Annotated in this window: 84 protein-coding genes, 1 tRNA gene and 1 pseudogene (1 of these 86 cut by a window edge); 32 read left to right on the top strand and 54 right to left on the bottom strand. The window is 72.0% G+C overall.

Annotated features, from left to right (window positions below; genetic code table 11):
• Positions 1-74 precede the first annotated feature (74 nt).
• Positions 75-833 (bottom strand): GAF and ANTAR domain-containing protein, encoded by a 759-nt coding sequence (locus tag DEJ23_RS09620; protein WP_111240029.1) that lies wholly within the window; start codon positions 831-833, stop codon positions 75-77.
• A 215-nt stretch (positions 834-1,048) separates the two neighbouring features.
• Between DEJ23_RS09620 and DEJ23_RS09615 the strand changes: the two genes are divergently transcribed.
• Complete coding sequence (locus DEJ23_RS09615) at positions 1,049-1,351, top strand: hypothetical protein (protein ID WP_111240028.1); 303 nt, start codon at positions 1,049-1,051, stop codon at positions 1,349-1,351.
• A gap of 357 nt (positions 1,352-1,708) precedes the next feature.
• Complete coding sequence (locus DEJ23_RS15425; protein WP_146240250.1) at positions 1,709-1,987, top strand: hypothetical protein; 279 nt, start codon at positions 1,709-1,711, stop codon at positions 1,985-1,987.
• On the opposite strand, the gene DEJ23_RS09605 is transcribed toward DEJ23_RS15425, so the two are convergent.
• The gene (locus tag DEJ23_RS09605; RefSeq protein WP_111240026.1) at positions 1,970-2,440 is read right to left on the bottom strand and encodes a hypothetical protein; all 471 of its coding nucleotides are present in this window, start codon (positions 2,438-2,440) and stop codon (positions 1,970-1,972) included. The genes DEJ23_RS15425 and DEJ23_RS09605 overlap by 18 nt on opposite strands.
• A gap of 173 nt (positions 2,441-2,613) precedes the next feature.
• Between DEJ23_RS09605 and DEJ23_RS09600 the strand changes: the two genes are divergently transcribed.
• On the top strand, positions 2,614-2,880 hold the full coding sequence (locus tag DEJ23_RS09600) for a hypothetical protein (RefSeq protein WP_146240249.1): 267 nt from the start codon (positions 2,614-2,616) through the stop codon (positions 2,878-2,880).
• Entirely contained in the window at positions 2,880-3,989 is a 1,110-nt protein-coding gene (locus tag DEJ23_RS09595) for a site-specific integrase (RefSeq protein ID WP_111240024.1), read from the top strand. The genes DEJ23_RS09600 and DEJ23_RS09595 overlap by 1 nt, the downstream gene beginning before the upstream one ends.
• A 27-nt stretch (positions 3,990-4,016) precedes the next feature.
• Here DEJ23_RS09595 and ychF read toward each other — a convergent pair whose 3' ends face one another.
• Positions 4,017-5,090 carry a redox-regulated ATPase YchF gene (ychF, locus tag DEJ23_RS09590; protein WP_111240023.1) on the bottom strand — a complete coding sequence of 358 codons (1,074 nt, stop codon included), beginning with the start codon at positions 5,088-5,090 and terminating at the stop codon, positions 4,017-4,019.
• Positions 5,091-5,151: 61 nt separating this feature from the next.
• Positions 5,152-5,304, bottom strand: a complete 153-nt coding sequence (locus tag DEJ23_RS15700; RefSeq protein WP_181429201.1) for a hypothetical protein — start codon at positions 5,302-5,304, stop codon at positions 5,152-5,154.
• Positions 5,305-5,441: 137 nt separating this feature from the next.
• On the opposite strand from DEJ23_RS15700, the gene DEJ23_RS09585 reads away from it, so the two are divergent.
• Both DEJ23_RS09585 and DEJ23_RS09580 read left to right on the top strand, forming a co-directional pair.
• Complete coding sequence (locus tag DEJ23_RS09585) at positions 5,442-6,077, top strand: exonuclease domain-containing protein (protein ID WP_111240055.1); 636 nt, start codon at positions 5,442-5,444, stop codon at positions 6,075-6,077.
• A 96-nt stretch (positions 6,078-6,173) separates the two neighbouring features.
• A complete protein-coding gene (locus DEJ23_RS09580) occupies positions 6,174-6,932 on the top strand; it encodes a GntR family transcriptional regulator (protein WP_111240022.1) in 759 nt (252 codons plus the stop codon).
• An 18-nt stretch (positions 6,933-6,950) separates the two neighbouring features.
• On the opposite strand, the pseudogene DEJ23_RS15945 reads toward DEJ23_RS09580, so the two are convergent.
• A pseudogene (locus tag DEJ23_RS15945) lies at positions 6,951-7,061 on the bottom strand (tautomerase family protein); the annotation flags it as partial.
• 121 nt (positions 7,062-7,182) lie between these two features.
• On the opposite strand from DEJ23_RS15945, the gene DEJ23_RS09570 reads away from it, so the two are divergent.
• The gene (locus tag DEJ23_RS09570; protein WP_111240021.1) at positions 7,183-8,445 is read left to right on the top strand and encodes a DNA recombination protein RmuC; all 1,263 of its coding nucleotides are present in this window, start codon (positions 7,183-7,185) and stop codon (positions 8,443-8,445) included.
• Positions 8,446-8,597: 152 nt separating this feature from the next.
• Here the strand turns inward: DEJ23_RS09570 and glpX are convergent, their stop codons facing one another.
• Positions 8,598-9,587, bottom strand: coding sequence for a class II fructose-bisphosphatase (gene glpX / locus DEJ23_RS09565; protein ID WP_111240020.1), 990 nt, complete (start codon positions 9,585-9,587; stop codon positions 8,598-8,600).
• Positions 9,588-9,709: 122 nt separating this feature from the next.
• Between glpX and fbaA the strand changes: the two genes are divergently transcribed.
• The 3 genes from fbaA to DEJ23_RS15420 all read left to right on the top strand — a co-directional run bounded on the left by fbaA (position 9,710) and on the right by DEJ23_RS15420 (position 13,033).
• Positions 9,710-10,738: a class II fructose-bisphosphate aldolase gene (gene fbaA / locus DEJ23_RS09560; RefSeq protein ID WP_111240019.1), complete on the top strand. Its 1,029-nt coding sequence runs from the start codon at positions 9,710-9,712 to the stop codon at positions 10,736-10,738.
• A gap of 106 nt (positions 10,739-10,844) precedes the next feature.
• Positions 10,845-12,101 (top strand): M18 family aminopeptidase, encoded by a 1,257-nt coding sequence (locus DEJ23_RS09555; protein WP_111240018.1) that lies wholly within the window; start codon positions 10,845-10,847, stop codon positions 12,099-12,101.
• A 92-nt stretch (positions 12,102-12,193) separates the two neighbouring features.
• Positions 12,194-13,033 (top strand): hypothetical protein, encoded by an 840-nt coding sequence (locus DEJ23_RS15420; protein ID WP_146240248.1) that lies wholly within the window; start codon positions 12,194-12,196, stop codon positions 13,031-13,033.
• Between the two features lie 15 nt (positions 13,034-13,048).
• Here the strand turns inward: DEJ23_RS15420 and DEJ23_RS09545 are convergent, their stop codons facing one another.
• Entirely contained in the window at positions 13,049-13,759 is a 711-nt protein-coding gene (locus DEJ23_RS09545) for a DUF6264 family protein (RefSeq protein ID WP_111240016.1), read from the bottom strand.
• Positions 13,756-14,820, bottom strand: a complete 1,065-nt coding sequence (locus DEJ23_RS09540; protein WP_111240015.1) for a 4-hydroxy-3-methylbut-2-enyl diphosphate reductase — start codon at positions 14,818-14,820, stop codon at positions 13,756-13,758. Before DEJ23_RS09540 ends, DEJ23_RS09545 begins: the two co-directional genes overlap by 4 nt.
• Before the next feature lie 100 nt (positions 14,821-14,920).
• On the opposite strand from DEJ23_RS09540, the gene xseA reads away from it, so the two are divergent.
• From xseA to DEJ23_RS09515, 5 genes are all read left to right on the top strand, one after another.
• The gene (gene xseA, locus DEJ23_RS09535) at positions 14,921-16,162 is read left to right on the top strand and encodes an exodeoxyribonuclease VII large subunit (RefSeq protein ID WP_111240014.1); all 1,242 of its coding nucleotides are present in this window, start codon (positions 14,921-14,923) and stop codon (positions 16,160-16,162) included.
• Positions 16,163-16,227: 65 nt separating this feature from the next.
• The gene (locus DEJ23_RS09530; RefSeq protein ID WP_111240013.1) at positions 16,228-16,482 is read left to right on the top strand and encodes an exodeoxyribonuclease VII small subunit; all 255 of its coding nucleotides are present in this window, start codon (positions 16,228-16,230) and stop codon (positions 16,480-16,482) included.
• A complete protein-coding gene (locus DEJ23_RS09525; RefSeq protein WP_111240012.1) occupies positions 16,479-17,114 on the top strand; it encodes a DUF4245 domain-containing protein in 636 nt (211 codons plus the stop codon). Before DEJ23_RS09530 ends, DEJ23_RS09525 begins: the two co-directional genes overlap by 4 nt.
• Positions 17,115-17,150: 36 nt before the next feature.
• Positions 17,151-17,765, top strand: a complete 615-nt coding sequence (locus DEJ23_RS09520; protein WP_111240011.1) for a carbonic anhydrase — start codon at positions 17,151-17,153, stop codon at positions 17,763-17,765.
• Positions 17,766-17,926: 161 nt separating this feature from the next.
• Complete coding sequence (locus tag DEJ23_RS09515; protein ID WP_181429203.1) at positions 17,927-19,300, top strand: aspartate ammonia-lyase; 1,374 nt, start codon at positions 17,927-17,929, stop codon at positions 19,298-19,300.
• 182 nt (positions 19,301-19,482) lie between these two features.
• Here DEJ23_RS09515 and DEJ23_RS09510 read toward each other — a convergent pair whose 3' ends face one another.
• The 3 genes from DEJ23_RS09510 to DEJ23_RS09500 all read right to left on the bottom strand — a co-directional run bounded on the left by DEJ23_RS09510 (position 19,483) and on the right by DEJ23_RS09500 (position 23,112).
• Positions 19,483-20,838 carry a PhoH family protein gene (locus tag DEJ23_RS09510; protein WP_258375413.1) on the bottom strand — a complete coding sequence of 452 codons (1,356 nt, stop codon included), beginning with the start codon at positions 20,836-20,838 and terminating at the stop codon, positions 19,483-19,485.
• 256 nt (positions 20,839-21,094) lie between these two features.
• Complete coding sequence (locus DEJ23_RS09505) at positions 21,095-22,204, bottom strand: aminotransferase class V-fold PLP-dependent enzyme (RefSeq protein ID WP_111240009.1); 1,110 nt, start codon at positions 22,202-22,204, stop codon at positions 21,095-21,097.
• Positions 22,205-22,326: 122 nt separating this feature from the next.
• A complete protein-coding gene (locus tag DEJ23_RS09500; protein WP_258375412.1) occupies positions 22,327-23,112 on the bottom strand; it encodes an isoprenyl transferase in 786 nt (261 codons plus the stop codon).
• 96 nt (positions 23,113-23,208) lie between these two features.
• Here DEJ23_RS09500 and DEJ23_RS09495 point away from each other — a divergent pair, with 96 nt between their 5' ends.
• Positions 23,209-23,907 carry a hemolysin III family protein gene (locus DEJ23_RS09495; RefSeq protein WP_111240008.1) on the top strand — a complete coding sequence of 233 codons (699 nt, stop codon included), beginning with the start codon at positions 23,209-23,211 and terminating at the stop codon, positions 23,905-23,907.
• 69 nt (positions 23,908-23,976) lie between these two features.
• Here the strand turns inward: DEJ23_RS09495 and DEJ23_RS09490 are convergent, their stop codons facing one another.
• Together DEJ23_RS09490 and mca are read right to left on the bottom strand one after the other, a co-directional pair.
• A complete protein-coding gene (locus tag DEJ23_RS09490; RefSeq protein WP_111240007.1) occupies positions 23,977-24,270 on the bottom strand; it encodes a hypothetical protein in 294 nt (97 codons plus the stop codon).
• Positions 24,267-25,169: a mycothiol conjugate amidase Mca gene (gene mca, locus DEJ23_RS09485; RefSeq protein ID WP_258375411.1), complete on the bottom strand. Its 903-nt coding sequence runs from the start codon at positions 25,167-25,169 to the stop codon at positions 24,267-24,269. Before mca ends, DEJ23_RS09490 begins: the two co-directional genes overlap by 4 nt.
• Before the next feature lie 143 nt (positions 25,170-25,312).
• On the opposite strand from mca, the gene DEJ23_RS09480 reads away from it, so the two are divergent.
• Positions 25,313-25,759 carry a DUF4307 domain-containing protein gene (locus DEJ23_RS09480; RefSeq protein WP_111240005.1) on the top strand — a complete coding sequence of 149 codons (447 nt, stop codon included), beginning with the start codon at positions 25,313-25,315 and terminating at the stop codon, positions 25,757-25,759.
• A gap of 66 nt (positions 25,760-25,825) precedes the next feature.
• Positions 25,826-26,314 carry a transcription elongation factor GreA gene (gene greA, locus DEJ23_RS09475; RefSeq protein WP_111240004.1) on the top strand — a complete coding sequence of 163 codons (489 nt, stop codon included), beginning with the start codon at positions 25,826-25,828 and terminating at the stop codon, positions 26,312-26,314.
• 106 nt (positions 26,315-26,420) lie between these two features.
• On the opposite strand, the gene DEJ23_RS09470 is transcribed toward greA, so the two are convergent.
• The 3 genes from DEJ23_RS09470 to DEJ23_RS09460 form a co-directional block, all read right to left on the bottom strand.
• On the bottom strand, positions 26,421-26,912 hold the full coding sequence (locus DEJ23_RS09470; protein WP_111240003.1) for a hypothetical protein: 492 nt from the start codon (positions 26,910-26,912) through the stop codon (positions 26,421-26,423).
• A 97-nt stretch (positions 26,913-27,009) separates the two neighbouring features.
• Positions 27,010-28,269: a threonine ammonia-lyase gene (gene ilvA / locus DEJ23_RS09465; protein ID WP_258375409.1), complete on the bottom strand. Its 1,260-nt coding sequence runs from the start codon at positions 28,267-28,269 to the stop codon at positions 27,010-27,012.
• Between the two features lie 62 nt (positions 28,270-28,331).
• A complete protein-coding gene (locus DEJ23_RS09460; RefSeq protein WP_111240002.1) occupies positions 28,332-29,570 on the bottom strand; it encodes an AI-2E family transporter in 1,239 nt (412 codons plus the stop codon).
• A gap of 103 nt (positions 29,571-29,673) precedes the next feature.
• Here DEJ23_RS09460 and DEJ23_RS09455 point away from each other — a divergent pair, with 103 nt between their 5' ends.
• On the top strand, positions 29,674-30,942 hold the full coding sequence (locus DEJ23_RS09455; RefSeq protein WP_111240001.1) for a winged helix-turn-helix domain-containing protein: 1,269 nt from the start codon (positions 29,674-29,676) through the stop codon (positions 30,940-30,942).
• Between the two features lie 157 nt (positions 30,943-31,099).
• Here DEJ23_RS09455 and DEJ23_RS09450 read toward each other — a convergent pair whose 3' ends face one another.
• The gene (locus DEJ23_RS09450; RefSeq protein ID WP_111240000.1) at positions 31,100-31,999 is read right to left on the bottom strand and encodes a M48 family metalloprotease; all 900 of its coding nucleotides are present in this window, start codon (positions 31,997-31,999) and stop codon (positions 31,100-31,102) included.
• Between the two features lie 23 nt (positions 32,000-32,022).
• Positions 32,023-32,604, bottom strand: a complete 582-nt coding sequence (locus DEJ23_RS09445; RefSeq protein ID WP_111239999.1) for a LemA family protein — start codon at positions 32,602-32,604, stop codon at positions 32,023-32,025.
• A gap of 237 nt (positions 32,605-32,841) precedes the next feature.
• Between DEJ23_RS09445 and DEJ23_RS09440 the strand changes: the two genes are divergently transcribed.
• Positions 32,842-35,190: an Ig-like domain-containing protein gene (locus DEJ23_RS09440; RefSeq protein WP_146240247.1), complete on the top strand. Its 2,349-nt coding sequence runs from the start codon at positions 32,842-32,844 to the stop codon at positions 35,188-35,190.
• A gap of 118 nt (positions 35,191-35,308) precedes the next feature.
• On the opposite strand, the gene DEJ23_RS09435 is transcribed toward DEJ23_RS09440, so the two are convergent.
• The 8 genes from DEJ23_RS09435 to DEJ23_RS09400 all read right to left on the bottom strand — a co-directional run bounded on the left by DEJ23_RS09435 (position 35,309) and on the right by DEJ23_RS09400 (position 43,521).
• On the bottom strand, positions 35,309-36,637 hold the full coding sequence (locus DEJ23_RS09435) for a threonine/serine exporter family protein (RefSeq protein WP_111239997.1): 1,329 nt from the start codon (positions 36,635-36,637) through the stop codon (positions 35,309-35,311).
• Positions 36,638-36,796: 159 nt separating this feature from the next.
• Positions 36,797-36,870: transfer RNA gene (locus tag DEJ23_RS09430), tRNA-Leu, on the bottom strand.
• A gap of 73 nt (positions 36,871-36,943) precedes the next feature.
• The gene (locus tag DEJ23_RS09425; protein ID WP_111239996.1) at positions 36,944-38,416 is read right to left on the bottom strand and encodes an NAD(P)/FAD-dependent oxidoreductase; all 1,473 of its coding nucleotides are present in this window, start codon (positions 38,414-38,416) and stop codon (positions 36,944-36,946) included.
• Positions 38,417-38,463: 47 nt separating this feature from the next.
• Positions 38,464-39,012 carry a DUF501 domain-containing protein gene (locus tag DEJ23_RS09420; RefSeq protein ID WP_111240051.1) on the bottom strand — a complete coding sequence of 183 codons (549 nt, stop codon included), beginning with the start codon at positions 39,010-39,012 and terminating at the stop codon, positions 38,464-38,466.
• A 35-nt stretch (positions 39,013-39,047) separates the two neighbouring features.
• Entirely contained in the window at positions 39,048-39,605 is a 558-nt protein-coding gene (locus DEJ23_RS09415) for a septum formation initiator family protein (RefSeq protein ID WP_111239995.1), read from the bottom strand.
• A 326-nt stretch (positions 39,606-39,931) separates the two neighbouring features.
• Positions 39,932-41,215, bottom strand: a complete 1,284-nt coding sequence (gene eno, locus DEJ23_RS09410) for a phosphopyruvate hydratase (RefSeq protein ID WP_058728084.1) — start codon at positions 41,213-41,215, stop codon at positions 39,932-39,934.
• A 98-nt stretch (positions 41,216-41,313) separates the two neighbouring features.
• Entirely contained in the window at positions 41,314-42,558 is a 1,245-nt protein-coding gene (hisS, locus tag DEJ23_RS09405) for a histidine--tRNA ligase (RefSeq protein ID WP_111239994.1), read from the bottom strand.
• Positions 42,559-42,861: 303 nt separating this feature from the next.
• Positions 42,862-43,521: a MazG family protein gene (locus tag DEJ23_RS09400; protein WP_111239993.1), complete on the bottom strand. Its 660-nt coding sequence runs from the start codon at positions 43,519-43,521 to the stop codon at positions 42,862-42,864.
• A 100-nt stretch (positions 43,522-43,621) separates the two neighbouring features.
• Here DEJ23_RS09400 and nhaA point away from each other — a divergent pair, with 100 nt between their 5' ends.
• Positions 43,622-44,800 (top strand): Na+/H+ antiporter NhaA, encoded by a 1,179-nt coding sequence (gene nhaA, locus DEJ23_RS09395; RefSeq protein ID WP_111239992.1) that lies wholly within the window; start codon positions 43,622-43,624, stop codon positions 44,798-44,800.
• A 117-nt stretch (positions 44,801-44,917) separates the two neighbouring features.
• On the opposite strand, the gene mfd is transcribed toward nhaA, so the two are convergent.
• The 4 genes from mfd to DEJ23_RS09360 form a co-directional block, all read right to left on the bottom strand.
• On the bottom strand, positions 44,918-48,529 hold the full coding sequence (gene mfd / locus DEJ23_RS09390; RefSeq protein ID WP_111239991.1) for a transcription-repair coupling factor: 3,612 nt from the start codon (positions 48,527-48,529) through the stop codon (positions 44,918-44,920).
• A 62-nt stretch (positions 48,530-48,591) separates the two neighbouring features.
• Positions 48,592-50,019 (bottom strand): hypothetical protein, encoded by a 1,428-nt coding sequence (locus DEJ23_RS15415; RefSeq protein ID WP_146240246.1) that lies wholly within the window; start codon positions 50,017-50,019, stop codon positions 48,592-48,594.
• Between the two features lie 175 nt (positions 50,020-50,194).
• Positions 50,195-50,779 carry an aminoacyl-tRNA hydrolase gene (gene pth / locus DEJ23_RS09365; protein ID WP_111239986.1) on the bottom strand — a complete coding sequence of 195 codons (585 nt, stop codon included), beginning with the start codon at positions 50,777-50,779 and terminating at the stop codon, positions 50,195-50,197.
• Positions 50,780-50,810: 31 nt separating this feature from the next.
• Positions 50,811-51,443 carry a 50S ribosomal protein L25/general stress protein Ctc gene (locus DEJ23_RS09360; RefSeq protein ID WP_111239985.1) on the bottom strand — a complete coding sequence of 211 codons (633 nt, stop codon included), beginning with the start codon at positions 51,441-51,443 and terminating at the stop codon, positions 50,811-50,813.
• 347 nt (positions 51,444-51,790) lie between these two features.
• Here DEJ23_RS09360 and DEJ23_RS09355 point away from each other — a divergent pair, with 347 nt between their 5' ends.
• The gene (locus DEJ23_RS09355; protein ID WP_146240245.1) at positions 51,791-52,402 is read left to right on the top strand and encodes a hypothetical protein; all 612 of its coding nucleotides are present in this window, start codon (positions 51,791-51,793) and stop codon (positions 52,400-52,402) included.
• 13 nt (positions 52,403-52,415) lie between these two features.
• On the opposite strand, the gene DEJ23_RS09350 is transcribed toward DEJ23_RS09355, so the two are convergent.
• The 9 genes from DEJ23_RS09350 to DEJ23_RS09310 all read right to left on the bottom strand — a co-directional run bounded on the left by DEJ23_RS09350 (position 52,416) and on the right by DEJ23_RS09310 (position 62,436).
• A complete protein-coding gene (locus DEJ23_RS09350) occupies positions 52,416-53,315 on the bottom strand; it encodes a hypothetical protein (protein WP_111239983.1) in 900 nt (299 codons plus the stop codon).
• Positions 53,316-53,502: 187 nt separating this feature from the next.
• The gene (gene manD / locus DEJ23_RS09345; protein WP_258375406.1) at positions 53,503-54,858 is read right to left on the bottom strand and encodes a D-mannonate dehydratase ManD; all 1,356 of its coding nucleotides are present in this window, start codon (positions 54,856-54,858) and stop codon (positions 53,503-53,505) included.
• The gene (locus DEJ23_RS09340; RefSeq protein WP_111239982.1) at positions 54,855-56,135 is read right to left on the bottom strand and encodes a mannitol dehydrogenase family protein; all 1,281 of its coding nucleotides are present in this window, start codon (positions 56,133-56,135) and stop codon (positions 54,855-54,857) included. Before DEJ23_RS09340 ends, manD begins: the two co-directional genes overlap by 4 nt.
• Positions 56,132-57,004 carry a sugar phosphate isomerase/epimerase gene (locus DEJ23_RS09335; protein WP_111239981.1) on the bottom strand — a complete coding sequence of 291 codons (873 nt, stop codon included), beginning with the start codon at positions 57,002-57,004 and terminating at the stop codon, positions 56,132-56,134. The genes DEJ23_RS09340 and DEJ23_RS09335 overlap by 4 nt, the downstream gene beginning before the upstream one ends.
• A complete protein-coding gene (locus DEJ23_RS09330; protein ID WP_111239980.1) occupies positions 57,001-58,200 on the bottom strand; it encodes a Gfo/Idh/MocA family protein in 1,200 nt (399 codons plus the stop codon). The genes DEJ23_RS09335 and DEJ23_RS09330 overlap by 4 nt, the downstream gene beginning before the upstream one ends.
• Positions 58,197-59,033, bottom strand: a complete 837-nt coding sequence (locus DEJ23_RS09325; RefSeq protein WP_111239979.1) for a sugar phosphate isomerase/epimerase — start codon at positions 59,031-59,033, stop codon at positions 58,197-58,199. Before DEJ23_RS09325 ends, DEJ23_RS09330 begins: the two co-directional genes overlap by 4 nt.
• Before the next feature lie 78 nt (positions 59,034-59,111).
• Positions 59,112-60,059, bottom strand: coding sequence for a carbohydrate ABC transporter permease (locus DEJ23_RS09320; protein ID WP_111239978.1), 948 nt, complete (start codon positions 60,057-60,059; stop codon positions 59,112-59,114).
• The gene (locus tag DEJ23_RS09315; protein WP_111239977.1) at positions 60,056-61,084 is read right to left on the bottom strand and encodes a carbohydrate ABC transporter permease; all 1,029 of its coding nucleotides are present in this window, start codon (positions 61,082-61,084) and stop codon (positions 60,056-60,058) included. Before DEJ23_RS09315 ends, DEJ23_RS09320 begins: the two co-directional genes overlap by 4 nt.
• A complete protein-coding gene (locus DEJ23_RS09310) occupies positions 61,084-62,436 on the bottom strand; it encodes an ABC transporter substrate-binding protein (protein WP_111239976.1) in 1,353 nt (450 codons plus the stop codon). The genes DEJ23_RS09315 and DEJ23_RS09310 overlap by 1 nt, the downstream gene beginning before the upstream one ends.
• Before the next feature lie 144 nt (positions 62,437-62,580).
• Here DEJ23_RS09310 and DEJ23_RS09305 point away from each other — a divergent pair, with 144 nt between their 5' ends.
• The 4 genes from DEJ23_RS09305 to DEJ23_RS09290 all read left to right on the top strand — a co-directional run bounded on the left by DEJ23_RS09305 (position 62,581) and on the right by DEJ23_RS09290 (position 69,415).
• Positions 62,581-63,621: a LacI family DNA-binding transcriptional regulator gene (locus DEJ23_RS09305; protein ID WP_111239975.1), complete on the top strand. Its 1,041-nt coding sequence runs from the start codon at positions 62,581-62,583 to the stop codon at positions 63,619-63,621.
• Positions 63,622-63,632: 11 nt separating this feature from the next.
• Entirely contained in the window at positions 63,633-65,072 is a 1,440-nt protein-coding gene (uxaC, locus tag DEJ23_RS09300; RefSeq protein ID WP_111239974.1) for a glucuronate isomerase, read from the top strand.
• A 132-nt stretch (positions 65,073-65,204) separates the two neighbouring features.
• Positions 65,205-68,669, top strand: a complete 3,465-nt coding sequence (locus tag DEJ23_RS09295) for an SdrD B-like domain-containing protein (RefSeq protein WP_111239973.1) — start codon at positions 65,205-65,207, stop codon at positions 68,667-68,669.
• 113 nt (positions 68,670-68,782) lie between these two features.
• Positions 68,783-69,415 (top strand): class I SAM-dependent methyltransferase, encoded by a 633-nt coding sequence (locus DEJ23_RS09290; RefSeq protein ID WP_258375404.1) that lies wholly within the window; start codon positions 68,783-68,785, stop codon positions 69,413-69,415.
• Positions 69,416-69,511: 96 nt separating this feature from the next.
• Here DEJ23_RS09290 and DEJ23_RS09285 read toward each other — a convergent pair whose 3' ends face one another.
• Positions 69,512-70,195 carry a response regulator transcription factor gene (locus DEJ23_RS09285; protein ID WP_258375403.1) on the bottom strand — a complete coding sequence of 228 codons (684 nt, stop codon included), beginning with the start codon at positions 70,193-70,195 and terminating at the stop codon, positions 69,512-69,514.
• On the bottom strand, positions 70,192-71,670 hold the full coding sequence (locus tag DEJ23_RS09280) for a sensor histidine kinase (RefSeq protein WP_111239972.1): 1,479 nt from the start codon (positions 71,668-71,670) through the stop codon (positions 70,192-70,194). The genes DEJ23_RS09285 and DEJ23_RS09280 overlap by 4 nt, the downstream gene beginning before the upstream one ends.
• Positions 71,671-71,885: 215 nt before the next feature.
• Between DEJ23_RS09280 and DEJ23_RS09275 the strand changes: the two genes are divergently transcribed.
• The gene (locus tag DEJ23_RS09275; RefSeq protein WP_258375402.1) at positions 71,886-72,134 is read left to right on the top strand and encodes an SHOCT domain-containing protein; all 249 of its coding nucleotides are present in this window, start codon (positions 71,886-71,888) and stop codon (positions 72,132-72,134) included.
• Here the strand turns inward: DEJ23_RS09275 and DEJ23_RS09270 are convergent.
• Positions 72,121-72,660: a gluconokinase gene (locus tag DEJ23_RS09270; RefSeq protein WP_111239971.1), complete on the bottom strand. Its 540-nt coding sequence runs from the start codon at positions 72,658-72,660 to the stop codon at positions 72,121-72,123. The genes DEJ23_RS09275 and DEJ23_RS09270 overlap by 14 nt on opposite strands.
• Positions 72,661-72,776: 116 nt before the next feature.
• On the opposite strand from DEJ23_RS09270, the gene gndA reads away from it, so the two are divergent.
• Positions 72,777-74,249 (top strand): NADP-dependent phosphogluconate dehydrogenase, encoded by a 1,473-nt coding sequence (gene gndA / locus DEJ23_RS09265; protein WP_111239970.1) that lies wholly within the window; start codon positions 72,777-72,779, stop codon positions 74,247-74,249.
• 145 nt (positions 74,250-74,394) lie between these two features.
• Here the strand turns inward: gndA and DEJ23_RS09260 are convergent, their stop codons facing one another.
• Positions 74,395-74,973 carry a hypothetical protein gene (locus DEJ23_RS09260; protein ID WP_111239969.1) on the bottom strand — a complete coding sequence of 193 codons (579 nt, stop codon included), beginning with the start codon at positions 74,971-74,973 and terminating at the stop codon, positions 74,395-74,397.
• 250 nt (positions 74,974-75,223) lie between these two features.
• Between DEJ23_RS09260 and DEJ23_RS09255 the strand changes: the two genes are divergently transcribed.
• Positions 75,224-76,825, top strand: a complete 1,602-nt coding sequence (locus DEJ23_RS09255; protein WP_111240046.1) for a molybdopterin-dependent oxidoreductase — start codon at positions 75,224-75,226, stop codon at positions 76,823-76,825.
• Between the two features lie 145 nt (positions 76,826-76,970).
• On the opposite strand, the gene DEJ23_RS09250 is transcribed toward DEJ23_RS09255, so the two are convergent.
• The 10 genes from DEJ23_RS09250 to DEJ23_RS09205 form a co-directional block, all read right to left on the bottom strand.
• A complete protein-coding gene (locus tag DEJ23_RS09250) occupies positions 76,971-77,756 on the bottom strand; it encodes a putative protein N(5)-glutamine methyltransferase (protein WP_111239968.1) in 786 nt (261 codons plus the stop codon).
• A gap of 46 nt (positions 77,757-77,802) precedes the next feature.
• On the bottom strand, positions 77,803-78,780 hold the full coding sequence (locus DEJ23_RS09245) for a ribose-phosphate diphosphokinase (protein ID WP_111239967.1): 978 nt from the start codon (positions 78,778-78,780) through the stop codon (positions 77,803-77,805).
• Positions 78,781-78,835: 55 nt separating this feature from the next.
• A complete protein-coding gene (glmU, locus tag DEJ23_RS09240; RefSeq protein WP_111239966.1) occupies positions 78,836-80,263 on the bottom strand; it encodes a bifunctional UDP-N-acetylglucosamine diphosphorylase/glucosamine-1-phosphate N-acetyltransferase GlmU in 1,428 nt (475 codons plus the stop codon).
• A 54-nt stretch (positions 80,264-80,317) separates the two neighbouring features.
• The gene (locus DEJ23_RS09235; protein WP_111239965.1) at positions 80,318-81,697 is read right to left on the bottom strand and encodes an MFS transporter; all 1,380 of its coding nucleotides are present in this window, start codon (positions 81,695-81,697) and stop codon (positions 80,318-80,320) included.
• 169 nt (positions 81,698-81,866) lie between these two features.
• Entirely contained in the window at positions 81,867-82,916 is a 1,050-nt protein-coding gene (locus DEJ23_RS09230; protein WP_111240045.1) for an NAD(P)-dependent alcohol dehydrogenase, read from the bottom strand.
• Positions 82,913-84,157 carry an ROK family transcriptional regulator gene (locus DEJ23_RS09225; protein ID WP_111239964.1) on the bottom strand — a complete coding sequence of 415 codons (1,245 nt, stop codon included), beginning with the start codon at positions 84,155-84,157 and terminating at the stop codon, positions 82,913-82,915. The genes DEJ23_RS09230 and DEJ23_RS09225 overlap by 4 nt, the downstream gene beginning before the upstream one ends.
• Before the next feature lie 180 nt (positions 84,158-84,337).
• Complete coding sequence (locus DEJ23_RS09220; RefSeq protein ID WP_258375401.1) at positions 84,338-85,420, bottom strand: sugar phosphate isomerase/epimerase; 1,083 nt, start codon at positions 85,418-85,420, stop codon at positions 84,338-84,340.
• Between the two features lie 74 nt (positions 85,421-85,494).
• Positions 85,495-86,607: a Gfo/Idh/MocA family protein gene (locus tag DEJ23_RS09215; protein ID WP_258375400.1), complete on the bottom strand. Its 1,113-nt coding sequence runs from the start codon at positions 86,605-86,607 to the stop codon at positions 85,495-85,497.
• Positions 86,592-87,239: a ThuA domain-containing protein gene (locus DEJ23_RS09210; RefSeq protein ID WP_375342270.1), complete on the bottom strand. Its 648-nt coding sequence runs from the start codon at positions 87,237-87,239 to the stop codon at positions 86,592-86,594. Before DEJ23_RS09210 ends, DEJ23_RS09215 begins: the two co-directional genes overlap by 16 nt.
• Positions 87,240-87,290: 51 nt before the next feature.
• A complete protein-coding gene (locus DEJ23_RS09205) occupies positions 87,291-88,484 on the bottom strand; it encodes a Gfo/Idh/MocA family protein (protein ID WP_258375399.1) in 1,194 nt (397 codons plus the stop codon).
• 97 nt (positions 88,485-88,581) lie between these two features.
• Here DEJ23_RS09205 and xylA point away from each other — a divergent pair, with 97 nt between their 5' ends.
• The 3 genes from xylA (at position 88,582) to DEJ23_RS09190 (ending at position 92,386) form a co-directional block, all read left to right on the top strand.
• Complete coding sequence (gene xylA, locus DEJ23_RS09200) at positions 88,582-89,772, top strand: xylose isomerase (RefSeq protein WP_111239962.1); 1,191 nt, start codon at positions 88,582-88,584, stop codon at positions 89,770-89,772.
• Positions 89,769-91,238, top strand: coding sequence for an FGGY family carbohydrate kinase (locus tag DEJ23_RS09195; RefSeq protein ID WP_111239961.1), 1,470 nt, complete (start codon positions 89,769-89,771; stop codon positions 91,236-91,238). Before xylA ends, DEJ23_RS09195 begins: the two co-directional genes overlap by 4 nt.
• A 125-nt stretch (positions 91,239-91,363) precedes the next feature.
• Positions 91,364-92,386, top strand: coding sequence for an acetylxylan esterase (locus DEJ23_RS09190; RefSeq protein WP_111239960.1), 1,023 nt, complete (start codon positions 91,364-91,366; stop codon positions 92,384-92,386).
• Positions 92,387-92,653: 267 nt separating this feature from the next.
• Here DEJ23_RS09190 and DEJ23_RS09180 read toward each other — a convergent pair whose 3' ends face one another.
• On the bottom strand, positions 92,654-93,123 hold the 3' portion of the coding sequence (locus tag DEJ23_RS09180) for a TetR family transcriptional regulator (RefSeq protein ID WP_181429200.1). 103 nt of this gene lie beyond the right edge of the window; 470 of the gene's 573 nt are visible here — the last part of the coding sequence; its start codon lies beyond the right edge, outside the window — the gene reads right to left on this strand; the stop codon is at positions 92,654-92,656.

Genomic DNA, 93,123 nt, shown 5'->3' with positions numbered 1-93,123 from the left:
AATCACATCACGGCGGAACTCTTCCGGATACGCCTTCACCATGGCGCACATCCTTCCAGCAGGAGCCAACGCTCCTACCTGTCAGGAGTCAACCGAACCTGCAGCAGTCCCACGACCGCCTGAGCTACGTCCCCGATCTTCGTGTGTGTAGCTCGCGCGTGCTGGCGGAGCAGCTGGAACGCCTCGTTCATGGTGATGTAGCGCTGTTGGCTGAGTGCGCCCTTCGCCTGTTCGATGACGACTCGGCTGGTGAGCGCATGTTGCAGCTGTTCCTGTGCCGCGATGCTGTCGCTGACGATGCGTTCGTGCAGGATTCCAATGGTGGCGACGTCAGCGAGAGCTTTCGCTGCAACGACGTCCGCGGCTGTCAGGCCACCCTCTGCAGTTCGGAACAGGTTCAGCGTCCCGATGGTGTGCTCACGGAGCCGCAGCGGGATGGCGTGGGTGGACCGGTACCCGGCTTTGTCGAAGCTGCCTGCGACCGCGGGCCATCGGGTTCGGATCTCCGCCGGCGACGACGCGGAGATGACCTGTCCGCCCCGAAGCGCATCTACGCACGGACCTTCATTTGCGCGGATCTCGTCGAGTTCCACCTGGTGGCTTCGCTCGTGTGTGGAGGCGGCGACCTGGAGGGTCTCGGAGTTGACTCTGAGCATGATGCCGGCGGCCGCTGCATCGAAAAGTGCGACGCTGCGGTCGGCGAGGGTCTGTAGCAGGTCGGCGACGTCGAGGTCCGCGACGAGCGAGTCCGCGAGCGTCACTAGGGTGTCAGCCAGCAACTCATCACGGGACACGGGTTCAGGTCCGCTGGACGAGTCGGGGTTGTCGTTCACGTAACCATCTCCTGACGAACAAGCACGCGCGGCTGCCGCTGCATGGGCGACGGTCCCGCGTCAACGTACCAAGCTTTGCGCCGGCCGCGCAGCGCGGACTGTTCGCCTGTGCCCGCACAGCTCTCCGACGTAACCTCGGCGGTGCGGGCACGAACCACCATCTCTCTTGCAGCAGCGCCTCATCGCGTAGCACCGCGCGATCAGGAAGCAGCCCCTTGAAAAGTCTTGTTTACGGGAACACCCCTCTGTTGGTCTGCGACGCAGTTGCGTACACGACCATCGACTACGCGGTCGCCCTCGCGCAGAGCGGTCTCGCTGATCGGGTCAACGTGCCCACGTTCGACGACTCGGGTACTGCCGTAACTGCGACGATCGTCCTCGCGCCCGCGCTCTACCTCGTAGCGCTTGCAGCTGCTGACGACGAGATCGGCGACAACCTCATGACCATCCCGCCCGCGACTCGCGGCTACCTGTACGACATTGATGCGCGCACAGCGGCGGTCCGCGCCGCGCCCTGATCGTCAGTAGCGGCAGCTACGGTCCTTCACGTGGCGCGCAGGAGACGAGACCGGTGGGCGCTCGGGTCGGCTTTCACCCTTTCGGAGATAGCACGCGGCGGCCCCGAGGTTGACCTTACGCAACCGGATCCGGTCGTTGCATGGGTGCAGTTCCCGGACCGCATCCTCGAGGTGGAGGGACGCGTCCTCGCGCACACCGATCGGGCGGTGCTTGTCGAGTGGGGATTTGGTCAGGCCGCTGATTGTGCCTGGGTCTGGCGGGACGCGGTCCGATCGCTCGTGGGGCGGGAAGAGCTGTCAGATCCGATGCGCGCGGGCGTGTAGAAGACTCCCGCGCACGTTCGTAGGGTCTGGCCCATGTCGTATGAAGCAGGTGAACTCGACGGCCCGGACGCCATTCCGCAGACTTACTGCCGGCACGCCTTCATCGCCGACTTCCTCGCCGGCCTCGAGATGCTGAGCGTCGAGTCCCTCGAAGCCGAGCAGCTCAATCGTTCCACTCCAGCCGGCACCCCGCAGATACCCAGCCGTGCAACCCTCGATGATCAGTCGACCGTTGACATCGCCGAGCAAGGAAGATCGACGTGCAACTCTGCAAGCTTCGTTGCGCAGGGACGGTCACCTGACGTCGGATGACGCCGGAACCAACGGACGATCTGGAACGAACTTGATGCGCTCCGCAGCGAGGGTCACGTCCCGCGCCTGCGCGAGCCGCGCTCGTTCCGCCTCGTCTGAGGACTCACGCTTCCGCCTGAGCTCCTCGAGTGCTGTCTCGCTGATCTCATCGATGGCGTTGGCGATGGACATGGCTAGTCCGCGTTCGAGTTGCCCGAGGTTCGTGTTGCCGATGAGGAGGCGACGATCCTCGACACGCAAGGACACATCTGGGTAGCCGGCCCGGCTGAGACGGGCGTGCGTTCCCGGGCCGGATATCTCGGCGATCTCAGCTGCGGTCGGGCGACGATTGAAGACGGCGGGAACCACGTAGAAGCGGTCCGCACCCTCCGCTCCGATGGACTGCGGCAACCCTGACGCGACGACACTGGTGAGGGCGAGACGTTGAGCGTTGCTGGTGGGCTGGCCGGTCATGATGCCTGCTTCCGTCAGCGGTGTGACCGCAGACGGGGCAAGCGAAGATGCCGACCTGGCGGAGCGGACCGCTTCCGTCAGCATGCACCCTGTCGGCTGTACGCCGCATGTTTGGCGCGTCTTATGCGTGCGGTGGCTACACCAGAGCCCGACTGGCAGGCATGTCTAGCTGCTTGGATAGGAAGAGGTGCGAGGACAACGCGGCAACAGATCGCTTCTCGAACCTCAAGTATCACCTCGAAGAGTTCGATGAGGACTACCGGACGGTGCTTCGGAACCTCCGAGAGCTCGCCGGCATGGTCCCCGACCCGTCCGACGTGCCGCCCGTTGTGGCAGAAGCTATTGAGAAGTGCGCCCGATACGTTCGCGCTGCAGCCCCAGACCTCGAAGACTCTTGGGTCGCGCGTAAGGTCTCGGAAGCGGCTGCGACGCACGTCTGATGGCAAGCATCCGTCAGCGCCCGAACGGCAAGTGGCGGGCGCGGTATCGGGACGACGAGGGGCGGGAGCACTCGCGTCACTTTGAGCGCAAGCGCGACGGGCAGGACTGGCTCAACGAGGTTGCCGCGCGCCGGCACACTGGCACCTACGTGACCCCGTCGCGCTCCACTACGACGCTGGCGAGCTACTACGCTGACTGGTCGCTACGCCAGATCTGGGAGCCGACGACCAAGATCGCGATGGGTCTCGCCGTTACAAAGTGTTCTTTCCTCGAGGTGCCGTTCGGGAAGCTGCGACGTTCGCACGTCGAGGCATGGGTGAAGTCAATGTCCGATGACCTCGCGCCATCGACCGTGCATACGCGAGTCAACAACGTGCGTGCGGCTCTGCGCGCCGCCGTACGGGACCGCTACCTCGCGGATGACCCGGCAGAGGGTGTGGTGCTCCCCCGACGACGACGGGCCGACCAGGCAATGCGCTTACCCACTCCTGACGAGGTGCGCGCTGTGATTGATGCGGCCGACCCGTGGTTCAAGACGTACGTGCGTCTCGCCGCGTTCGCCGGCCTCCGTCTCGGCGAAGCGTCCGGGATACAGGTTGATGATGTCGCGTGGCTGGAACGGACACTACGGGTGCGTCGACAGATCCAGCGAGGAAGTGGCGGACAGGCGGTTCGCATCTCCGCACCGAAGTACGGGTCCGAGCGGACGGTACCGATCCCTGACGAGCTCACGAAGCACCTGTCCTGGCACGTGTCCGAGGTGGGCGTGCGCGGCGACGAGCAGTGGTTGTTCGTTGGGTCGGGTGGACAGCCGCCCCACGGGAACACGGTCTACTACCACTGGACGAAGACGATCGAGGCGGCGGGCGTCGAGCCGTTCAAGCTGCACGACTGTCGGCACTTCTTCGCGTTAGGCCTGATTGCGGCCGGGTGTGACGTTGTGACGGTGCAGCGGGCACTTGGTCACCGGTCCGCGTCGGTGACGCTGAACACCTACAGCCACCTGTGGCCGAACGCGGACGATCGAACCGGGTCCGCAACCGCGGGCCTCATGCGGGAGGTTGCGGGCGATTCTGCGGACTCTTTGCGGACTGTGCCGGCGGAATAGCCCCAGATCGCCATCGCTACGGGCCTGCTAGTTGTTGAAGCGGAACTCCACCACGTCGCCGTCCTGCATGACGTAGTCTTTGCCCTCGATGCGGGCCTTGCCGTGCGCACGTGCCTCGGCGATCGAGCCGGCCTCCATGAGGTCCTCGAACGAGATGACCTCGGCCTTGATGAAGCCCTTCTCGAAGTCGGTGTGGATGACACCGGCGGCCTGGGGCGCCTTCCACCCCTTGCCGATCGTCCACGCCCGAGCCTCCTTGGGCCCGGCGGTCAGGTACGTCTGCAGACCGAGGGTGTCGAAGCCGATGCGGGCGAGCTGGTCGAGGCCCGACTCGGTCTGTCCCGTCGACTCGAGGAGCTCCGCGGCGTCCTCGGGGTCGAGGTCGATGAGCTCGGACTCGATCTTCGCGTCGAGGAACACCGCCTGTGCGGGGGCGACCAACGCGGCGAGCTCGGCCTTCCGGCTCGCATCGGTCAGCACGGCCTCGTCGACGTTGAACACGAAGATGAAGGGCTTCGCGGACAGCAGCCCGAGCTCGCGGATCGGCTCGAGGTCGATCGAGGTGGCGGAGAGCAGGGTGCCCTGCTCGAGCGCTGCCTTGGCCTCGTTCGCGGTCTCGAGCACGATCGGCTCGGCCTGCTTGAGCTTCACGGTCTTCTCGTACCGCGGCAGCGCCTTCTCGATGGTCTCGAGGTCGGCGAGGATGAGCTCGGTGTTGATGACCTCGAGGTCGTCCTTCGGGGACACCTTGTTCGCGACGTGCACGACGTCGTCGTCGGCGAAGCCACGGACGACCTGCGCGATGGCGTCGGCCTCGCGGATGTTCGCGAGGAACTTGTTGCCGAGACCCTCGCCCTCGCTCGCACCCTTGACGATGCCGGCGATGTCGACGAACGACACCGGTGCGGGCACGGTCTTCTCGGAACCGAAGAGCGTCGCGAGCTGGTCGAGCCGCGGATCAGGCAGGTTCACCACGCCGACGTTCGGTTCGATCGTCGCGAACGGGTAGTTCGCGGCGAGGACCTGGTTCTTGGTCAGGGCGTTGAACAGGGTCGACTTGCCGACGTTCGGGAGACCGACGATTCCGATGGTGAGAGCCACGGGAGGACAGCCTACCGGCGGCGACCCGTCGGAGCCGACCCGGGCCTCCTGCCCGGTGCCGTCAGTGCGGCCAAGCGGACACGACCGCGACCCAGATCGTGGTCCACAGTCCGTAGGCGGTGCCGGTCACGACGATGGCGACGGCGGCGCCGCTCACGGCGAGCGCCACGCCCAGCCCGACGCCCCGCTGCGCTGTCTCCCGTTGTTCCCCCATGCGCTGACTGTACGTCGCGTCGGGTCAGGACACCAGGGCGGCGATCCGCTGGTCCACCTCTGGACGCCACCGGCGCCAGCCCGCAACGCCGGGTCCGCGCGCGAGTGATGTCGGAACCCCGTGCGAGCATCGAGGGCGTGCCGTTGAACTTCACCGCGATCGACTTCGAGACCGCGAACAGCTCGCCCGCCAGCGCCTGTTCCGTCGGACTCGTCAAGGTCCGCGACGGCCGGGTGGTCGAGCGGGCGTCCTGGTTCATCCAGCCACCCGTCGGGCACGACGCCTTCCTCGAGTGGAACACCCGCATCCACGGCATCGTCGCGTCGGACGTGATCGGGGCGAAGGGCTGGGCGGAGCAGTACCTCGACATCGTGGCGTTCGCCGACGGGGACGTGCTGGTCGCCCACAACGCCCGGTTCGACATGGGCGTGATCGCGGGTGGCTGCTCGGCGACGGGCACCGAGCTCGCCGAGCACCACTCGCTGTGCTCGCTGCAGGTGGCGCGCAGGACCTACACGCTCGACTCGTACCGCCTGCCGATGGCCGCACGGGCCGCCGGGTACGAGGGCTTCCAGCACCACGACGCGGCCGCTGACGCCGAGGCCTGCGCCGCGATCGTCGTGCACGCTGCGGGTCAGCACGGCTGCGACACCGTCGAGGCGCTCGGCGCGGCGACCCGGGTGCACATCGCGCCGGTCCGACCGCGGTCGGAGCAGCCCAGCGCGGCAGCTCGACCCCGGCTGTCGAACCGCCCGATGATCTTCGCCGACTGACCCCGGCGTCGATCCGGTCGCAGGCACGCCCGATGGTATTGTCACGACAATGCCGTTCCGGCGCCGCTGCCGGTGCCGTCTCCCCTGAGGACCGCGATGACCAACGAAGGCCAGCTGCCGTCCGACCTGTTCATGGACCTGGACCGGTCGGGTCCCATGCCCCTCTACTTCCAGGTCGCCTCGCGCATCGAGGAGGCGATCCGCTCCGGCGCGATGCCGCCGGGCGCGCGACTCGAGAACGAGATCGCGCTCGGCGAGCGCCTGGGCCTGTCCCGCCCGACGATCCGCCGCGCCATCCAGGACCTCGTCGACAAGGGCCTGCTCGTCCGCCGTCGTGGCATCGGCACCCAGGTCGTCCACGGTCCGGTCACGCGCAAGGTCGAGCTGACCAGCCTGTACGACGACCTGGCGCAGGGTGCGCAGGCCCCGGCCACGAAGTTGCTCCAGCGCGACGACGTGCCGGCGAGCGACGCCGTCGCCGAGGCGCTCGGCGTCGCACCCGGGACGACCGTCGCACACATCCGCCGGGTCCGGTTCGCCGAGGACGTGCCGATGGCGATCCTCGAGAACTTCCTGCCGCCGGAGTTCACGGAGATCACCGACGAGGACCTGCAGGCCCACGGGCTCTACCAACTCCTGAGGAGCCGGGGCGTGTCGATGCGGGTCGCCAAGCAGCGGATCGGCGCGCGGGCGGTCACCGACGACGAGGCCTCGCTGCTCGAGATCGAGGACGGCGACCCCGTGCTGACCATGAGCCGGACTGCGTACGACGCGTCCGGCCGGGCGGTGGAGTACGGCGTGCACTGCTACCGCCCGGACCGCTACTCGTTCGAGGTCACCCTCGTCGACAAGTAGGCCAGCGGACCCGCTGCCTCAGCTCGCGGAGGGCACGCCGAGCTCGCCCGTCACGTACTGGGCGCGGCCGAACCCGGAGGACCAGTCCTGCGGGCCGTTCTCGACGGAGCCGATGAAGACGTCGGGGCCTTCGGCGCGCAGGTGATGTACCGACCGAAGGGGTCGTCGCCCGTGCGGGCGAGCGAGCGGCCGGAACGGCCGTGCGGCAGGCCGGGAGGCGCGTGTCGGTGGGACCTGCCAAGGTCACGTCATGCAGATCCTCGCCCTGGTCATCGGCCTCGTCCTCGGCATGGCCGTCGGCGCCGTCGTCGCGTGGTCGCTCGCCCGCTCACGCGCCGGCGTCGATGCCGCCTCGGCCCGCGCCACCGCCGATGCACTGCGTGCACAGCTCGAGTCGGTGCGCGCCGACGCCGAGGAGCGGCTCGACGCCCAGGACGCCCAGTACCGTCGGCAGGTCGACTCGCTGGAGCGCCGGGCGGCCGAACTCGAGCACCTGGTGCAGCGCATGCACGGAGCCGACGCCGCCCGGAACGAGAACGAGTCGAAGGTGCTGTCCGCCCTGAGCCCGGTCGCACAGACGCTCGACGTCATGCGCGCCAAGATCGCCGACCTGGAGCAGTCCCGGACGGAACAGTACGGCGCGCTGTCCGCGCAGCTGCGGTCGGCCGCCGAGTCGGAGGAACGCCTCCGGGCCACCGCCGACACCCTCGCGAGCGCCCTGTCGTCGAACAGCACGCGGGGCGTCTGGGGCGAGACGCAGCTGCGGAACGTCGTCGAGGCAGCCGGTCTGCTCGAACGGGTCGACTTCGACGTGCAGTCCTCGGTGACGACCACCGCCGGCACCGCCCGCCCCGACATGGTCGTGCACCTGCCCGGCGGCAAGACCATCGCGGTCGACGCGAAGGTGCCCTTCAGCGCCTACCTGCAGGCAGCCGAGATCCCCGCGAGCGCGACCGGTGCCGAGGGTGCGCGCCGCGAACAGCTGATCGGGCAGCACGTGAAGGCGCTGCGGGCGCACGTCGACGCCCTCGCCGCGCGGGAGTACTGGACGGGCTACGACGCCTCACCCGAGCTCACCATCGCGTTCATCCCGTCCGAGTCCCTGGTCTCGAGCGCACTCGCCGCCGACCCGGGGCTGCTCGACCACGCCTTCCGCAAGCGGATCGCCCTGGCGTCCCCGGTCACGCTGTGGTCGGTGCTGAAGACCGTGGCGTTCTCGTGGCAGCAGGACGTCGTCACGGCCGAGGCGCGCGAGCTCTTCCGGGTCTCCCGTGAGCTGTACGGCCGCCTGGCGACGCTCGGCGGGCACGTCGACAAGCTCGGGCGGGCGATCCGGGGCTCCGTCGTCGACTACAACCGCTTCGTCGGGTCGCTCGAGCGCCAGGTGTTGCCGAGTGCCCGGCGACTGTCGCTGCTCGACGAGTCGAAGGTGCTCGCCGACCCCGCGACGATCGACGACGAACCGCGGCTGCTCACCGCGCCCGAGCTCGTCGGTGCCCTCGACGAGGACTGACCCGCAGACGGCTCCGCGCGCCGACCCGGATGACGCGAGACGCCACCGACGAAGCGAGACGCCCCCGGATCCGGGGGCGTCTCGGCGTTCCGGGGGCGTCTCCGCGTTCCCGGGGCGTCTCGTCGATCACGCCTGCATCGCGATCCAGCGGATCAGAACCACTTCTCGGCGCGGTGGTCGGCCTGGATGCGGCGGATCGTGTTCGAGCGCGAGCGGAGCACGATCGAGTCGGTGTGGATGACACCGCGCTCACGACGGACACCGTCGACGAGGACGCCGTCGGTGACACCGGTGGCGACGAAGAACGTGTTGTCGCCGGTGACCAGGTCGTCCTGGTCGAGCACCTTGTCGAGGTCGTGGCCGGCGTCAATCGCCTTCTGGCGCTCCTCGTCGTCCTTCGGCTGGAGCTTGCCGAGGATCACACCGCCCAGCGCCTTGATCGCGCACGCGGTGATGATGCCCTCCGGGGTGCCGCCGACACCGACGCACATGTCGATCTTCGACCCGGGCAGCGCCGCCGAGATGCCGCCGGCGACATCGCCGTCGAGCAGCAGTCGGGTACCGGCACCGGTGGCGCGGATCGCGCGGATGAGCTCGTCGTGGCGGGGACGGTCGAGGACGGCGATCTGCATGTCCTCGATGTCCTTGCCCTTCGCCGTCGCGAGCGCACGGATGTTCTCGCCGATCGGCTTCTCGAGGTCGAGGACACCACGGCCCTCGGGCCCGGCGGCGATCTTGTCCATGTAGAACACGGCGCTCGGGTCGTACATCGAGCCACGGTCCGAGACGGCCATCACGGAGATGGCGTTCTGACGGCCTGCGGCGGTGAGCGAGGTGCCGTCGATCGGGTCGACCGCGATGTCGCAGGCGGGGCCGTGACCGTTGCCGACGTGCTCGCCGTTGTAGAGCATCGGGGCGTTGTCCTTCTCGCCCTCGCCGATGACGACCACGCCGTCGAAGTTCACCGTGCCGAGGAACTTGCGCATCGCGTCGACGGCGGCACCGTCGGCGAGGTTCTTCTCGCCCCGACCGACCCACGGCTGCGCACGGATCGCGGCGGCCTCCGTCGCACGCACGAGCTCGAGCGCGAGGTTGCGGTCGGGCTGGAGGAACAGGGAGCCGGTCTCAGTGGTGGGAGTCACGACGAGAGCCTACCCACCGCGCTCACGGCCATCACGTCGCCTGCACGGACGTGCACGTGTCACCCGTGGAGGCGCGCTGACTAGGCTCGGCGAGGACACCACCGAAGTCGAAGGAGATCGCAGTGCCCATCGCAACGCCGGAACAGTACGCCGAGATGCTCGAACGAGCGAAGGCCGGCAAGTTCGCCTACCCCGCGGTGAACGTGTCCTCCTCCCAGACGATCAACGCCGTCCTCCAGGGCCTGCAGGAGGCCGGTTCGGACGGCATCATCCAGGTGACGACCGGCGGTGCCGACTACTTCGCCGGCCACACCGTGAAGAACCGTGCCGCCGGTGCCCTCGCGATGGCCCGCTTCGCCCACGAGGTCGCGAAGAACTACGACGTCACCGTCGCGCTGCACACCGACCACTGCCCGAAGGACGCCCTCGACGGCTTCGTCCTCCCCCTCATCGCCGCGAGCGAGGAGGAGGTCCGCCAGGGCCGCAACCCGATCTTCCAGTCGCACATGTGGGACGGTTCGGCCGTGCCGCTCGACGAGAACATCGAGATCGCGAAGACCATGATCGAGAAGACGCGCAACATCAACGCGATCCTCGAGGTCGAGATCGGCGTCGTCGGTGGCGAGGAGGACGGCGTGCAGCACGAGGGCACGAACGACGCCCTCTACACCACGCCGAACGACGTCGAGAAAGTCGTCGACGCGCTCGGCCTCGGTGACCAGGGCCGCTGGATCGCCGCGCTCACCTTCGGCAACGTGCACGGCGTGTACAAGCCCGGCAACGTCAAGCTGCGCCCGGAGCTGCTCGGCGAGATCCAGGCCTCGGTCGCGCAGAAGCACGGCACCGGCGAGAACCCGCTCGACCTCGTCTTCCACGGCGGCTCCGGCTCGACCGACGACGAGATCGCCGAGGCCGTCCGCAACGGCGTCATCAAGATGAACATCGACACGGACACGCAGTACGCGTTCACGCGGTCGATCGCCGACTCGATGTTCCGGAACTACGACGGCGTGCTGAAGATCGACGGCGAGGTCGGCAACAAGAAGCAGTACGACCCCCGCGCATGGGGCAAGGTCGCCGAGACCGCCATGGCGGCCCGCGTCGTCGAGGCCGCGAAGGTCCTCGGTTCCGCCGGCCACAGCAAGGGCTGATCCAGTCGCACACCGGCGGTCACCGGCCGGGAGGAACGGGGCGCGTCCGACGGACGCGCCCCGTTCCTCGTCCGGTCACCACCACCGCCCGTGACACGATGGTCCGGTGACCGCCGACGCCATCGCCTCCTCGTTCGCCCAGTACGTCACCGAGTCCCCCACCGCGTTCCACGCGGCCGCGGTGGCCCGGGACCGTCTCGTCGCGGCGGGGTTCACCGAGCTGTCGGAGCTCGACGCCTGGCCGACCGGCGCCGGCGCCTACGTCGTCGTCCGTGACGGGGCCGTCATCGCCTGGCGGCTCCCGGAGTCGGCGACCCCCACCACACCGTTCCGGATCCTCGGCGCCCACACCGACTCCCCGGGGTTCCGCATCAAGCCGAACCCGACCGTGCGCGTCGGTGGCTGGGAGCAGCTCAACGTCGAGGTCTACGGCGGTGCCCTCCTGTCCACCTGGTTCGACCGCGACCTCCGCATCGCCGGGCGGGTGGTCGACGCGGACGGCACGGTCCGACTCGTCTCGACCGACGCGGTCGCACGGATCCCGAACCTCGCGATCCACCTCGACCGGGGCGTCAACGACGGCAAGGAGATCGACCGGCAGCGCCACACGCTGCCGGTCGTCGGGGTCGGCGCGGACGCCGGGGGCTCTGACGTGCTCGCATGGCTCCGCGGTCGGGTCGGCGACGCGGTGTCGTGGGACCTGTTCCTCGCGGACACGCAGGCCCCGGCGCGCATCGGCATCGAGCGCGAGTTCCTCGCGTCCGGTCGCATGGACAACCTGACGAGCGTGCACGCCGGGCTCCGCGGCATCGTGGACGCCCCGGCCGACGGCGACCACATCCCGGTGTTCGCGGCGTTCGACCACGAGGAGATCGGTTCGTCGACGCCGTCCGGTGCCGGCGGCCCCTTCCTCGAGGACGTTCTCGGCCGCGTGCAGGAGGGGCTCGGTGCCACCCGCTCCGAGGCCGCACGCGCGTTCCGGGCGTCGTGGCTGCTCTCGAGCGACGCCGGGCACCTGGTGCACCCGAACCAGCCCGAGAAGCACGACCCGACCAACCGCCCGCGGCCGGGAGCGGGCCCGCTGCTGAAGATCAGCGCGAACCAGCGCTACATGACCGAGGCGAAGGGCGAGGCCGTCTGGTCCGCCGCGTGCGACGCGGCCGGGGTGTCCTGGCAGCCGTTCGTCAACGTGAACACGATCCCCGGCGGTTCGACGATCGGACCGATCGCGGCGACGCGGCTCGGCATCCCGACGATCGACATCGGCGTCGGCCTGCTGTCGATGCACTCGGTCCGCGAGCTCGTGCACGTCGACGACCTCGCTGCCCTGCACGGCGCCGTCGCGGCCTTCCTGGCCGACTAACCGGCCCGGCCGAACGGGCGCCTACTCAAGCCAAATGCAGACTTTGTAACACCAGGGTTGCACCTGCCACTCGCACTCGGTAGAAATAGCAAGTGAGCGATGATTCCCCGAGGCCAGCGCAAGTTGCGAAATCTGAAGTACGCCCGTCGTGTTTCGTTGTGGCACCCATTGGCGCCGTTCAATCCGACACACGAAAGCGGTCGGACCAGCTCCTCCGCCATGTGATCACGCCGGTCGTCACCGCGCTGGGATATGCAACCCCGCTACGCGCGGACAAAATATCCGAATCAGGGCAAATCACTCGACAGATCATCGAACATATTGTGAACGATGACCTTGTGATTGCAGATCTAACAGAAAGCAACCCGAATGTCTACTACGAGCTAGCACTCCGTCATGCCTTGAAGAAACCTTTCGTCCAAATCCTCGCTGGCGATGACAAACTTCCTTTCGACGTCGCCGACCAGCGGACAGTAATGCTGGATCATCGCGACCTCGACAGCGTGGCGGACGCTCGCGAGGAGCTGAGGAAACAAATTGCCGCGCTGATGAGTGGAGAAAGAGCCGTAGATACGCCTCTCACCTTCGCCATCGACATGGCGAACCTGAAAGGTAGCGACGATCCAGAGGATCGTACCCAGGCTGAGATCATCAGCATGCTGCAGGAACTTCGCCAGACGACCCGCCGAACTTATACCTCAATGAGAAACGGCGGAAGCAACGCAGCAGACACCCACGCTTTGCGCGCATTCGTGCAGCGCGTTGTAACAAACGGCAATGTAGTGGACGAGGATGTCGACATGCTCGTAACGGATGCGACGAGCATTGACCATGACAACTGGGTCGAGCAAGTGGTGCGTCGCGACATGATGAAGACTTTGCCGGTGACTAGATGGCAGATACAGAACGATCCTGACGACATGCCATTCTGAGCAGCAGCCGGCCGCTCAGGCGCCGGACTGCTGCAGCAGGGCCTGCATGAAGCCCGGGTCCTGGAACATCACCACGACGAAGGCGACGAGGCTGATGAGCGACGCGACGGCCCCGCCGAGCAGCGGCACCCAGAAGGTCCACCTCCGGGCGCGCAACCGCCGCAGCGACCACCAGGCGACGAGCGCGAAGACGACGACGCTGCTGATCGCGCCGACGACGGCCGCGGTGGACAGGGCGCCCGGGTCGGACAGCTGCAGGCCCTGCTGCTCGAAGGCCTGACGGACGGCCGAGGCGACCTCGGTGACGGCGAGGGCCTGCACGACCGAGAACAGGCCGAACGCCAGCAGTCCGACCGTCATCACGAAGTCGAACTGCGACGCGCCGTACCGGCTGGTGGGCAGCGCCGTCCCGGTGGTCCGACCGTCCTGCCGCTGCCCGTGGACCCGTCCCGGGGTGGCGCGCGGCGACGGCGTCGGTTCGGCACGGGCTGCGCGCTCGCGTTCCTCGGCCTCCCGCCGCTCCTGCTCGACGAGCACGGGGTTCACCCAGCCGTCCGGTGCGTACTCGCCGTACTCCGGCGCCGGCGTGCCGTGGACCCGGCCGACCGCACCACCGGCGGCCGGTGTGCCGGAGGTGTGGCGTACCTCCCGGCCGAGCGCCGTGTCGTCGACGTGACCCGGCTCGCGGACCGGAGCCGACGACCAGTCGCCGCGCGGGCCGCTCACGAGCGACGCCCGCCGAGCGCGCGCGTCGGGTTGCCCGACGCGTCGGTGCGGAGCTCCTTCGGGAGCGAGAACATGAGGTCCTCGTGCGCGGTCACGACCTCCTCCACGGTGCCGTACCCGGCGTCCGCGAGCTGTTCGAGCACCTCGGTGACGAGTTCCTCCGGCACGGAGGCACCGCTCGTCACGCCGACCGTCCGGACACCGTCGAGCCAGTCCTGGCGGATCTCCTCGGCGTAGTCCACGCGGTGGGCCGCCTTCGCACCGTGCTCGAGGGCGACCTCGACCAGGCGGACGCTGTTCGACGAGTTGGCGGACCCGACCACGATCACGAGGTCGGCCGCGGGGGCGACCTTCTTCACCGCGACCTGGCGGTTCTGGGTGGCGTAGCAGATGTCGTCCGACGGCGGGTTCTCGATCGACGGGTACTTCTCACGCAGCAGCCGGACGGTCTCCATCGTCTCGTCGACGCTCAGCGTGGTCTGCGAGAGCCAGACGAGGTTGTCGGGGTCGGCGACCTCGAGCGCGGCGACGTCCTCCGGCCCGTTCACGAGGATCGTGCGTTCGGGGGCGTGGCCCATGGTGCCCTCGACCTCCTCGTGCCCGGCGTGCCCGATGAGGACGATCGTGCGGTCCGCCTTCGCGAAGCGGGTGGCCTCGCGGTGGACCTTCGTGACGAGGGGGCAGGTCGCGTCGATCGCGTGCAGGTCGCGGTCCGCGGCACCGGCGACGACCGCGGGCGAGACGCCGTGGGCGCTGAAGACGACGTGCGCACCGCGCGGGACCTCGGCGACGTCGTCGACGAAGACCGCGCCGCGCTGCTCGAGGGTCGAGACGACGTGGACGTTGTGCACGATCTGTTTCCGGACGTAAACGGGCTCGCCGTACTGCTCGAGTGCCTTCTCGACGGCGACGACCGCGCGGTCCACCCCGGCGCAGTACCCGCGGGGCGCGGCGAGCAGGACCTTCTTCGTCCCGGCGACCGGCTCGTCCCGCAGTCGGCCGCGCAGAGCGTGCACCCGGGGCGGCGCGAGCGGGACCGTGTGCCCGTTGGTGATCGTCACGCCTCGATGATAGGCGGGCGCGCGGCGCGGGACCTGGGGGCGTCGTGCGCGGGTGTCGCCGGCGTCCGGCAGGATTGGACGGCACCACCAGGAGGAGCGCATGGCGATCGAACAGGGACCCCCGACGGCCGACAACCCGTGGCCCGTCGCGCTGCTCGGGGCGAAGCTCCGGGACTGGATCGACCGGCTCGGCACCGCCTGGGTCGAGGGCGAGATCACCCAGTGGAACGTCGCCGGCGGCAACGTCTACGGCAAGCTCAAGGACGTCGAGGTCGACGCGACGGTGTCGTTCTCGATCTGGTCGAGCGTGCGCTCCCGGGTGCCGGCGGACCTCAAGCAGGGCGACCGGGTGGTCGCGGCCGTCAAGCCGAACTACTGGGTGAAGGGCGGCTCGCTGACGATGCAGGTCGTCGAGATGAAGCACGTCGGCCTCGGCGACCTGCTCGAACGCCTCGAACGACTCCGACGGACGCTGGCGGAGGAGGGCCTGTTCGACCCGTCCCGCAAGAGGCGCCTGCCGTTCCTGCCGCACCGGATCGGGCTGATCACCGGCAAGGACTCCGACGCCGAGAAGGACGTCAAGCGGAACGCGCAGCTGCGGTGGCCGCAGGTGGAGTTCCGGACGGTGCACACCGCGGTGCAGGGCGAGCGCGCCGTGGGCGAGGTCACCGCGGCGATCGCCGAGCTCGACGCGGACCCCACCGTCGACGTCATCATCGTCGCCCGGGGCGGCGGCGACTTCCAGAACCTGCTCGGCTTCAGCGACGAGGGCCTCGTGCGCACCGCCGCTGCCGCCACCACCCCGATCGTCTCGGCCATCGGGCACGAGGCCGACCGGCCGATCCTCGACGAGGTCGCCGACCTGCGCGCCTCGACCCCGACCGACGCGGCCAAGCGCGTGGTGCCGGACGTGGCCGAGGAACTGGCGAACGTGCGGCAGGCCCGCGCCCGGCTGGGGCTCCGGCTGTCGCACGTGCTGTCGGTCGAGGCCGACCGGATCGCCGCACTGCGCTCCCGGCCGGCGCTGGCGTCGACCGCGTGGCTCGTCGACACCCGGGCGGAGGAGGTGGCGCGCGACCTCTCCCGCGCTCGGGAACTCCTCGACCGCCGGCTCGAGCGGTCGCACGCCGACGTCGGTCACCTGACCGCGCGGCTCCGGGCGCTGTCGCCGCGGGACACCCTGCGTCGCGGGTACGCGATCGTGCAGACCGCCGACGGCGGGGTCGTCCGCGGCTCCGACGACCTGGACGGCGCGACCCCGGTGCACGTCACGCTCGGCGCGGGCACCGCGACCGGCACGCTCGAACCGGACGGGCCGGGTCCGGACGGCTCGGGGGCCTGACCCCCGCCCTCCACAGGAGCCGGGCGCGGTACGCCGCGTCGGAGGGTGCTCGGTAGGATCGAGGGGTGTCGACCCAGCAGGAACCCGTGCCGTCCGACGTCGAGTCGTTGAGCTACGAGGCCGCGCGCGACGAACTCGTGCGCGTCGTCGCCGAGCTCGAGCAGGGATCCGCCACGCTCGAGCGGTCGCTGACCCTCTGGGAACGGGGCGAGTCGCTCGCCGCCCGCTGCGAGGAGTGGCTCGTCGGCGCCCGTGCCCGGCTCGACGCCGCGCGCGCCGCATCGGCAGGGGCCGGGGACCAGGACGGGGGCGCCCGGTGACCGATCCCGACGGACGCCCGATCGTCGCCGAGCTCGGTCGCCCGGAGACCCCCGAGGAGACCTGGGCGCGGAAGGACGCCGCTCGCCGTTCCCGCCGTGAGCACCAGACCGCGTTCAACCTCGTCCTCGCGCTCATCGCGTCGCTCGGCATCGTGCTGTTCCTCGTCGCCGTCGTGGTCCGCCCCGACCAGACCGTCGACCGCACGGTCGACTACCAGCAGATCGCGGCCGAGGCGGACGTCCCCGGTGTGACCCTCGCCGCCCCGGACCTGCCGGACGGCTTCAGCTCGAACCGTGCCGACTTCCAGGAGCGGACGTCCGACGGCGTCCAGGTCTGGACCGTCGGCCTGGTCACCCCGGACCGGCAGTACATCGGTCTGCAGCAGGGCATCGACGCGAACGACTCGTGGGTGTCGAACCAGCTCGACCAGAAGCCGGCCACGGGCGACCGCACCATCGACGGCACGGAGTGGACGGTGTACGACCGCCGCGACGAGGGCAAGGACGCGGGCAACCACGCGTACTCGCTCGTCAGCACCTTCGACCGCAACACGATCGTCCTGTCCGGCACCGCCGACGACGCGTCCTTCACGACGCTCGCGAAGGCCGTGACCGAGCAGTTCGCGAACTGACCCCGCCCCGACCGAACCCGAAGCACGAGGAAGACCATGCCCGACCGCGCCGCCTCCACCCCGTCCGACGCCCTCCGCCTGCTCGTCGAGGGCAACGCGCGCTTCGCCGCCGACAAGCGCCGCACGGGCAGGATCGACCCGGACCGCCGCGGGGAGCTCACCGGCTCGCAGGCGCCGTTCGCGACTGTGCTCGGCTGCTCGGACTCCCGCGTGCCGTTCGAGCACGTCTTCGACGCCGGCATCGGTGACCTGTTCGCGATCCGCAACGCGGGACAGATCGTGGACGACGTCGTGCTCGGGTCGATCGAGTTCGCGGTCGTCGCCCTCGGGACGCCGCTCGTCGTCGTCCTCCGCCACACCGCGTGCGGTGCCGTCGCCGCAGCGCGCTCCGGGGAGCCCGTGCCCGCGCCGCACCTGCAGGCCCTCGTCGACGCGATCGCACCGAGCGTCGAGCAGGTCCGCGCGACGGACGCCGACCTGCCCCAGGAGTCGGTCGGGGCCGCCCACCTCGAGGCGACGCTCCGCCAGGTGATCGAGCGCTCCGGCGCCGTCTCCGACGCGATCGCCGAGGGTACCCTGGCCGTCGTCGGGGCGACCTACGACCTCACCACGGGCGAGGTCACCATCGACACCGTCGTGGGCCAGGCCTGACCGGTCCCCACGGCGTGACCCGGAGACCACCGGGCACCCTAGACACCGGGGCGACCGCTCCGGCCGCGCACCACAGGAAGGACCACGACGACGTGACCCACACCACCGAGCCCACGCAGGACGCGACCGACCAGACCGCGGCGGGCGGCGACGGCTTCCGCATCGAGCACGACACCATGGGCGAGGTCCGGGTCCCGGTGGACGCCCTGTACCGCGCCCAGACGCAGCGCGCCGTCGAGAACTTCCCGATCTCGGGCAGCGGGCTCGAGCCGGCGCAGATCGTCGCCCTCGCACGGATCAAGCGGGCGGCGGCCGTCGTGAACGGCTCCCTCGGCATCGTCGACCCGGCGATCGCCGACGCGATCGCGCAGGCAGCGGACACGATCATCGGCGGCGAGCACCACGACCAGTTCCCGGTCGACGTGTACCAGACCGGCAGCGGTACCTCGTCGAACATGAACATGAACGAGGTCCTGGCGACCCTGGCGACCCGCATCGCCGGCACGGACGTCCACCCGAACGACCACGTCAACGCGTCGCAGTCGTCGAACGACGTCTTCCCGACGTCGGTGCACGTCGCCGTCACCGAGGCCCTCATCCGCACCCTCGTGCCCGCACTCGAGCACCTCGCCGAGTCACTCGAGGCCAAGGCGACGCTCTGGGCCGACGCCGTGAAGTCCGGCCGCACGCACCTGATGGACGCCACCCCGGTCACGCTCGGCCAGGAGTTCGGCGGCTACGCGCGCCAGGTCCGGCTCGGCATCGAGCGCGTGCAGGCGACGCTCCCCCGTGTCGCGGAGGTCCCGCTCGGCGGCACCGCGGTCGGCACCGGCATCAACACGCCGAAGGGCTTCCCGCAGCAGGTCATCGCCCGGCTGGCCGAGGACACCGGGCTCCCGGTCACCGAGGCGCTCGACCACTTCGAGGCCCAGGGCGCGCGTGACGCCCTCGTCGAGGCGTCGGGAGCGCTCAAGGTCATCGCCGTCAGCCTGACGAAGATCAACAACGACCTCCGCTGGATGGGGTCCGGGCCGAACACCGGGCTCGGCGAACTCCACATCCCCGACCTGCAGCCCGGTTCGTCGATCATGCCCGGCAAGGTCAACCCGGTGATCCCCGAGGCCACCCTGATGGTCGCCGCACGGGTCATCGGCAACGACGCCACGGTCGCGTGGGCCGGCGCCTCCGGCGCGTTCGAGCTGAACGTCGCGATCCCGGTGATGGGCACGGCGCTGCTCGAGTCGATCCGCCTGCTGGCGAACAGCTCGCGGGTGCTCGCCGACAAGACCATCGACGGGCTGCAGGCGAACCTCGAGCGCGCCCGCGCGTTCGCCGAGTCGTCGCCGTCGATCGTGACGCCGCTGAACCGGGTGATCGGGTACGAGGCCGCCGCCAAGGTCGCGAAGGTCGCGGTCGCGGAGGGCATCACCGTGCGCGAGGCGGTCGTCGCCCTCGGTCACGTCGAGCGCGGCGAGGTCACCGAGGAGCAGCTGGACAGCGCGCTGGACGTGCTGCGCATGACCCACCCGAACTGACGCACGCGACCCACTGACGGACGGGAGGCGCGGTGCCGGCTGGCACCGCGCCTCCCGTCCGTCGCCTGGTCGCGTCCGCCGCCTGGTCCGAGACTCGCGGCCAGCGACACTTCTCGCGCCGACCGGCGCGAGAAGTGTCGCTCAGACCGAGACTCGGTGCCGCGCGCCGCGCCCCGCGCCCGTCAGCCGAGGTCGGGCGAGTCCAGCAGCTCCGTGACGAGCGCCGCGATCGCCGACCGCTCGGAGCGCGTCAGCGTCACGTGCGCGAACAGCGGGTGTCCCTTCAGCCGCTCGATCACCGAGGCGATGCCGTCGTGTCGACCGACCCGCAGGTTGTCCCGCTGTGCCACGTCGTGCGTGAGGACCACGCGCGAGTTCTGTCCGATGCGCGACAGCATCGTGAGCAGGACGTTCCGTTCGAGGGACTGCGCCTCGTCGACGATCACGAAGGCGTCGTGCAGCGAGCGCCCGCGGATGTGCGTGAGGGGCAGGACCTCGAGCATGCCGCGCTCGACGACCTCGTCGAGGACGTTGTCCGACACGAGCGCACCGAGGGTGTCGAAGACCGCCTGCGCCCACGGGTTCATCTTCTCGGCGGCGTCGCCCGGCAGGTACCCGAGCTCCTGGCCGCCGACGGCGTACAGCGGCCGGAACACCATGATCTTCTTGTGCTGCTGGCGTTCGAGGACGGCCTCGAGCCCGGCGCACAGGGCGAGCGCCGACTTGCCCGTGCCGGCAGACCCACCAAGGGACACGATGCCGATCTCCGGGTCGAGCAGCGCGTCGATCGCGAGGCGCTGCTCGGCGGAGCGTCCGCGCAGGCCGAAGACCTCGCGGTCGCCGCGCACCAGCGAGACCGCGCCGGCCTCGTGCACGCGGCCGAGGGCCGACCCCCGCTCGGAGTGGATGACGACCCCTGTGTTGACCGGCACGCCCTCCAGTCGCGACGACGCGATCTCCTCGCGCTCGTACAGCTCGCTCATCTGCTCGCCGGACACCTGCAGGTCGGCGATGCCCGTGTAGCCGGAGTCCACCGCGAGCTCGGCGCGGTACTCCTCCGCCGCCATGCCGATCGACGAGGCCTTCACGCGGAGCGGCAGGTCCTTCGACACGACGACGACGTCGAGCCCGTCGTTCGCGAGGTTCGACGCGACCGCGAGGATCCGGGAGTCGTTGTCGCCGAGCTGCAGCCCGGACGGCAGCACGGACTGGTTCGAGTGGTTCAGCTCGACCCGGAAGGAGCCGCCGTCCTCGAGCGCGATCGGGAAGTCGAGTCGCTCGTGCTCGATGCGCAGCTCGTCGAGCAGCCGCAGCGCCTGGCGCGCGAAGTACCCGATCTCCGGGTCGTTGCGCTTCGCCTCGAGCTCGCTGACGACCACGACGGGCAGGACCACCGCGTGTTCGGCGAAGCGGAACAGCGCCCGCGGATCGCTGAGGAGCACCGAGGTGTCGAGCACGTACGTGCGCTGGGCGACCGGTGTGGACGAGTTCGCGGTGTGGTGCTGCTGGGTCCCGCGAGCAACGTTCTGAGAGGTCACGACCACTCCATCCCCGGGCCGCGACCGGCCCGGTCCATGTCCTCGAACGCGGCCGTGAGCGGGTCCCGAAGCACCGACCGTGGCCGCTTCGATCGGGCGCGGTGCCCGATGCGGCCAAGCTACGACCCACCCCTGACGGCCGCACCGCGACACGCTGGGCCGCAGGTTACGGTCGCGTGAACGCAAACGGTGCCGGCCGGCCGGGCGGCGCGGCGTGGCGTGGCGGCGCGGCCTGGTGACGGGGCCGGGCGGTGCGCTACTGCATCGTGGCGTAGGACAGGCAGGCGTCGCGGAACATGTCGAGGGTCTCGTCCGTGGTGGACGCGAACACCGAGACCCGTGCGGTCCCGAGCCGCGTCGTGACCGTGACCCCGTGGTTGTGCATGGCCGCCGACAGCGCGGTGAGCCGACCCTGCGGCGGACGGAGCACGACGATGCCCGCACGCTCGCGGGGGTCACGGCTCGACTCCACGGCGAGCGCGAACTCGTCGGCGATGTCGAACACCCGCTCGACCCGGTCGGCGACGCGCTCCTGCACGGCACCGACGCCGACGGCGACGAGCCGCTCGAGCGACACGGCCATCCGGGCCTGGGCGACCGGGTCGATGCGCGTCATCTGGTACCCGGCAGCTCCCGGCTTGACCGACGGCACATCGGTGGGCCACCCGGTGGTGCCGTGCGGACCCGAGAGCGCCGGACGCAGGCGGTTCAGGGCACGGTCACTGAACGCCGTGAACCCGGTGCCCCACCCCGCGTGCAGCCACTTCTGGCCGCCGGTGGCGACGACGTCCGCGAGCTCGTACGGGGCGTCCACCACACCGAAGCCCTGGATCGCGTCGACGATGAGCAGCCGTTCGCCGATCACCTCGCGGATGGCGGCGAGGTCGGCGAGGTAGCCGGTCCGCCAGTCGACCAGGGACACGGCGACCGCGGTCACGTCGTCGGTCAGACGCGACTCGATGAGCGAGGGCGTCATCCATCCGGCGCCGGACTCGACCACGACGGGCTGCACCCGGCCGCCGGTCGCGGAGGCCGCACTCGCCAGCGCGAGCGGCAGCGACGGGTACTCGTCCGCGGCGACGAGCACGCCACCGGTCAGCCCGAAGGCGGTGTGCAGGAGGCCCGGCGTCGTCGCCGTCTGCGAGACGACCTGGTCCTCGCGCCGACCGACGAGCCGCGCGGCGACGGTGCGGACGCGCGCGTCCTGCTCGTCGAGCGTCTCCATCGCGCCGAAGCGCATGCGTTCCTGGATCGTCCCGAGCACGCGCTGCTCCTCGAGGACGGCGGTCTGCACGGGACCGAACGCGGCGTGGTCGAGGTAGCCGGGCTCCTCGGCGAAGCCGGCCGCGTACTCGGCGATGTTCACAGGTGCAACCTTCCGTGGGACGAAAACCCTGTGAGTCTACTGGGATGCCCCGAGCAGGGCGAAACCCGAGCCGGCGAACGCACCACGGCAGAGCCCTCGCATCGACCGTGTGTCGGCCGCCGTCAGCCCCCGAAGCGGCGGGACCGGAGGCCGAAGTCACGCACGGCGCGCAGGAAGTCGACCTCGCGCAGGTCCGGGTAGAAGGCCTCGACGAAGTAGAACTCGCTGTGTGCGCTCTGCCAGAGCATGAAGTCCGAAAGACGCTGCTCCCCCGAGGTCCGGATGACCAGGTCCGGGTCGGGCTGCCCCTGCGTGTACAGGTGGTCGCCGATGAGCTCGGGCGTCAGGACCTCGGCCAGGGTGTCGAGCGTGCCGCCGCCCTCGCCGTGCGCCCGCACGATGCTGCGCATGGCGTCGGCGATCTCCCGGCGTCCGCCGTAGCCCACGGCCAGGTTGACGTGCAGGCCGGTGTGGTCGGCCGTGCGGGCCTGGGCGTCGGCGAGTGCCGCGAGCAGCTCGGCGGGGAGCCCCTCGTCGGACCCGACGTGCTGCACCCGCCAGTCGCGGTGCTCCGAGAGCGTCCCGGCGAGGTCCGCGATGATGCCGACGAGCTGTTCGAGTTCCTCGCCGCCGCGGCCGGTCAGGTTGTCGGCGGACAGCAGGTAGAGCGTCACGACCTCGATGCCGAGGTCGTCGCACCAGTCGAGGAACTCCGGGATCTTCGCGGCACCGGCACGGTGGCCGTGCGCCGCGGACTCGAGGCCGAGCTGCTTCGCCCAGCGACGGTTGCCGTCCACGATCATGGCGACGTGCTTCGGCATCGCCCGGGCGTCGATCTGCCGGCGGATACGACGCTGGTAGGCGCGGTAGAGGACGCCGCGCCCTGCCCATCCCACCCTGCCGGTCACGGCACGACTGTAGTGCACGACGGCGTGGACCGCGCTGGGCGGCACCGTTCGGTGGGCGTTCGGCTGCCGTTCGGCCTCGGGCCGTAGTGTCGCCCCATGCAGGACGAGACCGCCGCGCTGCCCCACGTCCCGTTCATCGAGGAAGCGGCCGCCGCCGACCCGCCGCGGCCCGCCTGGCGCGGCTGGATCCACCTCGGCACGTTCCCGTTCGCCGTCGCGATGGGCATCGTGCTCATCTGCCTGGCGGACAGCGGGGCCGCGAAGGCCGGCAGCGCGGTGTTCATGGCGACGTCGCTGCTCATGTTCGGCGTCTCGGCGACCTACCACCGCTTCCCCTGGGGTCCGACGGTCAAACGGATCCTCAAGCGGATCGACCACACGAACATCCTGCTGCTCATCGCCGGCACCTACACGCCGATCGCGATCTGCGCCCTGCCGCACACGCTCATGGTCGTCGTGCTGTGGGTGATGTGGACCGGGGCAGCGCTCGGCATCGCCTTCCGCGTCCTGTGGATCAACGCCCCGCGGTGGCTCTACGTGCCGATCTACCTGGTGCTCGGGTGCGCGGCGTTCGGACTGCTGCCCCAGTTCTTCGCCGCGAGCGTGCCGATGACGGTGCTCGTGCTCTCCGGCGGGGCCGCCTACATCGTCGGAGCCCTCGTCTACGCGTTCAAGCGCCCCGACCCCTCGCCGACGCTGTTCGGTTTCCACGAGGTCTTCCACGCCCTGACGGTCGTGGCGTTCGCCACGCAGTGGGCGGGCGTGCTCATCGTGGCGCTCGACCCGGTGCGCTGACGCGACCCGACGACGGACGGGAGGCCCGTGGCCAGCCGGCCACGGGCCTCCCGTCCGTCCGGGGGCCGGTCAGCCGCGCTCGGTGTCGTCGCCCATGTCGGTGCGGCCGTCCTCGGCGGCGCGACGCGCCGCCTCGTCCGTCGACGTGTCGCCGTCCGCGTCGGCCTCGAACCGTTCCCGGATCTCGGAGCGGTAGCGGGTGCGGCGGATGCGCCGCGTCATGTCGACCACGAGCAGGATGGTCACGACCGCGACGACCGCGATCGCGATGAAGCCGGCCACCCCGGGGGTGACGTCGACGTCGGGGACGACGGACGGGCTCGGGCTGGGGGCGGCGGCGATGGCCGTCAGGATGCTGCTCACGCGGTGGTGTCCTCGTCGTCAGGGATCCCCGCGAACAGGTCGGACTCCGGCAGCTCGGTCGGCACACGTGCCTCGACCAGCTGGTAGTCCTCGGTGGGCCACACCGTCGCGAGGAGGTCGTTCGGCCAGTAGAAGAAGGCGCTGTCGGGCGGCACCTGGCTCGCGTGCGACCGGAGCGCGGCGTCACGGGCGTCGAAGTACCCGCGCACGTCGACGTGGGTCGTCGCGAGGTCCGGCCGGTCGGCGAACCGTTCGACCCACTCGCGGAGCTGCTCGATCGCCGGGCTGTCCGGGTCGCGTTCCTGCAGGGCCTCGAAGACCGTCCGGAAGCGGCGGGGGTTCATCGTGCGCTCGTAGTAGAGCTTCGCGACCGCCCACGGCGCCCCGGCCTCCGGGTACTTCGCCGGGTCGGCGGCGTCGCGCCACGCGGCCACGGAGACCTCGTGCGTGCGGATGTGGTCCGGGTGCGGGTAGCCGCCGTTCTCGTCGTAGGTGACGAGCACGTGCGGGCGGAACCGGCGGACCACGCGCACCAGGGCCTCGGTCGAGTACTCGAGCGGCACGGTGGAGAACGTGCCGGGACGGACGGTCTCGCCCTGCTCCGCGTCGGGCAGGCCGGAGTCGTGGTAGCCGAGCCACACGTGGTCGATGCCGAGCGCGGCCTGCGCCGCCGCCATCTCCGTCCGTCGGTACCCCGCCATGTCCCGGTGCGCCCGGCTCGTCGCCGGCTCGCCGAGCCGGTCGTTGAGGATGTCGCCGGCCTCGCCGCCGGTGCACGACACGACCAGGACCTGGTGTCCCTCGGCCACGTACCGCGCAGCGGTCGCGGCGCCCTTGCTCGACTCGTCGTCGGGGTGGGCGTGGACGGCCAGCAGGCGGTACGGCACGGTGTTCCTCACGGGCGGCGAGTCGGGTGGGACGCGCACGCGGCACCCGCGTGCATGCGGGCAGCGCACAGCGGGGCGTGAACTACCCTGGAGATCAGGATAATCACCCCAGGAGCCCCGAACTGTCCGAACCGCTGCACCCCGCCGGATCCGCGATGACCGGTGCCGCGACGTCCGGCGCCACGACGTCCGACACCGCGACCGTCTCGGCGTCGACGCTCGACGACCGGTACGGCCGGACGCCCGACCGCCGGCGCCGCGGTCGGTTGCTCGGGACCACCGCGGCGATCGCGGTCGTGCTCGTGTTCGTGGCGTGGGTGGTCTGGGCCGGACTCGACCAGACGTCGCACGGGCTGGACCACACCGAGGTCGGCTACACGGTCGTCTCGGAGCACCGCACCGTCGTGCACTCGCAGGTCTCGGTCGACCCGGGCACCGAGGCGAGGTGCGCCGTCCAGGTGCTCGACAAGACGTACTCGATCGTCGGGTGGAAGGAAGTGGCGCTCCCGGCGTCCGAGCAGCGCACCCGCAGCATCACGACCGAGGTGAACACGACGACCCGCGGCGTGACCGGCTTGATCCACGACTGCTGGGTTCCCTAGACTCGACTGATTCGCGGACGAGACCGGCCACTCCGGCCGGTCTCGTCCTTTGTCGAAGGGAACCCAATGAGCAACGACACGCAGGTCACCTGGCTGACCCAGGAGGCGCACGACCGCCTCACGGCCGAACTCGAGCAGCTGTCGGGCCCGGCCCGCAAGGAGATCGCCAACCGCATCGAGGCGGCGCGGGAAGAGGGCGACCTCAAGGAGAACGGCGGCTACCACGCCGCGAAGGACGAGCAGGGCAAGATCGAGGCCCGCATCCGTCAGCTCACCGAGCTGCTCAAGCACGCCACCGTGGGCGAGGCCGACTTCGACGGCACGGTCGAGCCCGGCACCGTCGTCACCGCGGTGATCGCCGGTGACGAGTCGACGTTCCTCGTGGGTAACCGGGAGATCGTCGCCGAGGGCTCCGACCTGACGGTGTACAGCCCGGTCAGCCCGGTCGGTGCGGCCATCCTCGGGCTCCGCGCCGGTGAGCACACGAGCTACACGGCCCCGAACGGCAAGGACATCGCCGTCGAGGTGACGAAGGTCGAGCGCTACGAGCCGTAGGGGCTCGCAGTCACGCCCCTCGCGCACGAGCAGGAGCAGCTCGCGCCACCGTCATCGGTGGCGCGAGCTGCTCTTCGTCGTGCAGTCGATCCCCGGGCGGAGCGCCTCAGGGCACCACGACGTCGCGGTGCGCGAGCGCCCGGACGCACGGGAAGCAGACGAGGTCCCCGACGCGGACGTCGGCCGGCAGCACCGCCTCGCGCCCCGCGGTGCCGGCCGGGTTCGTGGTGAGCGTCACCTCGGCCACGGGGGCGACACTGCGGCGGCCGATGAGCCTGGTCTCGGCGAGCACCGCGCAGTCCGGCACCACCGCGTCGAGCTCGACGAACAGCACACCCCACGGACGCCGCACCCGGGTCACGGCCGCCACCGTCACGCAGACGTCGGCGGGCGCCCAGCCACGGGGACGGTGGCGCGGCGCCGCCTGCTCCGCGGTGTGCACGCACGGCGTCCCGGCGACGGTGGCCAGCCGCTGCATGGACACCGCACGCACGCGGACGTCGTCCACGGTGGCCTCGGTGCACGCGGGCCAGAGCGTCGGGTCGAGAGGGTCGGGCAGCGAGGCGCGGAGCGAGGGCAGGATCGACGTGAGGGTCATGACGGGAGCATGACGCACCTCCCGTCCGGTGGCGCCGAGCCGAACGGGACCCTGACGGCGTCACCGCGGACCCGTACGGTCCGCTGACGGGCGACCCTCAGTGCTCGAGCAGCTCCGGGCGGAAGCCGACCTCGTGCAGCCGCTGGATGACCTCCTGCGCGTGCTCCGGACCGCGGGCCTCGATCGACAGGTCGAGGGCGACCTCGTTGATCACGAGCCCCTGGCCGTGCCGGGTGTGCAGTACCTCGACCACGTTCGCGCCGGCGTCCGAGATGACCTGGGCGACGCGTGCGAGCTGCCCCGGGCGGTCCGGCAGCATGATCCGGATGCCGATGTAGCGCGAGGCGGCGACGAGACCGCGCGTGATGACGCGCTCCATCATGAGCGGGTCGATGTTGCCACCGCTGAGCAGCACCACGGTCCGACCGGTGTCGCGCACGGCCCCGGACATGATCGCCGCGACACCGACGGCTCCCGCGGCCTCGACCACGAGCTTGGCACGCTCGAGCAGGACGAGCAGCGCACGGGCGGTGTCGTCGTCCGAGACGGTGACGATGTCGTCGACCAGGTCGCGGATGATCGGGAAGTTCAGGTCACCCGGCCGTGCGACCGCGATGCCGTCCGAGATGGTCGGCTTCGTCGTGATCGTGACGGGCTCGCCAGCGGTGATCGAGGACGGGTACGCCGCAGCGTTCTCCGCCTGCACGCCGATCACCCGGATGGGACGGCCGAGCCGCTCGGACATGCCCTTCACCGCGAGCGCGATCCCGGAGATGACCCCGCCCCCGCCGATCGGCACCACCACCGTGTCGACGTCGGGCACCTGGTCGACGATCTCGAGACCGAGGGTGCCCTGGCCGGCGATGACGTCGGGGTGGTCGAACGGGGGGATGAACACCGCACCGGTGCGGGCCCCGAAGTCCTTGGCTGCGCTCAGGGCCTCCTCCACGGAGTGACCGCGGAGGACGACCTCGGCGCCGTAGTGCCGCGTCGCCTGGAGCTTCGGCAGCGCGACGCCGACGGGGGTGAAGATCGTCGCCGGGATGCCGAGCTCGCGAGCGGCGAGGGCGACGCCCTGCGCGTGGTTCCCGGCGCTCGCGGCGACGACGCCCGCGGCACGCTGCTCGGGGCTGAGCGCCGCCAGCCGGTTGTACGCGCCCCGGACCTTGTACGCACCCGTCCGCTGCAGGTTCTCGCACTTGAGGTGCACGGGCGACCCGAGCAGCTCGGCGAGGAACTGCGAGGTCTCCATCGGCGTGACCCGCGCGACGCCCGCGATGGTCTCCCGCGCGGCCTCGATGTCCGCGAGCGTCGGGAACGCCGCGGTCTGCTGCTGGGGCACGGAGGTGTCGGTCACGGACCCATCATCGTCGGTCGGGGCCGTCTCGGCGAACTCGTGACGGCCGACTGCGCGCCCGCTCAGCCCGCGGTCCCTTTGGTCGCTGTCGGCTGGTCGTCACTGCCGGGAGCGGGCACGCCCTCGGGGTGACGCTTCGCCCAGCGGCGACGCCTCTTCGCCTCCACGCTCGCGTGGTGGTCGCGCTGCTTCGCCTCGAGCACGTGGTCGGAGTCGAGCCCCTTCCACCGGCCGCTCGCGATCGTCGTGACCATCGAGTTGACGGTGGCGATGAGCGGCACCGCGAAGAACGCGCCGGCGATGCCGGCGAGACCCGAGGCAGCGGTGACGCCGAGCACGACCGCGAGCGGGTGCACCTTGACCGCGCTGCCCATGACGAGCGGCTGGAGGATGTGCCCCTCGACCTGCTGCACGACCAGGATGACGCCGAGCATGATCAGGGCCGCCACCCAGCCGTTGAAGATGAGCGCGATGAACACCGCGAGGAAGCCGGTCACGATCGCACCGACGACGGGGATGAACGCGCCCAGGAAGACGAACACCGCGATCGGGATCACGAGCGGCAGCTGCAGGGCGGCCGCGCCGATGCCGATGCCCACCGCGTCGACGAACGCGACGAAGATCTGCACACGGATGAAGCTCGTCAGGGTCGTCCAGCCGGCGACTCCCGCGCCGTCGATGGCCGCGCGGGCCTTCTTCGGGAAGAGGCGGACCGTCCAGCGCCAGACGTTCTTGCCGTCGATGAGCAGGAAGATCACCGTGAAGATCACGACGAACAGGCCGGCCAGGATGTGGGTGAGCGAGGAGCCCGCGCTCGCGACGCCCGACAGGATGGAGCCGGAGTTGCTCGACAGCCAGTCGGTCGCCTGGTCCAAGTAGCCGTTCAGGTCGCGCTGGCTGATGCCGAGGCCCGAGCTCAGCACGAACTCGCGGATGTTGTCGTACTGCGAGAGCGTGCGGTCGCGCAGCGAGGGGTAGGCGGCGGCGATCTGGTCGACGACGAGCCAGATGAGGGCGGCCACCGCCGCCAGGCCGCCGACCAGGCTCACGACGACGGCGATCCACTTCGGCACGTGGTGGCGCTGCATCCAGTTCGACAGCGGCACGAGCAGGGCGGCGACCACGATCCCGATGAGGAACGGGATGAGGACCTCGCTGAACAGCGTCACGAGGTAGATGACGACGGCGACCACGCCGATGACGACGAGCACGCGCCAGGACCACGCGCCGGCGATCCGCATGCCCATGGGCACGGCGTCCTCGACGACGGGATCCGGATGCGTCTTCTTTCCCCAGGCCATGCGGCGAGTGTACCGACGGGCACCGGGGTGTGTGCCAGATGCGGCATACACGTCGGACGGCCGTCCCGACCGGGCTGTCGGCCCTCGTCGGTAGCGTCGTCGCATGGTCAGGTCCACGCTCTCCGCCCCCGAGGCACGCCGCGTCACCCTGGCGGCGCAGGGCTTCGGCGCGCCACCGTCCGATGCCGTCGCGACCCGCAGCCTGACCAGCACGATCTCCCGGCTCGGGCTGCTGCAGATCGACTCCGTGAACGTCTTCGAGCGGAGCCACTACCTGCCGCTGTTCGCGCGGCTCGGCTCGTACGACCGCGCCGTGCTCGACCGGCTGACGTTCGCCCGCCGCGGTCCCTACGCCGAGTACTGGGCGCACGAGGCGGCCTTCATCCCGCGCGCCGACCTCCCGCTCTTCCGGTGGCGGATGGACGCGTACCGCGAACGCGACGCCCGCCCGAACCGCGTCGCCGGTGTCGAGCGGACCGCCGGCGTCCGCCGCGAGCTGCGGGCCCTGCTCGCGGCCGAGGGGCCGCTCCCCGCGAGTGCCGTCGAGCACGAGGCGAACGTGCGCCGCGGGCCGTGGTGGGGCTGGAGCGACGTGAAGACCGGTCTCGAGCAGATGTTCCGCTGGGGCGAGGTCGTCAGCGCCGGGCGCTCGGGCTTCGAACGGGTGTACGCCCTGCCGGACCAGGTGCTGCCCGCCGGCGCGCTGGACGGCGCCCCGGACCGGCACACCGCGATCACGGAGCTCGTCCGACGGGCATCGCGGGCCTTCGGCGTCGGGACCCGCGCCGACCTCGCCGACTACTTCCGCCTGCGAGCGGACGACACCGCGGCCGCCGTGACCGAGCTCGTCGAGCGGGGCGAGCTGCTCCCCGTCCGGGTCGAGGGGTGGCGAGAGCCCGCCTGGCTGCACGCGGGTGCCCGGGTCCCCCGCACGGTCACCGCCGACGCCGTGCTGAGTCCGTTCGACCCGGTCGTGTGGTTCCGCCGGCGAGCGGAGCGCATGCACGGCTTCCACTACCGGATCGAGATCTACACACCCGCGCCCAAGCGCGTCCACGGCTACTACGTGCTGCCCGTGCTGCAGGACGACCGGTTGACCGGGCGGGTCGACCTGAAGAGCGACCGGCGACGCGGCGTCCTGCGGGTGCGGACCGCGTGGCAGGAGCCGGGTCAGCACCTCGACGCCGAGCGTCTCGCGGCGACGCTGCGCCGGGCGGCGGCGTGGCAGGGGCTCGACGGCGTCGAGGTCACCGACCGCGGCACGGCGGCCGCGGCGGTCGCGGGGGCCCTGGGCGTCGGGCTGGTCCCGCACGAGGCGGCCGACGATGCGGATGCAGCCGAGGCGGCTCCGGGCGACGACGTGGTCGACTGACCGCGAGACGCCGCTGAGCGCCCGAGACGCCGCCGGGTCCGCAGGACGCCGTCGCTTCCCGGACCGTCTCGGCGCGCGGCGGGTGTCCCGCGCCGACGGGACCGCCCAGCCGAGGCCGGACCACCGGGCGGACGAGCCGTGACCCGTGGTCCGCCGCTCAGAAGCGGTCGGTGCTGTTCCGCAGGCGCGCCACCCGGTCGGGCAGCGGCGGGTGCGTCGAGAACAGGCGGTCCATCACGCCCGGCCGCATGGGGTCCGCGATCCACAGGTGCGCCATCGAGGAGTTCTGGGAGCGGGTCGGTCGGCCGTACGCCTCGAGCTTCTCGAGGGCGCGTGCCAGTCCCTCCGGGTACCGGGTCGTCATCGCGCCGGTCGCGTCGGCGAGGTACTCCCGCTGGCGGGACACCGCGGCCTGCACCACGGCGGCGGCGAGCGGCGCGACGAGCACCGCGACGAGTCCGGCCACGATGAGGACCGGGTTGCCGCCTCCGCCCGAGTCGTTGTTCCGGCCTCGGCCGCTCAACCCGCTGAAGACCGAGATGCGCAGGAGCACGTCGGCGAGGAACCCGACGGCGACGACCAGGCCGAACACCATGGTGGAGACGCGGATGTCGTAGTTCCGGACGTGTCCCAGTTCGTGCGCCATCACGCCCTGGAGCTCGGTGTCGTCCATGATCGCCAGGAGTCCGGTGGTGGCCGCCACGATCGCGTGGTCCGGGTCGCGGCCGGTGGCGAAGGCGTTCGGAGCGGGGTCGTCGATGACGAAGACCCGGGGCATCGGCATGCCGGTCGTGATCGCCAGGTTCTCGACCGTCCGCCACAGCCGGGGCTCGGTCGTCCGGTCGATCTCGATCCCGCCCGCGATGGCGGTCGCCTGCCGTCCGGCGAGGAAGTACTGCAGCAGCGCGTACCCGAGCGCGACGAGCAGCACGACGACACCGACCGAGACGTTGCCGGCGAGGTACCCGCCGAGGAACCCGAGCGCCCCGACGATGAGCAGGAACGCCAGGATGATGACGACGGTGTTGCGCTTGTTCCGCGCGATCGCGCTGTACACGGGTCAGCCCGACGCGCCGAGGGTCAGAACTGCACGCGCGGCGGTTCGGCGATCGCCGCGGGCTCGGCGGTCTCGAAGAACGTCGCCTCGGTGAAGCCCTTGCTCTTCGCGAAGGTCGAGTTCGGGAAGACGCGGATCTTGGTGTTGAGCTCGCGGACGCCGCCGTTGTAGAAGCGCCGCGCGGCCTGGATCTTGTCCTCGGTGTCGACGAGCTCCGACTGCAGCTGCAGGAAGTTCTGGCTCGACTGCAGCTGCGGGTACCCCTCGGCCACGGCGAAGACGCTCTTCAGGGCCTTCTGCATGTGCCCCTCGGCCGCGGAGGCGCTCGCGGCGTCACCCGCACCGAGCGTCTCCGACCTGGCCTTCGTCACGTCGTCGAACACCGACTTCTCGTGCGCCGCGTACCCCTTGACCGTGTCGACGATCGTGGGGATGAGGTCTGCACGCCGCTTCAGCTGCACCGTGATGTCGCTCCAGGCCTCGTCCACGCGGACCTTCAGCGTGACCAGCGAGTTGTAGGTCACCCAGAGGTAGATCCCGATCACGACGAGCAGGACCACCACCACTCCGACGACGATCAGCGTCGTGACGAGTCCGGTGTCCATCGAGCGTGCTCCTCTTCGCGTCGGGTCCGGCACGGTGGGACAGCGGCCGGTGCGTGGCCGTCGGACGGCCGTCCACGATTGTACCGACGCGTCCGGCGGCGACCGGTCCGCTGGGCGGGGTTCACGGGGGATTCCCGAGTGCCGTACACCCGCCGTGCGGCGGCCCCGGGCCCCGTCCGGCCACATCATCCGTGTGGTGGATTGACCGCAGCGACGTCATCGCGTGGGATGGAGGCGGTGAACGCGCTCGGGGACAACGTGGACGAGACGGCCGTCGGGGGCGACGGTCCCGCCCGGCGACCCCGAGGACGCTCCGGCTGGGTGACGGCCGTGCTGGTGACCGTGCTGGCAGCCGGGTCGGTCCTGCTCGGCGCACCGACCGCCTCCGCTGCGACCGACGGCCCCGCGAACGGTGCCGCCGGGGGCGACGCAGCCGGTGCGCCGCAGTCGTCGGTTCCGACGCACTCCCCCCAGTTCGGCACGCTCCCGCCGGGGACCGGCTCCCCCGGCCCCGTGCCGTCCGACCGCCCCGCCGTCCGGCCGACGATCGGCGATCCCGGCGACGTCACGACGGGTACCGTGCGCTTCCACGGACGCGGGACCCCCGGCCACCGCGTGCGCGTCGCCGGTCCGACCACGACCGGATCGACCGGGTGCGACACCACGGTCGGCGCCGACGGTGCATGGGCGTGCATGGCCACCGTCCGCTCCGGGCCGCAACAGGTCTTCACCGTCACCGACGGCACCGACCCGGCCCTCGGGTCCTCGAGCGCCCCGGCATCGGACGTCGTCGTCCCCCCGAGCGTGACGACCGACCGTCCCACGAGCGGGCCGGTGTCCGGCAGTGGCCTGCCCGGCGCGACCGTGTCGCTGTCCGTCGTCGGCTCGTCCACCGTCCGCACGGCGACGGTGGCACCCGACGGCCGGTGGACGGTGTCGCTGTCCGGCGGCGGGGTGCGGGACGGTCGCCTCACGCTGTCCGCGGCCCAGACCGCGAGCACCGCGGGCGGGTACCGGTCGGACCTGCGGAGCGCCCCGTCGGCGCCCCGCACGGTCGTCCTCGACCGGACGGCACCGGCAGCACCCGTCGTCAGCACCCCCGGGCGCGGCGAGCGGGTCCGCTCGCAGCCCGTCACGGTGGGCGGGACCGGCGAGCCCGGCGCCGTCCTCACCGTGTACCTCGGACGGTCACCGGCGTGCCGGTCCGACGTCGGCGCCGACGGTCGGTGGTCGTGCACGACGACCGGCACGACGGCGGCGGGCAGCCGCACCGTCACCGCGACGCAGCAGGACGCGGCGGGCAACTTCTCCCGGTCCTCCCCGGGCGTCCGGTTCGTGCTGTCCGGCACGACGGCCGCCGCGACCGGTGGACCGACGAGCGGGACCTCCGCCGTTCCCGGCCCGCCCTCCGCCAGCTCGGGAGCGGCCGTCCCCGGCGCCCCGGGGACCCCCGACGGCTCCGACGGTGGAACGAGCACCGGGTCCGGTGCCGGAAGCGCCACCGGCGGCGGAGCCGGGAGCGGCCACGGCAGCACCGGGGGCGGCACCGGCACCGGCACCGGTGGGGCGCGCCCCGGCACCCCGGACTGGTCCGGCCCCGCCGGCGACTGGACGGCCGCCACCGCCTTCGACCGCGGTGTCCCGACCATCCAGGCGTCGTTCTCCTGGCGCACCGTCCTCCTCGCCACCGGTGTCGCGGCCGGCTTCCTCGTGCTCGTCGCCGCCCCGCTCGCCCTCGTCGGCGCCGCGGTCCGCGGGCGGCTCCGGAACCCGTTCGCCGCGGTCCTCGGCCGGAACCGCTCGCGCACGGAACGCCGGCTCGGGGACGACGTCCTGCCGATCTGGGCGGCCGCGGCGTCCGGCGTCGCGATCGTCGGCGTGACGACGTTGCTCGGCGTCGGCGTCTCGCTCGAGGCCCGGTACGTCCGTCTCTGCCTCGGGGTGCTCCTCGGTGCGGCCGTCACGACGGCCGCCGTCGTCCTCGCGACGCGCTGGGCCGCCGGCGCCGACCACCGCGCGATCGGTTTCCGCGTCTCCCCGTGGCTGGTGCTCGCCGCCCTGGTGGGATGCGCCCTCACCCGCGCCGGAGACCTGTCCCCCGCCCTCGTCGTGGGCACCGTGCTCGTGCCGGTCGGTCGCCCCGGAGCGGACACGGCCGCGCTCCGCCTGGCGTCGAGCACGGCGACGGGTGTGCGGAGCGCGACCGCACGGTCGATCGCCCTGCTCGTGGTCGCGGCCGCCGGCTGGGCGCTGCACTCCGTCGTGCACGGCGCCGGCTTCTGGTCGGCGCTCGTCGCGGAGACCGCCACGACGCTGTGCGTCGGGGCGGTCGGCGCGCTGGTCGCGACCCTGCTCCCGGTCCCGGGGTCTGCGGGGGCCGTGCTGGTGGCCGGTGCGCGTGGCCGCTACGTCGCCCTGACGGTCGGCGCGGTCACCCTCGCCGCGATGGTCGCCGGCGGCGAGACGCCCGTCGTTCCCTCGCCGACCGAACTCGGCCTGGCCGCCGGCCTCTGCGCCATCGCAGCAGCCTGCTGCTGGGCGTGGCTCCGCCGCCCGCGGGCCGCAGTCGCCGCACCGCGGCGCTGACGACGACCGGCGGCCGTCGTCGGCGGTCCGCTCACGCGCGCGCGCCCAACCGGCTCCGGGACGGCCGGGAGGCGCGGTGCGCGCCCGTCACGCGCCTCCCGGCCGTCGACCGGTCGTGTCACTGCGGGCGGTGCGGCACGTTCCGACGGAACAGTCCGGGCAGCAGCCCGCCGATCTTCGTCCCGATGCACAGGCTCACGAAGGTCGCCAGCGGCGTCGCGAGCGCCACCGGGTCGAAGGTCGCGACGGCCACGAGCCCGACGGTCCCGGGCACGAGCAGCAGGAACGCCGGGAAGAACGACACCGTCGCCGGGATGACCGGCACCAGCCGCTCGAGCAGCCGTGTCGTGACGAACAGCAACGCCGCTGCGGCCCCCGTCGCGACCACGCTGCCCCAGAGCGGCGTCGTCCCGCTCACCACGGCGTACGCGCTGACCATGACCGCCACGGACACGAGCGTGAGCCGCCATCCGGAGCGGAACACGAGCCCGAGGCCGACGGCCAGACCGACCACCGCGACCCAGGACACCCAGTACGAGGGGACGGCCTCCCAACCACCACGCAGCGTGCCGACGCCGGCGACCTCGCCGACGAGCGCTGCCGACGACGGGTCGACCCGCAACCCGGTGAGAGCGCTCCCGGCACCGATGCCCGCCGCCATGAAGCCGAGCATGATGAGCCCCTGCACGAGGCGCGACGCTCCGGTGACGATGTCCGCGGCGGTGAGCTCGAGCAGCGCGTTGGTGATGAGCGCGCCGGGCACGAAGACCGCGACCGGGGCGCACACCGCGAAGAGGGGGACGTGGTCGAACCCGGTGCCGGCCGCGACGAGGCCCACGACCGTCGTCGACATGAAGGCGGCGAGGAACGGGATGATCGCCACGGCCTCGCGGAACCGGCGGAGCACGAGGCTGAGCACCCCGACCAGGGCACCGACGACGAGGGCGAGCACGATCGCCCACCACGGGCAGCGGAAGACGACCGCCAGGCCGAACGAGGTCAGGGCGTTGCCGGTGATCCACGGGAGGGCGGGCGGCGGGGTCGTGCCGGCGCGGATGGCCCGGACGCGGGCGGGGATCTCGGCGAGGGCGATCGACCCGCGCTCGAGTCCGAGGACGAGCCGGTTCGCCCGCGCGGCCTGGCGCGAGGAGAGCTCGACGCCCTCGGCGTTCACGATGGTGGCGGCACCGGTCGCGACCTCGCTCACCATGACGAGCGCCGGCAGGACGCCGATGGCGAGCGTCGGGCCGACCCCGGCCGCGTCTCGCGCCTTCTCGAGGGCCGACCGGACGTCCGTCACGGAGCTGCCGGCGTCCAGCAGCAGGGCGCCGAGCGTCCCGAGCAGCATGCCGACCGGGACGGTCTCGCCGTCGACGACCTCGACGTGTGCCTCCGGCCGGTTGAGCGCGTTGCGCAGGTTCGCGAGGGCGCTTCCGAGTCCGACCACGAGGACGATGCTAGGTGGTGACGCCAGTGGTCCGCGAAAGCGACGGAGGACACGTGTGCTCCCGGCGACCACGGTCGCCCCGGGCGACCGCTCGCAGGTGTGGGCCGCGGGACGGCGGCGGTCGTGCCTCCCGGCCGGCGTCCACCGACCCGCGTTCCGTACCCCCGGTGGGACTCGAACCCACAACTCAGCGATTTTAAGTCGCGTGCCTCTACCGATTGGGCCACGGGGGCGGGCCGCAACAGCCTACCGACGCGAGAGGCGGTCACCCCGCCGGGGTGACCGCCTCTCGTGTGGAGCGTGTGCCTACTTGGCGTCGGCAGGGGCCGCGACCGGGGCGGCGTCCTTCGAGACGTCCTCCGCCGGGGTGGCGTACGCGGGACCGGCGGCGTCGGCCGGCTGCCCCTCGGCCGGAGCCGGGGCAGCGGCGGGCGCCGGGGCCTCCACCGCGGGCTTCGGACGCGACGCGAACGCCTCGAACGCGGCACGCGGGGTCTCACGGTCATCGAGCGACGCGATGTCGCGGCCGAGGAAGAAGCCGCCCACCCAGTCGCCGATGACGCGCCACTTGCGCTCCCACGACGGCATCGCCAGACCGTGGTAACCGCGGTGCGCACCCCAGGCGAGGAAGCCCTTCATCGCGAACTTGCCGGACTGGAACACACCGGTTCCGAGACCGAGGCCCGCGACGGCGCCGAGGTTCTCGTGCTTGTAGTCGGTCGTCGCCTCGCCGCGGATGACCGCGGTCAGGTTCTTGGCGAGCTGCTTCGCCTGGCGCACCGCGTGCTGGGCGTTCGGCACGCAGAAGCCGCCGACACCGCCACCCGTCAGGTCCGGGACGGCAGCGACGTCGCCGCAGGCCCATGCGTCGGCGACCACGCCCTCGTCGTCGACCACGCGGAGGTCGGGCTGCACGCGGATGCGGCCGCGCTGCTCGAGCGGGAAGTCGGTGCCCTTGACCATCGGGTTCGCCATCACGCCGGCGGTCCAGATGATCAGGTCGGACTCGATCGTCTGGATCGAGTCGTCCTTGGCCTTCAGCTGGCAGACGCCGCCCTCGGCCGAGGCCAGCTGCGTGTCGAGGTGCACGGTCGCGCCGCGCTCAGCGAGGTTCTGCAGCACCCAGTGCGAGGTCTCGAGGGAGACCTCGGGCATGATGCGCCCCATCGCCTCGACCAGGTGGAAGTGCGTGTCGTCGAACGACAGCTCCGGGTAGCTCTTCAGCAGGTCCGAGGCGAACGAGCGGAGCTCGGCGAACACCTCGATGCCGGCGAAGCCGCCGCCGACCACGACGACCGTGAGCAGGCGGTCGCGCTCGGGACCGGCCGGCAGGTTCGCCGCCTTGTGGAAGTTCGTGAGGATCTTGTCGCGGATCGCGGCCGCTTCCTCGATGGTCTTCAGACCGATGGCCTCGTCCGCGACGCCCGGGATCGGGAACGTGCGCGAGACGGCACCGGCCGTCATGACGATCTGGTCGTAGGACTCCTCCCACGCCTCGCCCTCGGCCGGGGTGATCGTCGCGGTCTTCGTCGCGTGGTCGACCGCGGTGACCTTTGCCGTGACGACGCGGGTCTTCTTGAGGTGACGACGGTGCGAGACGACCGCGTGGCGCGGCTCGATCGAACCGGCGGCGACCTCGGGGAGGAACGGCTGGTACGTCATGTAGGGCAGCGGGTCCACCATGACGACCTCGGCTTCGCCCTGACGAAGGTGCTTCTCGAGCTTCCAGGCGGTGTAGAAACCGGCGTAGCCGCCGCCGACGACGAGGATCTTGGGCACGGGGGATGATCTCCTTGGAGTGGGGTGATGGCTTGCCGGGAGGCTGGTCAGACTTCGCCGCCACCCGCCCCGACTCCAGCGTCTGCCAGGCCATCATACGCCCGGCACTCACACCGGGAGGGCGACCAGGTCGCGCGCTCGAGCGCGAGGTCGCCGATGGGGTTGACGCCGGGGCCGGCTGCGAGGGCGTGGCCGACGAGCGCGTGCAGGCACTTCACACGGGTGGGCATGCCACCCGCACTGATGCCGTCGATCTCGTCGACGTGCTCGATCGACTCGCGGTCCGCCAGGTAGGACTCGTGGGCCGCGCGGTACTGCGCCGCGACGGTCTCGTCCTCGAGCAGGGCCGCGAGTTCGGGCATGACGTGGTTCGCCTCGAGGGTGCTCACGGCCGTGGTGGCGGCGGGGTGGCACAGGTAGTACAGGGTCGGGAACGGGGTGCCGTTCCCGAGTCGGGGCTTCGTGGACACGACGGTGGGGTTGCCGCAGACACACCGTGCCGCGATCCCGACGACGTCGCGGGCCGGTCGCCCGAGCTGCGCCGACACGACCTGGATGTCGCGGTCGGACGGCGGGTCGAAGGGAGGGGTCGTCACGGGCACGTGAGCCTACCCGAGTCCCGCGCGCCGACCTACTCCGTGTCGGCGGTGGCGGCGCCCGTCGGGTCGCCGGTGCCGTTGACGTCCGGGGCGACGAGTTCCTCGGTGGTCTTCTCGGTCAGACCGGACTGCAGCACGCTAGACAGCATCGCCTGCACCCAGTCGACCTTCGGCGTCTGCACGTCCGAGCTCACCGGGCTGCCGGAGTCGGTCTCGGCGCGGCCGGACCCGTCGGCGTCCTCCGCGCCCATCACGAGGTAGCTCTCCTCGCCCGGGTACACGTAGAGCAGCCGGTCGCGGGCCTGCGCCTCGATGTAGGCGCGGTCGTCCCACCGGGCGACGTCGTGCTTCTTCTGCGCCACGTCGGCCTTCTGGGACGCGACCTCGCGCTGCTGCTGCGCGATCTGCTCCTGCTGCTGGATGAGCGTGCGGAGCGAGGGCGCGAGCACCACCACGAACAGCACGATGATGCCGAGCATGAGCAGGCTGAAGCCCGAGAACCGGATCGACCGGTACCAGGGCTGTTCGTGCGCGCCGGTCTCCGGCATGGCCACGGGGACGCGGCGGACGCGGGGCTTCTGGCTGGGCACGTCTCGACGATAACCCGACGTGCCTGCGGCGCAGGGACCGGCGCGCGGACGCCCGGTCGCCTCCCAGCCGGCCGGGAGGCGCGTCTTCCGGTCGCACGACCCGCCGCCCGGTCCCGGGTTCCGGTCGCACGACCCGCCGCCGGCGGACGTTCCGGTCGCACGACCCGCCGCCGACGGACGTTCCGGTCGCACGACCCGCCGCCGAGTCGGAAGCTGAGCGGCAGGTCGTGCGACCGGAGGACGGCCGACGACCGGGCGGCGTGCCGGAACGGCGAGACGCCGCCCTCCCGGAGGAGGACGGCGTCCGTCGTGGTGCGGGGTGCGACCTAGAGCGCAGCGGCGCGGGGGAACGCGGTGCGGCCGGCGTAGACAGCGGCGTCGCCGAGCTCCTCCTCGATGCGGAGCAGCTGGTTGTACTTCGCGACGCGGTCCGAGCGGGCCGGGGCACCGGTCTTGATCTGGCCACCGTCGACGGCCACCGCGATGTCGGCGATGGTGGTGTCCTCGGTCTCGCCCGAGCGGTGCGACAGGATCGCGGTCATGCCGTGGCGGTGCGCCAGGGAGACGGCGTCGAGGGTCTCGGTGAGCGTGCCGATCTGGTTCACCTTGACCAGGATCGAGTTGCCGGCCTGCTCGTCGATGCCCCGCTGCAGGCGCTTCGGGTTCGTGACGTACAGGTCGTCGCCGACGAGCTGCAGCTTCGAACCGAGCTCGGCGGTCAGGTGCTTCCAGCCCTCCCAGTCGTCCTCGGCGAGGGCGTCCTCGATGGTGACGAGCGGGTAGTTCGCGACGAGGTCCGAGAAGTACCCGGTGAACTCCTCGCTCGAGAGCTGCTTGCCCTCGAACGCGTACTTGCCGTCGTGGAAGAACTCGGTCGCGGCGACGTCGAGGCCGAGCGCGATGTCCTTGCCCGGGGTGAAGCCGGCCTTCTCGATGGCGGCCAGCAGGAAGTCGAGCGCAGCGCGGTTGGACGCGAGCTCCGGCGCGAAGCCACCCTCGTCGCCCAGGCCGGTCGCCAGGCCCTGCTTCTTCAGCTCACCCTTGAGGGCGTGGTAGGTCTCGACACCCCAGCGCAGGGCCTCGGAGAAGCTCTCGGCACCGTAGGGCACGAGGAAGAACTCCTGGATGTCGACGTTGGTGTCGGCGTGTGCGCCACCGTTGACGACGTTCATGAGCGGGACGGGCAGCGTGTGCGCGTTCGGCCCACCGAGGTAGCGGAACAGCGGCAGGTCGGCGGAGTCGGCGGCGGCACGGGCCACGGCGAGCGAGGCGCCGAGGATCGCGTTCGCACCGAGGCGCGACTTGTTCTCGGTGCCGTCGAGCTCGATGAGCGCGGCGTCGACCAGACGCTGGTCGGTGGCGTCGAAGCCCTCGAGCGCCGGGCCGATCTCGTCGAGGACGGCGTCGACGGCCTTGAGGACGCCCTTGCCGCCGTAGCGGTTCGCGTCGCCGTCACGGAGCTCGTACGCCTCGAACGCGCCGGTGGACGCACCGGACGGGACGAGCGCGCGCGAGACGACGCCGTCGTCGAGGAGGACCTCGACCTCGACCGTCGGGTTGCCTCGGGAATCGAGGACTTCGCGTGCGCCTACGGCATCGATCTGGGCCACGGGGTACTCCCTACACGTTCGGTTGTGGTGGATTGCGGGTCGATCCTACCGAGGGCCGGTGGCGCCCTGTCAGCGGATGACGTCGGTGGTGGAGGAGTTCACGCCAGTGGACGGAACTCGACACCTTCCAGGGTCTCGGTGTCGGCACGCACGCTCGCGAAGGCAGCGAAGCCCTGGTCGGCGAGCGAGGCGAGCAGGTTCTTCGTGTTCTTCGGCCGGCGCTCGAGCCGGACCCGACGGTGCGTCGCGAGGGCCTCGGTCTTCAGCGCGGCGAGGCGCACCGGGTCGACGTCCTTGTCGTACAGGAGCACGACGGCGTCGGACTCGGCCGACTCGGGCAGCGTCACCAGGTCGACGAGCCGCTCGAACCCGAGCGAGAACCCGACCGCGGGGACGTCCTGCCCGAGGAAGCGACCGATCATGCCGTCGTACCGACCGCCCCCGCCCAGGCTGTAGCCGAAGTCGGGGTGCGCGACCTCGAAGATCGTGCCCGTGTAGTACCCCATGCCCCGGACGAGCGTCGGGTCGAAGCGCAGGTCCACGCCGGGCAGCGCCGCACGGAGGCGGGCCAGGTCACCGAACGCCTCGGCGTCGAGCCACGGGACCCCCTCGACCGAGTCCCAGTCCGCCGCCTCCAGCGCCCGGATGGTGTCCTCGAGCCCCGGGAGGTCGGCACCGACGGTCTCGCGGAGCTCCGCGGCGACACCGTCGGGCCCGATCTTGTCGAGCTTGTCGACGGTGATGAGCGCACGGTCCGCGGCGACCGGCTCGGTGATCCCCCACGACGCCAGCAGCGCCAGCAGGATGCGGCGGTCGTTGATCCGGATCGTGGTGTCGGCGACCCCGAGCGCGTCGAGCGCCGCGGTCGTCGCCCGGATGAGCTCGATCTCGGCGAGCTGCCCGGGCTCGCCGAGGATGTCGATGTCGCACTGGACGAACTGGCGGTAGCGACCCTTCTGCGGACGCTCAGCGCGCCAGACCGGGGCGATCTGCACGGCGCGGAACACCGAGGGGAGCTCGGCGCGGTGCGAGGCGTAGAAGCGGGCGAGCGGGACCGTCAGGTCGAACCGGAGCCCGAGGTCGGCGAGGTCGAGGGGCGCAGCGGCCTGCTGCAGGTCCTCGGTGGTGAGCCCGCGGCGCATGACCGCGAACGCGAGCTTCTCGTTGTCGCCACCGAGCCCGGAGTGCAGCCGAGCGGCGTCCTCGACGACGGGCGTCTCGATCTCGTCGAACCCGTGGCGCGCGTAGACGCTCCGGATCACACCGAGGACGTGCTCACGACGGGCCTTGTCCGCCGGGAGGAAGTCGCGCATGCCACGGGGAGCCGTCACGGTCGTCGCCATGCGCCAATCCTGCCAGAACGGCACATGCCCCTTGCACGCCACCCGATCCGCTGATACTCTGCATGCAGAACCTCGGTTCGGTGGTCCCCTGATCCGGCCACCGGATCGTTCGCGGGGCCGGTGTGCTGCAACGGTGCCCCGCGGTTCGAGCGGGTGTCCCTGTCGACGCGACTTCCCTGGTGCGTCGAGACCCGCTCGCGGGCACCCTCCTTTTTCGGGTTGGGAGGGTGCCCGCTCTCTCGTCCCCGCCCATCCGCGCCCGGGTGCCGCTCTGCGCGACTCAGCACGGACGGGAGGCACGACTCACTCGCCGACGCGCGCCTCGGCTTCGAGGCGGGACACCGCGGCCCGCAGGCTCGCGGCCACGTCGATCCCGACTTCCCGCGCCGCCGCGACCTCCGTGAGCATCCCCGCGCCCCACCGCTCGTCGACGGCACCCTCCGACCCGCTGCCGTCAGCAGCTGCGGCGGCCGACGTGGCGGCGACGACCGTGGCGGCGTCCCCTCGCTCCTCGAGCCGCTCGAGCAGCTTCACCGCGCGCTCCAACGGCGGCATCGCCCTCGGGACGCCGTCGAACACGCTCGTCCGCGCAACCTTCTCCGCCGACTTCGCAGCACGCCAGACCCGCACGACCTCGTCCTCCGTGTCCGCTCGTTCGTCGCCGAACACGTGCGGGTGCCGGCGGACCATCTTGTCCCGCACCCCGGCAGCGACGTCCTCGAGGTCGAACCGACCGGCTGCGTCCGCGAGTCCTGCGTGGAGCACCACCTGGTAGAGCACGTCACCGAGCTCCTCGCGCAGGTCGGAGTCGTCCCCGGAGTCGATCGCGTCCACCAGCTCGTAGGACTCCTCCACGGCGTAGCGGGCGAGCGAGGCGTGCGTCTGTGCTCGGTTCCAGACGCAACCACCCTCGGGCGCGAGCAGGCGGTCGACGACTTCGACGAGGTCCGTGACGGCGGTCATCGCGCCATGCTCGCACGCAGGCTCCTCCGGTAGGCTGGCCAACGGTGTGTCGGGAAGTCTGGTCGACGGCCCTCCTCCCCTACCCACTCACCGGAGATCCATGTCGGCACTCGTCCGCTCCCCCCGTTTCAGCGCCATCGCGCTCCTCACCGCCGCCGTGCTCGGCCTGCTCGTGGCGAACTCGCCGATCGGCCCCGGCCTCGAACGACTCCTCGACGCGCACTCGCCCTGGGGTGCTGTCGGCCTCGACCTCTCCGTCTCGCACTGGATCAGCGACGGGCTGCTCGCCGTGTTCTTCCTGCTCGTGGCGATCGAGCTGAAGCAGGAGCTCCTGGACGGCGAGCTGTCGAACCCGAAGACCGCGGTCATCCCCGCGATCGCGGCGGTCGGAGGCGTGGTCGTCCCGGCGGGCATCTACCTGGCCGTCACGACGGGCACGGCGTACCAGCACGGGTGGCCGATCCCCACGGCGACGGACATCGCGTTCGCACTCGGCGTCCTCGCGATGTTCGGTCGAGGGCTGCCGTCGACGCTCCGGGTGTTCCTGCTCGCGCTGGCGGTGCTCGACGACCTCATCGCGATCGTCATCATCGCGGTCGTCTTCGCGCACGGCACCGACTTCCTCGCCCTCGGGGGCGCGGTCGTCGCACTCGCCGTATTCGCCGTGCTCGGCCGACTGCTGCGGCCGGGTCGTACGGGTCAGCTGTGGATCATCGCGGCGATGGTCCTGGTCGGCCTCGTGACGTGGTGGCTCGTGCACCACTCGGGTGTGCACGCGACCATTGCCGGCGTCGCGCTCGGTCTGGTCCTGCCGCGTCGCCCCGGGCACACGGTGTACGACCGGGTCGAGCCGTGGTCGAACGGCATCGTCCTGCCCCTGTTCGCGTTCGCGTCCGCAGCCGTCGTGATCCCGAGCGTCGGCCTCGGCGAGCTCTCCCCCACGTTCTGGGCCGTCGTCCTCGCGCTCCCGGTCGGCAAGGTGATCGGCATCACCCTGTTCGGTGCGGTCGCGACGCGCATCTTCCGCGCGCCGGGGCGCTCGACGCTCTCGTTCTGGTCGATCGTCACGGTGGGCGTGCTCGGCGGGATCGGCTTCACGGTCTCGCTGCTCATGAACGAGCTGGCGTTCGCCCGCAACGAGGAGATCCTCGACGAGGGCGTCCTCGCCGTGCTCGTCGGCTCCGGTCTCGCGATCCTCGCGTCCGCGGTCGTGGTCAGCCTGCGCGCCCGCCGCTACCGCGCGCGCCGCGAGCTGTCCGACGTCGAGGCCACTGAGTAGGTCGACGCCCCGACGACAGCGGCGCTGTCCCACGGCAGCGCTGCCCACCTGCCCCGGGAAAGCCGGGAGGGACGGTGCCAGCTGGCACCGTCCCTCCCGTCCGTCCCGGGCCGTGTCTCAGGAGGCGGTCGTCTCCGCCGGAGCCTTCGACGCGCCGTAGACGGCCGTGAGGATGCTCTCCACCCACTGGATGAGCCCGTCGTCGGGCAGCGTCTCGCCGTGCGGCTTCGGCAGCGGGATGCTCGCGGCGTCCTGCTGCGGGAACCAGCGCGCGCCCGGGAACATCCGCTTGAGCCGGATCTGCGCCGAGTCGGCGAGCTCCTTGCCGGCGACACGCAGGTTGGACCCCATCACGACCACGTCGGACAGGCCGACCTGCTGGGCCATGCGGCGGAGACGCGACACCTCGACCAGGGTGAGCACTGCCTGCGGCGGCTGCCCGTAGCGGTCGGTGAGCTCGTCGAGCACCATGTCGATGGCCTCGACCTGCGCCGCTGGGGCCGACGCCGCCGAGAGCTTCTGGTAGGCCTCGAGCCGGAGCCGCTCGGACTCGACGTAGTCCTCGGGGATGTGCGCGTCCACGGGGATCTCGAGTCGGAGCTCGGTCTGCCCCTCGGCGACGTCACCGCGGAACTGCGACACCGCCTCACCGATCATGCGCAGGTACAGGTCGAAGCCGACGCCCGCGATGTGTCCGGACTGCTCGCCGCCGAGCAGGTTGCCCGCACCGCGGATCTCGAGGTCCTTCATCGCGACCTGCATGCCGGCGCCCAGCTCGTTGTTCGCAGCGATGGTCTCGAGGCGGTCCTGGGCGGTCTCGGAGAGCGGCTTGTCCGCGTCGTACAGGAAGTACGCGTACCCGCGCTCGCGACCACGACCGACACGACCGCGCAGCTGGTGGAGCTGCGACAGGCCGTACTTGTCGGCCTTGTCGATGATGAGCGTGTTCGCGTTCGCGATGTCGAGACCCGTCTCGACGATGGTGGTCGAGACGAGGACGTCGAACTTCCGCTCCCAGAAGTCGACCATCACCTGCTCCAGGGTGCCCTCGGACATCTGCCCGTGGGCGACCTGGATCCGGGCCTCGGGCACGATCTCGGCCAGGTGCGAGGCAACGGACTGGATGTCCTTGACGCGGTTGTGGACGTAGAAGACCTGGCCCTCGCGCAGCAGCTCGCGCCGGATCGCCGCAGCGACCTGGAGATCGGACTGCGGCCCGACGAAGGTGAGGATCGGGTGGCGGTCCTCCGGCGGGGTCGCGAGCGTCGACATCTCGCGGATGCCCGTCACCGCCATCTCGAGCGAGCGCGGGATCGGTGTCGCCGACATAGCGAGGACGTCGACGTTCGTCTTGAGCTTCTTCAGCTGGTCCTTGTGCTCGACGCCGAACCGCTGCTCCTCGTCGATGATGACGAGGCCGACGTCCTTGAACTGGATGCTCTGCGACAGGATCCGGTGCGTGCCGATCACGATGTCGACCGTCCCGTCGGCGAGACCGGCGATCGTCTCCTTCGACTCCTTCTCGGTCTGGAAGCGGCTGAGGGCGCGCAGGTGCACCGGGAAGCCCGCGAAGCGCTCCTGGAACGTCTCCATGTGCTGGCGGACGAGCAGCGTCGTCGGCACGAGGACGGCGACCTGCTTGCCGTCCTGCACGGCCTTGAACGCCGCGCGGATCGCGACCTCGGTCTTGCCGTAGCCGACGTCGCCGGACAGCAGCCGGTCCATCGGGATCGGGCTCTCCATGTCCCGCTTGATCTCGTCGATGGTGGTGAGCTGGTCGGCGGTCTCGGCGAACGGGAACGCCTCTTCGAGCTCGCGCTGCCACGGGGTGTCCGGGCCGAACGCGTGGCCCTTGGACGCCATGCGCGCCGAGTAGAGCTTCACGAGGTCGACAGCGATGTCGCGGACGGCCTTCCGCGCCTTCGACTTCGCGGCCGACCAGTCCGACCCGCCCATCTTCGACAGCGTCGGGTTCTCGCCGCCGACGTAGCGGGACAGCTGGTCGAGCTGGTCGGTCGGCACGAAGAGCTTGTCGCCGGGGTAGTTCCGCTTCGACGGGGCGTACTCGAGCACGAGGTACTCACGCTGCGTCTTCACCGCGTTGCGGCCGCCGGAACTGACCTCGCGCGAGACGAGTTCGACGAACTTCCCGATGCCGTGCGTGTTGTGCACGACGACGTCGCCCGGCTTGAGCTGCAGCGGGTCGACGACGTTCTTGCGGCGGGCCGCGAGCTTCTTGACGGTGCGGGCGCCCTGCTGGACGCTGCGGCCGTAGAACTCGGCCTCGCTCAGGACGGCGATGCGTGGGTCAGGGGTGGCGAACCCGGCCTCGACCGTGGCGGTCGTGACGATCGCGACGCCCGGCTCCGGCGGTGCGGTGAGGTCCTCGGCACGCGCAGCCACCCCGGCGTCGGCGAGGACCTGGACGGCGCGCTCGACCAGTCCCTTGCCCTGTGCGGTGACGACCACGGCCCAACCGTCGTCCACCAGCTGCTGCACGTGCGCCACGGCACCGTCGGCGCTGCCGGCGAAGCTCGGGATCGACTCGGCGCGCACGCGGATGTACTCGCCCGCTTCGGCTGCTGCCTCGGCGTCGGTCAGGACCCGGTCGCGGTCGCCCTCGTCCAGCCCGGAGTCGAACGGTGTGACCGTCCACCACGTGCGCTGCCCACGACCGTTCTTCAGCTGCTGCACGGTGAGGAAGTTGCCGGCGTCGAGGTCGATCGGCGCCTGCGCCCCCGCGACGGCGGCACTCCACGCGGCCTGCAGGAACTCGGTGTTCGTCTCGGCCAGGCTGTGCGCGCGACCGCTCACCCGCTCGGGCGAGAGGACCGCGACCGTCGCGGCCTCGGGCAGGTAGGTCGTGATCGGCACGAGGTCCTGGACGAGCGCCGGTGCGAGGGACTCCATGCCCTCGACCGGGATGCCCTCGGCGATCTTCGCCAGCATCTGCGACAGGTTCGGGAACTCGTGGAGCATCTCGCGCGCCCGCTGCCGGACGTCGTCGCTGAGCAGCAGCTCGCGCGACGCCGTGAGCTCGACGGCACCGAGGTCGTCGTCGGTGGTGCGCTGGTCGGCGACCGAGAAGGCCTTGATCGCCTCGATCTCGTCGCCGAAGAAGTCGACGCGGACCGGGTGGTCGGCACCGGGCGGGAAGACGTCGAGGATGCCACCGCGCACCGCGAACTCGCCGCGGCGGGTGACGAGGTCGACACGCGCGTACGCGAGGTCCACGAGCTGCGAGGCGATCTGCGCGAGGTCGTTGCCGCGTGAACCGGTGCGGAGCGCGACCGGCGCGAGCGAGGTCAGGTTGCCCGCGATCGGCTGGAGCGCCGCGCGGACGCTGGCGACGACGACGACCGTGCGGCGGTCGGCCGGGTCGGCGTCCTGCCACGCGGCGAGCTTCCGGAGCGTGGCGATGCGGGTGCCGACGGTCTGCGCGCTCGGGCTGAGGCGCTCGTGCGGCAGGGTCTCCCACGCGGGGAACTCGAGGACCTCGGCGTCGGGGAGGGTGCACGTGAAGGCCCCGCGGACGGCCTCGGCCTCACGCCCGGTGGCGGTCACGACGAACAGGCACTGCGGGCCGTTCCGCTCGGCGAGCAGTGCGCCGAGCAGCGGGACGCGCAGGCCGTCGACGACCGAGAAGTCCGCGTCACGCCCGGCGGCGCGCAGGACACGATCGAACGCGGAGGCGCGCGAGAGCGCAGGGATGATGCCCGAGATCGTCACTCAGACGATGGTACCGGCGGCCTCCGACACGCGGTCCGACGTGCGCGAGCGGCGAACAGGTGTCAGCTCCGGTGCCGGCGTGCGCGGCCGCCGAGGAGGACCCCGCCGGCGACGAGGACCGCAGCAGCCAGCAGCACGGGGACGATCGGGCCGGTACCGGTCCAGGCGAGCGGTCCCGCCCGTCGCGTGGCGGGATCCGCGTCCACTCCGTCAGCGGCAGCGCCGGTCCGCTCGGTCGACGTCGGCTCGCTGGAGTCCGGGTCGGTCACGGGCGCCTCGGCCACCGGACGGCCGGGAGGCTCGGTGCCGGTCCCCGGCGCGCCCGCCGGTCCCGACGGGGTCGCCTCGGGGCCGGGGGCCGTCGTCGGTGCGGTCGTCGGTGCGGTCGTCGGTGCGGTCGTCGGTGCGGTCGTGGGCACGGCGGTCGCCGACGGGGACGGGTCGGCGGTCGGGGTCGGATCACCCGTCGGCGTCGGGGCGCTGGACGGCTCGGACGTCGGAGCGCTCGACGGCTCCGCCGAGGTCGGCACCGGGCTGGGGACGACCACCGCGCGCCCGGACGACACTGCCGTGACGACCCGCTGCCGGTTGTAGTCCGCCACGACGAGGCTGCGGTCCGGACCGACGGACACCGCCGTCGGGTTCACCAGCGGCGAGCCGTCCGGGGCGCTCGAGAACGCCTGCGTCCACGTGCCGCCGGTCCGCGCCCAGACCGCACCGCGCCCGTTGTCCACCACGAAGACGTCACCGTCGTCGACGGCGACGCCCCGTGGCCGGGTCTGCGCGTCACCCGGGAACCCGAGAGCGGTCACCGTGCCGGTCGCGCGGTCGAGCTGCCAGACCTCGTCGACCCCCGCGTCGGACACGGTGAGCGTCCCGCCGTCACCGGACGAGGCGACACCGCTCGGGTCCGTCCAGGGGCCGGCCACGGCTGCCCAGGTCCCGCTCCCGAGCTCGGTCGTGAAGAGCGCGCCACTGCCCGGCACCGCGGCGTAGACGGTTGAGCCGACGACGGCCAGCTCGGAGACCGCGCGCCGGTCGGGCGGAGCGGTCCGCGACAGCACGTCGCCGTCCGCGCCGAGGACCGTGAAGGAGCGGCGTCCGGCCTCGGCCACGAGGATGCGGCCGTCGGCGGTGGTGGTCACCGCCGACGGGTTCCACATGTCGCGGGGGCCGGTACCGAAGGGAGCGACCACGCTCCAGGCACCGTCCGACGCGCGCCGCAGCAGCCCGTTCGCGGAGAAGTCGGCCACGAGGAGCCTGCCGTCGGACTCGTGGTGCACGTCGTTCGGTGCGCCGAAGGACGACGCGACCGGGGGTGCGGAGGACTCGGCGGACGTCGGGGTCCAGGTCTCGGTCGCAGCGACGGCACCGTCCTGCGTGAGGACCGAGCCGAGGCCCACGGCGATCACCGCGATCGCCGCCGGGACGACGGCCACCACCGTCCGGAGTCCGTGCGCCCGTCGTGCCCGGTGTGCTGCTCGTCCCACGGTCGTTCCCCTCGTCGTCGGGGATCGCCACCCCGTGGGCGAACGTACCGATCGTCGGGGTACGTGAGAGTCCCCCAGTTCGGGGACCACGCGCGTACCGGACAGCAACGTGGCGGCGACGAGCCGCGCCTCCAGGACGGGCGAGGGGACGTCGGACGCGACGCGACGCGAGGCGTCAGGAGGGGGCGTGCACGCGCTGCTGCGCGGCGAGGAGTCCGAGGTCGGCGATCGCCTCGACGGCGTCGGCGCCGTCGGCGAGCAGGTTCGGCAGGGTCTTCTTCTCGGTCGCCGAGAAGTCACGGAGGACGTAGTCGGCGGGGTCCTGGCGCCCCGGGGGTCGGCCGATGCCGATCCGCACCCGGGTGAACTCGTTCGTCCCGGTCGCCTTGATGATGTCGCGCAGGCCGTTGTGGCCGCCGTGTCCACCACTGCCCTTGAGACGGACCGTGTCGAACGGCAGGTCGAGCTCGTCGTGGACCACGATGAGCTCGGCGGGGGTGGCGCTGTAGAACCCGAGGACCGACGAGACCGGGCCACCCGACGTGTTCATGAACGACCCCGGCTTCGCCAGGACGAGCTTGGGCCCACCGGGGACCAGGCGCCCCTCGGCGACCTGGTTCGGCGTCTTGTGCTTCTTGAACGTCGCGCCCATGCGGGCCGCGAGTTCGTCGAGGACCATCTGGCCGACGTTGTGACGGTTGCCCGCGTAGCCGGGCCCGGGGTTCCCGAGCCCGACCACGACGAGGGTCGATCCTGTCATCAGCGTCGGCCAGACGTTCCGCGGAGGAGTGTTACTCGGAGTCGGCCGGGGCGGAGCCGCCCTCGGCACCGGCCTCGGCGCCCGCTTCGGCAGCGGCCTCGTCGGCAGCGTCGTCCTCAGCGGTGCCACGCGGGGTGACGATCTGGACGACGAGCGCCTCGGCGTCGGTCTCGAGCTCGGCACCGGCCGGCAGCTGGAGCTGCGAGGCCAGGACCTGCGCGCCGTCCTCGAGGCCCTCGACGTCCACGGTCACGTGCTCCGGGATGTCGGTCGCCTCGACGAGGAGCGAGACCGAAGCGAGGTCCTGCACGTGGATGGTGCCGGCGAAGGACTCGCCCTCGACGACGACGGGGACGTCGACGGTGACCTTCTCGCCGCGGCGGACGACGACGAGGTCGACGTGCTCGATGATCTGGCGCACGGGGTCGCGCTGGACGTCCTTGACGAGGGCGAGCTGCGCCGCACCCTCGATGTCGAGGTCGACGACCGCGTTGGCGGTACGGACGAGCAGCATCGTCTCGTGGCCCGGCAGGGTGATGTGCTGCGGCTCGGCGCCGTGACCGTAGACGACCGCGGGGATCTTGTCGGCGGCGCGGAGCTTGCGCGCAGCGCCCTTGCCGAACTTGGTGCGGGTCTCCGCTGCGAGCTTGGTGTAGTCGGCCATGGTGCCTCCTGGTGTCGGGGTCGACGCCGGGGTGCCGGCATCGGGGGGTCTGTGGTGTTGCAACTCGAACGCGTGCACGCGTGAGGAACGCTCCCAGGACTGGGCCGGGTCTCCCTACCGCGTCGATCACGGCCGCGCGGTGCGCGGCCCTCGCCGAAGTCGGTTTGCGAGTCTAGCAGGGGCTGCCGGGCGTGTCGCGCCGGGAAGCGTCCACAGCCGGACGGGAGGCGCGTGGCGACACCGCCACGTGCCTCCCGTCCGGCTTCCCCTGCGGTCGCGGGCCGGTCCTTCCCGGGGCTGAGGGTTCGTCGAAGCCCGCAGGCAGGGCGCGTCGCTAGCGTCGTGTCGTGCAGACGAACGAATCCCAGGCCGGATCGGCTGCGACTGCCGACGACCGATGGGCCGCGGCAGGGCGCGCAGCCGAAGCGCTGGCGAGCGGGCCGAGGCCGGTGCACGGGCCGTCGATCCAGGCCGCCATCGTCGCCTCCGCGACCCTCATGGCCGGCATCGGCGTGCTGCTCGCGGTCCTCGGCGATACCGACTGGCACGTGGTCGTCGCGGCCCTCGGCTGGGTCGTGGCGGTCGGCGCGTGGTTGCACGCGCGACGGCACGGGCGACTCGAGCCGTTCATCCCGCACCGGTCTCCGGTCTCGCTCCTCGCGCCGACCGATCGTCGGGACCTCCGCCGACAGCTCCGCGGTGTGGACGCACCGACCCCGCGATCGGTCGAGATGGTCGACGCGATCGTCCGGTGGCAGCGACGGACGTCGGCGGCGACCCTGCCCAGCCTCATCGGGTTGGCACTCGTGCTGCTCGGGAACCCGAGGCCGCTCGTCCCCGTCCTCGTCCTGGCGACCAGCGTTCTGTTGGTCGTCCTCATGGCACTGGAGCGTCGGCGGTGGGCGCGCGTGCAGCGCCTCGTCGCAGCGGTGCGCTCCGAGCAACCGGCCCAGACCTGAGAGCCGGCGGCGTTCAGCGACCGACGTCTCGGCGGTGGCGCTGCGCGGCACGGAGCAGGTCGCGGGCGCGGTCGCTTGCCGTCTCGGCCTCGTCCCGCGCGCGTTCGGCCCGCTCGACGTCGGCCGTCGCTGCAGCGAGCTGCCGTTCGAGATCGGCGCGGCGGTCCTCTGCGGCCTCGAGCTCCTGCTCCGCGGCGTCGAGGGCCGCGTCGGCATCGCGGGACTCCGTCCGCGCTGCGGCCTCGGCTTCGCGCGCGGCGCGGCGCTCCGCAGCGGGATCGACCTGTGGCTCGGGATCGGGCGCCGGAGCCGGCTCCGGAGGTGCCGTTCGGGAGGCACGGCTCCCCTTCCGGGAGCGGCGCGCGCTGGTGATCGGGATCGGTTCCGCGTCCGACCCCGACCAGGCGTCGGGCACCGCGCCCGGGTCGGCGAGCGCGCCGTCCAGGTCGACGGCCTCGAAGCCGGCGCTCTCGAGCGGTCGGACGAGCAGCCCCGAGCGGACGGCGGCGCCCGCGTGCTCGTCGGCCATCGCCGCCTCGATCGTGGCGCGGACCTGCTCGAGCACCGCCGGCGTCACCGGGTGCCCGGCATCGGACGCGAGGTCGGCACCGGCCTGCGCCAGCGCAGCGACGACCTCGGACCGTCGCTGTCGGAGCTGCCGGATGGCCGCGGGGTCGGCGTCCGACTGGGCCTGCCGGATCGACGGTCCGAGAGCCGCCGCCTCGTCCAGGGCGCCCTCGTGTGCGAGCAGGTCGACCACCCACGCTGCGGGCGGGGGCTTCCGCAGTCCGCCGATCCGGGTCGCGAGCGCCCTGTCGTCCTTCCGCACCGAGCGCTGCCGAGCGGTGCGCTCCCGGACGAAGTCCGCGGGCGCGACGAGCAGCAGCTCCCTGGCCACGTCCGTGAACTCCACGCCCCCAGCATGCCCGCCGGCCGTCCGACTCGGTCCACGATGGAGCAGACGACGTCGGGTGGACCGAGCGCACCCGACATCGTCTGCTCCATCAATGCGGTGCTCGCGCGGCGGACCTCGCGGAACGGGGCGGAGCGGACCTCGCGGGGCGGAGCGGCGCGGCCCTCCGCCGGCGCTCCACGCGGGACTACCAGTCGTGGACGGTGCCGTCGGCCAGGCGGTTGAACGGCAGGTACGCCTGCTCGTACGGGTACTTCCCCGCCTCGTCGACGTCGAGCGTCACCCCGAGGCCCGGTTCGTCGCCCGGGTGCAGGTAGCCGTCCGTGAAGGTGAACGTCTGGTGGAACACCTGGTTCGTCCTCGGCCCGTGCTGCATGTACTCCTGGATGCCGAAGTTGTGGATCGCCACACCGAGGTGCATCTGCGCTGCGAGCCCCACCGGAGAGATGTCCGTCGGCCCGTGGAACCCGGACTTGACCTGGTACATCGCCGCGTAGTCCATCGTCTTCCGCAGCGGGGTGACGCCTCCCATGTGGGTCACGGCGCCGCGGACGTAGTCGATGAGCTGGTCGCGGATGATGTCCTTGAAGTCCCAGATCGTGTTGAACACCTCGCCGATCGCCAGCGGCGTCGTGGTGTGCTGGCGGACGAGCTTGAGCGCCTCCTGGTTCTCGGCGGGGGTGCAGTCCTCGAGCCAGAACAGGTCGTACGGCTCCAGGGACTTGCCGAGCTTCGCGGCCTGCAGCGGCGTCATCCGGTGGTGGCCGTCGTGCAGCAGCGGCAGCTCGGGGCCGAACTCGTTGCGGACGGCCTCGAAGACGGTCGGCACGTGGCGCAGGTACGCGCGGGTGTCCCAGTCCTCCATCGCCGGGTACGCCCCGCGCTGCGCGGGCTCGAAGTCGTAGCGGACGCCGGCGTTGCCCTCGGTGGTCTTGTTCGAGGCGATGCCGTAGATGCTCTCGAGCCCGGGCACCCCGGTCTGCACGCGGATGGAGCGGTAGCCCTCCGCCTGGTGCTCGCGGATCGAGTCGAACAGCTCGGGCAGCTCCTTGCCCGACGCGTGCCCGTACGCCATGAGCCCGGTCCGTGACGCGCCACCGAGCAGTTGGTAGAGCGGCATCCCGGCGACCTTGGCCTTGACGTCCCAGAGCGCCATGTCCACGGCGGCGATCGCCGCCATGGTCACCGGGCCCCGACGCCAGTACGACGACCGGTAGAGGAACTGCCAGGCGTCCTCGATGCGGCTGGCGTCACGGCCCGCGAGCAGCGGCACGACGTGCTCGGACAGGTACGCGGCCACGGCGAGCTCGCGGCCGTTCAGGGTCGCGTCGCCGAGGCCCGTGACACCGTCGACGGTGGTGATCCGCAGCGTGACGAAGTTCCGGTCCGGGCTCGTGACGATCACCTCGGCCCGGTCGATCAGCTGCCCGCGGTCCGTCGAGGCCCAGGTGTCCGGGCGGCCGGCGGTCGGATCCGTCGCCGCGCCCTCGTCGCCTGCTCCGGGGACGGGCGCGGCCGGGTTCGTGGTGCCGGTGTCGGTCATGCGTGGACTCCTTCGTCGACGGTGCCGCGCGCAGGTGCCGCGGCGGTGCGGATGCGGTCGGCCGCCGCGGTGACGGCGGCGACCACGGTGGGGGTGTCGAGATCGGGCGCGATCACGGCGAGGACGTCGTGCACGTCCGAGTCTGGCCCGGGCGCGCCGGCGTCGGTCACGAGGTCGGGCTGCGTCGTGCAGTGCAGCCACCAGGAGGCCAGGAGGGTGGCGGCTCCCGGACCGACGCCCGCGTCCGGATCGCGGTCGAACCGGCGGCGCAGCACGTCGACGACGCGGACGGGCAGCTTCTGCGAGCCCCCGGACGCGATCTGGCGCAGGGTGTGCCGGATGCGCGGGTTGCCGAACCGCTCGAGCAGCGCGGCCCGGGCAGCGGCGACCTCGTCGTCCGGCAGGGGGAGCTCCGCGGCTGCCTCGTCCCAGAGCGCGTCGACGGCGGCGCGGCACACGGGGTCGACCACCGCGGACGCGACGGTCTCGTACCCCCGCAGCAGTCCGAGGTACGCCAGGAGCGAGTGCGCACCGTTGAGGAGCCAGAGCTTCCGCTGCTCGTACGGCGTGACGTCGGCGACCAGCCGGACGCCCGCGGTCTCCCACGCGGGGCGGTCGATGCCGTCGAAGGCGTCCTCGAGCACCCACTCGACGAACGGCTCGGTGACCACCGGCACCCGGTCGCCGTCGAGCGCCCCGGGCAGCTCCGCCAGCCGCGTGACGTCGTCGGCCGTCGTCGCGGGGGTGATCCGGTCGACCATCGACGAGGGGAACGTGACGTGCTCGTCGATCCACGCAGACAGCGCGGGGTCGGACGCGGCGGACAGCACGGCGTCACGGAGCACGTCGCCGTTGTGCGTCAGGTTGTCGAGCGACACCAGGGCGATCCGCCCTCCGTCGGCGGCCCGGCGGGCGGCGAGCCCGTCGACCAGCCGGGCCGGCACGTCGGAGTCGGCGCGGTAGCCGGCCTCGGTGACCGTCAGCGTCACGATGGTCGTGTCCGGTGACGCGACCAGGTGCCTCCAGGCCGTCTCGTCGCTGCCCGGGTGGGCCGCCACGATCGTGTCGACCACCTCGGCGGTGTCGCCGTCGACCGCGCGGGTCACGAGCGTGTACCGGCAGTCCTGCGCGGCGAGCGCCTCCGCCGCGGCCGGTGACCGACCGGTGAAGGCGGTGATGCCCCACGGCTCGCCACCGGTGTGCTGGAGGTACCAGGCGAGGTGGGCGCGCGCGAACGCACCGATCCCGAGGTGCACGATGCCCGGACGACGGCTCATGCCGCCACCGGGACGAGCGAGCGCAGGTACGCCAGGTTGTCGGCGGTGCGCTCGGCGAGCGGCAGGTCGGTCGAGAAGTCCTCGATGGTGACCCAGCCGTCGTAGCCGTGCTGGCGCAGGGCGTCGAGGTACTCGGACACCGAGGCCTGGCCGTCACGGAGGGGCGCCCACTCGTTCCGCCAGATCCGGCTGCCGTCGGCGCGCGTCTCGCCGGTGTCGACCCAGCGGGCGTTCTTGACGTGGGCGTGCGCGAGGTACGGCCCGAGGAGCTCGAACGCGGCGAGGTGGTCCTCCTGCCCCTCGATCACGAGGTTGCCGAGGTCGTGGATCACGCCGACGTGCTCGGGGTCGAGGCCGTCGACGAGCCGGAGCGCCGCGGACGCGGACGGCGTGATCGTCATGTGGTGCAGCTCGACGAGCGCCTTGACGCCGAGGTCGGCCGCGCGCGCCGCCGCCCACTCGAGGTCGGCGCGCGTGCGGTCGAAGAGCTCGCCGTAGGTGGCGCGGGTGCGCTCCCGCTCGCGCTGGTACCAGGGCATGGTCACACGCACCTGACGTGCGCCGAGTTCGCTCGTCACCCGGAGCATCGTCTCGACGCCCTCGTGGTCGGACACCGGCTGGTACCCGCCGATGCCCGAGTACTCCAGGCCCGCGGCGTCGGTGGTGCGGGCGATCTCGCCGACCCGGTCCTCGATGCCGGTGTACTGCCACGTCGAGCGGTTGCCGGCCCAGAAGCCGGACGAGCCGTCCTCGGTGCGGTCGTCGACGACGCGCCACTCGATGCCGTCCCAGCCCTGCGCCGCCAGGGTCGTCGCGGCCTCGGACGGGGTCCAGTCGGGGGTGGAGGCGGTGAACACGGAGAACTTCATCGGGCGACTCCCTCTGCGGTGGCGGTGGACCGGGTGCCGACGACCGGCACCACGTCGTCGTACTCGCCCTCGATGACGTCGTCGATCCGGACGGGCTGCCCGAGCGTCGCGCTGACGTACAGGCCGCGGACGGTGGCGAGCGACACCAGGGCGTCGTCGACCGTCACGCCCGGGTCGCGGCCCTGGCGGATCGCGGCGACGATGTCGGTGTACTGGCGCGCGTGCCCAGCGGCGAAGTGGTCGGGCTCGGCCGGGCCGCCGACGACGTGCTCGGGCGGCACGACCTCGTCCTTCTGGTCGACGGCGTCGGCGACCGCGGTGGCGTTCGCGGTGGTCGACGCCGACTCGAGCGTCGCGGTGTCCGGCGCGACGTGGAAGTACGCGAGCCGGTCGTCGTCGACGATCGCCGAGCCGTGCGTGCCGTAGACCGCGTAGCGCGCCGACAGCCCGGGGTACGCGGCCGTCGTGCAGTGGATCACGCCGAGCGCCCCGCCGCGGAACCGGACGGTCGCGACCGCGGTGTCCTCGACCTCGATGCGGTCGTGGGCGAGGAGCCCGACCTGCGCCGAGATCTCCTCGGGACGACCGAGCGCCCAGACGAGCAGGTCGACGGTGTGCACACCCTGGTTCATCACCGCACCGCCGCCGTCGAGCACCCAGGTGCCGCGCCAGTCCCCGGAGTCGTAGTAGCCCTGCGAGCGGTACCAGGCGACGCTCGCGACGCCCGAGGTCACCGTGCCGAAGTCCCCGCCGTGCGCGGCTCCGGCGACGGCCACCGAGGCCGGGTCGAAGCGGTGCTGGCTGATGACGCTCGTGACGAGCCCGCGTTCGCGTCCGGCGGCGGCGAGCGCCGCGATCGACCGTGCTCGCGGCATCGTCGTGTCGAGTGGCTTCTCGATGACGACGTGCTTGCCCGCGACGAGCGCCGCCTCGGCCAGCTGCACGTGCATGCCGGAGGGCGAGCAGATCGCGACGACGTCGACGTCGGTGGCGGCGATCGCCTGCTCGATGGTCTCGGTGGTGATCGGTCGCGCGACGCCCATCGCCTCGACCTCGTCGGCCGCGCTCGCGGCGGCTGCGGGGACGGCGTCGACGAGCGCGACGACGTCGAGGTCGTCGTGCTGCACGGCGACGCGGGCGTGGTGGCGTCCGATGACGCCGGCGCCGACGACTGCCAGCTTCAGTGGGGTGGTCATCGCAGGGTGACTCCGATCTGGTCGGTGAGGGAACGGAAGGCGCGGCCGGCGCGGCCGAAGGCGGCGGGCCCGGAGAACCCGCCCAGGCTGTTGACGTCGGCCAGGTGCGGTTCGAGCGAGGCGTACCCGGCGTACCCGGCGTCGCGGAGGGCGGTGAGCGTCTCCAGCAGTTCGCCGTCGCCCTCCCCCGCCGGGACGACGGACGAGTCCGCGGCGAGGGCGTCCTTGACCTGCAGGTAGTCGACGTACGGGGCGAGCTGCGCCCACCCGTCGCTGAACGGCCGGACGCCGCACTGGACGTAGTTGGCGTTGTCCCACGCCAGCCGCAGCGAGGACGAGCCGACCGACTCGACGATGTCGAGCACACGGGAGGGGACGTCGCCGTAGATGTCCTTCTCGTTCTCGTGCAGCAGCGTCACCCCCTCGCGCTCGGCGAGGTCGGCGAGCGCGCGCATCCGGACGAGCACGTCGTCGCGGACCTCGTCCGGCGAGCGGCCGTCGGCGTAGAACGAGAAGATCCGGATGTTCGTGGTGCCGAGGGCGTGCGCGGCCGCGACTGCACGGCCGAGCCGCTCGACCTCGTGCTCGACGGGCTGGTCGACGACGACCTTCCCGATCGGCGAGGCGATCGCGGAGACGGTCTGCCCGCGTTCCTCGAGCAGGCGGTGGAGAGCGGCGAGCTGGTCGTCGTCGAGCTCGACGACGTTGGTCCCCCAGGCGCTCCGGACCTCGATCGCGGAGGCGCCGAGCGCCTGCAGCACGGCGACCTGGACCGCCGGGTCGGCGTCGATCTCGTCCCCGAAGCCGGAGAGCTCCCACGTTGGCTGGGTCATTGCGTTCCTTCCTGTGTCGGACGGGAGGCGCGTGGCGGGGCCACGACGTGCCTCCCGTCCGTCGTCTGGTTGCGTTGGCTACTTGACGGAACCGGCGGTCAGCCCGCCGACCAGGTAGCGCTGGAAGATGAGGTAGAGCGCGACGACCGGCACCGCGCAGACGATCGAGGCGGCCATCATCTGGCCGTAGATCGGCACGGCGCCGCCCTCCTGCGTCGTGCCGAGCACCTGCAGCACCACGGCGACGGTGCGCGTGTTCGGGGTCGTCATGATCGTGCTGAACAGGACGTCGTTCCAGCCGAGCAGGAACGCGAAGATCGCCGAGACGACGATGCCGGGCCACGACAGCGGGAGGACGACGCTCCGCAGGATGCGTCCACTCGACGCGCCGTCGATGCGGGCGGCCTCCTCGAGCTCCTTCGGCAGACCTCGCAGGTACGTGACCATGACCCAGGTCGAGAACGGCAGGGCGAACGTCAGGTAGGTGACGAAGAGGCCCCAGCGGGTCCCGATGATCTGCACGCCCGTCGCGCTGGCGATGTTCGAGAACACGACGAACACGGGCAGGAGCAGGAGCGTGCCGGGGATCGACTGCAGGGCGAGGAGCCCGCGGAGGATCGTCAGGCGGCCGAGGAACCGGAACCGGACGAGCACGTAGGCGGTGGAGACGGCGAGCGCGGCGCTCGCGACCGCGACCGCACCGGCCGTGAGGAGCGAGTTCACCAGGCCCTGACCGAGTGCGACGGTGTCCCAGATCGCGACGTAGTTCGACAGGGTGAACTCGGACGGGAAGTACTCGCCGCGGGCGACCGCGACGTCGGAGTTCACGGAGCCGAACAGGATGTAGAGCACCGGGGCGGCGATGAAGGCGATGAGCACGGCGATCACGACGACGAGCAGCCAGCGCGGCAGGAGCCGGGTGACGTCGGTGTCGTAGGGCCGCTTCGGCCGCTTCCCGCTGCCGGCGGTGATGCTCTCGGTGAGCGTCGACGTCGGACGGGTGCGGGTCTGGGTGAAGGCGCTCATGCGCGGGCTCCCTCGATGTCGGCGGCGGCGGGGGCGGCCAGGGCCGCGGTGTCGAGCGTCGCCCGGTCCGCGCGGCGTTGCTTGCGGGTGGGTCCGGCGTCGTCACCGGTGTCGAGCTTGACCGCTCGCAGGTAGACGAACAGCGGGACGGCGACGATCACGAGCGAGCAGATCGCCATGGCCGCGGACAGGCCGAACCGGAACGACTGGAAGCTCGCGATGTACGTCAGGACGGGCATCACCTCGACGCTCGAGGGCAGCGGGATCCCGAAGAGCACGAACGGCAACGTGAAGTTGTTGATGTTGTGCAGGATCGAGATGATCACCGCGAGCGAGAGCGGGCCGCGGAGGTACGGGAAGACGATGTACCGGAGCTTCGCCCACCACGTCACGCCGTCGAGCGCCGCGGCCTCGTGCACCTCGTTGTCGACCGCCTGCAGTCCGGCGAGGGACAGCAGGTAGACGAACGGCCAGCTCGTCCAGATCATCACGCCGGCGAGCGCCCAGTAGGACGCCGAGCCGTTGAGCCAGAGGACGTCCGCGCCGAAGACGGTGTTCACGACCCCCTGCGGCTGGAGCATCGTGCGGAAGAACGTGCCCACGACGAAGGCGGGCAGCACGTACGGGATGAGGTAGATCGACCGGACGAGTCCGCGCCCCGGGAAGCGGTTCTGCGTCGAGATCGCCGCGGCGACGCCGATCGGCACGGTGACGGCGGTCACGAGGACCGACAGGGACACCGAGATCCAGATCGAGTGGAGCAGTGGCGAGTCCGTGAAGGCCTCGACGAAGTTCGTCAGGCCGACGAACGGGGCGCTGAACCACTGGCGGAGCGTGTACTGGTCGAGGTCGAGCATCGCGATGTACACGCCGACGAGCAGCGGGACGACGATGACGGCGAGCATGAGGACGCCGCCGGGCAGGAGCATCCAGAGGGGACGCTCGCGCTTGTACAGGGGGGTCTTCCCGTGCGGTCGGACCTCGCGTGGGGTCTCCTGGCGGGGCCGGGTCTGCGTGGTGGTCATCACAGCCCTCCGTTCTTCTGGCGGTCGAGCGTGGCCTGGGCGTCCCGCTGCGCCGCGGCGAGGCGTTCCCGGAGCTGGTCGTCGGTGACCTCGCCGCTCTTCAGCGACGGGATCGACTGCACGACGACGTCGACGAGCGAGAGCTGCACGTCGGACCACGCGCCGGTGAAGGCGGTGGGCTTCGACAGCTCGCCGGCGCGGACGATCGGGGCGAGGTCCGGGTTCTGCTCGGCGATCCGGTCGGCCGCGGTGGTGTTCGTCGGCAGCTGCCCGAACAGCTCGAAGTACCGTTCCTGCGCCTCGGGCGAGGACACCTGCCTGACGAACTCGAACGACAGGTCCTGCTTCGACCCGTAGTCGGCGACGACGAGGTTGTCGCCGGACAGGATGCTCGCCGCCTCGATGCCGTCGGCGGGGCGCTCGGTGGCGCCCGGCGGGACGGTGGGCAGCAGGGCGTACTCGTACTTCCCGTCGACGGCGGAGCCCTCGAGCGAGTTGAGCGAGGTCGTCGTCGTCATCGGGAAGAAGGCGGCCTTGCCGTCGGCGAACCGTGCGAGGGCCTGGGCGTTGTTCCAGCCGATGGCGGCCGGGTCGACCACGCCGTCCTGCGTCACCCAGTCGAAGTAGGTCCGGTACGCCTGCTCGACCGCGGGGGCGTCGAGTTCCGCCTTCCCACCGTCGACGATCGTGTTGCCGGCGTTCTGCGCCATCCCCCACACGAACTTCCACGGATCGAAGCCGTCGGCGTAGGCGACCGCCATGCCGTACGTCCCGTCACCGGTCGTCCTCCGGGCGTCCTCGGTGAGCTCGTCCCACGTGGTCGGCAGCTCGTCGATACCGGCGCGCTGGAGGAGCTCGGTGTTCACGGCCATCACGAAGGGCCGGCTGGCGAACGGGATCCCGATCTGCTCGGACGTGCTCGGGCCGGAGATGCCGAGGGAGGCCGGCGCGAACTGGTCCTTGCCGCCGACCGCGTCCCACTCCTCGCTGCCCAGCTCGACGAAGGCGCCGGTGGCGTAGGCGGTCGGGGTGAACGTCGTGCCGATCGCGTACACGTCGGGACCCTGCCCGGAGATGACGCTCGTCTGGATGGCGGTGAGTTCCTCCTGCGGCGAGGAGTACGTCTCCCACTGGATGTCCGCCCCCGTCGTCCGCTCGAACTCGGCAGCGGTCTCCTGCTGCCACTGCTTGCGTTCCTCCGGGTACGTCGTGTCCGCGCCCATCATCACGCGGAGGGTGTCCGGGTCGTCGCCGCTGCCGTCCACGATCGCGCACCCCTGCAGCGAGAGGGCGGCGACGGCGACGACGGCGGCACCGACCAGGACGCGGGACCTGCGTCTTGCTGTGCTCATGCGGGGGGTTCCTCCTCGACACCTCCACCGGGCGACACTGCCCGGGACGTCGGCGGCGCTGCCGGCGTGGCACCCACTGTCCCGTCCGTGGCAACAACCGGCAACCGGTTGCCACTTGTTGCCATTGCGGCCTAGCTTCGGCTCGTGAGCAGCGCAGGCACCGACGCCGCACGGCGGGTGACGATCCGGGACATCGCCGACGCGACCGGCGTCGCACCCTCGACCGTGTCGCGTGCGCTGTCCCTGCCCGACCGGGTGAACCGTGCGACGCAGGAGCGCATCCAGCAGGCCGCCCGCGAGCTCGGCTACGTCCCGAACTCGCAGGCGCGGGCGCTGACGTCCGGCCGGACCCGCGCGGTGGCCGTCCTGGTGTCGGACATCACGAACCCCTTCTACTTCGACGTCATCCGCGGCACGCAGCACCAGCTCGCCGCTGCGGGGTGGACCCAGCTGCTCGTCGACACGGAGGAGTCCGCCGACGCCGAGATGGCCGCGCTCAGCGCCATCGCCGGGAAGGCCGACGGTGCGGTGCTCACGGCGTCCCGTCTGTCCGACACGCAGATCGCCCGGTTCGCCGAGCGCACGCCGCTCGTCGTCGTGAACCGCCGACCGACCGGCGTGCCCTCCGTGCTCATCGACACGCCCGGCGGGGTCGAGCAGGCCGTGCAGCACCTGGTGTCCCTCGGCCACCGCGACGTGCTGTACGTCGCCGGGCCCGACAGCTCGTGGTCGAACGAACGTCGGTGGCGGGCACTCGTGCGGGTCGCCAAGCGGTTGGGCGTGCGGGTCGCCCGGATCGGTCCGCACGCGCCGTTCGTCGACTCCGGCGCGGCCGCGGCGGACGCCGCCGTCCACGCCGGCGCCACCGCCTGCATCGCGTTCAACGACCTCATCGCGATCGGCATGCTCGCCCGGCTGCGGGAGCGGGGCGTCCGCGTCCCCGAGGACATGAGCGTCGTGGGCTGCGACGACATCTTCGGTGCCGACTTCTGCAACCCACCGCTCACGACCATGACGTCGCCCATCGAGCGGGCCGGCCGGGTCGCGATCCGGATGCTGCTCGGACGACTCGGCGCGATCCCCGCCGACGAGCTGCCCGGCGAGCAGATGTCCGGTGCCGTCGCACTGCCCACCCACCTGACCGTCCGCGAGTCCACCGGACCGGCACCGGTCCGCCCCACCTGAAGGAGTCGACGATGACCCCCACCACCACGACCACCGCACTGGCACCGCACCCCGACCGGCTGCTCCCCGCCGACCCCGGCGCCCGCGCGGTCGCCCGGACCGTCTACGAAGCGGTCCGGGACGCACCGATCATCTCCCCCCACGGCCACGTCGACGCGGCGCTCATCGCGGACGACCAGCCGTTCCCGGACCCCGCGGCGCTCCTCGTCACGCCGGACCACTACGTCCTGCGACTCCTGCACGCGAACGGTGTCGGACTGGAGGCGCTGGGTCGCGTCGACCTGTCGGGGACGCACCCCGCGCCTCCCGGCCGCGAGGTCTGGCGACGGCTCGCCGAGCACTGGGAGGACTTCGCCGGGACCCCCGTCCGGTACTGGTTCGAGACGGAGCTGCACGACGTGTTCGGGCTGACGGAGCAGCCGTCGGCCGCGAACGCGGACGAGCAGTACGACCGGATCGCCGGCCTGCTGACGACCCCGGCGCTCCGACCGCGCGCACTGTTCGACACCTTCGGCATCGACGTGCTCGCGACCACGGACGGCCCCACGGACGACCTCGCGGCACACGCGCGGCTCGCCGACGACCCGACGTTCACCGGTCGGGTGCTCCCCACGTTCCGGGCGGACGCGGTCTTCGACCCGTCGCGACCGGACTGGAGGCACGTGGTCGCGTCGATCGGCGAGGCCGCCGGCATCGACACGGGGACGCACGACGGGCTGCTGGCGGCACTGCGCGCACGCCGGCAGTACTTCATCGAGCACGGCGCGACCGCGACGGACACCGGGGTGCTCGACGCGGGGTCGACGCCGCTGCCCGCGGTGGAGCGCGAGCGCATCCACGCGGCGGCGCTCCGCGACCCGTCGTCGGTCTCCGCGGCGGACGCGACGGCGTACCGGCACGACATGCTCTTCCGGTGGGCCGAGATGAGCGTCGACGACGGCCTCGTCATGCAACTGCACCCGGGCGTGATCCGGAACCACCACTCGCCCACGCTCGAGCGCTTCGGTCCCGACACCGGGCACGACCTGCCCGCGGTGGGCGCGTTCACGGAGCCGCTCCGCCCGCTGCTCGAGGCCTTCGGCACCGTGCCCGGGTTCCACCTCGTGCTCTTCACCGTCGACGAGACCGTGTTCTCGCGGGAGATCGGACCGCTCGCCGGGTTCTACCCGGCCGTGTACGCCGGAGCCCCGTGGTGGTTCATCGACACCCCGGCGGCCATCGGGCGGTACCGGGCGGCCGTCACGGACTCCGCGGGGTTCACGAAGACCTCGGGCTTCATCGACGACACCCGGGCGTACTGCTCGATCCCCGCCCGGCACGACATGGCCCGGCGGGCGGACGCGGCGTACCTGGCGTCGCTCGTGGTGACGCACCAGCTGTCGGAGGAGGACGCCGTCCGCACCGCGCAGCGGATCGTGTCGGACATCCCGCGGGCGACCTTCAAGCTGTGACGACCGGTCTCCGGAGGGAGGGCAGCTTCCGGCAGTGACGCGGCATGTCCGTATATGACATGCAGAAAATTCGGTGCCGGTGCCAAGATCCGGTCAGGGTGGTGCGTCCTGCATGCCTGACCGAGGAGCACCATGTCCCGTCGTCCGTCGTCCGCCCGGGCCGCTGCGGCCCTCGCCGCACTCGTGGTCCTGCTCACGCCCGCCGTGCCCGCGGCGGCCACCACCGCCGCCGGTGCCGGTGCCGGTGGTTCACCCCCGCCCCGTGCCGCGACACCGTCGACGACCGTCGGCCTTGCGATCGAGGTCGCGGCGGACGGCCGCGGTCCGTTCACCCCGGACGACCCGCCGGGAGGCGACAGCGGACCGGCGAACGGGGTCGTCCGGACCCGTGACGCCGTCACCTACCGCGTCACCGTCAACGCCGGCAGCGGGACCGCGCACGACGAACGCTTCGTGCTCGAGGCCCCGGCGGGCACGAGCTGGGCGGAGGTCCCGCTCGCGTGCCACGCCCCCGCCTCGGGGATCGAGGGGCAGCGGCTCACCTGCCACCTCGGCGACGTGCCGGAGGGCCACGTCGTGGCCGTGCCCGTCGTGCTCGACGTCTCCGGCGACCTGCGGAACGGTGACCGCATCGCGGTCACCGGCACCGCGACCGCGGCGGACGCAGCGGAGACCGCACCGGTCACGTCGGCGACCACCACGGTGTCGGCTGCAGCTCGCTACAACCTCAGCAAGACCGCTGTCGGCTCCGTCCTCCGCACCGACGTCCCCGGCCCGGACGGCACTCCGGGGGTCCAGCTGCTGTACCCGATCACGGTGGACTGGCAGCCCGTCGTGTCCGGGCAGGGTCTGCTCGGCTTCGAGCGGAGCACCGGCGACATGGTGTTCCGGGACGACCTGTCGCACCTGCTCGGCGACCGGCCGTCCGGTGCGGTGCTGTGGAACGACGGTCGTCCTGCGTGCGGTCGGAACGGCGAGGACGGCGTGCAGTTCGGCGGCCTGCCCGGCGGACGCGGCGGCGGTGACCGCGCGGTCGCCGACTCCGGCACGATCACCTGCACGCAGTCCGGCCCGGGGAAGGACGTCGACGTGACGATCCACGGCGCCGTCACCGACGCGGCGCGGGTTCCCGGTCACAGCGTCACCGGCGGTCCGGTCAGCGGCGGCGCGAAGGCCTACGTCGTCAGCGGGTGGATCTCCTTCTGGATGCCGACGCCCGCCCCGCCGACGTCCGTCGACTCGGTGAACACGTTCACCCCCCTGCAGACCACCTCGGTCAGCGGGGCGCCGAACTTCCCCGGCGGCACCGAGCCCGCCGCCGACAACAGTGCGACCCGGAACCTCGTCGAACTGGGCCCCGGAACCGCGTGGAAGCGCTTGTGGCGCCTCGGCGGCGACGGCTCGACCGTCACCGCCGGGTCCGCCAAGGAGGGCGACCCCTGGGCGACCGGCGGCACCCTGCTGCGCAGTGACGTCGGCATGACGAACACCGGGCTCGCGCCGTACGACGACGCTGCGCTCTGTGACACCTTCGACCGACGGACCCAGCGTCTCACCGCGGTCGGCGGTCGTGCACCGGCCTGGACGTCCGGGTTCGAGCACGCCCGTGTGCAGTACGCCGCCTACGACATGACGTCACCGGCCGCAGGACAGGTCCGCACCTGTGACGACGCCGACGGCCCCTGGTACGACCACCCCGAGGACGTCCCGGGCGGGATCGGCGCCGTCGGCGCCGTGCGCGTCACCGGCGAGGTGCGCGGCGGAGCGAGCGGCGGGCTGTACTCCACGGTGACCACCCGTCGTGCCGCGGACGGCACGCGGGCCTACGACTTCGCGCACGCCCGCTTCGGCGAGCACCGGCCCGGCTGGCTGCACGACCAGCAGGACCCCGAGCTCGGAGCCGGCGGCCTGGCGGACAGCGTCGTGCTCACCGAGGACCTGGCCCGGGTCAGCAAGGCCGTGGTCGACCCCGGGCACGATGCGGGTGACACCCCCGACCGGACGAACGCCGTGGTGCCGGGGAACACGGTCGACTTCGCCGTCCGGCCGACCCTGACCAACGGCTTCTCCGACGGCGACCCGACCACGGTCACGGTCCGCGACGTCCTGCCCGCGCACACCTCGTACGTCGCCGACAGCGCATCCGTGGTTCCCGAGGTCGACACCGTCGAGGGCGCCGACGGACAGCAGCACCAGCGCCTGACCTGGACGCTGGCGGACGTGGAACCGAACAGCGTGATCGCGCCGATCACCTACACCGCACGGGTCGACCGCTCGGCGCCCGCCGGGTCGATCACGAACACCGTGACCGTCGAGGCACCGACCGACCGTTCTGACGAGCGGTGGCGCACCGCGCAGCGCGCTCTGCGGGTCGTGACCACCGGCGGCGTCGGGGTCGAGGCGCGCACGCCCGCACCGGTCGTCGTGGCCGGCGACCACCTCGAGTGGGACCTGGACGTCACGAACACCGACGACACGCCCGTCGACGACGTCGACCTGATCGACGTGCTGCCCCACCACGGTGACACCCGCGGCTCGGACTTCCACGGCACGGTCGGACTCGACGCTCCGGTGCAGGCCGACCCGGACGGGCAGGAGACCGTCCGGTACACCGGCGCCGCACCCGACGACGTCTCGCTCGACGGCGCAGACCCGAGCAACCGGCCGGGCGGATCGACACGGTGGTGCACCGAGGCCGAGCTCGGCACCGCAGGGTGCCCGGGGACGTTCGCAGCGGTGACCGCCATCCGCATCGAGCGCGCGGCGCCGATGCAGACCGGCGAGACCGTCACGCACCGGCTCACGCTCGCCACGAGCGGCGAGCACGACGGCGACCACTACGTCGACCGGTTCGGGCTACGGGCGTCGAACCTCGCGTTGCCCGTGCAGTCGAACCCGGTGACCGTCCGGGTGGTCGCGGGAGCGGTCGGTGACCGGGTGTGGGACGACCGGAACGCCGACGGTCTGCAGGGAGACGACGAACCGGGTGTCGGCGACGTCCCGGTCGAGCTCACCGGGACGGATGACCACGGGGACGCCGTCGAGCGCCGCACGACGACCGACGAGCAGGGCGCGTACCTGTTCGACGGGCTGCGCCCGGGTGACTACCGGGTGCGGTTCACGGCACCGGACGGTACGGAGTTCACCGAGGAGCACGTCGGGGACGACCCGGCGCTCGACTCCGACGCGGGGGCTGACGGAGCGACGCAGGCGATCGTCCTGGGGCGGGTCACGGACGCGGAGGGAGCGCTCGAGGGCGTCCACCGGGACACGACGACCGACGCCGGCATCGTGGTCACGGGCACGGACCCGGGCGACGGCGACGGCGAGGACACGGGAGATGGTGGCGGCCCCGGGGACGGCGGGTCGGACGGGGACCGGCCTGGTGACCGCCCTGGTGGCGGTCACGGTCAGGGCACCGGCGGGGCAGGAGCGGGGAGCACCGAGCATGCCGGCCCAGCACCGGGTGCCGGAGCCGACCGGCTCGCGTTCACGGGGACGAGCATCGGAGCCGCCGTCGTGCTGGCACTCGCCCTGCTCGTGCCCGGGGCCACGGTCCTGGCCGCGCGGCGGCGGGTCCGGCGGTCGCTGGACTGAGGTGGGAGGTCGGCGGGACCGGTCGTCGTACGACGGTCGGTCCCGCCGCTGCCGCCGCCCGCTCGACGCGCCGTGCGCCGGTCGAGGACCGCGGGCGGCACTAGCGTCGTCACGTGGACCGACACCCGGAGGCCGCCCTCGGCGGACGCGCAGACGAACGGATCGTGGGGGCGTACGACGACCGCGCGGACGAGTACGCCGAGCTCCTGGGATCGATGCGGGCTGTCCACCCGGAGGACCGGGCTCTGGTGGAGGACTGGGCCGACGGGTTGTCCGGCACGGTGGTGGACGCCGGCTGCGGGCCGGGCCACTGGACAGCACACCTCGCCCACCGAGGCCACAGCGTGATCGGTCTCGATCCCGTCCCCCGGTTCGTGGCACTCGCCCGTGCTGCGGCTCCCGAGGTCGACTTCCGCCTCGGGACGATCGAGTCGACCGGACTGCCGGACGGTGGTGTCGGCGGGGTCCTGACGTGGTACTCGCTCGCGCACCACGAACCGGCACGGCTGCCGGCCGCCCTCGCGGAGGTCCGGCGGGTCCTGGCCCCGGGCGGCGGACTGCTCGTCGGCTTCTTCGAGGGGCCGGCGCTGGAACCGTTCGACCATGCGGTGACCACCGCGTACCGGTGGCCGGTGGACCGGATGACGGCCGACCTGGACGTCGCGGGCTTCACGGTCGAAGCGGTGCACCGACGGACGGACGTGGGAGCGCGCCCGCACGCTGCGGTGGTCGCCCGACGGCGCTGATCCCGGGTGTTGACCCCCGTCGCCGATCCTGGGTGCCGTCCGACGGTGCGCGTCGCAGCTGCCACCTCGGCACTTCGCAGATGCCGCCGAAACTCATCACGGCTGCCACCCGGGGGTGACGAGTCCGGTCTCGTAGGCGAAGACCACGAGCTGTGCACGATCGCGGGCGCCGAGCTTGATCATCGCTCGTGACACGTGGGTCTTCGTGGTCATCGGACTGACGAAGAGCCGTTCGGCGATCTCGGCGTTGGTGAGACCCAGCGCGACCAACTGCATCACCTGGCGCTCTCGTTCGGTGAGCACGTCGAGTGCCGGCGCGAGCGCGGACGACTTCGCGTGCGTGGCGTACGCGGCGACCAGGGAGCGGGTCGCTCTGGGCGACAGCAGGGACTCCCCCGCGTGCACGGTGCGGACCGCTCGGAGGAGCTCGGCCGGCTCGGTGTCCTTCACGAGGAAGCCGGCCGCACCGCCGCGGATCGCCTCGAACACGTAGGCGTCCTCCTCGAAGGTGGTGAGGATGACGACGTGCACGGTGTCGAGCTCCGGGTCGGCGGAGATCCGCTGCGTCGCGACGAGACCGTCCGTTCCCGGCATGCGGATGTCCATGAGCACGACGTCGGGGCGCTCCCGCCGCACGATCTCCACCGCGGCGTCGCCGTCGCCGGCCTCCCCCACGACGGCCATGCCCGGCTCCGCGTCGACGAGGGCGCGGAGACCGGCGCGGATGAGCACCTGGTCGTCGACGAGCACGACGCGGATGGTCTCCTCGGTGGAGTTCACGGATGCACCTCGGTCTCAGGCCCGGTCCTGGTCTCGGTCCCGGTCTCGGTCTCGGTCTCGGTCTCGGTCTTCGTGGACGCGGTCGTCCCGCGCGCCGCAGCCTCGATCGACACGCCGCTCCCGGAGCTGGCACCTCGAGCGAGGACCGGCAGACGCGCCGTCACCCGCCAGCCGCCCGTCGCGGTCGGTCCGGCCGAGACGATGCCGCCGACTGCACTCGCTCGCTCCCGCATGCCGACGATCCCGTTGCCGGTCGCCCCGAGCATCGGCGGAACCGTGGCGGCGTCACCGGTCCGGTCGCTCGCCGGAGCGTCCTCGACGAGCAGGTCGACCACGTCCTGCCCGATCTGCACTCCGATGCTCACCCGGTGGTCGGGAGCGTGCTTCATGACGTTCGTCACGGACTCCTGCACGATGCGGAACGCTGTGCGATCGGTCGTGCGGTCGAGCGCCGAGGGCTCGCCGTCCACCCGGGCCTGGAGGTCGATCCCGGCTGCACGTGCGCGATCGACGAGGTCGGTCAGTCGGTCGAGCCCCGGTACCGGCGTCCGATGCGACCGGTCGCCGCCGCGAGCGACGCCCTGCCCGTCCCGCTCGTCGTGCCCGTCGTGCCCGTCGTGCCCGTCGTGCCCGTCGTGCCCGTCGACCGAGCGCAGGACCCCGAGGATCGTGCGGAGCTCCACCAGGGCGTCGCGGCTGGTGTCGCGGATGTCGGCGAGGGAGCGACGGGTCTGCTCGGGCAGCTCGGCACCGAGGTGGAGTGCGACCCCGGCCTGGAGGTTGATGAGCGACATGCTGTGCGCCACGGAGTCGTGCAGTTCGCGGGCGATCCGCACCCGCTCGTCCCGAGCACGCTCCTGCTCCGCCGCGGCCCGTCGGCGCCGCCGCTCGGCGACCCGGTCGAGCCGGACCCGGACGAGCTCCGCGACGGACAGTGTCACCGCGACCCAGGCCACCGTGAGGACGACCGCGTCGAGGTTCTGCCCCGAGGTCCGGCCGAGCACGGTGCCGACGCCCGGCAGCACGACCGCGGCCGTTCCCAGGACCACGACGACCGCCGCCCGGCGCCCGCGGATCCAGGCGTTCACCGCGGCCATGGTGAGGGCGGCGACGAAGGGCCCACGCGGGCTGACGAGCAGCGCGTACCCGATCGTCGTCGCGAGCGTGGCGACGAGGACCACGGTCGGCCAGCGCCACCGCCACGGCAGGACCAGCACGCCGGCGACCAGGAGCGCGATGGCGACCGGTCCCGGGTGGACCACGTCGGCCAGCGCGGCTCCGGTCCCCTGCGGCAGCCACGGTGGCCCGCTCCGCGCACCGCCGGGCGCAGCACTGGGCAAGCGTGCTGCGAGCAGCGTGCCGCCGATCTGCACCAACGCGATCGGCAGGACCCGGCCGACCCGAGCGAACCGACCCGCACCGTCCCAGCGGCGGTCGTCGGCCACCCGGGAGGTGACGGTCGGGGCGCGGTGCATGGTCCGAGCCTATGGTCGCGCCGGGAGCTCGTCATCGGGTGGCCGCAGGAGCTGTGGACTACTCCCCCGGGAGTACCTATCTGTGCAGGAACGAGCGCGGTACGACCGCGGGAGCAGCCGCGAGTGGGGCTCCGTGGCGGACGCGGGACGAGCCTCCAGGCCGGACGCTGGGAGGGTCGCCGGGACCGGCGACGCGACCTGACCAGGAGGCCATCGTGCACACCGCTCTCTCGACCATCGCCGCCGTCGGCCCGTACGGGCACGGCGGCGGGTTCCCGTTCTTTGTCCTCCCCGCGTTCTTCCTGCTCGTGTTCCTGGCGGCGTTCGTCGTCTTCGGCGTGCTGCGGCGTGGCGGCTGGCGCGCGCGGTCGGACGCCCGCGCGGTGCTCGCGGACCGCTTCGCCCGCGGCGACATCGACGCGGACGAGTACCGCGCGCGACTGTCGGAGCTCAGCCGGAGGTGACCGACAGTGCCGACGTGATCGTCGCCACGGTGTCGTCGACCGAGCCCTCGATCGACACCGCGACGGCGGCCTCGTCGGGCTGCGGGCGCTCGAGGGTCGCGAACTGCGAGTCGAGCAGTGACGTCGGCATGTACTCGTGGTGGCGGTGGGACTGCCGCTCGGCGATGCGTTCGCGCGAGCCGTCGAGGAAGGCGATGACCAGGTCGGGCGCCGCGCTCCGGAGCCGGTCGCGGTAGGCCCGCTTGAGGGCGGAGTTGGCCATGACGCAGCGGCGGCCCGACGCCTGCACCTCGGCGATCCTGGCGGCGCACGCGTCCAGCCAGGGCCAGCGGTCCTCGTCGGTCAGCGGCGTTCCGTGCCGCATCTTCTCCTTGTTGGCGGCGGGGTGCAGGTCGTCGGCGTCGACGAAGGTGCTCGGCTGGTCCTGGTCGGCGAGCGCGTCGGCGAGGGCCTGGCCGATCGTCGACTTGCCGGAGCCGGAGACCCCCATCACGAGCACGGGCGGGAGGACGTCGCGGTCGGTCATCCCTCCACAGTATGGGCGTCGCCCGCTTCCCGTCCCCAGTTGCCGGAACACCCGTGCCGACCCAGGCCCGCGGACGTACCGTGGGCGACAGGGACGTCAGGACGAAGGAGACTTTCGTGGCAGAGAACGAGCAGACCGGAGACGGCGGCAAGGCGAACATCGGCGTGGTCGGGCTGGCGGTGATGGGGTCGAACCTGGCCCGCAACCTCGCGTCGCGCGAGGGCAACACGGTCGCTGTGTACAACCGCACCTACGCGCGCACCCAGGAGCTCACGGACGAGCACGGTGACATGGGGTTCATCGCGTCCGAGGACATCGACGGCTTCGTGGCGTCGCTGTCGAAGCCGCGCACGGCGATCATCATGGTGCAGGCAGGCAAGGGCACCGACGCCGTCATCGGACAGCTCGCGGAGCGGTTCGAGGAGGGCGACATCATCGTCGACGGTGGCAACGCGAACTTCCACGACACCATCCGTCGGGAGCAGGACCTGCGCGAGAAGGGCCTGAACTTCGTCGGCACGGGGATCTCCGGTGGCGAAGAGGGCGCCCTGAAGGGGCCGTCGATCATGCCCGGCGGTTCGGACGAGGCCTGGGAGACCCTCGGCCCGATCCTCGAGTCGATCGCCGCGGTCGCCGAGGGCGAGCCCTGTGTCACCCACATCGGTACCGACGGCGCCGGGCACTTCGTGAAGATGGTCCACAACGGCATCGAGTACGCCGACATGCAGCTCATCGCAGAGTCCTACGACCTGTTGCGCCGCGCCGGTGGCCACTCGGTCGACGAGCTCGTGCAGATCTACGAGCAGTGGAACGAGGGCGACCTGGAGTCGTACCTGATCGAGATCACCGGCGAGGTCCTCAAGCAGCAGGACGCGGACACCGGCAAGCCGCTCGTCGACGTCATCCGCGACGAGGCCGGTTCCAAGGGCACCGGGGTCTGGACCGTGCAGAACGCGGTCGGCCTCGGGATCCCGGTCTCCGGCATCGGCGAGGCGGTGTTCGCCCGCGCGGTGTCGTCCAAGCCGACGCAGCGAGCCGCCGTCCAGGCATCCGTCAAGGGTCGGCCTGACGTCGTGGACGTCCCCGACACGTTCGAGGACGACGTCCGCGCAGCGCTGTACGCCTCGAAGGTGGTCGCGTACGCGCAGGGCTTCGACCTCATCATCGCCGGGGCGAAGGAGTACGACTGGGACATCGACCTCGGCAGCGTCGCGAAGATCTGGCGCGGCGGCTGCATCATCCGCGCGCAGTTCCTCAACCGCATCGTCGAGGCGTACGACAAGAACCCGGAGCTCGAGTCGCTGCTCGTCGACCCGTACTTCGCGAACGCCGTGGCCGAGGGCGAAGCGGCGTGGCGGCGCATCGTCGGCATCGCCGCGGCGTCGGGCATCCCTGCGCCGGGCTTCTCCTCCGCGCTGGCGTACTTCGACTCGCTCGCGTCCGACCGGCTGCCGGCGTCGCTGATCCAGGGCCAGCGCGACTTCTTCGGCGCGCACACCTACCAGCGCGTCGACAAGGACGGCACGTTCCACACCATGTGGTCCGAGGACGGCCGCCGCGAGGTCGAACAGGAGCCCTCCACGCACTGATCGAGACCGTGTGCGACGGGCCCCGCCGGACGGCGGGGCCCGTTCGTCGTCCGCCGGCGGGCACCGGCCGGGGCGCGAGCGGACCGGGCTCGTGCGGGGCACCGGACCCAGGGGCGAGCGGACCGGGCTCCTGCGGGGCGCGGGATCAGGCGACGATGCGCTCACGAGCGAGGTCGGCGACGAGACGCTCGAGCCGCGGGCCGCGTCCGAGCAGTCGCCGCGACCCGGGCGCCGCGCGGACGAAGAAGGTGGCCACGGCTGCGGTGTCGTCCGGCCGCACGTAGTGGATCGCCACCGCGCTCGCGTTCCGTTCACCCATGACGTCCTCGATGCCGACGTGCACCATGCGGCTCCACCGGATGACGAGCAGGCGGGTGGCACGACGCTCCTCGAGCTCCCACAGCGACGCCTCGGTGGCCCCGAACGCCCAGGTCACCCGGTCGCCGAGCGTGACCTCCGGACGCGCGGCGTGCACGTCCGCACGGAGCTCCGGGGTCGGCGCCGCGGGGACGAGCCAGACGGTCGGGTCGATGCGCCGGATCGCGAGGGCGAGCGCCGCGTCAGCACGACGACGTCGGAGGGTCTGCGCACGGACGCCTGCCACGACGACCGCGACGACGCCGAGGGCGATCGCCGCCAGTTCGGCGATGGCGAAGAAGGTGAGGTCGGTCTGCGGCGCGGCCGACACGACCACGATCCGCGAGACGAGCAGCGCCGTCCACACGCCGACGATGCTCCACCGCAGGACGGTGGAGCCACGGGCTGCCGACCAGGGCGATCGCGTCCGGTGCGACCTCGATCGACGCGACCCCGACCGACGTGGTCGGCCCTGACGGGGCACGCGGTCTGGTCGGTCCAACACGTCCCCGATCCTCGCACGGCCCTGTCGACTCCCGCTGTCCCGGTGCAGTGAACGGTCGTCGAACCGCTCCGGTTGTCAGCGCTTCCCGGTGCACGCGACCTACGCTGCACGGGTGAGCACGACAGCGTCCCGGACCACGGAGCAGGCGACGGCGTCCGAGCCGGTCCACCGCCCGGCGCTGCTCGCGGCCGCCTGCGGTGTCGTCGCGTTCGTCGCCTTCCTCGCGGTCGCCGAACTCGGCGCGCTCGTCCTCGGCGGCGCCGGCAGCCCGCTCGTGGCGGTCGGTTCCGCGGTCATCGACCTGGCACCACCGGCCGCCAAGGACCTCGTGGTGGGCCTCTTCGGCACGGGCGACAAGGTGGCGCTCTTCGTGCTCATGGCGGTCGTCTCCGTCGTGGTGTGCGCGGGCGCCGGTGTGCTCGAACGGGCACGTCCGCCGTTCGGCGCCCTCGTCTTCGCGGCGGGTGGCGCGCTCGCCCTGTTCGCCGTCACGACCCGTTCCGGCAGCGGGACGTGGGACGGCGCCCCGACGGTGCTCGGTGTCGCCGCCGCTGTCCTCGTGCTCCGCGTCCTGCTGCAGCGGCTCCGGCGGTGGGAAGCCGCGGCTGCCGTCCCCTCCGCCTCCCCGCGCGCCGCTGCGACCGAACGGCGTGCCTTCCTGGTCTGGGGCATCGCGACCGCTGCCGCGTCGGTCGTCGTCGGTGGTGCTGCGCGCGTGGGCACCGCCGCGATGCAGGCCGCGGCCGCCGCGCGGCGTGCCGTGGAGCTGCCCCGAGCGGCCACCCCCGCGCCGGAGGTCCCCGCCGGTGCGTCGCTCGACGTCGCGGACATCACGCCGTACGTCACGCCGAACGCGGACTTCTACCGCATCGACACCGCGCTCCGGGTGCCCTCGATCGACCCGGCGGACTGGACGCTCCGGATCCACGGTGCCGTCGACCGCGAGGTCGAACTCACCTGGGACGAACTCCTCGCGCTTCCCCTGCAGGAGCACATGACGACGCTCAGCTGCGTCTCGAACGAGGTCGGCGGCGACCTCATCGGCAACGCGCTGTGGTTGGGGTTCCCGATCCGCGAACTGCTCCGGCGTGCCGGGGTGCAGGACGGCGCCGACATGGTGCTCTCCCGCAGCGTGGACGGGTTCTCCGCCGGCACCCCGCTCGACGTCCTGCAGGACGAGGGGACGGCCGCGCTCCTGGCGGTGGGGATGAACGGGGAGCCGCTGCCGCCCGAGCACGGGTTCCCGGTCCGGATGGTGGTCCCCGGACTCTTCGGGTACGTCTCGGCGACGAAGTGGGTGACCGAGCTCGAGGTGACCCGGTTCGCGGACGCGCAGGGGTACTGGACCCCGCGAGGGTGGTCGGAACGCGGGCCGGTGAAGCTCGAGTCACGCATCGACACCCCGCGCGGTGGTGCCGCGCTGACGGCGGGGAAGCCGGTCGCGGTCGCCGGTGTCGCGTGGCAGCCGCACACCGGGGTGAAGGGGGTGCAGGTGCGCGTCGACGACGGTGCATGGGAGGACGCCACCCTCGCCGAGTCGGTGTCGGCCGACACCTGGCGGCAGTGGGTGTACCGCTGGACGCCAGAGGCGGGCGACCACCGGATCCAGGTCCGCGCCGTCAGCGCAGACGGTCAGGTGCAGACCAGCGTCGAGCGACCTCCGACCCCCAACGGCGCCACCGGCTGGCACACCGTGCAGGTCAGCGCCGGCTGACGGACGCCGTGCCTCGCGTCGCGGGCCCCGATGGGGAGAGGACCACCGCGCCGACGGACCGCGTCGACGAGGCGGACGTGGACCTGGCCGCCGACCCCCGCATCGCGTGCTCGCACGCTCCGCCGGACTCCACGACGAGAACGCTTCAGGCGGGGAGCTCCGCGACGACGCAGGTACCGTCGACCGTGTCGTCCGTCTCGACCGACACGGCGAACCCCGCCTCGGCGAAGGCCGCCACGGACTCCGGTGCCTGCGCAGCGGACACCTCGATCACGACGGCCCCACCGGGACGAACCCACTCCCCGGCCCCCGCGGCGACCCGGCGGTGCACGTCGAGCCCGTCGGGCCCGCCGTCGAGGGCGATCCGCCGTTCGTGCTCCCGCGCCTCGGACGGCATGGTCTCGACGGCTTCGGAGGGCACGTAGGGGGCGTTCACCGCGATGACGTCCACGGTGCCGCGGAACCGGTCCGGCAGCGGCGCGAACAGGTCGCCGAGCACGACGATCCCCCGGTCCCCGATGTTCTCCGCTGCGACGTCCACCGCGTCCGGGTCGATGTCCGCGGCGACCAGGTCGAGCGCACCGACGCGGCCGAGCAACGCCACCGAGATCGCGCCGACACCGCAGCACAGGTCGACCACCCGGTCGTACCGCTGCAGGCGTCGAGCGGCCTGCTCGACGACGACGACGGTGCGTGTCCGGGGCACGAACACCCCGGGTGCGACCCGGACGCGGTGCCCGTCGAACCCAGCCCAGCCGAGCACGACCTCGAGTGGCTCGCCGGCGAGCCGTCGCTGCACGAGGCCGCGCAGCTTCACCGGGTCGCCGTCACCGGCCTCGAGCAGCAGGTCCGCCTCGTCCTCGGCGAACACGCTGCCGGCGGCCCGCAGACGAGCGGCCAGTGCGGCACGCGCCGGGTGGACGGGAGGCACGGGTCAGCCCGCCGGTCGGGTCACGCGGAGCGCGCGGCCGGCTCGGCTACGCGGCACCGTCGAACATCGACGTGACGGAGCCGTCGTCGAAGACCTCGTGGATCGCGCGGGCGATCAGCGGCGCGATCGGCAGGACCTCGAGACGGTCCCAGCGTTTCTCCTCGGGCAGCGGCAACGTGTCGGTGACGACGACGCGGTCGATGAACTCGCTCTGCAGGAGCTCGGTGGCCGGGTCGGAGAACACCGCGTGGGTCGCTGCGACCACGACGCCGGTCGCGCCGTTCGCCTTGAGCGCCTCGGCCGCCTTCGCGATGGTCCGCCCGGTGTCGATGAGGTCGTCGACGAGCAGGCAGACGCGGCCGGAGACGTCACCGACGATCTCGTGCACGGAGACCTGGTTCGGCACGAGCGGGTCGCGGCGCTTGTGGATGATCGCGAGCGGGGCGCCGAGCTTCTCGGACCAGATGTCGGCGACGCGCACGCGGCCCATGTCCGGCGAGACGACGGTCAGCGTCTCCGGGTCGAGGATCTCCTGGAAGCGCTCGAGCAGCACCGGCATGGCGAACAGGTGGTCGACGGGGCCGTCGAAGAAGCCTTGGATCTGCGCGGCGTGCAGGTCGACGCTCATGATGCGGTGGGCGCCGGCGGCCTTGAACAGGTCGGCGACGAGCCGCGCCGAGATCGGCTCGCGGCCGCGGCCCTTCTTGTCCTGACGCGCGTAGGGGTAGAACGGCGCGACGACGGTGATGCGCTTCGCGGAGGCACGCTTCAGCGCGTCGACCATGATGAGCTGCTCCATGAGCCACTCGTTGATCGGCGCCGTGTGCGACTGGATGACGAAGGCGTCGCAGCCGCGGACCGACTCGTCGAAGCGGGCGTAGAGCTCACCGTTCGCGAAGGTCCGTGCATCGGTGGGGACCAGGTCCACGCCGAGCTCCTCGGCGATCTGTGCCGAGAGTTCCGGGTGGGCCCGACCCGACACGAGGACGAGTCGTTTCTGGCCGGTGGTCTTGATTCCGGACAAGTGCGGTGCTCACTCCCTGACCCGCTCGGGGCCTCGTTGTTCGACCCGACCGCCGTCAGATCTGTTCGCCGTGCGCGCGCCGAGCCGCCTCGGCCGCCGGCGAACCGGGCCGGTGTTCCTCGACCCATCCGTCGGTGTTGCGCTGCGGGGCGTAGCTGATCGCCAGCGACCCGGCCGGTACGTCCTTGCGGACGGTCGTACCCGCGCCGGTGTACGCCCCGTCACCAATCCTAACCGGGGCGACGAACACGTTGTGCGAGCCGGTGCGGACGTGCGAGCCGACCTCGGTGCGGTGCTTGTGCACACCGTCGTAGTTCGCAGTGATGGTGTTGGCGCCGATGTTCGACTCCTCACCGACCTCGGCGTCCCCGATGTACGACAGGTGCGGCACCTTGCTGCCACGGCCGATCACCGCGTTCTTCGTCTCGACGAAGGTGCCGATCTTGCCACGCTCGCCCAGGATCGTGCCGGGGCGCAGGTAGGCGAAGGGACCGACCGAGGCGCCGTCACCGATCACCGCGAGGGTGGCGTCGACGCGGTTGACCACCGCACCGGCACCGACCTCGGTGTCGCGGAGGGTGGTGTCCGGTCCGACCACGGCGCCGGCTGCGACCGCCGTGGCGCCGACGAGCTGCGTGCCGGGCAGGATCTCGGCGTCGGCCTCGATGGTGACGTCGAGGTCGATCCAGGTGGTCGCGGGGTCCTGCACGGCGACACCGGCGACCTGGTGGCGGCGGACGATGCGGGCGTTCAGTTCGCGGGCTGCGTCGGAGAGCTGGGCGCGGTCGTTGATGCCGGCGACGAGCCAGGGGTCCGTCAGGGTGACGACGTCGACGGCCCCGCCGCGCTCGATGACGAGGGCCGGTGCGTCCGTGATGTACTTCTCGCCCTGCGCGTTCGCGGTGGTGAGCGACGGCAGGACCGCGCGCAGCTGCGTGACGTCGAAGGCGTAGATGCCGGCGTTGTACTCCGTGATGGTGCGCTGCTCGTCGGTGGCGTCCTTGTGCTCGACGATGCCGACGAAGGCACCGGACGCGTCGCGGACCACGCGGCCGAGCCCGGTCGGGTCGTCGGCCATCGCGCTGACGAGCGTGACGGCGTTGCCGACGTGGGCGTTCACGAGCGTGCGGAGCGACACGGCGTCGAGCAGCGGGACGTCGCCCGACAGCACCACGACCGTACCGTCGAAGTCCGCGGGCAGCGCCTGCACGGCGACCTCGACCGCGCGGCCGGTGCCGGGCACGTCGTCCTGGTCGACCACGATCGCCTCGGGGGCGCGCTCGGCGACCTCGGCGGCGACCCGGTCACGCTCGTGCCGGACGACCACGGCGACGTGCTCGGGCTCGAGCGAGGCGGCGGTCCGCAGCACGTGCGCGACGAGGGGCAGCCCGGCGAGACGGTGCAGCACCTTCGGGGTGGACGACTTCATGCGCGTGCCCTGCCCGGCGGCGAGGACGACGACGGCGATCCGCTGGTCGGTCATGCCTCCATCCTGGCCCATGCGCTGCGGCAGGGCGCACGGGCCGGACCGGACGACCTACGACGCCGCTGGCTCCCGCCTGACGAAGGCCATGAGCACGAGGCCTGCGACGAGCACCACGACCACGCCGATGATGCCGAACCGTGTCGAGCCCCCGATCGTCACCGCGACGCCGAAGAGCGCGGGTGCGAGGAACGACGCCGCCCGCCCGGTCGTCGCGTACAGCCCGAACAGCTCCCCCTCTCGTCCCGGTGTCGCGAGTCGCGCCAGGTACGCCCGCGACGACGACTGCACCGGACCGACGAACAGTGCCAGGGTCAGCCCGAGCACCCAGAACCCGGCGGTCGCGTCGCCGATGAGGAACACCCCGACCCCGGTGAGCGCCAGCCCGACCAGCGAGACCGTGATGACCGCCCGCGATCCGAAGCGGTCGTCGAGCCGGCCGGAGGCGAACGTGGCGATCCCGGCGACGACGTTCGCCGCGATCGCGAACAGGATGACCATCGAGGGGCTGAACCCGAACACCTGCGCGGCCACGATCCCGCCGAAGGTGAAGACGGCACCGACGCCGTCGCGGAACACCGCGCTCGCGAGCAGGAAGACCAGGACGTTCCGTCGCTCCCGCCACAGCCGTGCGACGTGGCGACCGAGGTCGCGGTAGGCGCCGAGCAACCCGCCCGTGTGGGACCGGTCCGGGGCCGCCTCGGGCACGGTCAGGAAGAGCGGGATCGAGCTCACCGCGAGCCAGACCGCGGCGATCCCGACGGCGACGCGGACGTCCCACGAACCGGACGCGACGGTCGAGGGCAGCTGCAGGAGCCCGGCGACGCCCTCGACGCCGAAGTCCTGGATGCACAGCAGGAGCAGGACGACCAGCAGCACGATCCCGCCGAAGTACCCGGCCGCCCAGCCGATCGCGGACACCCGACCGGTCTGCGGACCCGACGCCACCTGCCCCAGCATCGCGTTGTACCCGACGGTCGCGATCTCGTAGGCGACGGTCCCGATGCCGAGCAGCGCGGCGCCGAGCACCAGGGAGGGCTGCTGCGGCGCGACGAACACCATGGCCCCGATCGACAGCGCGACGCCGATGGTCGCGACGAGCACCGACCGGCGGCGGTGCCCGGATGAGTCGGCGAGTCGGCCGACCGCGGGGGCGACGAGCGCGACGACGATGCCGGCGAGGGTGAGGGCCGTCGACACGGTGGCGGCGTTGTGGGCGAGCTCCCGCTCGACGGCACGTGCCGCCTCGGGCGAGGAGCCCTCTGCCGCGACGAGCTCCGGGTCGACGAAGGCGCGGCTCGCCAGGTAGGTGCTGAAGACGAAGGTGGTGACGACGGCGTTGAACGCCGCGGACCCCCAGTCCCAGAGTGCCCAGGAGACGAGGGCCCGCCGGTCGGTGCGCTGCGGCACTGCCGCCGCCGGTGTCGCGGTCATGGGCGAACCGTAGCGCGTCGCGGTGTCGACACGGTGCCCCCGGTCCGGGCGGGTCGGCCGGACGCGACCGGGGGACGGACGGGAGGCGCGGTGCAGGCTGGCACCGCGCCTCCCGTCCGGTGACGGGTCACCGGCAGCGCGCGACCCCGGTCGCGGGCGTGTGGAGCGGTCACTCGGCGGCGGGGACGCCGTTCGGGTACACGACCGACTTGAGCGAGGCCGCGTCCGTGTCGCTCTCGAGGGCCTCGCGGACCTCGTCGAGACCGAACCGACCCGTGACCAGCGCGTCGAGGTCGACCTGCCCCGAGGCGACGAGGCCGATCGCCACCGGCCACGTGTTCGTGTAGCGGAAGATGCCGGTGACCGTCACCTCGAGGTTCTGGATGTGCTCGACCGGCAGCACCATCTCGGAGTTGCCGAGCCCGACGAGCACCGCGGCACCGGCCGGTCCGACGGCCTTGATGCCGTCCGACACGGCACGGGGTGCGCCGCTGGCGTCGATGAACGCGTCGACGGGCACGATGTCCGAGGTGACGTCCACGGCGACCGGGTCGACGACCTCGGTCGCGCCGAAGGACAGGGCACGCTCACGACGCTCGGGGACGAGGTCGCTGACGACGACGCGTGTCGCCCCGAACGCCCGCGCGACCTGCGCGCAGATCACACCGATCGGTCCGGCGCCGGCGATGAGGACGCTCGAGCCCGGGACGATCCCGGCCTTGCGCGCCGCGGCGATGCCGACCGAGAGCGGTTCGAGCAGTGCGCCGGCCTCGAACGACACGGCGTCCGGCAGCGTGTGCGCGAACTCGGCCTCGATCGTGACGTACTCGGCGAACGCGCCGTCCACCGGGGGCGTCGCGTAGAAGCGCATGTGCGGGCAGAGGTTGTAGCGGCCGGCCAGGCACTGCGCGCAGCGGTGGCACGGGCGCTGCGGTTCGACGGCGACGCGCTCGCCGACCCGGGCGGGGTCGACGCCCTCGCCGACCGCGGCGACGGTGCCGGACAGCTCGTGACCGAGGACGAGGGGCTCCTCGACGACGAAGTCCCCGATGCGGCCGTGGCGGTAGTAGTGCACGTCGGAGCCGCACACGCCGACGGCAGCGACGCGGACGAGCACGTCGCCCGGTGCGACGGCGGGCACGGGGCGGTCCTCGACGGTCAGGTCCTCGGTGCCGAGCAGGACGCTCGCGCGCTGGTGGTCGGGAGTCTGGGTGGTCATGCGCATCTCGCTTCCTCGACCGCGTCGTCGCGGTCGGCTGTGGTGTGGTCGCTGTCGGTCGTGGTGCGGGCGCACGCCGTCGGCAGTGCGCCGTCGCGGAGCAGGTCGGCGAACCCGAGCTCGGCGGCACCGCGTACCAGGACGTCACGTCCGAGGGCCGCGGGCACGATGCGGAGCCGGTCCGTCATCGCCGCCATCGTCTGCGCCCGGACGTCGTCCTCGACGCGGTCGCCGACGTGGCCGAGCAGGACGCCGAGGAACCCGCCGAGCACGACGACCTCGGGATCGACCGTGTGGATGGCGTTCCGCAGCGCGGTGGCGAGCGCGGTCACCTGGCGGTGGACCACCCGCTCCACCTCGTCGCGCCCCTCGGCCAGGGCCGCGGCGAGCGCGTCGAGGTCGTCCGGTGCGGTGCCCGTCACGGCGGTCAGGGCCTCGCGCGACGCCTCGGTCTCGAGGCACCCGACCGCGCCGCAGTGGCACCGGACGCCGTTCGCGGCGACGAAGGTGTGCCCGAGTTCGCCGGCGTACCCGTCCGCGCCGCTGAAGGGTCGCCCGGCGCTGACGATCCCGCCACCGATGCCGCTCGCGCCGCCGTTGAGGTACACGAGGTCGTCGACTCCGCGCGCGCTGCCGTACAGGCGCTCGGCCCAGGCGCCGACGTTCGCGTCGTTCGCGGCGCGCACCGGCAGCCCGAGACGGCCGGCGAGCGGTCCGGCGAAGGGCTCGTCGCGCCAACCGAGGTGCGGGGCGTCGCGGACGACCCCGTCCTCGACGCGGACGATGCCCGGCACGGCCACGCCCACGCCCACGAGTCGCAGCGAAGGGTCGGCCCGCTCCGTCAGGGTGCCGAGCACGCGGGCGACGGCGTCGATCGCGGCGGCGGCACCGGGGACGTCGGACTGCGGTTCGACGAGGCGGTCGCGCACGGTGCCGTCGAGCGCGACGAGGGCCACCGCGACGGCGTCGATCTCGACGGTCACCGCGGCGGCCACCACGTCGCTCGACGCCCGGACGATGGCGCTCGGCCGTCCGACCCCCGCGGGACGGTCCACCCCGGCGCCCGGGAGCTCCTCGTGCACGAGCCCCTGCTCGACGAGTTCCCCGACGAGCGCCAGGACCGTCGAGCGGTTCAGCCCTGTCCGACGGGTGAGCTCGGCGCGGGTGACCGGGCCGCCCTCGTGCACGATGCGGAGGACGCGCGCGACGTTGCCGGGCGTGGTCGTGGCCGTGCGGGCCATGGGTCCTCCTCGTGGTGGGGTGGTGGGTTCGGGGGGCGTACGGAGTTTCCCAGAACGCCTGCGATGGGAGGCGGGAACGGGCGTACTCGGCGGTTCCGGAAGGCCAGGTACGCCCGTTCCGGCCCGGTACGCCCGGAAGCGCGGGGCTCGCGCGGGCGCGGGACCCGCGCGGGCGCGCGCTCAGCGCGAGCGGGAGAACGCGGCGTCGAAGGCCGCGTCGGGCGGCGCGATCGTGCCGAGGCGTCGCACGAAGGCGAGCGCCTCGGGGCCGCCGACGAGCCGGTCCATGCCGGCGTCCTCCCACTCGACGCTCGTCGGCCCGTCGTACCCGATGTGGTTCAGCACGCGGAACACCCGCTCCCACGGCACGTCCCCGTGTCCGGCGGTGACGAAGTCCCACCCGCGCCGCGGGTCGCCCCACGGCAGGTGCGACGAGAGCCGTCCGTTGCGACCGTCGAGCTGCTTGACCGACTCCTTGCAGTGCACGTGGTAGACCCGGTCGGCGAAGTCGAGCAGGAACGCGGCGGGGTCGAGGTCCTGCCAGACGAAGTGCGACGGGTCGAAGTTGAAGCCGAACGACGGACGGTCGGCGAACACCTCGAGCGCGCGCTTCGCGGTCCAGTAGTCGTAGGCGATCTCCGAGGGGTGCACCTCGAGCGCGAAGCGGACGCCGACCTCCTCGAACACGTCGAGGATCGGCGACCAGCGGTCGTGGAAGTCCCGGTACCCGGCGTCGATCATCGCCGGCGGCACGGGCGGGAACCCGGCGACGGTCTTCCAGATCGACGAGCCGGAGAAGCCGGTGACGGTGTCGACACCGAGTGCCGCTGCGGCGCGTGCGGTCCACTGCAGTTCCTCGGCCGCGCGCTGCCGCACGCCCTCGGGGTCGCCGTCGCCCCACACGTGCGGCGCGAGGATGTCCTCGTGCCGCTGGTCGATCGGATCGTCGCACACGGCCTGGCCGGTCAGGTGGTTCGCGATCGTCCAGACCTGCAGCCCGTTGCGTTCGAGGACCGCCTTGCGGTCCGCCACGTACTCCGGGTCGGTCGCGGCGCGCCGGACGTCGAGGTGGTCGCCCCAGCAGGCGATCTCCAGCCCGTCGTAGCCCCACTCGCCTGCCAGTCGGGCGACCTCCTCGAAGGGCAGGTCCGCCCACTGCCCGGTGAACAGCGTGACCGGCCGCGCCTGTCCCGTCGGCGCCTCTCCAGTCGGCCGGGAGGCGCGGGTCCCCTCCGTCTCGCCGGTTCCGTCCGTCGTCGTCATCGTCGTCGTCCTTCCTCGCCTGTCGTGTCGTGTCGTGTCGTGCTGCTGCTGCTGCTGCTGCTGCCGAGTCTGGCTCACCAGGAGCCGGGTGTGGCGTCTGCCGGCACGGTGTCGGGGCGATCGACGCGCGACCGGACCTCGACCACGGTGTGCTCGCGGGCCGCGGTGGACACCGCCTCCATCACCTCGAGCACGTGGAACGCGAGGTCGCCGGACGCGCGGTGCGGCCGGTCCGTCGCGATGGCGTGCGCCATGTCCGCCAGGCCGTAGCCGCGTCCGGCGTCGGTGTACCCGGCGCTCGTCGGCAGGTCCCGCCACTCGCGGGTGCCGGCGTCGGCGATCGAGACCGTGTCGGAGAACCGGTTCGGGTCGGGGACGCCGAGGGTGCCCGCGGTGCCGTACACCTCGAACAGCGGTGCCCTGGTCGCCCAGACCTCGAACGACACCGTGACCGTGGAGACGACGCCGTTCGCGTGCTCCAGGACCGCGACGACGTGCGTGTCGATGTCGACCCGGAGCGGGGTGCCCGCGGCGGATCCGGTCGCGATGGTGCGCTCGCGGTCCGACCGGGTCGAGGCACCGCTCACCCGCACGACGGGGCCGAAGAACGACACGAGGCTCGTCAGGTAGTACGGCCCCATGTCGAGGAGCGGGCCGCCCCCGGGCTGGTAGTAGAAGGCCGGCGCCGGGTGCCAGAGCTCGTGTCCGGGCGCCGACCACGACACTGCGGCCCCGACCGGGCTCCCGATCAGTCCGTCGTCGAGCGCTGTGCGCGCGGTCTGGATCCCGGAGCCGAGCACGGTGTCCGGCGCGCTGCCGACCCGCAGGCCCGAGCGTCGGGCGAGGTCGAGCACGGGCTGTGCCTCGGCCGTCGACATCGCGAGCGGCTTCTCGCCGTACACGTGCTTGCCGGCCTCGAGGGCTCGCGTGGCGATCTCGGCGTGCGCCGCCGGGATCGTCAGGTTGAGCACGACGTCGATGTCTGCCGCGGCGATCAGCTCGTCGACGCTCGTGCCCCGCACGCCCTGCGCGCCGCCCACCGACTGCGCCCGGTCGACGTCGATGTCCGCGACCGCGGTCAGCTCGAGCCCGGGCAGGGCCGGGAAGTGCTCGAAGTACTGCTGGCTGATGACGCCGACCCCGACGACCCCCACCCGCAACGGTCGGTCGTTCACCGGGCTGCCCACAGGAGTCCCCTCTCGATGATCGTGCGGAGCGGCTGCGACGCGACGACCTCCAGCCGGTGCCCGGGCGCCGAGACGAACACGCGTCCCTCGCCCCACTGCCGGGTCCAGATCGCGGGCGCGGTGACCGGACGGTTCCAGGCGTCGAAGTCCCGGGCCTCCTGCGTGGTCGTCGCCAGCACGTCGTTGTACTCGTCGGAGAGCACCCAGTACTGCTCGGTCACGAGGTCGAAGTCCTCGATGCCCTGCGTGATCGGGTGCTCGTGCCCGGCCTCGGTGATGTGCACCGTGTACGGGATGTAGTTGTCGGATTGCTCCCCGGTGCGCTCCGACGGGTGCTTGCCCGCGTGGTGCGCGAACTGCCCGCCGATCATGTGCAGGTAGTCCGCGGTGTTCCGGAACGCGTCCGCGATCCCGCCGTGCCACCCGGCGAGCCCGGCGCCGCCGAGCACCGCCTGCTGCAGTCCGGCGAACTCGTCGTCCGCGATGGTCGACATCGTCACGATCTGCACGATGAGGTCGACGTCGGCCATGACCGACTCGTCGGCGTAGACGGCGGTCGAGTCCGACACGTGCACGTCGAAGCCGTTGTCGCGCAGGAACGGGACGAACAGGTCGGTGGTCTCGACGGGCATGTGCCCGTCCCAGCCGCCGCGGACGACGAGGGCGCGCTTCCTGTCCGCCACTCAGATCACCGTCCAGGCGCTGCCGTCGGCCGCGCTGCGCTCGACCGCGTCGAGGACGCGCTGCACGTGCAGGCCGTCCGCGAACGACGGCTGCGGGTCGGTGCCGGCGATGATCGCCTGCACGAAGTCGGCGACCTGGTGGCTGAAGGTGTGCTCGTAGCCGATGAGGTGCCCGGTCGGCCACCATGCGGCCATCCACGGGTGCTCCGGCTCGGTGACGAGGATGCGGCGGAAGCCCTGCTCCCCGGCCGGTGCCGACGACTCGTACAGGCGCAGCTCGTTCATCGACTCGAGGTCGAACTGGATCGCGCCCTCGGAGCCGCTGATCTCGAGCGTCAGGCCGTTCTTCCGGCCGGTCGCGTAGCGCGTCGCCTCGAAGGTGCCGATCGCGCCCTCGGCAGCGCCGCCCGTGAGCCGACCGAGGAAGAACGCGGCGTCGTCGACGGTGACCTGCCCGCGCTCGGTCGACGCGGTGCCGGAGAGCCCGACGCCCTCGGCCATGAGCGGCCGCTCGTGCACGAAGGTCTCGAGCGTGCCCGACACGGTGGACAGCTGTCCGCCCGTGACGTGCTCGACGAGGTCGATCGCGTGCGCACCGATGTCGCCGAGCGAGCCGGAGCCGGCGAGCGCCTTGTCCAGGCGCCAGGTCATCGGACCGTCCTCGTCGGCCAGCCAGTCCTGCAGGTAGAGCGCGCGGACCTGGCGGACGGTCCCGATCCTCCCGTCCGCGACCAGCTGGCGGGCGAACGCGATGGCGGGGACGCGACGGTAGCTGAAGCCGACCATCGCACGGACACCGCGCTCGGCGGCGGCCTGCGCGGCGGCGGACATCGCCTCGGCCTCGTCCACGGTGTTGGCGAGCGGCTTCTCGCAGAGCACGTGCTTGCCGGCCTCGAGCGCAGCGATCGCGACCTCGACGTGCGAGGACCCGGGCGACACGACGTCGACGACGTCGATGTCCGGGTCGGCGACGACCTGCCGCCAGTCCGTCGACGCTGCCTGCCACCCGTACTGCCGCCGCGCGGCCTCGGTGCGCTCGGCGTCGCGGCCGACCACCACGGCCATCTCGGGCTCCACCCCGAGGTCGAAGAACCGCGGCGCGGTCCGCCACGCCTGGGAGTGCGCCGCCCCCATGAAGCCGTGCCCGACCATGGCGACCCGCAGTCGACCCGGTCCGTGTCCGTCGTGTGCCATCCACTCGCTCCTTTGCGATCCGGTGTTGCCAGGATCCACCCTACCGCTTATGTTGGGCGCGGCAACATTTTGTTTCGACGACGAACGGTGATCCACCATGGCAACGACGCCCACCCGCGACGACAAGTTCTCCTTCGGTCTCTGGACCATCGGCTACAACGGCTCCGACCCGTTCGGCGGCCCGACCCGTCCCGCGCTGGACGTGGTCGAGGCGGTCGAGAAGCTCGACGAGCTCGGCGCCTACGGCCTGACCTTCCACGACGACGACCTGTTCGCGTTCGGCTCGACCGACGCCGAGCGCCAGACGCAGATCGACCGCCTCAAGGGCGCACTCGATTCCACCGGCATCGTCGTGCCGATGGTCACGACGAACCTGTTCTCGGCCCCGGTCTTCAAGGACGGCGGCTTCACCTCGAACGACCGCGCGGTCCGCCGCTTCGCGCTCCGCAAGGTGCTCCGCAACCTCGACCTCGCCGCCGAGCTCGGCGCGAAGACGTTCGTCATGTGGGGTGGCCGCGAGGGCTCGGAGTACGACTCCGCCAAGGACGTGCAGGCCGCGCTCGAGCGCTACCGCGAGGCTGTCAACCTGCTCGCCCAGTACGTCACCGACAAGGGCTACGACATCCGCTTCGCCATCGAGCCGAAGCCGAACGAGCCCCGCGGCGACATCCTCCTGCCGACCCTCGGCCACGCGATCGCCTTCACCGAGACGCTCGAGCGTCCGGAGCTGTTCGGCATCAACCCCGAGGTCGGCCACGAGCAGATGGCGGGCCTGAACTTCACGGCCGGCATCGCCCAGGCGCTCTACCAGGGCAAGCTCTTCCACATCGACCTCAACGGTCAGCGCGGCATCAAGTACGACCAGGACCTCGTGTTCGGTCACGGCGACCTGCAGAACGCGTTCTCGCTCGTCGACCTGCTCGAGCACGGCGCCCCGCAGGGCGGCCCGGCGTACGACGGCCCGCGCCACTTCGACTACAAGCCCAGCCGCACCGAGGACATCACCGGCGTCTGGGACTCGGCGAAGGCGAACATGCGCATGTACCTGCTCCTCAAGGAGCGCGCGCAGGCGTTCCGCGCCGACCCCGAGGTGCAGGAGGCCCTGTCCGCCGCGAAGGTCGACGAGCTGAGCACCCCGACGCTGGGCAGCGGCGAGTCGTACGACGACTTCCTCGCCGACCGCTCGGCGTACGAGGACTTCGACGCCGACGCGTACTTCGGCGGCAAGGGCTTCGGCTTCGTGCGCCTGCAGCAGCTCGCGATCGAGCACCTCATGGGCGCTCGTTGAGCCAGCAGCTCGTCGCCGGGGTCGACTCGTCGACCCAGTCCTGCAAGGTCACCATCCGTGACGCGTCGACCGGTGCGGTCGTCCGGGAGGGGCGCGCGTCCCACCCGGACGGCACGTCCGTCGACCCGCGCCACTGGTGGGACGCGCTCGGCACCGCGATCGCGGACGCCGGCGGGTTCGACGACGTCGCCGCCGTCGCGATCGCCGGGCAGCAGCACGGCATGGTCGCGCTCGACGCCGACGGTCGTGTGGTCCGCGACGCCCTGCTCTGGAACGACGTCCGCAGTGCGGACGCGGCCGCGCAGATGGTCGAGGAGCTCGGCCGGGAGGCATGGGTCGCCCGCACGGGTCTCGTCCCGGTGGCCTCGTTCACCGGCACGAAGCTGCGATGGCTCCGCGACGCGGAAGCCGAGAACGCGGCCCGGGTCGCCGCCGTGGCGCTCCCCCACGACTGGCTGTCGTGGCGGCTGCGCGGGTACGGCCCGGCGGACGAGAGCCCGCTCGGGCCCGACCTGGACGCCCTGGCGACCGACGGCTCGGACGCCAGCGGCACCGGCTACTGGGACCCCGTGCGGCGGGAGTACGACCCGGAGCTGTTCGAATCGGCACTGGGCCGTCCGATGCGCCCGGCACAGACGGGGGACGACGACGCGGTCGTGGTGCCGCGGGTCGTCGCGCCGGACGAGGCGATGGGCACGCTCGACGTCGACGTCGAGCTGCCGGGCGGTGCGGTCGCCCGCGCCGGACTCGTCGTCGGCCCGGGGCTCGGCGACAACGCCGGGGCGGCGCTCGGGCTCGGGCTCGGTCCGGGCGACGTCGCGGTGTCGCTCGGCACGAGCGGCACCGTGTTCGGGGTCACCGACACCGAGGTGACGGACCCGAGCGGGACCGTGGCGGGCTTCGCCGACGGGACCGGGTCGCGCCTCCCGATCGTCACCACGCTCAACGCGGCCCGCGTGCTCGAGGTGATCGGCGGACTCCTCTCCGTCGACCACGGCGAGCTCGGCGAGCTCGCGCTGCAGGCGCCGGCCGGGGCGGACGGGCTCGTGCTCGTGCCGTACTTCGTCGGCGAGCGCACGCCGAACCGGCCGGACGCCACCGCCTCGCTCGTGGGCATGACGCCCGCGACGACGGACCGGGCCCACCTCGCCCGCGCCGCCGTCGAGGGCATGCTGTGCGCCCTGGCCGACGGGCTCGCCGCGGTCGAGGACACCGGCGTCACCGTCGAGCGGCTGCTGCTCATCGGCGGTGCCGCGCGGAACGAGGCCGTCCGTGCCGTCGCCGCGCAGGTGTTCGGACGCGACGTGTCGATCCCCGAGCCGGGCGAGTACGTCGCCGCCGGTGCCGCTCGTCAGGCCGCGTGGGTGCTCGGCGGCTGCCTTCCCTCGTGGGAGGTCTCGGCCACCGTGGTGCCCGCGGACCCGCGGCCCGAGGTGCTCGAGCAGTACCGCGCCGCCGCGCGCTGAGGCCGGCTGCGACGCGGCACCACCCACCTGCTGGAACCGGGCGTACCCGGTCGGACCGTCCGACCGGGTACGCCCGATCCGTCCCGGTACGCCCGGACGGACCCACCACTCGCAAGGAGCTCCCGATGCCCCTCACCGACCTGCCCCTCGACCAGCTCCGCGCGTACCGTCCCTCGGTGCGCGAGCCGGGCGACTTCGACGCGTTCTGGGCGTCCACGATCGAGGACGCGCGCGCGGCCGGCGAGGGCATCGCCCCCGTCCTCACGCCCGCCGACACACCGGTCACCGCGCTCGACGTGCAGGACCTGACCTTCCCCGGGTTCGCCGGCGACCCGGTGCGCGCCTGGGTCTCGCGTCCGGCGGGCGCGCACGGCGACCTGCCCGCCGTGGTCGAGTTCCTCGGCTACAACGGCGGGCGCTCGCGACCCGGTGAACGCGTCGCGTGGGCCCTCGCCGGGTACGTGCACGTCGTGATGGACACCCGCGGCCAGGGCAGCGGATGGGGCGGCGGCGACACGCCGGACCCGCACGGTTCCGGGCCGCACATCGCCGGCTGGATGACGCGTGGGATCGACTCCCCCGCCGACCACTACTACCGTCGGGTCTTCACCGACGCCGTCCGCCTCGTCGACGCCGTCCGCACGCTGTCCGGTGTCGACCCCGACCGCATCGCCCTGACCGGCGGGAGCCAGGGCGGCGGGATCGCGATCGCGGCCGCAGCCCTCGTCGAGGCGCACACCGGCCCCCTGGTCGCCGTGATGCCCGACGTGGCGTTCCTGTGCGACTGGGAGCACGGGGCCGACGTCGCCGTCAGCGATCCGTACCAGGAGCTGGTCCGGTACCTGGCGGTCCACCGCGACGCCGCCGAGACGGTGTGGAGCACCGCGGCCTACTTCGACGGGGTCAACCACGCCGCGCGCATCACCGCGCCGGCCCTGTTCTCGGTCGCGCTCATGGACGAGATCGTGCCGCCGCGCACGACCTTCGCGGCCTACAACGCGCTGGGGACGCCCGACAAGCACCTCGAGGTGTACCCGTACAACGGCCACGAGGGCGGCGGGTACCGGCACTGGGAGCGGCAGGCGGCGTTCCTGGCGGACCGGCTCGGCGACCTTCGAGGCCGCTTGTTGAGTTCAACAACCCAGTAGCGTGCCTGTTGATGCCCGAGACGCCGTCGCCTCGGACGACTGGGTCACGCCGCAGCTCCGGATGCCGGCGGGCGCCGATCCGCTCCGGCTCGTCGACTCGGCGGTCCTACTCGCAGCGCCTGGACACCGTCCGCGGGATCATCGACCGGGGGAAGTCCTACTCGTTCCGCAACCGCGCCGTCGAGGCGTACCTCTCGACGGACTGGCCCCACGTGCGCTGACCGCCACGGCCCCGGGCAACCGCAGCGGCGGACCCCGCGGGTCGGGTCAGTCGCCCAGCAGCGCGCCCACGGCGTCGACGACGACCTGACGCCGCCGTGGCGGGGTCACCGCTGCGACGGAGCCGGCTGCCTCGGGCGCGAGCGCGGTCCAGAACACCGCCAGGTGCACGACGAGCCCGAACAGCACCGCCGGACGGAAGCGTCGCGGCAGCACACCGGCCCGCTGCGCCCGTTCGACCTCGGCGACGGCCTCGCCGTGCCGCTCGACCAGGGTCTCGAGCGCCACGTCCGGCCGCTCGAGCCGGTGCCAGGTGGCGAGACGCTGCACCCACGGCCGTTCGACGGTGACGTCGTGCAACCGGCCGGCCCACTCCGGCAGGTCCGCGGTGTCGAGCGGCGCCGCGTCGAGCGCCGCCGTGAGCTCGTGGGTCAGCAGGGCGTCGAACAGCCCGTCCTTCCCGCCGAAGTAGTGGAAGACCTGTGCCTTGTTGCTCCCGGCGGTCGCGGCGAGCCGCT

It is taken from the genome of Curtobacterium sp. MCSS17_008, assembly GCF_003234185.1.
Classification (GTDB): Bacteria; Actinomycetota; Actinomycetes; order Actinomycetales; family Microbacteriaceae; genus Curtobacterium.
The sequence above is the reverse complement of the archived record's forward strand: the minus strand, read 5'-3'. Positions and strand labels throughout refer to the sequence as shown.

Excerpts from the sequence above, each read along its gene's own strand:
- DEJ23_RS09320 (WP_111239978.1), bottom strand. The coding sequence starts at position 60,059 with ATGAGCGCCTTCACCCAGACCCGCACCCGTCCGACGTCGACGCTCACC.
- DEJ23_RS09330 (WP_111239980.1), bottom strand. The coding sequence starts at position 58,200 with ATGACCACCCCACTGAAGCTGGCAGTCGTCGGCGCCGGCGTCATCGGA.
- DEJ23_RS09445 (WP_111239999.1), bottom strand. The coding sequence starts at position 32,604 with ATGGACACCGGACTCGTCACGACGCTGATCGTCGTCGGAGTGGTGGTG.
- greA (WP_111240004.1), top strand. The coding sequence starts at position 25,826 with ATGAGCAACGACACGCAGGTCACCTGGCTGACCCAGGAGGCGCACGAC.
- DEJ23_RS09360 (WP_111239985.1), bottom strand. The coding sequence starts at position 51,443 with ATGGCCGACTACACCAAGCTCGCAGCGGAGACCCGCACCAAGTTCGGC.
- DEJ23_RS09220 (WP_258375401.1), bottom strand. The coding sequence starts at position 85,420 with ATGACGACGACGGACGGAACCGGCGAGACGGAGGGGACCCGCGCCTCC.
- DEJ23_RS09310 (WP_111239976.1), bottom strand. The coding sequence starts at position 62,436 with ATGAGCACAGCAAGACGCAGGTCCCGCGTCCTGGTCGGTGCCGCCGTC.
- DEJ23_RS09205 (WP_258375399.1), bottom strand. The coding sequence starts at position 88,484 with ATGGCACACGACGGACACGGACCGGGTCGACTGCGGGTCGCCATGGTC.
- DEJ23_RS09595 (WP_111240024.1), top strand. The coding sequence starts at position 2,880 with ATGGCAAGCATCCGTCAGCGCCCGAACGGCAAGTGGCGGGCGCGGTAT.
- DEJ23_RS09315 (WP_111239977.1), bottom strand. The coding sequence starts at position 61,084 with ATGACCACCACGCAGACCCGGCCCCGCCAGGAGACCCCACGCGAGGTC.
- DEJ23_RS09520 (WP_111240011.1), top strand. The coding sequence starts at position 17,151 with ATGCCCGACCGCGCCGCCTCCACCCCGTCCGACGCCCTCCGCCTGCTC.
- DEJ23_RS09580 (WP_111240022.1), top strand. The coding sequence starts at position 6,174 with ATGACCAACGAAGGCCAGCTGCCGTCCGACCTGTTCATGGACCTGGAC.
- hisS (WP_111239994.1), bottom strand. The coding sequence starts at position 42,558 with ATGGCGACGACCGTGACGGCTCCCCGTGGCATGCGCGACTTCCTCCCG.
- DEJ23_RS15425 (WP_146240250.1), top strand. The coding sequence starts at position 1,709 with ATGTCGTATGAAGCAGGTGAACTCGACGGCCCGGACGCCATTCCGCAG.
- pth (WP_111239986.1), bottom strand. The coding sequence starts at position 50,779 with ATGACAGGATCGACCCTCGTCGTGGTCGGGCTCGGGAACCCCGGGCCC.
- DEJ23_RS09270 (WP_111239971.1), bottom strand. The coding sequence starts at position 72,660 with ATGACCGACCGCGACGTCCTCCCGCCCGTGCTCGTGATGGGGGTCTCC.
- DEJ23_RS09325 (WP_111239979.1), bottom strand. The coding sequence starts at position 59,033 with ATGACCCAGCCAACGTGGGAGCTCTCCGGCTTCGGGGACGAGATCGAC.
- DEJ23_RS09190 (WP_111239960.1), top strand. The coding sequence starts at position 91,364 with ATGCCCCTCACCGACCTGCCCCTCGACCAGCTCCGCGCGTACCGTCCC.
- DEJ23_RS09480 (WP_111240005.1), top strand. The coding sequence starts at position 25,313 with ATGACCGGTGCCGCGACGTCCGGCGCCACGACGTCCGACACCGCGACC.
- DEJ23_RS09460 (WP_111240002.1), bottom strand. The coding sequence starts at position 29,570 with ATGGCCTGGGGAAAGAAGACGCATCCGGATCCCGTCGTCGAGGACGCC.
- DEJ23_RS09210 (WP_375342270.1), bottom strand. The coding sequence starts at position 87,239 with ATGCCCGTCGAGACCACCGACCTGTTCGTCCCGTTCCTGCGCGACAAC.
- DEJ23_RS15700 (WP_181429201.1), bottom strand. The coding sequence starts at position 5,304 with ATGGGGGAACAACGGGAGACAGCGCAGCGGGGCGTCGGGCTGGGCGTG.
- DEJ23_RS09335 (WP_111239981.1), bottom strand. The coding sequence starts at position 57,004 with ATGAAGTTCTCCGTGTTCACCGCCTCCACCCCCGACTGGACCCCGTCC.
- DEJ23_RS09400 (WP_111239993.1), bottom strand. The coding sequence starts at position 43,521 with ATGACCGCCGTCACGGACCTCGTCGAAGTCGTCGACCGCCTGCTCGCG.
- DEJ23_RS09225 (WP_111239964.1), bottom strand. The coding sequence starts at position 84,157 with ATGGCCCGCACGGCCACGACCACGCCCGGCAACGTCGCGCGCGTCCTC.
- DEJ23_RS09235 (WP_111239965.1), bottom strand. The coding sequence starts at position 81,697 with ATGACCGCGACACCGGCGGCGGCAGTGCCGCAGCGCACCGACCGGCGG.
- glmU (WP_111239966.1), bottom strand. The coding sequence starts at position 80,263 with ATGACCGACCAGCGGATCGCCGTCGTCGTCCTCGCCGCCGGGCAGGGC.
- DEJ23_RS09495 (WP_111240008.1), top strand. The coding sequence starts at position 23,209 with ATGCAGGACGAGACCGCCGCGCTGCCCCACGTCCCGTTCATCGAGGAA.
- DEJ23_RS09340 (WP_111239982.1), bottom strand. The coding sequence starts at position 56,135 with ATGAGCCGTCGTCCGGGCATCGTGCACCTCGGGATCGGTGCGTTCGCG.
- DEJ23_RS09470 (WP_111240003.1), bottom strand. The coding sequence starts at position 26,912 with ATGACCCTCACGTCGATCCTGCCCTCGCTCCGCGCCTCGCTGCCCGAC.
- uxaC (WP_111239974.1), top strand. The coding sequence starts at position 63,633 with ATGACCCCCACCACCACGACCACCGCACTGGCACCGCACCCCGACCGG.
- xseA (WP_111240014.1), top strand. The coding sequence starts at position 14,921 with ATGGCGATCGAACAGGGACCCCCGACGGCCGACAACCCGTGGCCCGTC.
- manD (WP_258375406.1), bottom strand. The coding sequence starts at position 54,858 with ATGACCGACACCGGCACCACGAACCCGGCCGCGCCCGTCCCCGGAGCA.
- DEJ23_RS09230 (WP_111240045.1), bottom strand. The coding sequence starts at position 82,916 with ATGACCACCCAGACTCCCGACCACCAGCGCGCGAGCGTCCTGCTCGGC.
- xylA (WP_111239962.1), top strand. The coding sequence starts at position 88,582 with ATGGCAACGACGCCCACCCGCGACGACAAGTTCTCCTTCGGTCTCTGG.
- DEJ23_RS09280 (WP_111239972.1), bottom strand. The coding sequence starts at position 71,670 with ATGCACCGCGCCCCGACCGTCACCTCCCGGGTGGCCGACGACCGCCGC.
- DEJ23_RS09455 (WP_111240001.1), top strand. The coding sequence starts at position 29,674 with ATGGTCAGGTCCACGCTCTCCGCCCCCGAGGCACGCCGCGTCACCCTG.
- DEJ23_RS09570 (WP_111240021.1), top strand. The coding sequence starts at position 7,183 with ATGCAGATCCTCGCCCTGGTCATCGGCCTCGTCCTCGGCATGGCCGTC.
- nhaA (WP_111239992.1), top strand. The coding sequence starts at position 43,622 with ATGTCGGCACTCGTCCGCTCCCCCCGTTTCAGCGCCATCGCGCTCCTC.
- DEJ23_RS09295 (WP_111239973.1), top strand. The coding sequence starts at position 65,205 with ATGTCCCGTCGTCCGTCGTCCGCCCGGGCCGCTGCGGCCCTCGCCGCA.
- DEJ23_RS09605 (WP_111240026.1), bottom strand. The coding sequence starts at position 2,440 with ATGACCGGCCAGCCCACCAGCAACGCTCAACGTCTCGCCCTCACCAGT.